Origin of the sequence: Sporosarcina obsidiansis, assembly GCF_009651005.1 — a bacterium.
GTDB classification, from domain to species: domain Bacteria; phylum Bacillota; class Bacilli; order Bacillales_A; family Planococcaceae; genus Sporosarcina; species Sporosarcina obsidiansis.
Genome location: NZ_WHVW01000005.1, coordinates 1 through 115,343 on the forward strand (window position 1 = coordinate 1; position 115,343 = coordinate 115,343).

Sequence of the window (115,343 nt, forward strand, 5' to 3'; positions counted from 1 at the left end):
TCAGCTGTGAATCTTGCCATAGAAAAACTGCACCTCCAATTGTTAGTTGTGTCTAACAATTGGGGTGCAGTTCATTTCAATGACTTTCTGAACAGCCTAATTACGCTAAATTTTATTTCTCTAGAAGCTTCAAAGATTCACGGTTAAACGCCGGAATATCATCAGGCTGGCGGCTAGTAACAAGTTGATTCTGACAGACTACGACTTCTTTGTCTGCATATTTCGCTCCTGCATACTCCATATCCACGCGAATTGATTTGTAACCTGTTGCATCGCGGCCTTCAAGGGCTTTCGCTGTGATCAAAAGTTGCGGTCCGTGACAAATGGCGAAGACCGGTTGATCTGCATCCATGAATTCCTTTACGAATTTCACAAAGCGATCATCCGCGCGCAAGATGTCTGGAGAAAAGCCACCGGGAATAAATAATGCATCATAATCCGATGATTTCACATCTTCAATGCCTTTATCAATTTTCACTTTAGTATTTTCTTTCATACCGGTAACTTCTGCTCCTGCTTCCGTTCCGATTACTTCTACTTCATGACCAGCGTCTTTATAAGCTGTAGCTGGTTTCATATATTCTGAGTCCTCAAACATATCTCCTAGTACAGTCGCAATTTTAGCCATATTATATACCACTCCTTAATTAGATGTTCTAGTCTACTATTCCACCATTTGAAGTATCTAAACATCTTTCAGCTAAGCTGCAGCTCTCCATCGGAATCCAAATGAGCCGTAATATTGGTTCCGTCCTTTGAGAAGACATGCTTGCGCGTGCCTACTTGGACTTCTGTTCCGACATACGCCTTGCCAATTTTAATTCGGCCGTCTGCACTCGTGCGGATCACAGTTTTTACTGGACTTTCGGAACCTGCCTCCTGGAGTAGGACTTCCAATGGTGCGGAAATCTCTCCCCCACGACAGACTCCTTTAATTGTGATGGTCTGCTCTGCTGTCAGATTACTGTGATACACGCCTTTTGAGAATACTTCTATATGACCACTACTGTAGAGTGTACTATTTATGGCATACGGCACACTCAGTTTTGACTGGGGCGAGCTTTCGGTATCATACAGTTGGACAAGAATTTTTGCATCTTCAATTAACTGTGCAAAATCTGTCATATCCTGCAAATTTTCATTGAGCGGATTGATGAAAATATCGTATAGTCGTTCTGCCACTTCCGACCATTCTTCGTCAAACGCCTCACCTTGCGCACGTACTTTTTGAATAAATCGTTTGTTCACTTCTTCAAACTGCGCGTATCTTTTTTCCATTAATAAATAAATCAAACGTTTCAGTTCAGAAGGACTCAACTCCGCCTCTCCCTGTCCTCGAATCACGAAAATTTGATCCACTGCGTCTTTAATCTGGACAAGCAAATGCGTTACTTCCTTTACAAGCCCAGCTAGTTCGCTTATGGCCGCCTCCTGTTTACCGACGCTGATTGTTGAAGACAACACATTGCCCCGTACTGTGACAGATTTCATCGCATGGATTGTTGCTTTCGTCACCGAACCACCAATATAGACTCCACCCGTTGCCCCGACAAACATGGAAGGCAGCACATTTCCACCAATACGGACATCTCCCTCAAACCGGATATTGCCACTTTCCAAATCCACTTCACCTGGATGGTTGAATTCGTTATTCACTTCGATTTTGACCAATTTCTCTCGCCAATCAAGAGCTGGCTTTCCTGAGATCAATGTAATAATTTCATTATCGACTTGTTTGACATTTTTTCCAAGACGCAATACGATGTCTCGCACAGGTTTTACAGGAATTTTTCTACCTAGAAGATTTCTACCTGGCGTACCTGGGACTGGAAGGACATGTGTCGCGATCACTTGACCTTCCTTGACGTTCGTAATCGCATTCATTTCTCGAAAATCCACTTTTTCTTCGCTGTCAGGATCGAATTCTTCATAACGGATATGTACTTCAAGATCACCATCTGTTCCTTCAATTGGAAGTGTTCCTTTTGCCACAATCAATTCATAAGGTTTGTCGACTTCCGTTACTTTTTTTATTGCTGGGAATAAAAGACCTGACTGAATACCCATCTTCTTTAACTCATCTACAATATTTTGGGGTTTTAGGTCATTCGTCATTTCTATCGTTTCCTCTACTTGAATGGCTAGTCGTTGAGTCCAAGCAGTGTCTGCTAATGAACGCTGAATTCGTTTACCCGGTGTAAAGGACAGTAAGGCTATCATGTCTTTCTCAATCAATTGGATGGTGAATTTCGGTGCGATCACTTCGTCACAAATTATTAAATTCACTTCATCCTCTGGCCGGATTAAAGTAGGTTCTGTTTGTCGTTCTCCGTTAATATATAGTAGTGCTTTTTCATTCGGAATAACCGATGGCAGCCGATCATCTTCGAATTGGCACTGAATTTCTCCTCCCTGGACACGTACACTACTCGTTTTTGTATCATTTGAAGTATCATCTATTTCTAGCGCGACCGGATGTTCCACAGCTGTTTGTGTGTCTGTATTTACTTTGTCCAATAAACTTGCTAACTTTTCGATTTTAGAAAGTTCTGGCTTTTCTACCGACTTTTCTTCAACTGGTTTTATACTTGTTACCGTCACTTCCGCTAGCACTTTTCGCAAGCCCATCAAGCGTCTCCCTGGGTTAGTCAGTACATCAATTTTCACTTCTTCCCTCGACAATTCTAACAGGTCAAGAGCTTGCCCGATTGCTTCTTCCACTGTATTTGCCTGGACCGTCACTGCCTTTTTCAAAATGACCACCCCTGTCTATATTCCCGATACTTTTATAGTACCATAAGAAAGTGGCCTGATTAATAAAATATTCCTATAATAACAAGGGCTGCGATAATCAAACCGCCAACCGTTCCAACCATTTCCGTCGTCAAGATTGGCTTCTTCTGGAAGACATTAATCAGTTCCAAGTCTTCCCGTAGCTGCTTCACCTCATCGCGCAACTCTTTTACTTCAGAATCCAGCGTACTGAGTTCCTGAGCTTGTCTCGTAACCATTTCATGATTTCTCGAAGACATTTCATTCGTTTCCATAAAAGTTCCGCCCTTCGTCGTTTCTTTTCTATACGTTTATGCGAACCAATTGGTTTCATACCGGTACAATAATTCCCATTTGCATTTTTTCAACTCGGGGTGTATGATAAATCTACAAGCTGTATTGTTCGTATGTACATTAAGTTTTAACCTTTAAGCTGTAACAGGGAGTTTATTACGAAACGGAAATGGCATATCGGATTCCTTTCAAGCAATCCGAACATACAGGAACGTTTCCGCAAACACCCACTTTGAGGAGTGGTGGTTTAAAACTTTCTATGACTAAACTACGGCAAAGACGGCTTACATCGATTTAACAACAGGCATCATTCTTTATGAATGGTGCTTTTTTGTATCTTCAATATAGTAAAGTCTATTACTCTCAATGGATACATAGAATGAGTTAAAACGCTCAAGAGGAGAGACTTGGAGATTACATCTTTCGTTACGCAATCATTAGAGGAAATTCGCTTTTGGTCAAGGATAATGAAGGAACATACATTCTTTTTAAGTATGGGATTTACCGTTGATCAGACACAACTCATTCAAGAGGCCAGATACTATATGGACTTATTTGAACGAATTGAAGAACAAATTCGCGATTATAACGAAAATACGGACCCAGAAGTAATTCGGCAATTGAACGTACAGGTATATGAGGCTGCCGCATCCATTTGGGCTTATAAACGCAAGGTGCTTGGATTACAATTGCGTTGTGAGATTGTAACGAACAATATGCCTTTGCTTGTTGACCATACGAGTAGAGAAGCTGCTTATTTCGCTAAACGTTTAGTGGAATTGAATGAAGGCAAATTAAAACCATTGCCGGAAGCCATTATTAAGGAGAATGTGTTTTTCTTAAAGATCATGGCAGACCATGCAAAATTTATCGGTCATTTGTTAGATCCATCTGAACGAAAACTCGTAGAACAGGCAAGAGATTTTAGCCACGACTTTGATCAACTACTATTTCAGGCACAAGACTTGGATCATATGCGTCCACAATCAGAAACAGTTCCGTTACTGGACCAATTTCTTGATCAAAACCGTGTATCTGTTGTATCACTCCGAGATTTTAAGAAAACAGCTAGAGATTTAATTGAGGCTTGTCGAATTAAGAGTAATATCCCTGCACTTCTCGCCGACCATGTGTATCGTGAAGCAGATCATTTTCTTCATATTATCGATGCATTCGATGAACATCTCACTTCAAATAATTCGTAAATAGAACTAAACAGTTGAGGCGAAGTCCAGATGGACTTCGCCTCAACTGTTTTAACATTATTATTAATGTTAAGCTGCCACTTTTCGACAAGCTTCCGTACATTTTCGACAAGCCACCGCGCACTTCTGACAATGATCATGATCGTGTTTTCCGCATTCCTCTGCACATTTTTCACAAATGTTCGCACATAACTTCAAAATTTGTACAGTGAATGGACTATTGCGTGTAATGGCTTGAATCGTGTAAGTACAACTTTCCGCGCACTCTCTGTCCAAGAGAATACAATCCGCCATCATCTTGACATCTTCTTTCAGGCATGCATCGAAACAATTGTTACAAGCCTTCACACAATCTTCCAATACACGCAATACTTCTTCATATTTACTATTCATCCGATCGCCTCCTAATGGTAATTTCTTTATTATTCTTCCCGATTCATTTTGACTCAAACTTTGACCCACTATTCCTTATTCATTGAAAGCCTTTTCAATCTTTGGTTAAATAAAGAGTAAACAAGAAAATGAGGTGCTAGTAATGAAACTCTTTAAATGGACAGGTCCGCTAGAAGAAGCAGGAAACTTACCTGAAGAATCACGTGCACTATTATTGAACAATGACCAGGAAGTTCTCGTATTACAAGAGGCAGAAACAACAAACTTGGAAAACACGATAGCATATGAGATTTTGGATCAAAGTGGAGATCTGCCATCAGGTCGATTTGCTGTCCTAAATAACATCCCTGTTTCAGAAAACGGACGTGAGATTTTCGAGCAGCGATTCAATAATCGTGCACGTTTGATCGAAGCGGAACCAGGATTCGTAGCAATTCGTGTATTACGTCCTATAGATACCGATACGTACGTGATTTTGACGATGTGGGAAGATGAAGCGTCATTTGAGAATTGGCAAAAATCACAAGCATATGGAAAAGCACATGCGAAGCGTGGTACAGAAGAAGGCGTCGATCAACGGCCAAATATCTTCCCAAGACCTTCTTTTGTGACGACTTATAAAAAATGAATGTATGAAAAATGGATTTCCGTAGAAACTACTCTTGAAAATCATCATGACATAAGGAGTGGAAATCTTGGGTATTTTAGACGGCAATCCAAAAGACGAACCAATGCATTACGGTGAAATAACTGCTATTTGGGCATTTATGGGGGCAAATAACGGGTTAGTCAGCGGGTATGAAGCGTTTATTAATCATGCGGAGGACGCTGATTTGATCGAATTGTTAGAGGAGGCGATTAAAACGATGAAAGCCTCGAATAAAGAACTCGGTAAGCTTCTGAAAGCAAACGGAATCACTCCTCCCCCTGCTTTGCCAGAGAGACCAAAAGCAAATTCAGAGGAAATTCCGGCTGGCGCACGCTTCATGGATCCTGAAATCAGTGCAGCAGTATCGATTAATGTAGGGCAAGGACTTGTATCATGCAGTATGGCGATGGGTCAATGTTTGCGTGAAGACATTGCCGCGATGTTCGCGAAATATCATATGGAAAAAGTTGCATTTGGCGCAAAACTTCTGAGCTTAAACAAATCAAAAGGGTGGATTATCCCTCCTCCTCTTCACATAACATGAGCAATGATCACTCTGCTATGCATTCGTGCATGCGGAGTTTTTTGTTTCTAATTTTGTTCAAGTATTTTTTCCCACTCATAATATGCTGAATTTTGCTCAATCTATTCATGTAGATGTCATCATCTAACAACTTATAAGGAAGTGCATCCAATGAATAATCGAAAAAGCGAACGTCAGCGTCAAGATCAACAAAATCAGCGTGAACGACAAGATCAAGTAGAAAATATGGAGTTTGGTGAAGAGTTCGACTTTGACCAAAAACGTCAAAAGCAAGACGAAAATCAAAACAAAGAACGTAGAAATAACCGAAAATAACAAGAAATAAAGCCCTGTCATCAGCGACAGGGCTCTTTCATGCACTTATTATATATCCAACTTTTAATTAACTCTCCCTGTCATTCTCTATCACAAGTTATTCTATAGTTCCCGTGCTTTGTAACTTTACTTCTACATTCACTTTAAATTCTATATCAGGATACGCTTTTTCCCACGTACGATATATATCTTCATGATATTGTCTAGTCGCACGATAACGTAGTCCAAACCCAAAAGGATCCACGGACTTTTCCTGCATATTTTTTAACAGACTGTGTATTTTTCGTTTCACTTCTTCCGATGAGAATTGATTATACTCATCCAATTTGGAGAGGGTAAGCGGGTGTTTGGACTCCCCCACAATACCACTCATCTTCACATTCATTTCAATCACTTTCGGTACGTCGTTCTTTGTAAGAATCTCATAGTCCATATCGATCCTGCTAATATTTAGAAGAAGTCTATCATCTCCGTGTTCCACTTTATACGAGAAGCCAGATGAGCCCTTGAATAGAGAGTTATAATATTTAGTTTCCATATTGCTAAGTTCAACTGGTTCCTGTTGTTTTCCTACAACAATCGCATTATTTACAACTAACTCGTCATGTTCTTTAGTTGTCTCTACTAATGGCAGTACGGGATTAATACCATCCGAAATTAAATCTTTACGGAATTGAAATAAAAATGTGGTGACAATATAGGGACTTTCGGTGGCTGTATCCCCAAAAAAGTTAAACAAAGATAGTGAGGCTGGCGCTTCTGTTTGTGGTTCGACCCGTAAGATATCTTCTGCTGAAGGATTGGCTCCTGCTACATACGCAATTAATTGAATATCTCCCCGTCTAAAAAAATAATCCATAAAGGTATCCATATTATCTGCCATAAGATCTTGATGAATGACAATTGTTTTCATATGTCCAAACTCCAACACTTTATCAACATGTGTTTCTAACATGCGGATAATCTCTCCAATGGATTCACCTTCCTCCGTGAGATAGGCATAACTTGATTTTGCGGATTCCTTAATGGCTCCAAATGGCAGAGCTACTTTCAAAGTGACCTTATACCCTTCATCTGATTTTTCAGGAGGATCTATTCCTATTGCAGAAATAAAGAGCCGTTTATCAATATCTTTAAAAGCACATCCAGTCTGTAGTAAAAGTGTGAAGAGAAGCATCACAATTACAGATGGTTTCAGAATAGAGAAAATATGACGTTTCATGACTTCGCCCTCCTCTTCACAACAAGTAAAATACCAATTAATCCAATGACTATAACTGGCATGATATTAAAAAAGTAGATGCTGTATAGAAATAAGTCATATTCTGTCACTTGAATAGTGATAAAAAGTGCAGCCGCCCAGAATATCACAATGATTACAGACTTGGCGATATTCTTCTTACGTGACTGGAGCTTGTCCAGCTGAAATATATGTTTAAATAACTTAAAGGAGACGTGCCAATGGATCATAATATTTAAAAATGCAATAGCCAAGAAGATGAGTAGAAAAATAAAGATAACTCTTTCAATTACACCAAATTTCATCCGTACGGAATCACTCGTAAGGATCCAAGGATAAATAATATCTTCAATCTTGTCGAAGCCTAATATACCAATAGGGACAAAATACGTAGTAATTAAAGTGAATGTTCCAAGCAATAGGACAATAGCTGCTTGCTTAAAACCAAACACCATTTTCTTCTTCAGTAGAGAATTGAATACAATAATATCAAACGCGCCTACGAATAAATAAGACGCTGCAGCAAAAACTGTATAGTTTGGCGGGTGATCAATATACATAACGGCTACCTTCACATGATCCCAATTCAACTGCTCATTAAAATAAATTTTCACTAAAAAATAGATAGCTAACGGAAGAAGCATTACAAAAACAACTTCCAGTGTACTTAATACATTACGGCTTTGCATTACCATTCCGAACGAAATCACTAGTACGAACGTAGCAAAAATCGTATAGACAGACATCTCGGGAGTGAGAAATCGAAGAAGTAGATCGACATACGAGATTAATGTCTGCAGTCCAGCAGTGTACCAAACTACTCCAAGCGTAAATAGTGCAGGAAGGGACACCCACTTACTTACGTATAAATCTAATATTTGAGGAAGACTCTTTCCTGGAAAGGAACTAAATGTCCTAATTAATAACCAATTTATTAACACACCGAAAAACAAAGCCATAATCATGGTCAAAATGGCCCCGCCCTCGCTTTTCCCCAACAGAATTCTGGGTACAGAAGCGATAATATTGGCAACCATATTGGAGATAATTAAATAATATACAAAACGGCTCATCCCTTATCCGCCTTCAATTCCTCTTGACGATTTTGCCAAAACATCCGTAAATAAGGCTCTCCAAAACTATCTTTGTTTATTAAATACATGACTAATCCTAATGTGCCAAGAACGAGACCCGCAAGTCCAAATGCAGTCGTATAGAGTAATAACATAAATCGACTAGCTCTTACGGCATAACTCATTTCACTGATTGGTATGACAAAAGTCGAAATTGCCACAAGGGACACGACGATAACCATAATATTAGATGTCAATGCCGCGTCGACAGCAGCTGTGCCTAAGATTAAACCACCAACAGTCGTTGCTGTCGCACTAATCATCGTAGGTAGCCGCATGCTCGCCTCAGTCAACAACTCAATAAATACGAGCATGAAGAAAACTTCAATAAAGGAAGGATAAGGTACGCCAATTCGACTGGCGGCTACCGTCAGAGCAAGCTCCGTCCGAAAGACATCCGGTGTGTACGAGGTAATGCCGACGTACATTGCAGGCAGCATGATACATGTAAGCAACCCGCCATAGCGAAGAAATCGAATCAACATAACGACCCAAAATGAGTAATACGTATCTTCCATGGACAACATGAAGTCAAAAAACACGATAGGAGCAATGATTGCATGAGGACTGCCGTCGACCATGATAACAACTTTTCCAGCAGTCATATTATGAAGAATTCGATCAGGTCGCTCAGTAAGAAGACTCGTGGGGAACAAACTATACTTTTTATTGTTCAAGTAATACTGCAAGTCTGCTCCGCCTTGCACAAGCTCTACGTCTAACGTTTTCAGGCGTTTTTTTATGTTCTCAAGCAACTTCGGTTTCACTCTATCTTTATCATAAAAAAGAGCAATGGAACGATTTGAGCATTCATCAAGTTGCAACGTTTCGATTATCAAGGAAGGTTGATGATACCGTTGGCGAATTAGATTAATATTTGTCTCAATGCTTTCACTTAGCCCTAATTGTGGCCCATGGATGGTAGGTTCCATTTTGGCTTCTTGCACTGCACTTGCAGCCACCATTTTTAATTCAAGTAAAGTGATTTGCTTTCCGATCATAACGAAGACATTCCCTTTAGTAATTTCAATTAGGACTTCCTCATCGCCGGTCGGCATCTTCGTTTCATAAGGCAAACACTTTATATACTCTGCAAAATCTTGATCCTCTGATATTTCATAGAAAGGTTTGACCACGATTGCTTGTAATTGCATCATATCTACAACGCTTTTTAAATACAGTATATGGACAATATCCCCTTTTCTTTTCAGCGTCTTTTTCACCACATCAGCAGATGGTTCTAACTGTTTGGCTAGTCGATTCAAATAGGCAGGCATTACTGTCTGTTGTTCAGATCTATCCAACCTCATCACTTCTTTCTAAGCGTGTAAGTAGTTGTCAGTTAGGTTGTCCGGTTGGTAGTAATTTTAATCAAAAGATTAGGAATAATTCATGAGTAGTGGTTGGATCAAATAACTAGATCCAAGCGATTTATGACCAATTAGGGAGAGCTTAAATCCCAAACGAATAAATTGCGCCTAGGCGTAATTGCATCCGGAAGCTTTGAGCCAGCATGATGCTGGTTACTCAGGCGTTGCCATAGGACACGGTGGACTTAGCATAAGTTCCTCTGTTCATCAGAAGTTTGACATAACACTGTCCGGAAAAATACTTACTTTCATTAGAAGAGAAGATTTTCTGTTGAATTCAGATAAAAAAGCTTGAAGATCTGTATTAGATCGTAGCAAACAGCCTATCCTAGGCATAGGAAATGATTTTCAGGAGAAGAAAGGAGGAGAAGCTATGAATTTAGCAGCCATTGGAGTACCAGGTTTAATTATTATCTTAGTCATTATTTTAATATTATTTGGTCCTCGAAAATTACCAGAAGTCGGCTCTGCAATCGGTAAAACATTAGCGGAATTTAAAAAATCCGCAAAAGATATCATGGACGACGATGAAATCGAACACAAGAAGAAAACTGAAATACAAGAGCAGGTGAAATAAATGACGGTTGCAAAAGAAGGACAACAAGCTAACGAAGAAGTTGAATCCGCAAAAGCAACTGATGCTATTTTGCTCGATTCCGCGATAGAACCGACACTTGTTGAACATTTAACAGATTTACGAACACAACTGATTAAAAGTATTGCCGTCTTTTTACTCTTCTTCACTGTAGTCTTCAGTACGATTAATTTGTGGTTTCCCTTTGTCACAAGAGGCCACAAATTAATTGTCTTGAGCCCGATGGAGATTATTACATTTTATATGTCAATTTCCGCTGCGTTGGCATTCGGTTTAGCGCTGCCATTTCTTTGTTACTTTTTATGGCAATTTGTGAAGCCTGGATTGAATGAACAAGAGAGCCGTTTCCTCAGTTTTTATTCTCCCGTGATGTTCATTTTATTTGCTATGGGTTTAGCATTTGGCTATTTTATCGTCAATCCGCTGAGTTATAATTTCCTTATTTCGCTTGGCACAATGAATTTCGATGTGATGATTTCAGCACAGGAGTATGCACGTTTTTTACTACTCACCACCATGCCCATCGGATTACTATTTGAATTGCCGATGGTTGCTATGTTTTTAGCAGCAACCGGTTTATTGACAGGTGATACGATGAAGAAGGTGAGAAAGTGGTCTTATGTAGTATTGGCAGTTCTGTCAGCGTTGATCACCCCACCCGATTTTCTCAGTCAACTCATCGTTCTCATTCCGATGATCCTGCTTTATGAAGCGAGCATTCGGTTGGTCATGTACACGGAGAAGCGTTCACAACTAAAAGAAATAAAAGAAAGCCCATCACAACCGATGTGATGGGCTCAGACTGTAGACAAAAGATATAGAAAGTGGTCATGCTACCGTTGATCTGCGTTCCAGACGGACGCTTTCCTGGGGGCGTGGCTTGAGCCAATCGAACAGCGAAGGGTTCGATTTGTATAATTTCTGCGGCTTTTTGCAGAAATTATACAGCGGTGCTCCTAACGCTACGCTTTTACTCGCAAAAGCCGTCCTTCGCAACGGCTTTCGCTACCTGCGGGGTCTCAAGACGCACGCTGATCCCCAAGGAGTCGATTTTGCCGCGGGCTCACACGAAGTGAGTCATGCAACCGTTGCCGCAGGACGCGGCGAACTTAGGTTGCCTTCCACTACGATCAACTAGCGTATTTCATTGATTTTTTAGTAGTTATTGCCTCTTCATCTGAATGATTAAAAGCGGTTGTTAAGTTCATATTATAGAATAAACAGTAAAGTGCTAAGACAATTGTACAATTAAAGGGTGTGAGCATACTTTTTAGTTTTTGGAGTTTGTCTACAAGCTAAGCCCATCACAACCGATGTGATGGGCTCGTCTTTGTATGCTAACTTTTCACAGAATCCCTTTTCTCTTGCTCGATGAAGGGATTTTCAATTCTTCCCGATACTTGCTCACCGTTCTTCTAGATATGGTAATTCCTTGCTCTTCTATAAAATAGTCAGCGATTTTTTGATCGGATAACGGCTTTCGTTTATCTTCTTTTGCAATCAGGGTTTGCAGCAAAGACTTGACCGCAGATTGTGAGATGCAATTACCATCTTGACTGGATAATTTAGAGGTGAACAACGTGCGCATTTCGAAGGATCCAATCGGCGTCTGCATAATTTTATTCGATACTGCACGACTCACTGTGGATTCATGCATCTCGATACTATCCGCGATTTCCTTTAACGTCATCGGCTGTAATGCTTCATAGCCTTCCTTAAAAAAAGCTTCCTGTTTTTCAATCAAATTCGTCACAATACGGATAATTGTATGACGTCGTTGCTCAATGCTCGACAATAACCACTGGGCTTTTTTATGGTAGTCTCGCAAGTACGAAGAGAGCTCAGATTTTTCTTGCAAAGATGATACATACTCCCGGTGCAAACCAATTTTCGGTAATCCTCTATCATTCAAATGAAACGATAGTTTGCCTTCCGTCTCTTCTACGATAATATCTGGAACCATAAATTCTGTGGTCGCAAGTGCAAGATCCGGACAAGGCCGCGGATTCAGTGTAAGTACATACTCATGCAATTCGTTTACTTGAGGCAATGAAATGCCCATACCTTTCGCAATTTCTTGCCATTTACGTTCGGCAACTAACGGTAGGTACTCACGAATAAAAGTCTCAGCGAATTCTGGACATTCCTTACTTTGCCAAACCTGAAGTAAAAGACATTCCTGTAAATTTCGTGCCCCAATGCCTGGGGGACCGATTTGTTGTAATAGCTCTATTCCTAATTCTATTTGAGACGTTTCCACGAAATGCATATCTGCTGATAAATACCCATTATCATCTAAGTTGTGTATCAACGTCTTTAGAAGCTGCTGCGTATCGTAATCTGGAAAACTTACATTCACTTGCTTGATTAGTTGTTCGCGTTGACTCTCCTCTTGCTGCCTGATCCAATCCTGCTGCTCTGCTCCCTGTCCAGAAATCGTTCTCGTTGCTCGTTCCTGAAACGAGTCGTTGCTCATTGATTCCTTTAACTCAATAAGCGGGTTTTCCAATTCCTGTTCCCGTATATATTGTTCCAGATCATAAGTAGATAATTGCAATAACTCAATGGCTTGACGTAGCTCTGTCGTCATCCGCAAACTTAATTCCTGCTTTTGCTGGAGAACCATCTCCATACCTCATACCTCCTTAAGACCTAACCATACGATCGTACCTCTCTTTGGATACGCTTTCATTTATTTATCTATATCATAACACGTTTTTCGAATATTTCGATAGGGAAATTCATCTAAATCCAGCTACCTTTCACATAGAAACTATTTCATATGCTATAGTCTAAATATTCAGTAGTATTCTCTAGCTTATAACTAACAGTTTGGAGGTATCGATATGAATCAATTACTCAAAAAAGCAATTCTCGAACCCTATGAATTCAATCTGTCAGCTAAAACAGCCTGGAAACAGTATCAAGAGATCGGTATACACTCAGATGATTCAATTCGTCTCGAAATTTCTGAGTCATGGAAGAACTCTAAGAAACTTGGCGTGAATCCTTTTCAAACTAAAATTCAAGAAATTATCCCCCACCATGATTTAGATAATCGTTTACGGCAAAATGAGCAATTGCTATCGTATGCAACTACACGAATCTCTCACTATTTCGATTTATTACATGAAACCCAAACTATGCTTTCCATTACAGACCGTCAAGGTACTATTTTGCAGTCATGGGGAGACAAGCAAACACTAAAACGTGCTGAAAGACTTAACATCTTTGCTGGCGGCACATGGAGTGAGAAATCTGCAGGTACAAATGCTGTCGGAGTCACTTTGAAAACCAAACAATCCGCTCAAGTTTTATTTTCTGAGCATTTTTGTGAAAAGAATCATGATTGGTATTGTGTAGCTACACCTATTACTGCACCTTTCACAAAAGAATTACTAGGGATTGTCAATATCGCAGGATCTAATCCTAAAGTCCATCCTCATACATTTAAACTTATTATTGCAGAAACCCATAATTTATCGAATTTGATTATTGGTCAGGTATATGAAAATGCAATACGGGAGAATCTTTTCTTAACAGCCGCTATGGAAGAAATAGAAGAGGCTATTTTGGTGATAGATAGCAACAAAAATATTATAGAAAGAAATAAAACTGCGCTCTTCGATCCAATTCTTTCTAAAGTCTCTCAAATCCAATCCTTTAATGGACTAGACGAGCTTTTAAATCATTCAATGCTAAGCGGCAAGAAAATTTTGAATGAAGTATTGAAAATGCAACATACAAAACAGACATATAATTGCTCCATCCATCCCATTTCATTCCAAGATATGTATCTAGGTGCTGTTATATTTCTAAAGCAAACTAGAACCTTGTCGAAACATCAGAATAAACAGATCATAGAGAATACTACTCAGAAGATGGTAACTAATTCTTTTCAGTATATAACCGGTTCATCTACTGCTTTTTCCCACGTTCTGAAACAAGCAAAAAAGGCAGCCACTATTGATGCAACAATTTTGCTTTCAGGAGAGACCGGCACAGGGAAAGAAGTGTTTGCACAAGCCATTCATCAGGCGAGCGATAGAAGGAATAAACCCTTTATTGCCATCAATTGCGGCGCTGTTCCACAGGGCTTACTGGAAAGTGAATTATCGGGCTACGAAGCAGGTGCATTTACTGGTGCTAGGGCGAAGGGCAGTCCAGGTAAATTTGAAATGGCACAAGGCGGAACTATTTTCTTGGATGAAATTGGTGATATGCCCCTCGATCTTCAAGTTCATTTGCTACGCATTCTTGAAGAACGTGAGGTGACAAGAATTGGTAGTGCAAAGGCAATCCCAATTGATGTCCGTATCATTGCAGCCACTCATCGCGATTTGTCACGTGCTGTAGCAGATGGTCTCTTTCGTGAAGACCTATTGTATCGCCTGAAGATCATCCAATTAACGATACCCTCTCTTCGCGATCGAATCGCTGATGTTCCTGCGTTAACCCAGCGTTTTATTGATGAACTGAGCGGACAATTTGGAAAACAGCATGTGCAACTCACTTCAGAGACAGTAAAGTGTCTCACAGATTATCATTGGCCAGGCAATATTCGCGAATTAAAAAATGTTATTCAACAAGCGTTATTTAACATGGAAGGTGAAATTCTCACACCTATTCACCTGCCTTGTGAGCTAACTGATAATCTTCAGCAGACAGAAAAAGAACAGTTACTCGAAGCCTTACAAGCTGAAAATAGAATTGTTACACATGCCGCCAAACGTCTCGGTATTTCAAGAGCCACTATGTACCGCCAAATGAAGAAATTTAATATTACGACTCGTTAGTCAAGCCTCTAACAGATTTACACAATCTGTTAGAGGCTTTTTGCTACATTGAGACATTTTCCTGTCTCAATGAGACACTTTCTCCATTGTTCAATTCAACTTGAAACACATCCAATTATCTGATAAGTCCGATAGATTCAATGTTGATTAAAGATTTCTTTTCTTTCGGCATGCTTTTTGCAATATAGATTAATGAACCATCAATTTGTCTAGACTTTACAAAATGAGTAAGTGAGAACATGTTGATGAAAAGCCTTAGCGATTATAACGAAAGCAGGTGATGTGGAGTTATGGAAACAGTAGATTTAGCTGTGATTGGAGCTGGTCCTGGTGGTTATGTTGCAGCGATCCGCGCAGCTCAATCGGGAAAAAAAGTAGCACTTGTAGAAAAAGAGAAGCTTGGTGGAACCTGCCTACACGTCGGCTGTATCCCTTCTAAAACGCTTTTGCAATACAGTGAAATGATCCAAGTCATTCACAAAGCAAATGAATGGGGAATTCAGACGGAATCTATGTCAATTGATTTTCTTAAATTAATGAAGCGAAAAGACCACGTAGTAGAGACACTAACTCAAGGCATTCATTATCTACTAAAGAAAAATCAAATTTCATTGTTTCATGGAACTGCTGAAATCAATAAAGAGCTAGTCGTAACGATTGGTAATAAACAGGTACAAGCTCAAGACGTGATTTTAGCAACTGGTAGCAAACCTTATATTCCATCTATTCCAGGAATCGAGCACGTCGACTATTTAACTACCAATTCATTTTTCAAACTTCAAGAGCTACCTAAATCACTTGTGATCATCGGAGGCGGTGTCATTGCTATCGAGCTTGCATTTGCCATGGCGCCTCTAGGATCATCTGTCACTGTGCTTGAAGTGGCTAACGATATTTTACTAACAGAAGATGAAGATGCACGAAAAGTCATATCAAAACGCTTAAAAAAAATGGGTGTACGTCTTATTACGAGCGCGAAAATTGAAAGCGTTTCAAAAGAAGGTGTTCTTGTGGAAGGAACGTACTACTCATACGACCAACTTCTTGTTGCTACAGGTAGAACACCTAATCTAGAAATAGCCAATACATTAGATTTACAGCTCGATGAATTAGGTCGCTATATTGCCGTAGACGAACATTATGAGACGAGCGTGAAACATATTTATGCAATAGGTGATGTTATTGGCGGCTATCAATTGGCACATGCAGCGAGTGCAGAAGGACTCACAGCTGTCCAAGCGATCCTAGGTGAAGACATTTCACTGCTGAATACCACTTCCATTCCACGTTGCATCTATACGCATCCTGAAATCGCTTCATTTGGGCTTAGTGAACAAGAAGCATTGGAAAAAGGCTATCAAGTAAGAACGACTCTCTCTTCTCTATCTGGAAATGGCAGAGCACTTGCCATGGATGAGACAGACGGTTTTGTCAAAATTATTGCTGATACAACATACGGTGAAATTCTTGGAGCCGTGATCGTTGCGCCAAATGCGACAGAGTTAATTCAAGAAGTATCAGCGGTTAAATTGACAGAAGGTACGATGTTTGAGCTATCCAACTTAGTGCAAGCCCACCCTACTGTGTCAGAGGCGATAGGTGAAAGCGCAAACGCATTTTTCGGACTAGCTATTCATAAATAGAATGTCATAAAGGAGGAATTTATTATGGATCAGCAAACGGCACTATGGATTTATCAGAAAATGAATGAAATTCGCTTTTTTGAAGAGGAAGTGCATTACACATTCGGAAAAGGGCTCATCCCTGGATTTGTCCACTTATACGCAGGTGAGGAAGCCGTGGCTACTGGTGTGATGGCGTTACTAGACGACGAAGATTATATTACCAGTACGCACCGGGGTCACGGACATGCCATTGCAAAAGGCTGTGATATTAAAGGGATGATGGCTGAAATCATGGGTAAAAAAGACGGTCTAGGCGGTGGAAAAGGTGGTTCCATGCACGTTGCTGACGTAGATCGAGGGATGCTAGGTGCGAATGGGATTGTTGGCGGTGGATTTGGATTGGCAGCAGGTGCCGCATTAACCATCAAAACATTAGGAAAAGATCATGTGGCAGTCTGTTTCTTTGGAGATGGAGCATCTAATGAAGGTACATTCCATGAAGGTCTAAACTTAGCATCCATCTTAGACTTACCGGTCATTTTTGTTTGTGAAAATAACCAATTTGGCGAAGGTACACCTTTCCGCTATGCCTCAGCATCTGAAACAGTAGCCGAAAGAGCTCCTGCTTATAATATGCCTGGCGTTCGTGTCGACGGAATGGATGCAGAAGCAGTTTACAAGGCTACAGAAAAAGCAATCCAACGTGCAAAAGCCGGAGAGGGTCCTACGTTAATTGAGTGCGATACGTACCGACATTTTGGACATTTCGAAGGCGACGAACAGAAATATAAAACTAATCAAGACCCGAACAAGGACCGAGATCCGATCATAGAATTCCGTGAAAAGGCTACAAAAAACAAGTGGATGACTGCAGAACAGGCAGATGAAATTGAAGCCAATGCAAAGAAAACGATCGAAGATGCAGTTGCTTTTGCAGAAGCAAGTCCACTTCCAGATGTATCTACTCTATATACGGATATTTTCGCATAAGAAAAGGGGGAACTTACGATGACGGAAAGAACAGTCACATTTATGACAGCAATCAATGAAGCCATGGCGCAATCCATGCGTAAAGATGAAACGGTTATTCTCATCGGCACTGATGTTGCAGGTGGGGCAGAAGTTGATCATTTGGTCCACGAAGACGGTAGATATGATGACGCATTTGGAGGTGTATTCGGTTTATCTAAAGGGCTAGTAACTGAATTTGGTCGCGAACGCGTCATCGATACACCGATTGCAGAACATGGCTACTTTAGTGCGGCTGTCGGTGCAGCAGCAACTGGCTTGCGCCCAATTGCAGAATTGATGTTCAACGATTTTGTTGGTTTTGCACTAGATCCGATATTGAACCAAGGAGCGAAAATGCGTTATATGTTTGGCGGGAAAGCAAAAATTCCTCTTACCGTACGCACTGTCCATGGAGCAGGCGCGGGCGCTGCAGCTCAACATTCCCAAACACTATACGGATTATTTGGTGCAATCCCTGGTGTAAAAGTTGTCGTTCCTTCCAATCCCTACGATGCCAAAGGGCTGATGCTGGCAGCAATCGAAGACGATAACCTGGTCGTCTTCTCAGAAGATAAAATGCTTTATGGCGTCAAAGGAGATGTACCAGAAGACTATTATACAATTGAAATTGGTAAAGCAAATGTTGTGCGTGAAGGAAGTGACCTCACGATTGTAGCAATCGGCAAAATGGTACAAGTTGCTCAAGAAGTGGCAGAGCGACTGAATCCTGATGGTGTCGACGTAGAAGTTATCGATTTACGGACGATTGCCCCATGGGATCAAGAAACGGTTATTGAATCCGTGAAGAAAACAGGCCGTCTCATCGTGATTGACGAATCCAATCCACACAATAATACAGCCACAGACATTGCTTCTGTTATAGCTGACAAAGCATTTGATTATCTAGATGGACCAATCAAAACAGTTTGCGCACCGAACACCCCTGTACCGTTTGCGGCTAATTTAGAAAAAGCATATATTCCAGATGCTGATAAGGTATTGCGTGTAGCAGATGAAATCATTGAAGACCTAAAGAAATCTCATGTGATGTAGGAGGTGGAATAAATGAGCGAAACAATTGTAATGCCTAAATTAGGTATGACGATGACAGAAGGCACTATTACTGAATGGTATAAAGACGTAGGTGACGCTGTTGAAAAAGGCGAACCTGTTTTAATGATCAGCTCTGAAAAGCTAAATCAAGATGTAGAGGCTCCAAATTCAGGTATCCTATTAGAGAAGTTCGGTGACGTGGAGGACGAGTTGAAAGTGGGAGATGCTCTCGCAGTTATTGGCGAAGAAGGGGAAAAGCCGTCCCCTACTGATAAAAAAGATATAGACCCTGTCAGCGTAGAGATAACGGAATTCGAAAAACCAGCATCACCAGCAGACATGCCTAAACAGCAAGGAGTTACAAAACACCAGCGTTCAGATCGTATTTTCATCACGCCACTCGCTAGACGAATGGCTGCTAACCATAATATCGATATACAATCGGTAACGGGATCCGGCGGCAAAGGGCGTATAACCAAACAGGATATCGAACGAGTGCTAGAGAGTGGCGCAGAAGTTCAGACAGAATCAGCGCATGAGCTTGCTACACATCAATCAGCAGCAACTGTTTCGGAAGCAATCGTTTCTATCGGTCAAGGGTTATCACCTATGCGAAAAGCAATCGCACGAAATATGCGGGAAAGTTTAACACAGACCGCACAGTTAACTTTGCACCGCAAAGCTACTATCGATCCACTTATTGATTTCCAAAAGATGTTGCGCAATGAATTAAGCGCCAGTAACTCCGAGTTGAAGTTGAGTTTAACCGTTTTATTGGCACGAGCGACTGTCTTAGCCTTGCAAGAATTCAAGCCTATGAATGCCACGTATCAGGATGGACAACTAACAGAATCCGATGAAGTACACCTAGGAATCGCGACTTCTTTAGAAAATGGATTATTAGTGCCTGTCATTAAAAATGCTCATCAAAAGACTATTGGTACACTCGCAAATGAATTAAAAGATGTCACAGAGAGAGCACGAAATGGCGAAGTAGATCAAGCACTCCTTTCAGGCTCTACATTTACTATTACCAACTTAGGTGCAAGCGGCATCGAATATTTTACACCCATACTGAATCCAACCGAAACAGGAATATTGGGAATTGGTTCCCTTCAAGAAGAATTAGCATTAAAAGATGACGGAACGATCAAAGCCATCAAAAAGATTCCACTTAGTATTACATTCGATCATCAAATTGTAGATGGCGTAGCGGCAGCCGAATTCTTATCTATCTTAGTGAAATATATCGAATCACCTTACTTGCTTGTACTATAATATAGAAAAGCCGCAAGGAAGAACAAACTTCCCTGCGGCTTTTCATATTTCAGACTCATTCTTGCCAACGATGACGACCCTGTTTAATCCAGGAAGCGATGGTAACTGTACGTGCTGCTTGGTATCTGACAGCGTCTTCCACGTCTTCTACCATCTGATGTTCTTTATTCACAGTCACACTAGCGCCATAAGGATTACCACCCGCTTCAAATAAAGCCGGATCCGAGTAACCTGGTGCTGCAATGATCGCACCCCAATGCATCATCGTTGTATAGAGTGCTTTAATGGTTGCTTCCTGACCACCGTGAGGATTATCCGCTGATGACATGGCACTTACCACTTTATTAACCAACTTGCCTTCCGCCCATATTCCGCCTGTCATGTCCAAGAATTGTTTCAATTGCGACGGAACATTCCCGAACCTGGACGGCATACTGAAAATAATCGCATCCGCCCACTCTAGATCCTCGACTTTCGCTATCGGCACATCCTTTGCTTCCTCTACATGCTCTTTCCAAATAGGGTTAGAATCAATCGCTTCCTGGGGCGCTAATTCGGCAACCCGAAGTAACTTCACCTCTGCTCCTGCCTGCTGACCGCTTTCTGCAGCCCACTTCGCCAGCTGATAATTAGTACCGGTCGCACTATAATAAATCACTGCTAAGTTTACAATAGCCATACGTTACTCGCTCCTTAACTACATTGTTATTGCTTATAAATACCCGTTTTCGACTGTAACTAACATGCTACCTCTCTAACACGTATTGATAATGAGTTTCATAACATAGATGACAGATATCTATTGAAAGGAAGTGTTTCATTGCATCGTTTCCCTTATTTCTATTCACCTTATTATCATCTCTGGCCATTTTCTACAGAAGCACAGGCCGTAAATGATAGTAGCCACTTTCCTCCCGTTGATACGAAAAAGTTTCAATTTTCTGCCCATGAATTTCACCAACTTATGAAGCAAGCCAATTCTATAATAAACCAGATTGAACACTCGCCCCAATTTGCAAAGGAACTTATGCAAGCCGCTCAGCAATCCAATCAAGTCAAAGTAGAACAACTAGTTTCATCTATTGATGAATCTGTTTTAGTTGAAACCCGCTACACTCCTGACGGTATTCAAATGAAATATAGAGATAAAAAAGGAATGTGCTGTGTATTGACGATTGGACTAGGTTGGTAAAATTTCATCATCACAAAAAAGCCGTAGCCTGCAACGATTCAATATCGTTGCAGAATACGGCTTATCTATTTTGGTCATTTTGAATTTATTCTTCAATAGCTACCCAGACTTCAGTGGTATAGCCTTCAGCTCCCAATGGATGAATATAACGTTCAAAGCAATAGCTACGCCGAAGCTGTATTCCTGGTTGTTTCATTATTTCAGAAAAGGTATCAGAAATACTCCCTATTCCTTCAATTACCTCTGATACAATAAAATTACCACCCGGAATTACAATTTCTTTCATATCAGAAACGGCTACAGAAAACTCATCTTTGATACCCGCTAGATAATGAAAGATTTCCCCCTCTATTCCCAATGTAATACCAAATGATTCCTCTGCCCTGTAAACGGTTGGGACTTTCTGAAGTTCTTCGTTTAATCGATTCCACAATTTAGGTATATCTGAAACTGGTCCTTTCATTTCATAACCCTTCACTATAAATGATTCCCTATGAACAATTCGCGTCTCCACTGTCAGCCCCCTATTTTACAAGTATTGATATTGCACTATACACTAATAATAGAGCCATAACCACATTAAACCGGCTTCTATACTTTACAAGAAACTTTTGAAATAGAAAGCCCAATACGCTCCAACTTGTCGTACTCAGAAAGCCCACAAAACCAAGAAATATAGAGAATAATAGTAAACTAACATGTGAACTGTAATATGGAATAATAAAAGTTGATGCGACTGTCAAACCAAATAATACAGCTTTTGGATTTATAAATTGTAAAACCACCCCCGCAATAAAACTATTATTTTTTCCTTCTTCAATATCGCTATCTTTACTTATAACTATTTTCACTGCTAAATATATCATGTAGACTGCGGCAAGAACGGTCATTGATCCTTCAATTTTAGGAATAAAACTCTTCAGTACTAAATTAAAATAACTAGATAATAGCATGATGATAAAAAAACCAGTTCCCACTCCTATGCAAAATCCTACAGTCCTTTTAAATCCATACTGATTTGCAAAAAGCATCGCCATAATATTATTAGGTCCAGGAGTAAAGCTAGAGACAAATACATATAGAAAAAACGATAATACTGGCATTACTAATCCTCCTCTAAAAAGTACTTTATATTGCACAAAAAATACAATATAACGTATTCCTTTATAATGTACAATAAATACGTTATATTGTACACAAGGAGTGAAAAAATGGAAGAGATAAACCTTATCATCGCTAAAAACTTAAAAGCCATTAGAGAAAGCAAGAGGCTAAGCCTCGAAAAGGTGGCAGAACTGACTGGGGTCAGTAAAACAATGGTAGGTCAAATTGAACGTGGTGAATCAAGTCCCACCATCACAACTATTTGGAAAATCGCAAACGGTCTCAAGGTCTCCTTCACTACTCTAATTCAAAATCCACAACTAGATGCAACAGTTATACGGAGGAATGAAGTTCAAGAATTAACGGAGGACAATGGGAAATATCGAGTGTATCCAACTTTTCTATTTGATCCAGACAAACGTTTTCAAGGGTATTCTGTAGAAATAGATCAAGGTGGATATCTCCGTGCAAATCCACATAGAGAGGGAACGGAAGAATTTATAACTATTTTTGAGGGTGAATTAACAATTCGTGTACAAGACGATGAATTTACTCTACGAAATGGTGATTCATTCAGATTTAAAGCAGATTTACCACATACCTATCATAATACTGGAGAGACGATAACTCGATTAAGCATGATCTTATATTATCCAGCCTAAAAACTCTGCTCTATCCAAAAAGTTTTTTAGATCGTTATTCGCTCTTCAAACAACAGTGTTATCAAACCTAGTTACAAGTATCCTCATGTATCACTACTATCCTTTTCATAATTAAAGTAGGCATCCAATTATATGAAGGCCTGACAGCAATAGGATCAGAGCGATTCCAACCAGTAAAGTAAGGTTCTTGATATACTGGAAACAGTACGATTTCCCTTCATTTATTGACAGTTTTTTTCTCTTGTATAGTCGTATTTTATATGCTATTTTTATAGGCGAAAACTATATTTCATTACCCCTGTATAATCCTGATAATCTGGTTCGGGAGTCTCTACGGAACAACCTTAATTGTTCTACTATGGCTGGTACATTTCTTTTAAATTACATGGGGATATTCCAAACTTATTTGGGATATCTCTATTTTTTTTGAGTTGTGGATCGAAAAGAGTCTATTTTGTTTGTTCCGGTTACGGTGGCGTAGGAAAAGGAGAACAAGATGGACATTTGGAAAGATATATTAGCAGCACTAAGTGGGGTATTAAACGCATTACCTCAAGGGCTGCTCGCATTAACATTCGGCTTCGCTTCGATACCTACAGCGCTTGCCTTTATGGTAGGTGCGTTTGGGAATGCGGCAACGAGTAACGTAGCGGTTATTTCCTACCAAGCTGAAACGATCACACTGGCTGGTACAATGGGGAAAAATATGAGAGAACGTCTCTCTATGATATTCTTCGGAGCGGCCATTTTATTGCTGATTGGTATGTTTGGCATTTTAGAATCTGTAATTGATTGGATCGGGCCGGTGATTACGACAGGTATGATGGCTGGTGTTGGTCTTATGCTTTCTAAAGTAGCATGGGATATGGCAAAAGCAGATCGAATTGTCGGTCTAACTTCCATGTTTAGCGCTTTGATCGTCTACTTTGCAACGAAGGATTTAGTCTACACGATCACTGCATCAGTCATCTTATCGAGTATCGTTTATGCATTGATGAATACAAAGAATAGATCAATTACGGAACGCCCAGCGATTAAAGAAGGATTTCATTTACAGAAATTGATCGTCAATACTGCTGTTATCCGCGGTGCACTTGCATTGGTTTGCATGAACATCGGAGCAAATATAGCATTCGGTAAAATTAACGGTGATATCGCAAATTCAGAAGTCAATGTTGACGTCCTCACGATAATCAGCAGTTTAGCGGATATGGTGTCTGCCCTATTTGGCGGAGCGCCTGTTGAAATTGTTATTTCCGCCACAGCAAGTGCACCGCATGCCGTATGGGCTGGTGTCTTGATGATGGTGTTGATGGCAATCGTCTTAGTGACCGGATTACTTCCTAAGATCGGAAAATTTGTACCAAGCTCTTCGATAGCAGGTTTCTTATTCGTGCTCGGCGCAATCGTTACACTACCCGACAATGCAATCATGGCATTGACAGGAGAAGGTGCGGGAACTGGTATTGTCGGCAGTATCACGATGGTCGTCACGGCTATTACGGATCCTTTTCTTGGCATGCTATCAGGAATCATCGTACAATTTTTAATAAATCTATTTGGATTTTAATGGAGGATGACGATAATGAACACCTATACACTTGAAGTAGGCTCGTTAACAAGAGAGCTTCCTATCATACCTATTTCCGATTCACTGAGCATCGCTAGCTTTGTTCTTCTGGGCGATACAGAAATGGTATGTGTAACAGCACCTTTACTAGCAGAAAAATTACCAGCCGTTGACGTACTGATTACAGCTGAAGCAAAAGGAATTCCATTTGTTCATGAGCTATCAAAGCATCTAGGAATGCCACGTTATATCGTGGCAAGAAAGTCCGTGAAAGCGTACATGGAAGATCCACTGATTACTAAAGTGAATTCTATCACTACACAAAAAGAACAATTCCTCTGCCTCGATCGACTGGATGCAGAATTCATCAAAGGAAAACGCGTCGCATTGATTGATGACGTCATTAGTTCTGGTGAATCTCTTCGCGCACTTGCAGAACTCGTAGAAAGCGCGGGTGCCAACATCGTAGCCCAAGCTGCTATTTTGGCTGAAGGTGATGCAGCTGATCGTGAGGATATACTATTTCTTGAGAAGCTACCTTTATTTTCAAACGAAAAATAAATAAGGAAAAGTCAGCCTGATATATGGGCTGACTTTTTTAAGATTTTTGTTTTGGATAGGAAATTGTGTAATTAGAGCATTGGATTTGAATACAGTTCATTTAACCAATTCATTTTTGACTATTACGTTTTTTCTTATTAAACATCTACACGCAACAAATCACGCCCCAATTGAAGAGATCCTTTAAAATTCTCCCTTATATCATTTGCTACACTATCCAACATCTCGGGCCCCACTGCTTCAATAGGCATATGTTTGGCAAGATATTTTTTTACAATAGGACTAGTTGTATCAAAATGTGCAAAATGTGTAGGGATCAATGTTTTTACATTGGCTTGGGTCGCAATTTTCCCCAATTCAATAGGGCTAGTGTGAGCAAATGTTCCAATACCTACTTTTTTACGGAATTCGAGTGCCTCTTCAGGGAAACTACATTCATGAATAAGCACATCTGCATCTTGCGCCAAACGTAGTAGCGCTTCTGATGGTGCAGTATCACCGCTAAATGTCACAACCTTATCTCCTGCTTCGACACGGAATCCGAAGCAATGCATAAACTCACTTTCTATGTGCTCGACATAATCCGCATATACCTTTATATTTTCATCTTCATACACTAAACCAGGTGTTACGATGCTAATATCCGGTCTGATCATTTCCATCGAATCACGTCGTTGAGGAAATTGAGCCCGTGCATTTATATCAACTGCAAATGCACCATTCTCTAAAGAATGATCTACAAACTCCTTTGTTCCTGGAGGGCCAATAATTGATGGTTTCACTTTACGATCGCATATCCAACCCGATAACAAGAAGAAAGGTAAATCAGCAATGTGATCCATGTGAAGATGCGTTAGGAAAACTACATCAACTGTTGAAGGATCAACATTTGCTCTGATTAATTGTCTTGTTGCGCCATTCCCACAATCGAATAAATATTGTTTTTCATTAACTGTTATTAAAATAGAAGTATGTCCACGGTCCGGGTCCGGTAAAGCCGCACCTGTTCCAAGCATTGTAACTTTCATAAAAAAACTCTCCTTTACTTATGTTCTATATTTTACTTGCATAACTCTTTCTAATTCATCAAGCTAGGCAACCATGTCACTAATGCAGGGAAAAGAATGATTACAGCAATCAGTAATATATCTATCCCTATAAAAGGAAATGATGCTTTGTAAATACTTTTCATTGAAACATCTTTTGGCGCGACACCTTTCATGGTGAATAATCCCATGCCAAACGGTGGTGATATTTGTCCAATTTCGATGGTTATCAATACAATAACTGCAAACCATATAAGGTTATAATCCAAGAGTGATACGATCGGGATAAATATCGGAAGAGTGATCATCATGATTGAAATCCCGTCCATAAATGTTCCCATAATAATTAACATAGCAATCATTACAAGGATAATAATAATTGGTGGTGATTGTAATCCACTTACGATTGATACAAGTTCACGCGTGACTCCTGAAAACGATAATAATTCACTAAATGTCGTAGAGCCTGCAATGAGAATAAATATCATTGTAGTAATTTTCATCGTACCAATCAATGAAACTTTGATGTTACTTACATTCAACTGACCATAAATTGCAGCTAATATAGCACTACCCACCACCCCTAAAGCTGCTGCTTCAGTTGGTGTAGCTACGCCTAAAAATATTAATCCAATAACCAAGAAGATGATAAAGCCTAATGGTAGAATATATTTGGCTGTCGCTAGTAACTTTTCAGATAAAGAGATATTCTCTGTATCATAAGCAGGAGCTAAGTGAGGTTGCAATTTAGCTCTAATAAAGATATAAATCATAAAAAACAAGGCTAATGTAACTCCTGGTACGATAATAGCGATTAAAAAGGATCCAATAGAGATTTTCCCTATGGATGCTAATAGTACGCCAAGTGCGCTAGGCGGTATTAAAACTGCAAGTCCACCGCTACCTAAGATCGGACCAATAGTCATAGAATCCTTATATCCGCGGTTTTTCATTTCTGGAAGAAGTGTAGATCCAAGAATAGCTGTACATGCTATGGAAGATCCACTCAATGTAGAAAGCATCGTTCCTCCACCTACCGCTAGAAAACTTAATCGTCCAGGAACTCGACCAATCCATTTATCTATTGTATCAATCACTCTTGGGGCAATACCTGTATGAAACATGATTTCCCCCATTAAAATAAATAAGGGAATTGGAGCAATGGAAAATGAGGTTAACGCCTCTCGAACATTTGCAAGTAGTTGTTGTAATCCTATTCCTCCTCCCCATAAGTATAATGCTCCTATAATATTAATAAGGAGAAAAGCAAATGCAACTGGTACTCGTATTGCCATTAAAAGAAATAATAAGCCTATCGTTATTAGCAAGAGCTGCCACCATTCCATTGTTGTCACTTCCTCGCTAGATATTATTTCAAAACAATTCTTCTACAACTACTTTAGACCCCTAGCTTGCTAAAAAACATGGTGGCAGCGTAGTTGAGCAATCTATTTTGAATAAGATCTTCAAATTCATCAAACCGTTTCCTCTACCCGAATTATCGAATTGTAGCACTTCCTAACAAACTCTAGTAGTAGTAAAACAGAACCTAAAGGTATAATGATAGCTGCAAGAGCAAGGGGAAATTCTAATACAGTTGAACTTCGAGATCCTTTTTCTAGAAGTTCCATCGTTTCCACGGTCCCAAACCATACGAAGACTACACTAACTATGATGCCGATGATCGCAATCAGTATGTCTAATATCTTTATTGTTTTAAAATTCAACACATCAGTTAGAAGATCTACAGTGATATGGCCGTTGTCTCTAAGCAACCATGCAGCTCCTAGAAAGGGTAGGTATAACAGAATATATTCATTGATTTCAATAACCCAGTAAAAAGAGATATTAAAAAAGGATCTTAATAGAACTTCAATTACTACTGATAATGAGTTAAAAACCAATAACACACCACCTATAACTGCAAAAACATTTTCCACAGCATCCAGGCTGGTTGAAAGTTTACCTAACATAACTGGCCTCCCTCCTCCTAACGTAAAGATTTTGATACAGGACTTATATCAGCTTACACAATTAGAAAATGTAAATCCCAAGCAATATAAGTCCTGTTCTCTCTTATCAATCTTCTAGAAAGCTTTGTAACTTAGTAAAATCTTCAGATGAAACTTTCTCTTTAATTACTTTCCAAGTAGAATCATGTACAACCTGTTGAAATTTTTCACTGTCTTTTTTATTTAATTTAATGGATTCAACGCCTGCGTTCTTAATTAATTTCATTTCCTCTTTTTCTTTTTCTTCAAAGTATGTGATCATTTCATTTTCAAATTCCTCTGTCAACTGGATAACTCGCTCTTTCGTTTCTGCCGATAAGGAATCCAACATTTTTGCATTCATTACGATACTGGATCCTATATTTAAGAAAGGTTCATCAATAATATACTCCGTTACTTCTGTCCAACCATTATCACGCGGTCCAAGTATAGGAAAAGCAAAACCATCTACCATTCCTCGTTCAAGGGCAGTATATACATCCCCTGGAGAAATAGTAATAGGCGTCATACCCAAACCGGTTTGAACTGGATGGTATATGGGGTTCGATCGATATTTAGCTCCTTTTAAATCTTCTAATGACTTTAATTTATCATTTGACCAAAAGTAGTAAGACCCAGAAATCCATCTTCCAAGAAACTCTACATCATGCTCTTTATACTTATCTGCAAAATAATCAAAGAAGCCACTCTCTCTCATCTCAGTTGGAGACTGAGAATTCAAATACATTGCTCTCGACTCTGGAATAGTATCTAGATATTCGGCAGTACTAAGGAACCCGATATCAATTATACCTCTCTGAACAGCTTTAAACTGTTCATCAGCAGACATGGATTCAGGCCCACCAATCCATTCAAAAGTTAGCTCTCCATTTGTTCCTTCTTCTATTTTCTCCATCCACCTTGGCACCATATCAACTGTAAATTGGTGATCTGTCGGTAAAAAACTGACTACCTTTAATGTTTGACTTGAGCCTTTTGAATTTCCTTTATCACTCGCTGCTGTTTTGCTCGTAGATCCACAGCCAGATAGAATAGTACTAAGCACTATAATCAATAGCAAAGGGATGCTCTTTCGAATGAAGTTCAACATTGTTTATAACCACCTCTCTTAACTTAGTTAGATTTTCTATTCTTTCATTAAGAAGTATCATTGGACAAAATGATACAAATCAAGAACACCTAACTTGATCTGCATCATTTTAATTTCAAGTACTATTAACCGAAGAAACCAGCAGGAGGTGGATTGAAGTTTACAGCTATGGATTTGGCCTGAGTATACTCATCTAGTGCCTCTTTTCCATATTCTCTTCCTAAACCACTATTCTTAAATCCTCCAAAGGGTGCGCCAGTTTGGAAACTAAAGTATTGATTAATCCACACGCTTCCGGCCTGTAGTTTATTTGCCGTTTTCATTGCATTCTCAAGATTATTCGTCATGATGCCTGCTGCTAAACCAAATCCAACGTCGTTCGCTTCTTTAATCACCGTATCTACGTCATTCCAGCGCATTACAGTAATTACCGGACCGAAAATCTCTTCCTGTGAAATTCTCATATCATTCGTTGCTTCAAATATGGTAGGTTCAATAAAATAACCGTGCTCATTATTCGGTACTGTAACACGATTACCACCAACTAATAACTTTGCCCCTTCTTCCTTAGCCATTTCAATATATCCTAATACACGCTTTCCTTGTTTTTCATTAATCAGTGTACTAACTCTTGTGGATGGGTCAGTAGGGTCGCCTACTTTAACAGTTTTTGCTCGTTCAACCAACTTCCCCATGAACTCGTCATAGATAGCGTCATGCACAAATACGCGGGAGCCTAGAACACAACTTTGTCCGTTGTAGAAGCAGTAGCCAAATGTAACATTTTCAACTGCACGTTCAATATCCACATCAGGGAATATGATATGTGGAGATTTTCCTCCCAATTCCAGTGTTACGGGCAGAAGTCTCTCTCCTGCCGTTTTACCGATTAATCGGCCAACACCCTCACTACCAGTGAACGAAAGTTTATGGATATTAGGATGATTTATCAAGGCATCTCCTGCTTCAACACCATAGCCAGTGACGAAATTGACAACACCTTTCGGTAAAATATCTTTAAGAAGCTTGGCCAATTCCAATGTAGATAGACTAGCATCTTCAGCAGGTTTCATGACAATTGTATTTCCAGTTGCTAACGCTGGAGCAAGCTTGAAAGACACCATAATCATAGGTACATTCCAAGGGATAATTTGTGCGCATACACCAAGAGGATCTTTTTGAACGATTAGCTGCCCATCCGGTATTGCTCTCGAAGTACCTTCATAGGTTAAGATAGCTGAAGCGAAATATCTAAATTGATTAATTGCAATATTATAATCCACAGCAAGTTCATAAATAGGGCGTCCTGTATCAAGACAATCTATCATACATAAACGTTCTTTGTTCTCTTCAAGGGCATTCGCTATCTTATGAAGGTACGCGGATCGTTCTTCAATTGTTGTCGTTGACCATGTTTCAAATGCAACACCAGCCGCCTCAACTGCACGATCAATATCGTCTTTATTACCTCTTGCAATTTGAGACATTACTTCACCGGTCGCTGGATTCACAGCATCAATGTAACCGCTTTCACAATTTGCGAATTCTCCGTTAATATAATTACCGTACTGTGCGTCGAAACTAATTTCTTTTGCTAATTTAGTCGTAGTATTCATAAGAAATCTCCTCCATTTTGTATTGATACTTGTTGGTACTCTTAATATTACCGTCTCTTAAAATTAAAATATGTTAATCTATTAACATATTATCTGATTATTCAAATCTATCACGTTAAACATTTGGTATATAGACGTCCACTACCGCACTGCGCCCCTCTTTAACTGCCTTCATAGCCTTACGTAATGCCATTTTCAATTCCGAAGGTTTCTTTACGGTTTGTGCATAAGCATTGCCTGCCGCTTCAGCAATCTTGGCTAAATCAGCCGGTGGATCAAAGTTTACATGGAATTGATCCATTTGATTTGCAATTCCATTGGGATGTACACCTAATGTCGAGAGCTTGGGCGATTTCCAACCAGAGTTATTGTAAATCACAGTCAAGAAAGGCGTCTCATATCTTTTCGCCATCCAGTGCACGACAGATGGAATACTAAATAGATACGAGCCATCGCCTGTTAAGCTAACTACCGTCTTATCAGGGTTCGCTAATTTCATACCAATTGCTGCTCCTCCATTCCATCCCAAGGAACCTGCACCGCTACCATGTAATGTTCCTGGATTTTTTGTACCTATATGTGTACAAATCGTTTGATAATTGGAAATACCTTCATTTAAGACAATAGTATCCTCATCAATTATTTCCCTAACGCAAGCAGTTAAGTATTCTGGTGTTATCACATTCTCATTTATTGTTTCCAATAGCAGTTTTTCTTCACGCAATCGTGCATGTATTTCAGAGTTGGTTTTCCAACGTTTTTCAATAGTCTTTTTATCTACTAGGCTTGTACTATCTAAACAATGATTAATTTGTTCGAGTGCTACTTTTGCATCCGCCTTAAAAAAGTGTTTCGATGGGATATACCATAATGGCATTTCCTCTTTTAGCGGATCAATATCAATGTAATAGACAGTAGCCTTGTCTGAAGGTTTATTTTTCATAGGTATCCATGGTACATCGCTATCCAAGACTAGTACAAGATCTGCTTTGGCAAGTAATTCATTTTGTCCAGCTGTATTCCATTGATGACCCCAATGCATCGGATTATCCGCTGGGAAATTCATTGCTTTTGAAACCGATTCTATTACTGGAATGGCGAGTCGTTTACTTAACTGAACAAGTTCCTTTACAGCATCCGGGTTTCGTCCAAGATATGATGTAACAATCAGAGGGTTCTCAGCCTTTACTAAGTCCTCAACTAATAATTTAATATGCTTTGGTGGAATTGCAGTTGGTGATATCGGCTTCCACAAATCAGTATTTATGGTAACCGGTTCAGTCGCTTCTTCCATCGCTTCACGTGGTCCCATTAAATAAACTGGTCCAGGCGGATCACTTTTAGCGAATTGGATCGCTCGATGAACGAGTTGTTTAACATTTTTTCCTGAACGAATTTCATTATCGTACTTGGAATACCCACGCATAATACCGCGTTGATCGAACACATCCTGAATCCAATGAATAAACTCATTTCGACTTCCTGTTAATTCATTTTCTTGAGTGTACGGGGAGGCTCCTGCGAAAACCAGAACCGGAATTCTTCCTTTGAACGCATTGTGAATTGCCCCTCCTATATTTTGCGTCCCGCATTCCACGTGAACAATTACTGCTTGAGTTTCACCAGTAAGTTGCGCGTAACCATGTGCTGCACTCATCGCTACCATCTCATGTGGACATATAATTAATTTAGGCAGTTTTTTATTATCCTGTTGTGCTTGCGCTAAACTTTCGATTATAGCCGGATGATCACTTCCTAGATTGGCAAAGATATATGAAACACCCGCTTCTTGAAGTGCTTCCAAAAATGCAGTACTTGTTGTATATGTACTTTGGATTGGTTTTTGTTTTGCAACTAGTTCTTCTATTTTCGTATTCATTTTTCACACTCTCCTTATACAAGTTCTCTTGTTTCGTCCGACAAGGATCATTTGTCTAAGGTAATCTTAATTCAATTTTCTGTATACTTCTGTTAATCCATTAACATGTTTCGTTTCTTTTTACTTAATCTTTAATTTGTGCTTACATGTTCTTGTAATAATTTAGGATTCACAATAAAGAGCTTACCACCTTTCTCGATAAGCAGTTTAGAATCAATCCATTTTTTAGTAATTTTATAAATGGTAATTCGTGTTAACCCAGTGTAACTTGAAAGTTGCTGTTGATTTAGCGGTACTTCATTACTGTTATATTTCCTGCTAATCTCTAATAGCGAGTTTGCAAGTTGCTCTTCTACTGAAAGCGACTTTAATTGAATGATGTCACCGAGCTGTTTCATTTTATTGATAGTGGAATTATAAAAAGAATCACGAAAAAACTCGTTTTCAATAATTAATTCTTGAAATTGAACACTAGTGAAATAGTATACAATACAGTTTTCTAAAGCGATTGCTGAACTAAAATATGTGTTTTGATCAAGCGATTGTTCTCCAAATAATTGACCTTTCTCTAGAATTTCTAGAGTCCTATCCTTTTCATCAAATACTTTCATACTAATCTTTATCTTTCCTTCTACTAGTAAGTAGAATCCACTTCCCGTAGTTCCTTGTTCATAGATGACTGTATTAGACTTTATAAACAATCTATTGCCATATTTGATAAATGAATTATCCATAGAATTCCTCCCAGACCCTGTATAATAAAATAGGATATCTAATTTGAATTGTCCGCATTATCTGATAAAATAAAAATTGATATAAATCTATTATTAAAACTATTATGGAGGTGAGAATTTTGCTTGAAAAAAAGGACATATGGGAACATTTCATCTCAACTGGATATGGACAAAGTAAAAACTATAAGAAAAACACTATATTATTTCGTCAAGGTGATATTGGTCAAGGTTTCTACTACCTCTCTGAGGGTGAAGTGAAAATTAGTTTATTATCACCTCAAGGAAATGAAAGAGACATTGATTATGTGATTCCAGGTTTTTTATTAGGAGAACAAGGAATCTATAATAATTCTTATTTCACTTCAGCATCCATCACTATGCCTTCTACCCTTCACTTCTTTTCAAAAGAGGACTTTACTAATATTTGTTTAGAGATTCCTGAAGCCGCTAGTATCTTTACGAATTCTTTAATTACGAAAGTTCGATTACTAGCGGAAGCAACGACTATTCTCAATGCGCCTGCCGAATATAGACTTGCCCATTTTATTTATCGGCTTTATAAAAGAAGCAATGAAACAACACTAAAAATTAGCCAAGTCTCACTTGCACGTTTTATTGGCACTTCACGAATTACCGTTTATAAAATCATGAATCAGTGGAAATGTGAAAAGATGATTGATTATGATAAGGGAACTATCTACTTGTTAGACATTACAAAATTTCTCAATTACTTAAATCAAGCACTATACTCCCACAACATTGTATCTAGTTAACAGAAGGCAACTGACTGAAGATTATCACCCCCTAAATATATAGAATAGACAGAAGAATATCAATAATTTAATAATATTATTACTAATCACCGGGTAAAAAGATCTATCCTTTCATTTGGGCCATCTTAATGCAGATTTGATTAAAAAGTAGTGGAAAATAAACTAGTATACTTAACGGATCTAGAAGCGCGTAAATTCCAAAAAACTACTTACTCTTTTTCAATCTCTCTCACCTTGTATCTACTAAATAAGTAAGACTTTCTAGAAACCCTCATAACGGACTATGAATTTTTTATTAAAAACGAAAAATAAAATACACCAAAAAAGCAATTATCTGTTCAGATTTGAACGGATAATTGCCTTTTTAATTTTTAAGTTACTTCTATAAAAATGAGTTGACACTTTTTGTTAATTATGATGATAACAACCTCTCTTCTTAATATTAACAGTTTTATTTCTATGGCCTCATTTTCATCAAACTCCCCAGCATGTTGTTCAGTCCCAAATCTCTTCATTTCGCGACTAAATTTATTCTATGAAAAAAGTATTGTCATTCTTTATTCAATAATCAACATATCATTCTCATCAAAACTCCAGTCTTCTGAATACGCAACTTCCCAATAGTGACCATCAGGATCTGAAAAATATCCACTATATCCTCCCCAAAATACACGTTGAGGTGATTTCTCGATAACGCCTCCTGCTTTTTCAGCTTTCTCCATTATTTCATCCACTTCTTCTCGTGACTTAGCATTATAAGCAAACGTTACTCCTGAAAATCCTTTAACTTCCGGTGGTTCTTTTCCGTTCAGATCTTGTACTAATCCTTCTAAAGGATATAACGATAGTTTTGTGCCTGCATTATTGAAAAAAACGATAGATGGGTTCTCTTCCGTAACTGATGTTTGGAACCCCAATCCATCTCTATAAAATCGTATTGATGTATTCATATCTCTGACACCTAACGTAATAAGATTTATCCTATTCATACATATTCTCCTCCAATTTTCTTCATCTATTAATTTAATTGCTATCCGCCGATTCTAGAGTAACCGCGACAATCTCCGGTCGATTAAATACTCGTAAAGGAATAATACTATTCCCAAGTCCTCTACTAACAACCATCGTCGTCTGACCCAATAGGTGCTTGCCAGCAGTATAATTTGGTAAAAACCCTTGATTGGGGGCAATTAATCCACCAATAAAAGGAAGTCTGAATTGACCTCCATGAGCATGACCTGAAAAAACCATATCAAATTCATACTCTGCATAAAGAGATAACATGTCAGGTCTGTGGGATAAAAGCATCGCAAAATTTCCTTCTTCCATACCCTTAATTGACTTCACGATGTCTTCTTTTGTTGTATCTTGTTCTATCCCTCTTTCGTTTGAATGTGCCGGGTCATCAATGCCGATAATATGAATCTTGTCATTTCCTTTAGTCAGTACTTCATTCGTATTTCTCATGACCTGTACCCCTATATCATGCAATAAACTCTCCAACGAACTGAATGTTCCCGCCCACCATTCATGGTTCCCGGAAACATAATAAACGGGTGCGATTTGAACCAATTCCCTCATCAAAATGAGACTAGCTTCCTCACCCTTTCTTTTAGAATCAATCAAGTCACCAGTAAATACAATGACATCAGGTCGAAGCTTGCTAACTTTGCGGACCAATATACGTTGATTATTCCCAAAGTTTTTATTGTGTAGATCAGACAAATGCACAATTTTGTATTGATCGAAATTTACTGGGATATTTGTTGAAGTAATCGTAGTGTGAGTTGTCGTAATTGAATTATTTTGTATATAGAAAAATAACACGAATGCCACTAGTAATGCCACTATAAATAAAAACTTCTTTTTCAACATTTCACCCTCTCTGGTCATCGGTATTCTACTTAGAAACATTTGGAAACCACTATATGCTCTAATTATAGACTTAGCGCCTGAAAGTTGCATCTATCTCCATACACAAGAAGAGACATCATAATGGTTTATATAATAAAAATAACTCATCCCTCGAGTTACACCTCGAACTGGATGAGTTATTTTGTGTTAAATGTATGATCTCAATTGGAATTCATCTATTATTCTTGACAACTGAAATAAACGTCATTCTACCGACTGATCTGTACCTTCACCATCTTCTATCGGCTTTGCACGATATACAATAAACGATAGTATGACCGCAACGATGGACATGGCAAAAGCGATAAAATAAACTAATTCTACTCCCGCTACCAAGGCAAGATTCGCCGTGCCAGGATCTTTCGGTGTTGAGGATTGTTCTAAAAATTTCAATTGTCTTGCATTCATAATACTAATGAAAACCGACACCCCGATGGCTCCTGCTACCGGCTGTAGGGTTGACATAACCGCCGTCCCATGTGGATAGAGACGTTTCGGTAACTGATTCAGCCCATTCGTTTCTGCAGGCATCATAATAGCGGAAACTGCTAACATGATTAAAACATATCCGACCACCACAATCCATACTTGTGTATCGACTGTTAACCGGCTCATCATAAACATCGTTCCACTTAATACAAGGGTTGCCGGAATCATTAGTAAGCGCGGCCCAAATTTATCAAAAAGATGGCCCATGAATGGTGACATGATACCGTTCAAAATACTGCCAGGTAACAACACTAATCCCGCTGTTGCAGCCGATAGAGCGAGTGGACCTTGCATGTAGATAGGCAAAATAATTTCAGAAGCAAACATCGCCATAATAATGATTAAAAACATAATGACCGCATGCGTGAACATTGGATAACGAAACACCCGCAAATCCATAATCGGCTCTTCCAACTTTATTTGTCTGAGCGCAAACAATAGAATACCTACCACGCCTACCACGATGAAAGTTATTACGTTCGCGCTATAAAATCCATTGACACTTTCACCAACGGAGCTAAAACCATAGACAATGGAGCCAAAACCAATGGTTGAAAAAATCAATGAGATGACATCGATCTTCGGCTTGGTAACTTCTGAAACATTGATTAAATATTTAGAAGCAAAAGCAATCGAAAACAAAGCAAATGGAATAATGAGTATAAATAAATAGCGCCATCCTAAATATTCAACAATTACACCCGATAAAGTCGGTCCAATCGCAGGTGCAAACATAATGACAAGCCCTATTAACCCCATTACTTTCCCGCGTCGTTCAGGTGGATAAATAAGCAAAAATACGTTAAAAATAATCGGCATTAATAAACCGGTTCCAATCGCTTGAATTAATCGGCCAGTTAATAATATAGAGAAAGTCGTTGCGCTAGCCGCCACAATGGTTCCAATTGTAAAGACTATCATCGTTCCAAGAAATAATTGTCTGGTTGTGAACCATTGCAACAGCAACGCCGATATTGGAATAACTACCGCCATCACAAGCATAAAACCTGTGGCCATCCATTGCACGGTAGGCAATGTAATGGAAAATTCGTCCATAAGCGTAACGAGCGCAATATTTAATAAAGTCTCATTCAAAATCGCAAAAAAAGCTCCAATAATAAGGGATAACATAAGTGGTCGTACTTTTACATTCGGGTTATCCACTAAAAACTCATATTGTTTTTGTTCCATTTACGCAACCTCTTTCGTCTAGTTAATGATGTAGAAAGGCTTTCTTACATGAAAGCAGACGAAACAGGAGACTATTTTTGAGAATAAAAAAAGAAGGAGTTTTCTCCCTCTTTTACTTACTTATGAGTTTCCCCCAAAAAAGGACAGATCTATTCCGAATGCTCTACAATTAAGTAGCGCCTTCCAAAGCTATTCAATTAGCCGCGAGACGTAATTCGGAATTTGATCGGTACCATGTGGAAACCCTCCGTTCGAAAAATGTAAGGTTATAATACCATGACCACTACATGAATACAACAAATAGAAAAAAGCCTCGTCACTAGAAAAAGTAGATCTCCTCTTTGTTCATTGCTCCAACGAATGATACGTAAGCGTGTCCTCTTACTTTATTGTCTTAACATATTCCTTCCACGCAGTAATTCCACCTTCTAAGACGATAACATCATACGCTCGTTCGTAGAGAATATTCGCGCACTTAGTTGCGGAATTCCCAGTCGTACATGTGATGATCATTTCTTTGTTCAATGGTAACGTGGAAAGATTTTGTTCACCTCTGTCCTCTAACTTAAAAATCTCTGTTTTTGGTATGTTCATATCTTCTATACTAGATCCTTTTATATGAAAATCATTGTATTTATCTTCAGCCCGTACATCCACAAGCACAAGCTTTTCTTGAGCATTCATTTTCTTATATAATTCTTCCGGTGTAATTGTTTTAACCATTAATTTAATGTCCTCCTTATTTTTCAACTGCCTAGCATCATTTCCTACCTGGCAGCTCCAGCTGTTCCTCACTAAAAATCAGCATATAATCTACTGTAATATCACCGACAGTATAGCTACTCCCATTCACTGAAATCTCTGGATACGCTTCATTCCCTAATTGATCCTTCGCAATCCAGCTGAAAAACACTTCTTGTGCTGGTGAAAAGTTCTCAAAGAATAAGCTTGACTGTTGCGTTGCTTGGCCCTTAAAGAGGGAGTTCAAAACGTTTACTCCTTCTTCTGGCAATGGCATGACACCATATGAACTCTCCTGAAGAGACGCAATCCACTCCATTTGCACTCTTGGATTATATATTTCCTCCTCATCCGAGATGAGATATCCTCTGTCCCGAATCAAATATAACTGAAGAGTGCTCAGTTGATCAACAGGAGAGAGATTCCAAACAAAATGATACGTCGAAGGATCTCGTTGATCAATCTTCCACACCCTAGGCTCACCATCCAGATCAATAGAAGCCACCTGCCATTTATATTTTCCCCACACCCAATAACTCAGACCATACTCGTTGCGCTCAGAAATAAAAGGAACGATTGCATGTCGTTCATCTGCATATATCTTGTCTTGAATCACATCAACAGTCGCTTCCGGAAACACCTGATGAATGTCATTGATCAATTGCTCATCTGCTGGAAGAGTTACAGGAGTAGAAAAATAAAACCAATAGAGCAAGCCAATTGACACAACAAGGAGGCCACCCCCTGCAAAGATCCATAATTTCTTCTTTGTCATCGGCTTCCTCCCCCATCTATCAGTGAATCATCCGATCGAAAGTAAAGCTGCCGTTTCATAGTCGTTACCAACATCCCTTTTCCATCCTCTTCAATGAAGATCATAGAATGCAGACCACTTCCCCACCTTGGGCTAGTACCGATCAGCTGATAAGGAAATCGTTCGTTTCGTTTAGCGGGTTCCGTATTTATATAATATTCGTTATACCATTTGTCGTTGAAAACCTTATCTTTTTTCATTGAGTCTCGTTGAGATAAGAATTTCTCTATCTGAAGCACCTGATTCTCTTTTGCGGCAGGGTGAATGGAAATAAGTTCTGCATCTTCTACTCGGGAAAGGTAAGTGGACAATTGATCTTTCGGATAAATCCAGTGATGAAAAGGAACGGATAGAAGAGCAAATGCCAAAATAATAGTATTCGACCAAAAGCCAAGCCATGCAAACTGACGATAGCGCTCCCATCGGCCTTCCTTACTTTTCAGAATGAAATACAAAATCCATACCCCGAGCGGCAAAATCGACAATCTTAGCGGCATATCAAACCAATTTACATTGACAGAGAAAGACAACAGTCCTGCCACTAATACGATTAAAATCTTCCATGCTTTAAGTTTAACGCTCTGTTTATTGTAGATTTTGATAGCAATAAATCCTACAGTAATCCATGATAATATGGTGAAGACAAAATTAATTATATTGAAATCAAACGTGACTTCTATACGAAACACCTCTTCTCACTTCCAAAACACGGAAACAACATCTACTCTAATTGTAGACTAAATGTCTGTTGGATGCATCTAGCTAATTAGACAAAAAAGTCCTGATGATTACTCATGATTTTCCATTTTCTAAATCTCTCCTTGAAATACGGTGAATTAAAAAGTAGCAAAGGAAGATCATCTAGAACTTTATTCAGAAATAAAAAATATAGTGTTCTTCATATTGTATGTAGCCAATCCCGATTGCCCTGCACCGATGACTATCGAATCAAATATAGTTGTCAAAATGAATCCCCTTTTTAATATCGTGTTTTAGCGATATGAATATATAAAAATATCAGCTTTTTTCAGCATGGATATTTGTTCAGAAGCTGTTGATTGTCCAATCCCTATTAATTCAGCTACTTGATTGACAGTCACTTCATTTTGATTAAGGAACAAAATTATAATTGCTTGCCGTTTTTCATTTGCTAGGCCTTTAAAAAACAGTTTAACTTCTTCACTAATCAATGTTATATTATGTCTCCAATCTTAACGTATCGTAAATTAACGATATGTATACTAATCCATTTAAATTATCAGTATTTGTTAAATTCATATAAAAGTAACTAAACTTATCCTCGTCTACACATTTTGATAGCTACTCATTACATGTTCTTCACAGTCCATATAACTCTACAAGTTTCTTTTTACGTTAAAAATTATAACTATAGAGTCAGAACCACTCCAAACTACTCAACGAACTAAATCAGCCGCATTTCACATATTTTCTCTGTCATAGTTACTAGCCAGATTAATCCAAGAGCTTTCTTCATAAAAAAGCCCGCAAAGTCAGATGAAATGACTTTGCGGACTGTCTCTTTCGATTTATGATTGGCATCTAAATACCAAACAACGATTCAGTCATTCAATTAAACTTAAATTTACCTTCATCACGTGTAAAATCCTGTGTAAATTAAATTGATCTCGTAAAGGATCCGTTATAGAGTAGATTTCGTTAGATTACATTCTTTCAGATAATCTTACTTCCAAGAAACCTGTGAAGGATGGCATTTAAACCAACCAAGCCACTCTGATAATGCACAACCCGCTTCGAATCCAACTTCTCCATCTTTCCACTTACCGCCTAAGGAAGTTGACCCTATCGTCTCACTGGTTGATGCTGCCTCCGCAGTATTTATAGAGGAGTTAGCTCCAATAGCTAAAACACCCGCCATTAGTAATGCAGCCGCAAATCGACCTGTTTTTTTCAACTTTATCAATCCCTTCCGTAGAAATTTATGATTTATTCATTAAATTTTTAATAAATCATACATAACTATTCCCAGAAAAAAGAAGGTTAAACATTCTAAGTTGTTCTATAACCTCCTCCCGCTTATATCAGTTACAATCCATGCATTTATTTACAATTAAAGAATGCTTAATAACAATGAACCTTTGTCGTTAAAATACACCCCGAATATTTAAAAATAACGTTTTTTTAATCTTAAAAACGCGAGAATAATGACAGCTCTACAATTTATCTTTGTAATTCTCTAGAATGTGTAATATTTGCCCTCGACGAAATGATTCTACGGATGGAATACCTGTATTCTCTGTTGCTATTTCATCTTCTATTTGAATGTGATTAGTATTTATTTTCCTAATCACATATTGATTTCCCTCATATTCACCAGAGCGAAAATTATCCAGTGCAATAAAATCATAAATTGTTTTATAAGTTTCTACATCCATTATTTCCGAGTCCAGAAATTGCTGAATGAAATCCATTTTACATACTCCTTTCTCTTTTTAAAATAACAGTTACCTACAATACGTGAGCTTTTTAAGTAGAATATAATCTTTTAAAAAGACCGAAGCACCAGTCTTGGCACTTCAGTCTATTCCAATTCCCCCTCACTCCACCGTAACACTCTTCGCTAAATTTCTCGGCTTATCCACGTCACACCCACGCTGCAAAGCCGCATAATAACTAATTAACTGTAATGGGATCACCGAGACGAGCGGCGTCAGAATTTCATGCACACAAGGTAATACAAAACGGTCTCCTTCTTCTTCAAGACCTTCCATCGAAAGAATACTGGCATTGGCTCCTCTAGCCGTAACCTCTTTCACATTCCCTCTTATATTCGGACTAACTTCACTCTGTGTAGCTAATGCAAATACGGGCGTTCCTTCTTCAATCAAAGCAATCGTACCATGTTTTAATTCGCCGCCTGCAAATCCTTCTGCTTGAATATAGGAAATTTCTTTTAGTTTCAAAGCTCCTTCCAAGCTCACATAAAAATCGAGGTTTCGGCCGATGAAGAAGGCATTGTGTGTAGCTGTCAATGTTTCTTCCACAATTTTTTTCATCTCTTCTTTTGAATCCAGCAAAGTTTGGATTGAATTTGCTGCAATGGAGAGTTCTTTCTTTAAGTCCAAACTGCTCTGTCCGCAAGCGTATGCACTAATGGCGAGAACCGCTACTTGTGCGACATATGCTTTTGTTGATGCGACGGCTATTTCAGGATCTGCATACAGTAACAATGTATGATCTGACTCTCGTGATAAAGTCGATCCTTGAACATTCGTCAACGTAATCGTCGGATAACCGAGTGCTTTCACTTTTACCAACACTTGACGGCTATCGGCTGTTTCACCAGATTGTGTGATGAATAAAAATAATGGTTTCTCTGACAGCAGTGGCATATTGTAACCGAACTCACTCGAAATATGGACTTCCACTGGTATGCCCGCTAGCTTTTCAAAGTATTGCTTACCGATCAATCCCGCATGATAGCTAGTGCCCGCTGCAATAATGTACAGACGATCGGCTGCTCGGAATGCTTGCAGAATCTGTGGATCAATGGTCAGTTCACCATTTTCATTGGAATAGGCGTCAATGATTTTACGAATAACTGTTGGCTGTTCATCCATTTCCTTCAACATATAGTGTGGATAGGTTCCTTTCTCCAAATCACTTTGATCAAGCTCTGCTGTATAAGGTGCCCGTTCGATCCGTTCTCCGTCTAGCGTACAGATTTCTAAAGAATTTTTCTTCAGAAGAACGATTTCTTCATCATGTAGCTCAATAAACTGATCTGTTACTTGCAGCATTGCCATCGCATCGGATGCAACGACACGGCAATCTGAGCCAATGCCCACCAATAAAGGGCTTCGGTTTTTCGCAACATACAATGTATTAGGATCACGTTCATCTAGCATGGCAATCGCATAGGAGCCATGTACAAGGGTTAATGCTTTACGAAATGTCACTTCCGTTGAGGCTTCTTCCAAAGACAGTTGCTCAATTAGCTGGACAATAACTTCTGTATCCGTGTCTGATTTCATTTCCACATCCTGTAAGTAGTCACGCTGTAGCTGGAGATAGTTTTCGATTACACCATTATGCACAAGAGTAAACCGACCCGACTGACTTTGGTGTGGATGAGAATTTTTCCGATCCGGCACACCATGTGTTGCCCAGCGTGTATGGCCGATTCCAGTCGTAGCGGGTGAGTCTTGATCCACTACTTTCGTAAGATCTGCGATTCTGCCTTTTTCCTTGAATACCTGCACGCCTTTATTTGTTTGAAGTGCGATACCCGCTGAGTCATACCCTCTATATTCTAATTTCTGCAATCCGTTTAATAACACGTTCGTTACTTGCTGTTCTCCAATATATCCTACAATTCCGCACATATCTTTCCCTCCATTTGAAGAAACGTCAAAATACACCCCACGTATGAAGTGTTTTTTAGCTTATTCGTATGTTTGCCTTCTTGACCATTTGGTTGTACGATCTCTCGTACCATTTGAGATCAAGAGTTCAATCGGGCAACAGCGATCGGGAGGCATCCGCCGAACATTTCGATAGTCCTCCACCTCGTCTGCGAGAGATTGCAGTTCTGATTTCTCCGGCACTGGCGCTTTAACTGTTTTCCTAGTTTAACGTGCGATGCTTTCCTCCTTTTGCACTTTGTTATCATACTGAAAAACGTTTTTCTTTGTCAATCAAGAATTGAACAAACCAACTTGATAGTCCTAATTGAGGTTTGGCTCGTTTCAAATGGAAATACGCTCGGTTCGCTAATGGCAATGCTCGTTTCTGGCTGAGTTTGGCTCGGTCCACTAGGGATTTCGCTCGGTCATAGAGAAGTAACGATCGGTTCCATAAAGGTTGCTTGCATGAATACTACAAAAAAAACCGCAAGTCACTCACTACCGAGCGACTTGCAGTTTCTAGTTATAATCCAGGTAAAAACCCACTTAGTAAATTCAACAAATAGACCATAGCAAGTGCCGACAGTCCGGCGATAAATCCACCGATCGACCATGCTTGAATCGTTTGTGGAATCGTGAGACGACCAAATTTATTAACGACCCAGAAGCCGGAGTCATTAGGCAATGACAAACCGATTGCGCCCGCACAAATTGCGAGACCGAGCAAGATAGGAGAAACACCGAGTTCGCCAGCCATCGGTCCAAGAATGGATGATGTTGTGACGAGGGCGACGGTCGCTGATCCGAGTGATGCTCGTAAAATCTGCGAGAAGATAAACGCTAGAATGAGTACAGGTATGTTCCATCCTTGCATCGTTTCGATCAGGTAATCACCGATACCACTTTGATTGATAACGGCTCCAAATGCCCCACCCGCTCCTGTAACGAGGATGATCATTCCTGCAGAGTTAATTGCTTCATCATACAATGTTTTATATGGCACATGAATATACGGTTTTAGAACGATCAATGCAACAATCACACTGATCAAGAGAGCAACGTTTTTATCCCCAATAAAGCCGAGAATGCGAGATGCCATTCCATCTTCTAGCCATAAATTCGTGACGGTATTCAATAGGATCAAAATAATCGGCAAGCCGAGCATGAAAAACGATAAGCCTGTAGAGATTTCTTTACGTCCTTCGACTTTTTCAGGAACAACTATTTCGTCTTCGAGTTCTTCAGGTGTTGTCTGAATTCGTTTTCCAATAAACGTTCCATAAATATAACCACCAACCATCGTAGCCGGAATCGCACAAATCAGTCCATAAAGAATAAATAATCCTAAGTCTGCACCCGTGTTTTCTGCCACGACAAGTGGGCCCGGAGTTGGTGCGATCATACTATGCGAGACGATCAGTCCTACTCCCAGTGAGGTCACGAATGTCACAATAGAAATACCCGTTCGTCTAGATAAACTCTTAACAAGCCCACTTAAAATTACAAATGCTGCATCAAAAAAGACGGGAATGGAAACAGCGATTCCTGTTAGAGAAAGTCCCGCTGCTGATCGTTTGACCCCGAATACACGGAGTACCGCTTCCGCAATTTTCTCTATCGCACCGGATACGCCTAAAAATTGACCAAAAATCACGCCAAGACCGATCAAAATCCCGACTCCGGTAAGCGTATTTCCGAATCCGGTCGTAATGACTTTCGGAACTTCCTCCAAAGGAAATCCAAGTACCAATGCTGTGACAAACGCTACAACAATTAATGTCACGAACGGTTCAATTTTCATTTTCAATATCATAAAGAATAATGCTGCCAGTGACAGCAAAAAAACAACGATGAGCATATTGCCTTCTACCATGTTAACACCTCAATTCCTATGCACTAATTTCTCTACCACATTCCGCAGTGTATCCACTTCGCCGACATTTCCCGGGAAGATGATATACGGGATGCCCGGAAAACGACTTTCTTCTCCAGTTTTCCATACAGGTATACCAGGCGCGATTTGTCCAGCAACTTCTGCCTTTTTCACGACCAATCCTTTTGTTCCCACGTCACTTGACGTAATGCCGCCCTTTGCGATGACGAACGCTGGTTTCGGATCACAGTGCTGAACAAACTGTGTGACTGCAGAAGAAATCTTTACAGAAAGCGCCAGTTCCTCTTCCTGACGTCCTTCACCTAAATCGAGTCGGGCACGAGATGTATACACGCAAACTGTGATACCTTCACTAATTTTCTCATTGATTCGTTGTTGAATTCGTTCGACTTCTTCATCGAATTGCACTGCATCCACGACAAGATGGCAATCAAACTCTATAAATTCAACCGCATTCAGTGTCTTCAATGCATTCAACTGATCTGTCGTTTTCTGTACATGTGACCCGACCACAATCAAGCCGCCAGTTAAAGACTCGGCCAGCATTATGTCCTCTTTCATTAAATAAGGTTTTGATGAAATATCGCCGATTACTTTCGTGAAGGAAGCCGCTGTACGAAATAGAAAATGCTTTCCTTGCTGCATGACACGCATCAGTGCAATCGTGAACACTTGCACGTCTTCTTCAGTTACAGCATTCACTATCATCTTTTGAAATTTTTCAAGACGATGCAATTTCGCCTCAATCGAATTGAAATCGAGTGCTCGCAACTCGTCCAATGAAATCGACAACACCGTATCAGCGGAATATTCATTACCTGTTTTTTCAGCGATATATTCTTTTAGATCACTTTTAGTAAAACCAAACATTCGATCTTTCGCAAATTCTGTTTCACCTGCTGGGATATAGCTTTCATTCTGTTTCACGTAATGAATATCATCAATCGTTTCTCTGCCACCTTCTTTAAAAAACGGAATGAGAATTTCTCCATCCAACGTATATACGCCCTGTTGCTCTAATGTATTTTTCAACACTTCTGTTTCAAGAGGATAATGTCCTCGTAACGTAGAATCGCCTCTGCTGATCACTAAAAAGTTTTGTCCCGTTTCCTTAGCCACTACTGCCAATCTTTCCGCAATCTGCGTATGCACTTTCGTCGTCTCTTCAACAGAGAAAGCGCGTGAATTCGTCAATAAGAAGAGTAGCTGACGAGGTTCCTCGAACATGGAACGAATCGTTTCTTCCGACCAATCCGTATACACCGGGACACCATGAACAGTTTGGACACCTGTTGGATCATCGTCAAGCACAATAATTTTTTGCTGGAATGCTGGACGTTCTGCTTTCCACAAAGCCTTCAGTTCCGAGCCATATGTAGGTAGTTGTTCAACTCGCTGCTGCAATTTATTTACCTCCCTTCGGCACTTCGAAATTTGCTAATTTCTCATAATACTGGATCAACCCTACATGGTCATCTGCTGCTTTGCCATCTATTTTCAATGCGTGGAACATTTCCAAGACATCCGTCGTAAGTGGCATCGGGACACCAATATCTCGTCCCGCTTGCACGACGTTCGTTAAATCTTTCATATTGATATCAATTCGTCCACCTGCAACGAAATTTCGTTCCAAGACTAGAGGTAGTTTCGCGTCTAACACAGAGCTGCCCGCCAATCCTCCACGAATAGCATGATACATCTTTTCTATATCTACTCCAGCTTTCGAAGCAAGAACTACTGCTTCTGACATAGCAGCAATTGTGACATTCACTAAAATTTGATTGGCTAATTTGGTTGTAGATCCGCTACCATGACCGCCAACATGTGTCACGTCTGCAGCCATCGCCTGGAGTACCGGAAGTGCCTCAGCCAATGCTTGTTCCTCTCCACCTATCATGATCGCCAATGTGCCATCAATTGCTTTTGGCTCTCCTCCACTCACCGGGGCATCCATAAAACGGACATGCACTTTTTTCAATTCATTTGCACAATAGACTGAATCCCCTGGCGAGACAGAACTCATATCAATGACGATTGCCCCTGGTTGAAGATGATTTGCGATTCCATTCTCTCCAAATAAAACATCCCGTACAATTGTTGCATTCGGCAGCATAGTAATGACAATATCGCTTCCTTCTGCTGCTGCCTTTGGAGAAACCGCTTCCACAGCCCCCGCATCGCCTACGATCTTTCTCGCCTCTTCATTCAAATCAAATGCCGAAACCTCAAAACCTGCTTTCAATATATTTAATACCATCGGACGACCCATAATTCCAAGACCAATAAACCCTACTTTCATCTCGAAAGCCTCCTCTTTACTGTCAATTAACGCTTTTATTATACGACAACTATTCTGACTTGTATACATTTCATTAATTATTGAATACGATTAACTAACTTAACTAAAAATCTTGTATACTACATAGTAATCAAATCGTGAAACGGAGGAGAAAGATTGTGGACATTACTTCAGGAAGTGCACAGTTACTTGCATATGAAACGATACGAGAAAAAATTTTCAACGGTTCGTATCCTGGCGGGATGAAATTGGTGGAGGAACGGTTAGCCGAGGAAATTGGCGTCAGCCGCACCCCCATTCGAGAAGCCATTCGCCGTTTAGAACAAGAAGGGTTGATTAAACGCAAAAAAGTGATTAAGCCTACAGAAAAAGATCTACGTCATTTATTTCAAATGCGCATGCTCATCGAAAGCCATGCTTCAAAAATGGCTGCCACCTATATGACAGAGCAACGTATCGACGAGCTACGCGCTTGCATCCGCCTTTCCAGATCCAGCACGAATGAAGGTATCGTGAAGGCGAATAAGAAGTTTCATGATTTGATCGTACAGGAATGCCGCAATCCGATCATGATTGACACTGTCGATAAAATGCAATCCATCATTTACTTATTCAGCAAAACTGTCGTCCTACATGAACGTCCTCTACTGATTGAAGAACACGAAAGAATTTGTGATGCAATCGAAGAACGACAACCAGAGTTAGCAAGCAAGTTAATGGAAGAACACTTAAAAGCAGATCTAGAGTTTACTCTTAACATTGTCGATTAAATCACTTTTCATGCATTGTTTCTTTTAAGCGTTCTCAAATAAAAAAACTTATGTAAGTCGTTATGACTGCATAAGTTTTTTGCATACTATTCGTGATTATCAAGTCTCATCTATTTTAAAAAACTTATAAGTTAAAGAAAAAAGATAGGTATCCTCTACCTAGATTGATTAGAGAACATCCTACCTACTAATAGTATGAACAGTTGTTTAATTATTTATACACACAGTTCAGATTTTCTTAAAAATTCAATCAAAAAACTTTTTAGTTGCGTATTTTCATCTCTCTTCCGCTGCTTTATCCCTAGTAAGAACCTCGTATTTTGTATGGATCATTACATCCATTTCAAAAACTAGCTGCACGATCGGTAGCGGAAAATCAGAAGGGACCAGATCGACCTCTTCTGTAAATCCAATGTCGAAGTTTCCTACTTTCTCTATTTGATAATAGAAATCTTCATCACTAGCAGGTGTTGCTAAAATTTCACCTATGAAATGGTAGAAGCCCATATATCGTTTACAATTTACCTGCTTTTCGTCAATTACGAAGACTTCCCCCTCCTTGGCGGGATCAATACCCAAAGATAAAAACAGTTCATCATAAGCAGGAGGAAACTGGGTGATTCCATTTACATATGTGGCACAGTCTTCACAAAAACAGTCGTCTATTCTGCCTTGAAATTGCTGGTAATACGAATTGGTTTTCTCACGGTCGACTCGGATTTTCCAAGGTCCGATTTCGATTAGCTCCAAAGAGTTCTCTCCTTTTAGACATAGTTTTATAATGTAGTATACCATGTCTACACTTCGATTTAACTGAATTTTCTCATTACATTTACATTACATATTGTACTAGTAGTAGATCACTGAAATAAAAAAAAACTCAGTCAACCGTTTAAGTAGACTGAGTTTGGATTATGCATTCACACTTACTGGCTCATGCCATGGATAGTTATTTGTTAAAACAGTTGCTAAGTCCTTGCTTTGCTGTTTTCGCATTTTACGAATTTCCGCCCGTTGCGGTGCCGTTTCATGCAAGTACTTTTCTTCTTCTGTTTCAGGAATTACTTGCGGTACCGTCATTGGCTTTTTATCTTGATCCAACGCTACAAACGTCAATAAAGAAGTTGCCGCAATTTTACAGACGCCACTTGCCAAATCTTCTGCGATGACTTTCACAAAAATCTCCATGGATGACGTTCCAGTCCATGTTACATAAGATTCGAAACAAACAGAATCGGAAGGACGAATTGGATGCAGAAAATCCACGGAATCCATGGATGCCGTTACGCAATCGGCTCTACTATGCCGAGCTGCTGAAATCGATGCGATTTGGTCGATATCACTCATTAAGCGCCCACCAAACAACGTATTATGATTGTTGACGTCATTAGGAAAAATCCTGCTCGTTCGTACAACTCTTGATTCCCGGCACTGCTTTTCACGTTTCATTCTAAATGAAGCCTCCCCTTGATGTATACCAACCTACCGTTTTCAAAATAGACCAAATCAATAAATAATTCTTAAATTTATATATCAACTTAATATAACGGTAGTTCACAAAGTTGTCAAGAATGTATTGTGAAATTTCATGCTATATCGTAAATTTTTCTATCTTATATTTTGCTCTTCGAAAAAAATGGGACATCCTTTTCCTCTAGCAAACCAACTGTAAGCAACCCTTTTATGATTCCATCCTCCGAGCAAGAAGCAGTGACTAGATCAGCCACTTCCTTTAGTTCTGGAATCGCATTTTCCATCGCAATTCCTGTGCCCACCGTTTCGATCATTTGCATATCATTCGGCCCATCTCCGAATGCGTAGCTATTTTCGATTGGAATATCCAAGTGGTCCAGCATTTTTTGAATACCGATAGCTTTGGACGCTCCTTCAGGAAGCATGTCCACAGAGCATTCATCCCATCTAATAAACGTATAGTTATTGAACAGTTCCATATATTGCTCTGTTTCCTCTGGCATGCAATAAATCTGTACTTGGTTCACAACTGAATGCGAATAAATTTCTGAATCCACAGGAGGATACGGGATCTTTAGTCGTGTCGTACCCGCTGTGACCAACGGATGTGCGGATGCATTCGTAACAAATGTCTCAAATGTAGAATACGTCAACCCATGTCCGTTTTTCTCAGCTAACTCGGTTAACTTTTGCATATCTTCTCGTTTCATTGGGTTAGAGTAAATCTCCTTCCCATTACACACCACATGCTGACCATTCATCGATACATACGAATCAAATGATAGTTCTTCTAGCAACCACTTGAACATCAGAGGTGCTCTGCCAGTGCAAATCACAGTGTATACCCCTTTGTCCTGCAACGCTTTTAATGCTTGCTTTGTTGAATCTAAAATGGTCTTATCATGACTCATTAAGGTACCATCTAAATCAAAGAATACAATTTTCTTATTCAATGTCATTTCCACTCTCTTTCTATCTCATGTTACAATTAGTCTAACAATTTGCTGACAGATATGCTTTGAAGTTGCTTATCAGTTAACGATTAAAAATGGAATGTCTGTAGGTGAAGATAGATGAATCTAAAGAAAATCATTCTGTTGGTATTTTCGGTATTCTTACTGCTCATTTCAATTGGACCTTTGCTGACAATGGCCCGTGAACTGTGGACGAGTTCGAAAGTGGATGGTCGTTATAAAGTGCAGCATGCTTATACAGATGACAATGGGTTTCCCGATATCATAGATACGCAAACACTAACAGTGCATGATCAATCAATATTTATTAAAGAAGAAACGACGGAGAGGAAAGCCCCTCTCACTTCATGGGATCGAGAAGAAGGGGTTCCACCTGGTGATATCGTCAACCTACAGCTAGTAATCAATGGAAGGAACGTCTCTACTGCAGATCCTATTTGGCTTTCGAACCGGCAACGTGGTAGTCGTTATTTTTCATGGCTGGACGTATTGACTGTAAAGGATCGCGTGAAAGGTACAGAACAACTGATGATCGTTCAACGTCTATCTGATGACGATGTTGTTGACAACAATCGCAAATGGAAAATCATCACGGTCGATCGATCAGGGAAAACGTCTGAAGAGCACTTTACGTATAAAAATCGAAGTGATCATCCACTAGGTGTGAAGTTAGTAAACTTCAGTTATACCGGATTAATGCAGATGGGTTATTATTCCGATTTACTGAAAGGCTATCCCAGTCTTATTTTCCCATTCACCTATCCATTTGCTACTGGCTTGATGGGTGTAGTCTTTTTATGGCTTGCGTTGAGAAGAAAGGGTGAAAAACATGCTGGCGAAACAATATCTTAAAGGCATGCGTTTGAAGCGATCCTCTGTGCCAACATTTGAGTTATATCCTTTTGACTTACCAAGTATTCGAACACTAGATGAGCTGGCATTTCATCCTAATGTGACGTTTTTTGTTGGAGAAAATGGTATGGGAAAATCGACGTTGCTGGAGGCGGCAGCCGTGGCGGCTGGTTTCAATCCAGAGGGTGGCTCCTTGAACTTTAACTTCTCTACATATGATTCGCACTCCGTATTGGAAGAGTATATAACGCTCATTAAAGGCGTGTTTCGTCCAACTGACGGATTTTTTCTGCGAGCTGAAACTTTCTATAATCTCGCGACTACGATAGAAGAGCTGGATCGTGCGCCTGGTGGTCCTCGGATTATAGATGGCTATGGCGGCGTTTCTTTACACGAACAATCTCATGGTGAATCGTTCTGGGCAACGTTCATCCATCGCTTTAGAGGGAATGGGCTCTACCTATTAGATGAGCCAGAAGCCGCTTTGTCTCCGTTGCGACAACTTTCCATGCTAAGTCGTATTCACGATTTAGTCGGAGAAGGATCTCAGTTTATCATTGCCACGCATTCTCCCATCCTGCTCGCTTATCCCGATGCAAAAATTATAGAATTTACGGATGATGGAGCACAAGAAACGACATTAGAAGAAACAAGTCATTATCAAATCATGAAACAGTTTTTTGATGACAAAGATCGTATGTTGCATCATTTGCTGAAATAATTAATACAAACAATATGAAATATGTAAAATAAGCGATTATTTCCGGGGAAATAATCGCTTTTTGTATTTATTCCTCACGTTCATTTTGCCTGTTTACTTCTTTCCTAGCTTCTTTCTTTATTTCATCCACTTGTTTCTCCGCTTCTCTTGCTGCATCATTTGCTACTTCAGACGGCTTTTTATTATGTTTATGTTGATTATCGGGTTGATCTGCGTAACTCTTCGTCATATTCTGCACCCCATTTCTAAATTTATTTTTTATTATTCCCCTACGACGAAGAATAAAACCTGGCGATAAAAACGTATAGTTTTTCATGCTACAATAAGGGTAGAAATTAAGAAAGGTGGACTAGCATTGTCTAAGAAACTGTCTATCTATTTATTCATGCTGGCAATCGGCTGTACATTTTTAGCTTTAGCGATCCTTATCGATCTTCCCGAAAAAGTAAAGTGGCTATTTTTGGCCATCGCTGTAATTTTGAATGTAACGAGTGCTGCTGCCGCAATGAAATTCGGCTTACAACAAATGAAACCTGACAAACGATAAATTCTATCTGTCACGGAAAGAGGAGTTGCCTTTGAAACGTTCTGCCAATTATCGTATTGTGCGTATCGTCTGGATGGCGGTCGTATTCTTCATTCAAGTAGTAGCATTCCAACGGCGATACCGGGGAAAGTTCACTCCCGCCGTGACAGTAAAATGGAACCGACTTGTAACGAAACAAGCAAGAGCATATAAACGCACAGCTCTTGAACTAGGTGGATTAATGGTGAAACTGGGGCAATTCCTATCTACACGTGCAGATATCATGCCAGCTTCCTTCATAGAAGAATTAGATGGCTTGACCGATCACGTGACGCCCGTGCCAACAGAGAAGGCATTACAGTTATTAGATGAGGAATGGGGTAAACCGCATAGCGAGAATCTGAAAGATATTACGTCAGAGCCCGTCGCATCCGCCTCGATCGGAGAAGTCTACAAAGCATTCTTACTTGACGGTTCGCCAGTTGCGATCAAAATACAGCGTCCCGATATTGAACGGATCTTACGGGCAGATTTTAAAGCAATCCGTATTGTTATTTGGCTTGCCAAACGTTTTTCTTCATTGAGAAAGCAAATCGATCTAGATTTACTATATGTCGAAATGACAGATGTCATCGGAGCTGAGTTGAATTTCATTCAGGAAATGAAAAACGGACGAAGTTTTGCGGAAAGGTTTCCTCATATGGAAGGAGTGCGCTTTCCTGTATATTATGACGATCTGTCGACACGCAGAGTATTGGTGATGGAATGGATTGAAGGATCGAAGGTGACAGATCTAGCCTTTTTGGAAGCCCATCATATTGACCGAAGGAAGCTGTCAGAACAGCTTTTCCGCTTGTTTTTGGAGCAAATCTTGGAAGGCGGTCAATTTCACGCAGATCCTCATGGAGGAAACTTATTAATCCAGCCTGATGGTACATTGGTTTTGATAGACTTCGGGATGGTTGTGAATATTACGCCTACGGAAGCAGATGCCATTTTCCTAATAGTGGAAGGTGTGCTTTTCAATCAATATGACTCTGTTCTAGACGGCCTGGAAACGTTAAACTTCTTGCTTCCTCATGCAGATCGACGTGTATTGGCAAGTGCCATAGAACGCGTTGTCAAAGCGTATGAATCCAATGATTTGCAGGATGTGAATGGTTTTGTCGTCGATAATCTTCTCAATGATTTGAAAGTCATCGTTCGAACGCAACCTGTTCAAATGCCAGCCGAATTTGCATTTTTAGGCCGAGCTGTCTCCGTTTTTGTCGGTGTACTGCATGTATTAGATCCAACAATCGACTTGCTCGCAATTGCACGTCCTCGAATCGTCGAATGGGCAAAGCAGCATAGCAAAGAGAAGAATCCATTTACAAATAAAAAAGAGCTTCAGCGCACTCTGCTGCAAGGCGTTGGCCAGTTACGCAGTATCGCACCGAAGCTATCTAATTTTCTGGAAGAACCCGCCCACATCCATCACTATTTGAAGCAACGTGATCAGGAAGAACGTCAATTCCGAATAAAACTGCAAAACCGTTTATTCGCTGGAATCATTGCAGTGGGAGCATTGGCTACTTTGTTCTATGGCATTTTAGACGAGTATATAGAGCTAATGAGTGGAGCTGGCTTTGTCCTATTAATTTCATATTGGAGATTTCATCGATTAGGTAAATGACTAATTACTCTTGACGACTTAGCCCTTTGATGATGTCTTCATCCTGTTCAATCGGCAGGATGGGTTCATCATCGAGCACGTGTAAGTTGATATGACAGTACCCATTCGGATTCTTCTCTAAATAATCTTGGTGATATTCTTCGGCTGTATAAAAGTTTAGCAAAGGTTCCGCTTCCGTTTTGATCTCTTGGTCATAATACCCTTGTTCTTTCTTTATAGCTTGTTTAACAATCGTGGCGTCCTTTTCATCATCATAGTAAATGCCTGTTCGATACTGGACGCCTACATCATTCCCTTGCTGATCTTTCGTTGTTGGATCTATGACACGAAATAAGTAATCGATTAATGCCTCCAATGAAACTCGCTCTGGATCATACGTCACTTTCACCGTTTCAGCGAATTGCTGATCTCCTTTGATAACGTCTTCATAGCTTGGATTTTCACCTTCTCCATTCGCATAGCCTGACTCGGTATCCGCCACACCATACACTCTCGCCATATAGGCTTCGACTCCCCAGAAACAGCCACCCGCAAAATAAATGGTTTTCAATGAACGATCTGCATAGTCCAGGTGCTCATTCACATTTCGTATGTCTTCCTTCAACATATATCCACCAGTTACTGGCTCGGGTGCTGGCCGACTTGAAACCGTTTCTTTTTGGGAACAAGCTGACATGATACTAATAATAGTAGAGAGTATTAGAATAATGATTCGTAAATTCATAAGGACCACTCCATTTGTTGGACTTGTGTTCTATTACTAGTTTCCCATCCTCTTCTCCACATAAGCCTTCACAGCTTCTTCGGAATATACATCACGTTTCGGCAGGATATACGCGCTCACGGTACTCGTATAGATATAAAAATAGTCCGCATCTTCTATAATACGCTGTACGCCTGTCCACTGAACATTCGTTTCTCCAGTTGAAGTCGTATCCGTCATGCCGGTCTTATTCATTTTCATGAAGTGCTCACCGACTAGACCGTCATTCTTGCCTTCTTTGAGCATTTTGCGTACTTGTCGTGTAATGTGAAAATAAAAGTACTTTGGATATAAAATCACCCAAACAACAGCAGTTAAAGCAAACGTAGCAAACAATGGCCCTCTCGCCATATCTGTAAAAACAGATAAAAAGTAAGCAAATAGTAAAAATATCAAAGGCGAAACAAACCGTTGCCACTGCAGCGAGTTCTTGCCGACTTTGGAATTTTTCACATGATATAAATTAAAGGCGACCACATCTTCTTCGGTTAACTCATATTGAATCTCCATTTACTCCTCCTACTAAGTGTGCTGTGCAATTCAAAAGGGAACAACTTTTCTTCTCAACATCTATGATGGTCAGTGACGTGTTATCAATCGTTACCGCATATTTTTCATCTTCCATCATGGCTACAATCATCCGTTTAATAAAGCTTCCGTGACTTACGACGAGAATCCGTTTATCCCGGTTCAATCGGATCTGCTCTTCCACAAATTCCAGACCTCTCGCCAAAACACGATCTGCAGTTTCAAACTGCAAATCCAGCTCACGCCACTCTGGACCCCATTTCTGCACTCGTTCTTGCTCTGTCGTCCCTTCAATCAAACCGCTGCTCCTCTCTCGCACACGGTCATCTTCCACCACCTGCACATCTGGCAGACGAGCCGCAATGAGCTCAGCGGTATGTTTCGCACGATTCATTGGACTCGTAAATATGATATCCCACTGTTCATTGGCAGCGAGCCGCTCCGCCAACTTTACCGCAGTCTCTACTCCCTCTTCATTCAATGGAATATTCGAGCTCCCCTGCACCCGACCTTCTTTATTCCAAGCCGTCACGCCATGACGCACAAACCCAATAATCGTCATTACAATCTCCCCCTATCAATCCTCTATATATTCGCCTTGAAAGCAGGCGTCTTCTTGATCCATAGATAATTCAGTACGATACCGAGGAATAAGACAAACGCACCAAAATAAAACGGATAATCGACATCTATATCAAATAGAGCGCCTCCAATAATTGGTCCAAAGACGTTACCGATACTCGTAAACATCGAGTTCATTCCCCCGACAAACCCCTGTTCGTTTCCTGCAATTTTAGATAAATAGGAAGTAGCAGCCGGTCGAATTAAATCGAATCCTACAAAAATGATAATGGTTACAGCCAATACCGCAAAATAGCCTCTTACAAAGGTCGTGATAAACACTAGTACAGCTGAAAAAACAAGACAAAAGAAGATCAGTCTCTTTTCCCCGATCAGCCTCGCAAGTTTATCGAACAACAGCACTTGTGCAAGAGCTCCCACCAAACCACCACCCGTAATGATGATCGCAATATCAGTAGGCGTAAAACCAAATTTATGATCGACAAACAAACTGAAAATCGATTCAAATGAAGCGAGTCCAAATGACAAAATGAAGATAATTATGAACACGATAAAATAATGGCGCGCAAATACTCGCTTCCACCCTGGCTTGCTCCCGTCCTCTGCCACCGCTGCCTGATAGCGAGCAGGCTCGCGTAGCATTATGAATGAAAAGATGGCCGCGAATAATGCGAGTCCACCAGCGAAAAAGAAGGGAACCCGGGTACCGAATCCCGCTAAAAAGCCACCAATGCCCGGTCCAATAATAAATCCTGTGGAAATGGCAGCAGACATGAAACCTAATGCCTTTGATCGTGTTTCCATCGTCGTGATATCCGCGATAAAAGCGGTAACCGCAGGCATAATAAAAGCAGCACTCACGCCGCCTAAAATACGAGAACTAAAGAGTACAGGTAAGTTTTGTCCTATTGCAAATAAAAATTCAGATGCACTAAAAATGAGCAAACCGATGACAATCATTTTTTTCCGTCCAAACGTATCGACCCATCTTCCAGAAATAGGAGACACGAGTAACTGGGACATCGCAAAAACAGCGACCATATACCCGACAACTGTACCTGATATGTGCAATTCATTCATAAGCGTTGGCATAACAGGGATCACTAAACCAATTCCCAAGAATGCGATCAGTAAATTGGTCAGCAGTAGCCCTAATGTAATGGATTCTTTTTTCATACTCTCTCTCCTACGCTCAGTCTAAGTTGATATTTCTTCATCATAGCAAGCAGTGCATAAAGTTACAAGAAGAAGAGACGCACGGTTTTATAGATCCCCAGTTCATTTGTGGAAACTAATGAATTAGTCAGTAAACACGCAAAAAAAATACGGAACCCTTTTCTCACAGGACTCCGCAGTTTCTATTTCGACATTCTACCTATCTATTGTGTCGGCTTACAGTAATACCAAGCGCAATCGCCGTGCATCCAGCGAGGACAGCGACTGGTAATGCTCTCATGAAATAGGCATCAAATGTATAGCTATCCAAGGATATCACTGCAAATAAAATGCTAAGTATGAGAAAGGCAGCAAGCAATACCCATTGGATGACTTGTGGAAATCCGAATTTCATCGTCTAGCTCCTTCCTTTACGAACATTCTATCTATCCTTCTTCCACTCACTCTCTAGCATACTATAAACGATAAAACCATGATAGCGATCGTAAAGAAACCCGGCCGTTCATCATTTACTTACGTTGAAATCAAGGTAAAATCGCAAACGAACGCACAGGGAAACCAGAAGCTTTCTCGGGTTTTGGTACAATATTAAAAATGACCGCACCTTTTGCTGGCAGTTGATCCAAATTGGTCATTAATTCGATTTGATAGGTATCTTGTTCCAACACATAATATTCACCACGAAGTGCTTGATGCTTTTGGAAGTCAATGGCAGAATCGGTATCAAACGTTTCATGACCCACAGCCTGTACTTTCCGTTCTGTGAATAAAAACTCTAGCGCCTCCAATCCCCATCCTGGAATTCGATTATTCCCTTCTTCATCTTTATTGCAGAACGCTTCATTATCAGGCCACCTCTTGCTCCAGTCAGTTCGTAGTGCGACAAACGTGGCTTCCTCAATACGTCCATACTGTTCTTCAAACCCTAAAATATGTTCTACACGTACTGTGAAATCATGATCATCCTGCGCTTCCTTGGAAAAATCCATTACGACTAAAGGTAACACTAATTCTTTCAGTTTGAGCTCTTCTAAATACCGAGTATCACGCACAAAATGAATAGGGGCGTCAATATGTGTTCCATACTGACCTGCAAATTTAAAACTTTGTGCAAAAAAACCGTCATCATGATTGAAAAGCGTCGTAAATTCTGCTGCATCGAAAGCAGAAAAATGAGGTGATTCAGGACCAAATGTATGGGTCAAATCCACCCACTTTTTACTTTTTAATAGTTGAATAGCTCGCTGCAGTTCATTTGTCATGTTCGCTGCCTCCTATGTATCTCGTATATTTTTAATGGTACGTTCGGCTAAAATGAAAGTCAATACTGATTAGGTAGAACTATTCGATAACATATTAAATTCTGTATACCAGACAAAATGTAAGTTACCTTCCGATACATGCAAGACACCTAGATTATATTGTTCTGTTCCTTCCAAAATGGTACGATTCATCCAAGATTAGGGGTTAGAGGTGATCACCATACGATTAAAAATACATGAATCAGACGACTTTACAGACGTTGAAATCATCATAAACTGTCCAGAAATTGACGAGCGATTATCTCGCTTAATTCAACAGATGAATCAAATGATGTTTTCAATCCAAGGAAAGAAAGACGGTACGACCTATCCATTGGTATCAGATCAACTTTTTTATATCGAGTCAGTAAATGATACAACGTTTTTATATACCGACCAAGACGTCTTTGAGAGTGACAAGAAATTATATGAGTTCGAGGAGCAGTTGAAACACACGAGGTTCATGAGAATTAGTAAAAATTTCATTGTCAATACAGCGAAGATTGAAAGTGTGAAAGCTCTAATAAATGGACGGTTTGAAGCCTTTTTATCAAACGGCGAGAAAGTTATCGTGAATCGACATTATGTAAAAGCATTTCGAAAACATTTTTTAGGGTGAGGTGACGTGAATGAATCGTGCAATGATTTATCTAGGAGCAGCTTGTTTCGCATTTACCTTTAGCTCCATATTTTATTATATATTTCGACTGTTTAACATTTTTCCTCTCATGACAGAAGAAATGATTGTCTCTTTATTTATCATATCCTGTCTTATAACCATATTGATTTTCTTGTCGCATCAATTACCGATTGACCGGCCTTTACTTATCCATTTAATTGAAATCGTCTGTGTCATCGTCGTATTGCTCATCGCTGGGGCTGTTTTCGAGGTGTATCCTTTTCACGCTTATTATATTGGAACGGTCGCTCTGTGTGGACTTTTTGCCTACACATTCGTTATCATCATGATTTATATGAATAATAAGGTGGCTGAAAGAGAAATCAATCAATCTATCACACAGCAGAAGAGGAGTGATTTGGATGTCTAAAATTATTGAAGTCAATGGTTTGCGTAAGTCTTATGGTTCTATCGAAGCTGTGAAGGACGTTAGTTTCTATGTAGAAAAAGGAAGTCTCTTTTCATTCTTAGGAACAAATGGCGCAGGAAAATCCACTACCATCTCTATCATGTTAACGCTTTTGCAACATGACGCCGGTGAAGTAAAAGTGAATGGGTTAACTGTCGGCAAAGATGACGAAGCGATTCGGAAAGAAATTGGCGTCGTATTTCAAAACAGCTTTTTAGACCCCCTTCTGTCTGTACGAGAAAATTTAGATATACGGGCTCGATTGTATGGCATGTCGAAACCCGAAAGACTTGCTGCTATTCAAAGAGTTTCCGCGGTTGTGGATATTTCATCTATCTTAAAGCGCCGATATGGCAAATTATCTGGTGGTCAAAAGAGACGGGTAGATATTGCGAGGGCTCTTCTTCATAAGCCGAACATCTTATTGTTGGATGAACCTACAACTGGCTTAGATCCTCAAAATCGAAAACAGATTTGGAATACTATTTTACAACTGCAACGTGATACAAATATGACAGTCTTTTTAACCACGCATTATATTGAAGAAGCCGCTAATTCTAATTATGTTGTCGTAATGAAAGAAGGAGAGATTATTGCAAAAGGGAAGCCTGACGATTTAAAAGATCAATACTCTGCTGATCGTCTCATGATTACAGCACATGAAAAAGAACCATTACGCACCCAATTGCTAGAGAGTCAGCTCTTGTTCACTGAAGAAGGCTATTCCTTCCTCATCAATTTACCAACAACGGCAGATGCCATTCCTCTTTTAGTGCAATATCAAGACTATATTTCATCTTTTGAAGTACGAAAGTCGAGTTTAGATGATGTATTCATAAAAATTCACGATGGAGAGGAGACGGCTGACCATGTTAGGATTCGCTAGACGGAACTTGCTATTGTACTTCCGCGATAAAGCGGCAGTATTCTTTTCATTGCTTGCCGTCCTCATTCTACTTGCCCTTTATGTATTCTTTCTCGGAGATTTAATCGCTAGTGGATTGCCTAATTTCCCTGCTAAAGATTGGCTTCTTCTATCATGGATCATTGCTGGAATCTTAGCCGTTACTGCTGTTACCACTACTTTAGGAGCGTTCGGTGTCATGGTAGAAGATCGCTCAACACACGCATACTTGGACTTTTACGCATCTCCTATCAAACGTTCTTCACTTTTCGGTGGGTACGTGATCAGCTCTATCGTCATTGGCATTTTCATGTGCTTGATGACGCTCTTTGCAGCAAATGCCATCTTATTTTTTACAGGTGAGGAAATACTATCATTCATCCAGTTAACAAAAGTGATTGGTGTTATTTTCTTATCCGTTGCAGCAAGCGGTTCGATGATTTTATTCCTTGTTTCATTTTTTAAGACTGCCAATGCGTTTGTTGCAGCTAGCACCTTAATAGGGACTTTACTTGGTTTTTTAGCAGGCATTTATATTCCCATTGGCAATCTGTCCGCTTCCTTGCAGACGATCATAAAATTTTTCCCTACCTCACATTCCGCTGCTCTATTTCGGCAGTTGTTGATGGAACAACCTATGCAAGAGGCTTTCGCTCATGCTCCTAGACTGGCTAAGGAGGAGTTCCAACTGAATATGGGTGTATTTTTCGAGATATACGGAAGCTCCACTTCTCCCTTATTCAGTGTTCTTTATTTAATCGGGACTGCAATTGTCTTTTTTGCACTATCTATTGCTGTGATGAAGTGGAAGAGATCTTAGGTAAAAGTAAAAAGTGATTGAAACTAGACTTTCTCTACCTATTTCACTTCTTCATAAATTCTTCAGAAAAACCTATACTCTTTCTTCATCATCTTCGCGCATAATGAATGTAGTAACCTTATAGGATGGTGTATTCATGAAGAAGCTACTGCTAGTCCTACTCTTACTAGGTGGAATCTATTTCACCTTTACCAAGTGGGATAGCCAACAAATAGATCAAGAAAATTGGAGTGTTTCTGCGAAAGCGATGATTCTAATGGACGCAAAGACCGGCAAAGTTCTCTATAAGAAAAATAGTGTAGAGTCCTTACCCATAGCGAGCATGACGAAGCTGATGACTCAATATATCATTTTGAACTCTATTCAGAGCGGCAAGCTATCTTGGGATACGGAATATAAACCAAGTGCGTATGTACAAAACATGAACCAACTGAAAAACGCATCAAAAATTGGTATGGCGGTCAATCAAACCTATACGGTTCGTGAGCTGTTTACCGCCATGTCTGTCATTTCAGCAAACGATGCCGCCATTGCTTTGGCTGAGCTAGTCGGTGGGACAGAGGAACAGTTTGTCGCCATTATGAATGAACAAGCTAAAGCTTTTGGATTAAAGCATACGACATTTTATAATTCATCCGGGTTGGATGGAAGCTATTTAGGTAAAAGTGAAGAAGAAACCAATCTGTCATCTGCTCATGATATGGCTATCATAGCGCAGAAGCTCATAAATAAGCACCCCGAAGTTTTAGAATTCACAAAAATGCAAAGTTTCACTACAAATCAAGAAGTGAAAATGTGGAACACGAATTTATTGCTCCCCGGCATGCCACTTTCAATGGAAGGCATAGACGGTTTGAAAACGGGGTACACAGACGCAGCTGGTTCTTGTTTTGCTGGTACGGGTGTATTTAATGGCAACCGCGTTATTTCTGTTGTCATAGGAGTAGAAGAGGTACATGATGACAAGTCTAACCCTCGTTTTACCTTGACGCGCGAGATGATCGAACGATTCACAAACTAATTAATTCAACTACCAAGCTTATTCATCTCGAATATCTAATCCCATCATGGCAGCAAACTGAATTGCTTGATGAACAGACACAATACAACCTTCCAGATCCTTCATCGACACAGTTAGGCTGTCGAATTCGGAAGTTCTCAGTTCTATGCCTTTTAGAGGCGTTCCATCAAAACTGGCACGATCCAGTTTGCATTCGAAGAAGTTGGTATCCTTTAGCTTACAATCAAAGAAGTCTGTATCTTTAAGCTGACACTTTTCGAATAGAACACGATCCCACTTAGTATGGACAAACGCACATAGATTCCCAATGCATTGTTCGAATGAAACATGAGCGAATCGAGCGTCTGTAAAGTTGACACCAAGCATCTTACAATTATGGAAGCTGGCACGATGAATACTGACACCACTCAAATCTGCATTAGAAAAATCACAGTTCTCAAAACGCACATCTGTAATGAACAAGTCTGGTAAGGACGTATGCTGAAAACTAGAGTTCTTAATGATCATATTCGTTAAGTGAGCGCGCTCCACTGTCTCACTATCGATGCTTGAATCTACGACGATACAATTTTGCAGGAATGGATCTTCTTCCTTCCATAAATCTAGCAAAGTAGCTGAATTTAATTGATCTGAAATTTTCGGTTTATTGATTTTCATTTACATTACACCTTTCATATATCCATTACTAATTAAAGATAGCCTTCAGCGCAAACCAATAATTGTTTACGCTGAAGGCCTATTTCATTTCCATACCTTACTGAATATAACGTATGGCTTGTTGAATGTTTGAAAATGTCTGCAAACGCTGATTGGGATCTTTACTGGTCGCTATGCTACGAGCGAGTTTTGGTGATACACCTGTTATATACAGCTGACTCCCCATAAGTTCTAGCACTTGCTGAATCTCCAACAAGCGTGCAATTGAAGTTCCTTGCTTCCAAAATAACCCTGTAATATCAAGTAGCACATGATCGACTTCTTCTGCATGAACAAAGTCACTCAATTTCATGATCAATAGACTAAATCGTTCTTCATTCATTTGACCAATAAGTGAAACGGCCGCCAAATTATCTTGAATCATCATAATAGGCAACATCAATTGTTCGATTTCAGAATCCTTAGTTTCTAATTCTTCTTTTTGTCTATACTGAACGGACACATCTGTCTGAGTCCCAATAAAGTACTGGACTTCTCCAATTAAAAGTGGTCGTACGCTAAGACGGTTCCAGAATAGCGTACCGTCTTTTTTATAATTCTTCAATACTAGTGTAATTGGTTTTTTTTCTTGGATCGCCCTTCTAATTTGCATCAAGGCAGCAAGGTCTGTTTCTTTCCCTTGAAGGAATCGGCAATTACGTCCTATAGCTTCTTCCTGAGAATAACCTGTCATCTTTTCAAATGTTCGATTTGTGTAAATAATAGGATTGTCCTCTTGTGAAGCATCTGTCACCAATGTAGAAACCCTGCTACCGTCTAGCATCGCTTCTAACAACTGTTTTTGAACTATATCTGCTAAATGTTTTATGTGGATCACGCCCTATCCTATCATCTTGGAAACAATCTATTTTTTTATCGTAGCATATTCTCACCCCTTTTGTATAACAAATCGGAATAATCTGCAAGTTAGTTAGATAGCTCAAAAATCTAAAATTCAACAATTTATCGATCAACAAAACAAGTCCTCTGACAATTGATACGTCAGAGGACTTGTCTATTCTAATTCACACGTATGCAACGTGCATATCCGTGCACTCCTTCTTTTAGAACACAACAAAATGTTCAGGTGCAACTACACGGATCTTTTATGTTGCGTTACTTTTAGTTATTTACGATCTTCTATGTCTAATTTGCTGCCATCGTTAAACTTGATCTCTACTTCAAACTTCTCATAATTCGCTTCTAGTTCAAAGGCTTTCAATACTTGATCAATCGTTTCTTCATTTGTACTATCCTTTGTCAATTGAAGCTGCTGAACTCTAGGATAAAGATCATCGAATGCATCCTGACCTTTCAAGAAGACTTGATTCAGTTCATCTTCCACTTTCGCCTTGATCGGTTCATTCAGATCCTGCTCGATTTCTGCTTCATATTCTTTGTCCTTGCCATAAGAGACATCCACATCGATTTCACTAAATGACAACTTGTCCATATCAGTTTTCATTTGGTCTGTCGACTCCGTTTTTCCTGCAGTGTCAGTAGCTGTCGAATCTGTCGGTTGACTAGTTGGTGCATTGGTTGTGTCTTTTTCTGTGGTCGGCTCTTTCGTACCATTACCACATGCTGCAAGACTAAGGGTCATGATTGAAACAACAGATATGAGTAAACGTTTCATAGGGAGTTCCTCCTTGTAATGGTTTTCATTATAGTACTTCCCAGATTATCTACTTTCTAATCGATTACTTTGATTTTATTAAGGGTAAAGTGATTAGTAAAGGAGTGATTCAAATGAACAGTCATTGTCCATTATCAGCGAAGAAGGCAGTCGATACGATTGAATCGATCGGTCAAGTACAGAGACATTTACGTCGTGCCCATGCAACAGGTATCGCCTTCGATGCGGTATTTCAACCAACAGGTGCAGCAATTCCTTGGACTACGGCCGAGCACTTACAGAGACAAGAGTTACCTGCAGTTGTACGTTTTTCTCATAGTTCTACAAGCTCCGATCCGAATGAGCGACTGAATCCTGTAAAGGGGATGGCGGTTCGATTTCAATTAGCTAATGGAACACACACGAACCTTGTGATGGTCAATGTCCCCATCTTCATCAGTAACACGCCGGAAGCATTTGTCCGTCTTTTGAACGTTTTTTCCAAGGATTCCACTACGTGGGCTAAACGTTTTGATTCTCTTTTACATGACGCAGACTACAAAGCCTTCGCTACAATTTTGAAGAAACTCAAACCTTTCCAAAACTTCGAAACACTACATTACTATGCAATACACGCCTATTTCCTGGTCAATTCAGAAAATCAACGGCAAGCCGTCCGATTCGAGTGGCAACCACTACCTCAAAATGAAAGTACGATTACCGGCAACTCAATGGAAAATACATTAATCAAGAAAGTGGAGCACGGGGGTACTACGTCTGTACGTTTCCGCTTGCTTATGCAGTTAGCAGAACCAGGGGACTCTACAGATGACCCAACAAAAGCGTGGCCTGACGATCGAAAGAAAATCGAAGTAGGCGTTCTAACATTGAAATCTTTACGTGCCGACAATGCAGAGTCTATCTTGTTTGATCCGACAGTTACCGTTCCAGGTATAGAATGTAGTAATGATCCCGTACTACGATTCCGTGCAGCCGCTTACGAAGAATCCGCTAAACGGCGTGGTGCTCTTAGGTGGCCATCTTTCTAATGCTAGGTGGCATCGTGGATCATTTAGATACGATGATGACCTTTCAGGGGGTATTCCTGTTCTCTTGGGCAGCTATTTTAGTGACGAATGCCCTCGTCGTGAAAAAAATATTGAAAATCGGTCCTTCATATTATGTAGTGCGACAAGAATATTTGTACATATGGAATCCTGTTGGAGTAGTCTCTCTACTAATCGTTAGTGCATTTGATACAATTGCTTCTTCCGGTTATTTTGGATCATCCTACAGGCCATAGTTGCTTTTTTCGTTGCTTTACTTGCTGCCTTACTGACTGTTATTATCGCAATCTATACAAAAGACGACTATTATTTAGTGCGTGAACCGAATAATATTGAGGAAGATGACAAACTCGCCTGATTTGCAGAATGGAAATAGGGAATTGTTCTTTCATAGGGGTACGCCATGTTTAATCGGTCAGATTATTTTGTTGAGCTAGCAAGTCATTTAATTAAAAATAAAAAATATGGTAGCACTCTTTAATAAGCGTGTACATTGCATTATACCGCCTTGCCGATTGGTACATACAGTACAGCAAGGAGGTGTAGATTATGTCGAAATACGAAAGCAATGTATGGCTATTCATTTTCGGAATTTTGGCCGCGTATGCAGTAATAGGCTTGGTATTAATTGTGCCTGGCTTATTGGTGGCTTTGACTGGTAACTTACTGCTTAAGGGTGTAGTCATCCTTGTGGTCATCGTCGTTGCGTTGTTTGCCTTGGCGATTATCCTGAAGGGACTTACACGTTTGTTTCACTGTCTAAAGCATTGATTTAAAGAACTATGGAAGAGGTTGTTCATAAAATCATTAGAAAAAGACATTAGGCGGACAAACTCTTCATTTCCGTGTTACTTTCAATCGCTGACCGATCAATAAATTTATTGTAGCTCTATCAGCAGCAAGTTAGTATAAGAAGTAAAACAAGTGACGACTACCGATTGGTTGTCGTCACTTGTTTGCTATTTAGAATAGTCATAGAGATTTAGATTTCGTTGCCTGGCCGCCCTCACCTATTCAGAACCTACTGCTCGTGCTCTCATATATAACACTATAAAGGAATCCTCTAAGTACTCTTCCATTTCTTCTTTCAATCTTCTGCTACCTAACTTTACAAGTTCTTTATCTCCTAGTTGTTTGAGTCGACTATACTCTAAAAAGGATAGAAGATGTCTACGTCGTTCTGTTCTTTGCTCTATACCGTACTTATAAAAAAATAGATCTATGGAGCGGTGTAGCTCATTATTTACTTTGTACATTTTGTTGCATTGATTAACAAATACGGGATCTGGTAAATTAACTATTTCTTCAGTCGACAACTCCATCTCCTCCTTTCATATTACGTTGCTTGGTCGTTTGTTTGAGTATGAGAACAACGACTACCATTAATACCGCTAGAAATAGCCAACCGTTTGAAAAAGACCCACTAGCGTCCACGATGTAACCAAACATTGGAGGGATGATCAACACACCCCATGAGCTAATCGTAATAGTGACACCCGTTGCAAGCCCTGATTTCTCTTTTTGAACTAACTCCACTATAATCGTCATCCATACGCCATTATAGCCCGATATAGAAAAGCCGAAGAGGAAGACAATAAGCAGCACAACTAATAAAGGGGTAGTAGGTAGTAACACAGCACATACTAGTGCACAAAACCCTGTCAGGATCGTCACAATGAACATAATGATCATTCGGTTACCTGCAAAGAATTTATCGCTGATTGCCCCCCAAGCTACTCGCCCGATAGACCCGCCTATTTCCGCTAATACGAGAAGTAGTCCGGCCAAAACTAGCGTCATTTCTAATTTTTCAAAAGCATATAAGATAATATAAGTTGTGAGGCATAGCTGTGCACCTTGCAGTCCCATTGCACTGATACTCAATAAAAGAACCTTTCTGTTTTTTACTATCGCTTGTAGATCTTCTCGAAAATCCTTTCTATTAAATAACGTTTCCTTATTAATCATAGAATCTGCTGCGTCTTGATAGTAGTAAGATACCAACACACCCACCGCTAACAGCACAAGACAGCTAATCAATAATGCTGGACGCCAACCAATTTCCTTGGCTAACGGTAATAATAGCAGTGCAGCCAATGCGGAACCTGCTGTAATTCCCATTTGCTTAATTCCCATTGCAGTCCCTCTACTACGTTGAGGAAACCAATAAAGGATTCCTCTATTCGTTGCAGGATGCATCGCAGCATATGCTCCACCACCAACCACAACTATTAGCAAGAGAAGGTAAAATTGGTTAGCTAAAGAAATTAGAACAAAGCTGATTCCTAGTAAGGCGATTGTGCCGAATAACTGCTTTTTAGTTCCTAACCGATCGACTAATAGACCTGAAGGAATCGCCGCCAATGATTGCCCTAAAAATAGAGCGGCAGGAAGCATACCTATTTGTGTATTCGAAAGTGATAGATCTTTACCAATTAAAATTGTCAAAGGTGCTAAACTTCTACCAACAAATGACACCATTACTTGTGCAATCAATAGCCAGATCAGCATTTTCCAAGCTGTCTGTAATGTATTAACTTCAGATTTCATGTTCATTAGGAAAATCATCTCTTTTATCCTCTATAATGAAAAAGAGAGGGCTGACGATCAGCGCACTCTCTCTTGTGACGTTTACTTACAAAACATAGAAACACTGCCCAATCCATCAAATTGCGCAATAATGGAATCTCCAGATGTAAATGCAATCGCTTCTGACATCGCGCCACTTAACACGATATCTCCTTTTTTCAATCTTTTACCTCGTTTGCTTAGCTCTTTCACTGACCAAGCGATCGCTTCAGCAGGATGTCCTAGCACAGCAGCACTAGAACCTGTTTGCTCTACTTTTCCATTTTTAGACATCACCATCCCAATGCTTCCCAAATCAATAGACTCAGGCGAAATCCACTTACTGCCGACTACAAACTTTATAGAAGAACAGTTATCCGCTACGACATCGACTAATGTGAATTTAAAATCCTTGTACCGGCTATCGATAACTTCCAAAGCGGGCGCTACGTACTTTGTAGCTTTAATGACATCTTCTGCCGTCACGTCTTCCCCTTCTAAATCAGCACCTAATAAAAATGCTATTTCTGGTTCCACTTTTGGATGGATCAACTCAGAATAATTGACAGGTTCCCATTCTGTTGACAGCATATCTGCGTGTAAATAACCATAGATTGCTTCATCAACTCCCATCATGACTTGCTTGGCCTTACTTGTCAGACCAAGTTTCACACCTACATTTTTCGTTTTATTTTCCATCAATCGACGTTCCAACAAACGATCTTGCAAGCCGTACGCTTCTTCAATTGTTAGCTCAGGATACTTGTCGGTGATTTTAATAACCTCTCGTGCATCACGCTCTGCTGTATATAAATAGTCCACAATTTCTTTTTCACGATCTGTAAGTACTGTCATGTTTATACCCTCACTTTCTCCTTCTTTGCCAATTCAGCGGCCACATCCAGAATCATATCTTCCTGTCCGCCTACCACTTTCATTTTCCCTAGTTCCATTAAGATATCGCGCGGATCCAGACCGAATCTAGCTGCCGCTCGTTCTGAATGTAATAGGAAGCTCGAATATACGCCAGCATAGCCAAGTGCGAGACTGCCTTTTTTAATTTCTTGAGTTCCTGGAATCAACGGCCCTACAATGTCTTCGGCCAAATCCATCATTTTATATAGGTCAATTCCTACATTCATACCCATACGATCCATAACTGCCAGCAACACTTCCGTTTGTGTATTGCCCGCTCCAGCTCCTAAACAGCGCACCGCTCCATCTATACGAGTAGCACCTTCTTCAATTGCAGCAAGTGTATTCGCAACGGCCAATGATAAATTATTGTGCGCATGGAATCCTACTTCGATATCCAATGAACTGCGTAGCGCCTTGATTCGCTCACTTACTTGATGTGGTAACAGTGCACCGGCTGAATCGGTTACATATACGGCTTGGGCTCCGTAACTCTCCATCAATTTAGCTTGTTCTACTAATTTATCTACAGGTACAGAATGCGCCATCATTAAAAATCCTAGCGCTTCCATTCCAAGTTCGCGTGCCTGACTAATATGCTGAGCGGAAACATCTGCCTCTGTTGAGTGAGTTGCTACTCGGACAAGACTCGCTCCTAATTTATGCGCTTGTTTTAGTTCACTCATCGTACCGATACCTGGTATCAACAAAACTGCTACCTTTGAATTTGTACATTCATCGACGGCTGCTTCAATCAATTCCATTTCATTGACCAATGACTTTCCATACTGCACAGTGGAACCGCCCAGTCCGTCTCCATGACTTACTTCTATATAATGCATACCTGCATCATCTAACGCACGAGTCACATTTCGTACTTGTTCAACAGTGAATTGATGCGCTACGGTATGGCTTCCATCACGTAAACATACTTCTGTAATTTTAATTGGCTTCTTTGTCATGTACGTTACTCCTTTCCACTCATTAGATGAGAGATTTTTTCGCCAACATCGACCGTGCAAAATCTTCCGCTACACGCGTTGCTGCCGCTGTCATAATATCAAGATTTCCTGCGTACTCTGGGAAATAATCGCCAGCCCCTTCGACTTCCACAAAGACTGTGACCACATTGCCTTCAAAAAGCGGCGCTTGCTTTAAGCGATAACCAGGTACATATTCCTTCACCTTTTCCACCATGTTTTCAATGGATTCCTGAATTGCTTTTTCATTCATATTCTTTACTTCACAATAAATCGTATCACGCATTAAGATTGGGGGATCGGCTGGATTTAAAATGATCAGTGCTTTACCTTTATCCGCCCCACCCACTTCTTCGATTCCTCTGCGGGTCGTAATCGTAAATTCATCGATATTTGCACGAGTACCTGGACCTGCACTCAAACTCGAAATTGTTGCTACGATTTCTCCATATGTAACGTCTGCCACTTTATTGATAGCATTTACAATCGGAATCGTCGCCTGTCCGCCACACGTGATCATATTGACATTATCTAGCTCGCGAGAATTTTCATCAGAGCTTACAGCCGGGGAGAAAAATGGCCCGATAGCTGCTGGCGTCAAATCAATTGCCAGTTTCCCTAATTTCTTCAGTACTTCCGCATGGTGAATATGCGCTTTTGCAGAAGTTGCATCAAATACGATATCCGCTAGTTCAGGATGATCGATAATAGCTTGAATACCAGTAGAGAAAGCTTGATACCCTCTCTCTTTCGCTCGCTTCAGTCCGTCAGATTCCGGTTCAATTCCAATAACAGCGGTTAACTCTATGACGTCGCTACGTTCAAGTTTATACATTAGATCGGTTCCAATGTTTCCAGAACCAATGATGGCTGCTTTTATTTTCTCCATCGTCATGCTCCCTTCTTTATGATTTGACTATCATTCAAAATGCACGGTTACTGAGCCGACAGGGCCAAAATCTGCCGTAATCGTATCTCCTGCTTCCACAACAACTGCTCCGGACAATGCACCCGGCAAGATCAATTCATCTTTTTTCAATGTGATGCCAAATTCATGCAGTTTATTCGCAAGCCAAGCAACAGCATGTGCTGGATGACCAAGTGCAGCTGCCCCTGCGCCTGTCGCGATCAACTCTTCATTTTTATAAAGCACCATACTATTTGTACGCAAATCTAGCGTTTCGAGCGTAGACTGCTTATCGCCAACTACCACTTTTGCACTCGATCCGTTATCTGCAACCGTATCAATCAGTTTGATGTTCCAATCTGATACACGACTATCAATGACTTCAATAGTAGGTACGACATATTTCGTAGCCATCATGACATCTAGAAACGTTACATTTGGACCTACTAAGTCTTCAGATAATACAAAACCAATTTCTGCTTCTACTTTCGGTGACACCATCGTATCTACTTTAATGGAAGCTTCATTTTTCAGTTCCATATCATCATATAAATGTCCATAATCCGGCTCATCTACATTTAGCATCTTTTGCATAGCTACGCTTGTGAGACCTACTTTTTTTCCAATAACCGTTCTTCCTTCAGCCAATTTTCGTTTCACCATTTCCAACTGTATATAATAAGCATCTTCCACTGTTAATGAACTATCTCTATCAGTCAAAGGTGCAATTCCTTTGCACGTTTTCTCTGCTTCCAATAGTTCTGATGCATAATTTTCAATTTTAGTAGACACGGTACTCCATCCTCCTGCGTGAAAACAACAAAAGGCGGGCGCAATGCCACCTTTCGCTGTTCGTTTTATTTTTTAATCGTAATGGTCTTCGCTTCTGTATAGAAATCAAAGCTATGACGGCCGCCTTCTCTTCCAATACCACTTGCTTTCGCTCCTCCAAAAGGAGTGCGTAAGTCACGGACATACCAACAGTTTACCCATAATAAACCAGAGTGTACTTGAGAGGTTACACGCTGACCGCGTCGCAGATCATTTGTCCAGACCACCCCAGCCAATCCATAGATCGAATCATTCGCAATATCGATTGCTTCTTCTTCTGTTTTGAAAGGAATGATTACAGGCACCGGTCCGAAAATCTCTTCCTGTGCCACTCGCATTTTATTGTGTACATCATATAAAACGGTCGGTTCATAGAAATTCCCTTCCGGTAAGCTGTCTACCATTTTACCGCCATAGGCAAGTTTCGCCCCTTCATCGAGTCCGATTTGCACATAGTCTGCCACTTCTTTCAGATGGCTTTTGGATACAAGTGCGCCCATGTCTGTCGATTCATCCGTAGGGTCACCGACTTTAATGTTTTTCACTGCCGCAACAAATTTTTCAAGGAATTTCTCGTAAATCCCTTCCTGTACAAGAATTCTTGAACCTGCAAGACAAATTTCGCCTTGATTGCGGAATATCGCTTCGATGGATCCTTCAACTGCTTCATCCAGATCCGCATCTTCAAATACGATATTTGCCGACTTCCCACCTAGTTCCAATGAAACTGGTGTCAGATTTTCCGCCGCATTTCGCATGACCGTCTTTCCGGTCTCGGATTCACCTACAAACGAAATCCGCTGAACATATGGATGCTTTGCCATCACAGTTCCAACTGTACTTCCAGGACCTGTGATGATGTTCAAAACGCCTGGAGGTAAGCCAGCTTCATTTGCAATTTCTCCAAGCAAAACAGCACTTAAAGGGGTATCGGAAGCTGGTTTAATTACCACAGTATTTCCTGCCGCTAATGCTGCTGAAGCCTTCCAAGTCATTTGCATGAACGGAAGATTCCAAGGAATGATTAAGCTGGTGACACCTGCTGGAGCATATTGGACATAAGACATGTGGTTGGCCATATCATAATGTTCATGCACCATATACTTCGCCATCTCAGCAAAGAAACGGAAGTTTGATGCAGCACGTGGAATATCGAACTCGCGGCTTTCACGAATTGGTTTTCCAACATCTAACGTTTCTACATACGCAAGTTCATCAACTTTTTCTAGAATTAAATCAGCCATACGGCACAATATTTCCGAACGTTTCTCGACCGGCATATTGCTCCATACTCCACTTGTGAAGGCTTTGTGTGCAGCCTCGATCGCACGGTTGGCGTCTTCCTCTCCACCTTTAGCTACTGTAGCAAGCTTCTGGTTAGTTGCAGGATTTATCGTATCAAAGGTTTCCCCTGCAATTGCATCTACGTATTTTCCATCAATAAATAGTTTTGCATCTTGGACGGTCGTATTGTCCGCTACTAATTCTTTAGCCACGATATTCCTCCTAATCCTCGATCTCGATGATCATCTCAATTTCAATTGCTGTATTGTTAGGGAGTTGAGACATTCCAACTGCCGATCTTCCATGCTTACCTTTTTCACCAAACACTTTCCCGATTAAATCGGAAGCACCATTCATTACTTTCGGCTGATCTGTGAAATCTTCTGTGCTGTTGACCATACCCAGAACCTTCACGAATTGCTTCACTTTGCTCAGCTCACCGATTTCTTCTTTTACTACACTGATCAAGTTCAGCATCGATTGCTGAGCTGCCAAGTATCCTTCTTCCACAGTCAAATCTCTTCCTAATTTGCCATGATACTGATCTACACCCTGTCCCGCTGTGAACAATAGATTACCTGTGCGGACACACCGAACATAATCTCCAAGTGAAGGGCGTAGAGGGGGTAACTCCAACCCTAATTCTTTCAATCTTTCCTCAGGTGTCATTTTTTCATCTCTTCCTTTACTGATATGTTTAAGAATTCCAGTGCGTTTCCACCAAGAATCGCCTGTCTTTGATCATCAGTTAAATTCACTGTGTCATCAACTACTTTTCCTGGCGGGATTTCACGCAATAAGAATGGATAGTCAGAACCCATTACAATTTTTTCATGACCGAAACGATCAATCATATAATTAAGATTCAATGGATCATAATTCAATGAATCAAAGTAGAAATTCTTAGCGTAATAGCTAGGTGGTTCTGTCGTTTGTCTCAAATGCGGCCAAACCTTCCAGCCTTGATCCAATCGTGGCAAGATATAAGGGAAGGAGCCTCCACCATGCGCAAAGCATACTTTAAGCTTCGGAAACTTTTCCATTACACCGCCGTTGATCAGGCTTGCTGCTGCTAAAGCTGTTTCACTTGGCATTCCGACTGTATACATAAAGTTATGACGCGGCATTCTTTCCTTGCCAAGTGTTTCCCATGGATGAACGAACAAAGGAACTTCCCATTTTTCGGCCATTTCAAAGAACTTTGTAAAATCGGGATCATCCAAGTTCTTACCATTAATATTCGTTCCAATTTCAATTCCTTTTAAGCCCAGTTCCTTGACGCATCTTTCCATTTCACGAATAGAGACTTCAACGTCTTGCAATGGGACGGTCCCTAATCCAATAAAACGATCGGGATACTGTTTTACAGTATCCGCGATAAAGTCATTTTGGATTTTAGACATTTCTTCCGCTTGCTCTCCGTCAGCCCAGTAAGAAAATGTCACTGGAATGGGAGACAGCACTTGAATATCTACACCTTCCGCATCCATATCTTCAATGCGTTTTTCAGGGCTCCACACTTGATCTGTTACCTCACGAAACACTTTGCCTTCAACCATGATATTTGCTCCGCATGAACACGTTTTTTCTAAAGTCGGCCAGCGTCCGCCACCGAACTTCTCCACAAAGTCAGGGATATTTTCAGGAATGATATGTGTATGGAAGTCTACTCTCATTTCCACAACCCTACTTCTTCAGGCATTACGTGACCGCAGTTATTACATGTACGAAGTTCTTCACTGCTATTGAACTCTTCAATTGCACCTTTGACTTGCGTCTCGATATTCGTCAATTGAACTGTTTTTTTGTGCATTTGTTGGTCACAGTTTTCACAGAACCAAACAAAATCTTCTAGTTCACCTTGATCCCGTTTACGCTCGATTACAAGTCCGTACGTATCAGCAATACGATGCGGGGAGTGCGGCATCATAGCTGGAAGCATGAATACTTCTCCTTCTTTCACTTCTACCACTTCACGCTTTCCTTCAAAGTTGATTACTTCTACAAAGCAGCTACCTTTAATTTGATAGAAAAACTCTTCAGAAGGGTCCACATGAAAATCACGTCGTCTATTTGGCCCGCCTAAAATCATACAAATAAATTCTGAGTCTTCCCATAAAACTTTGTTATTGACTGGTGGTTTTAACTCGTTTTTATTGTCCTCGATCCACTGTAATAGGTTAAACGCCTTTAAAGTTTTGATTGTTGAAGTTGTCATTTGAAACCCTCCATTATTTTAGTTTGTAGTATTTTCTTGCTAGATGATGTCGGTATTTATGTGTCATCTGATTTCAGAATTACAATAAACTCACACCATCTTTTACTCTACTAGCTGTACTCTTACTATAAATGAAAACGCATACATGATTCTATATTGATATTTCACAATATGAAATAGTTGGAATCTTTTTAATAGAATATTTTTAATTCCCAGTAAATGTTTTTGCAAAATAAATTACATTTTGTTTGGTAAATAAAGAACGATTTCTGGGAACAATATAATGAGTATTAAACCTATCACTAACGGAATCACAAATATAAGAGATCCCTTGATAATATCTGACAATTTAGCATCTGGTAACACTGACTTTAATACGAATATATTAAAACCTACTGGTGGAGTTATTGCTGCAATTTCCACATTAATTGTTACCATAATTCCAAACCAGACTGGATGGTAACCTAGTGCCATCACCGTAGGGAAGAAGATTGGTATAATAATTACTAAAATACTCATTGGATCTAAAAACATTCCTAAAATGACTAATAGTATATTGATTAATACAAGGATCATCCATGGTTCTAAATCAAATCCTAATAACATTTCAGCCATTCCTTGTGGTATACCCAAACGATTTAAAATAAAAGAACTAAACATCCCACCTATAATTAGGAAAAGAAACATTCCCGTTGTATGGACAGTATTTATGAATATTTGCTTAAAATTCTTTCTCGAAAAGTACCCCATTACCGCAACAATTACAAATGCTACTGCCGCTCCTACTGCCGCGGACTCGGTTGGTGTAGTCACGCCTGTGTAAATAGAGCCCATGACCAAAATCACTAAAACTAGAATAGGTAAGACAGATCGCAATGAGACGAAACGATCTTTCCAACTACTTTTCGTCTTTTGAACAGGAGCCAAACTTGGATTACGTAGAATCATTACGAGAATTGTCAAACATAATAGTCCCGCAATCATCAAGCCTGGTAAAAATCCTGCAATAAATAAATCTCCTATTGATGTCTCCGTGATCACTCCGTACATAATTAAAGCAACGCTGGGTGGAATTAAAATCCCTAGTGTACCTCCAGCTGCTGTCGAACCATATGCAAGTTTCGGATCATAATCATTTTTAATCATCTCTGGTACTGCCATTCTACCTACAGTTGCTGCTGTCACTGGACTCGAACCACAAACTGCTGAGAAACCAGTACTAGTCAAAATTGTTCCCATTGCTAAAGCCCCAGGTACACGTCCGAGCCATAATTGTGTTGTACGAAATAACTGTGAACCGATTGGAGAAGCAGAAATAATTTCAGACATTAGTATAAACAACGGAACCACCACTAAGATAAAGCTACTGGATTGCGCAAAGGTAATAGTCGCCAATTGACTCAATACTTTAGGTGAAAAAAATATTAACACGCCAAGAGTTCCTACTAATCCCATAGAAACAGCAACTGGCAATCCGACAGATAAAAAGATCATCAATACAACAATAAAAGCTAAAAACAATAGAAATGACTCCAACCTACTCACTCCAATCTATAATCACTTCAACCAATGGTGTTTAATCTAAATTGATATGTTGAGGCTTTTCAACAACATTCCGTTCTCGATAAAAAGTGAGTATTAAACAAATTAATGACGTTATCACAAATTGCGCTGTTCCAATGGGAGCAATCACGTAAACATATTTCATTGGTACTTCAATTACTATTGGAAAAATACTATTATTGGCAAATACTTGTATAGTTGGCATAAGTACTTGCCAAAACAGAATAATCCCGTAAATAATCGTTAAACCGTATGCAATTTGTTTACATATCCATTGCATAGTTGGAGACAATTTGGATGTAACCATATCTGTAGAGACATGTGCTCCACTTTGTAATGCGGGAGCAAGTGACAAAAAAAACACATAGACTAATAGGAACCTAGAGATATCTAACGCCCAAGTTGTCGGTTCATTAAAGAAATAGCGCCGTATCACCTCTTGGACAATAATAATAACTAGTAATATAATCATTATTGCTGCCAAAGCTATAAAAATACTATTTATTTTTTTCATACTACGCTCTAGAACGCCAATAAATTTAGGCTCCATTTTAGCATCAATATTGTTCATATAAATCACTCCTATTCATCGTTTTTTAATACTTCAAGGAGTTTTTGTCCGTCCTCTCCAGCAGTTTTTGCAATTTCATCCCACACACTTCGGAATATTTTCTGGAAAGCTTCTTGTTCATTACTTGATAGGCTGTATATTTCTGCGCCTTCTTTTTCCATGTTCTCAATAGCTTCTTGTTCTTTTTGACTTAAATCACTATAAGTTGCTTCGCCTACTTGTTTTGATACTTTTTCAATAATCTCTTGATCTTCCGGAGTGATCTCATCCCAAATATCTTGATTCACCACATATGGAATGACATTAGAAGACGATCCTAATGAAACCATTTTTGGTGTAACTTCATATAATTTTTGTGAATTCGCTAAGCTGACTGCTTGTATAGTTGAATCTACAGTTCCATTTTGCAGGGCTAAGTATAACTCACTTGGATCCATACTAACTGGAGATGCACCAAGTCTTTGAATTTGCTCACTTTGCCAGCGTCCAGCAGTTCTCATCTTCAAGTCTTTAAACTGATCTACTTCTTTAAGCATTTTTTTATTGTGTAGTGCCAAAACATCTGTTGAACCTGGAGACCAAAATAACAATTTAAGATTTTCTTGTGCTAAAATATCACTTAGTAATAATGTTACTTCTTCGTATTGTGATTTGAATTGTTCTTCTTTTTGGAACGTTCCAAGTACCTCCAATAAACCCATTGCAGGTATTTCACCTGAAATTGCTCCTGCTGATAATACTCCTGCATCTACAGAGCCATTTCTCACAGCATCCATTGTGTCAAATAAAGATACTAAAGAAGCTGAGTAGTGCGGGTTGAAAACTACTCTTCCTTCTGTTTCTTCCTCTACAAGTTCAGCCCACTTTATAAATGACTGACTGAATGCATCATTTTCTGTATAAAATAATGACATATCAATGGATATTTTATCGTCCTCATCTTTTTTCCCCGACTCTCCGTTTCCATCTGAAGAACAAGCTGTTAACAATGCGACCGTACATAACATAACGAAAACCACTAATTTATTTAAACTAAATTTTCTCATACTATTCTTCCTCCTTTTTCTAATGAACATCTTTAATTTGAAGATTTTCTGTTTTAGCTATTGAAATAATTTGTCGTCTTGAGAAGTTCCCATTACACGTCTGCCTATTTATTTTATTTAAAAAAGAAATAATTTTAGGGTAAATTATATTGTTCGGGTAATCTTCCACTCCTCCACCTATAATTCCAGGTAAATAGTTGAACCAAAAATGACCTATATCTTCAATTTCCGTTAACTCTACATCAATATTTGCTTCTCTTAACTTCTCAAAAAAATTTTTAGACTGGAAAGCGTTAACAATCTTATCTTCTTTCCCCGTTACCAAATAAAAGCTTGTGTCAAATGTCGGTGTCGCAATTGCTTCATCGATATAAGAAACAGGAGAAGCCTCCTTGAAAGCCCTTTCATTACCTCGAAACGTTACGCCCAGTAATCGTTCGAACATTTGGATCTTTCGTTCCGCGTTTAAACTCTTGCATTCCAAAACTAAATCATACGGCCCGTATACTCCTACAACTGCACATATTCTATAACTAAATGGCCGATTTTTAAGAGAAAATAGTGCCGCTAAATACGCTCCAGCTGAATCACCAATGATGCTAATGCGACTAACATCTATATTTAATCGATTTGAATGTAATACCAGCCAGTTCATTGCTTCTTCTATATCCTCTAGTACTGTGGGATAACTAGCATAACGAGGTGTAGCCAAACGATAATTAATAGCCATCACAAAATAGTTTTCTCGCGCCAATAACTCTCCCCATTCTGTATACATTTCCTTAGATCCCGTTTGAAATGCACCACCGTGAATTAAAACAAGTACTGGTAAATTTCCTGAATCAGTTGTCATCCTATACGTATCAGCAGTTAGATACTCCTTTTCAGTTTTTCCATAGACAATATTTTTCTCAATAATGACATTCTCTTGAATCATTTATCTCTCCTCCTGAAACGAAAAAGCACGTAAAAAAACCACAGCTGTACAGACCCTCTCAAAAGAGCGGTATCTCAACAGCTATGGTTTGTCTTCTTTTAAAGACCACCCAATGCTTAATCTTAGTAAGTACGCAGGAACACTGAGCACCTTTTGTAGTTCTAAATATATCAAATAGTTGAACTATTGTAAATAAAAATTTTAAATATTGTTAAAATAATTTATTATTTAGGACAAGAACTGCAACTGCCGAGTCGTTATCAAAATCCCACGACTCATAGTTTTCTATAACTTCACAGCCTAAAAAGTCTTTAAAGGCCGTCATTCTAGCGTCTTTATTTAAGTCTAGAAACATTCTCCTTGCCTCTGTTACCAATCGCCTGCCTTCTGGATTTTTTATTAATTCCTTTTCACGCTCCGTTAGAATTCCGCGAATAAAATAGACGATTGTATCTCCAGCCACACGTACTTCTGTTCTTCTTGGTCCTTTTCCACCTACATCTTTCACATAATGGTTAACAAAGTTTAGGAATTCTAATTCGAAAATATTTGGGTCTTTATATTTCATTGACGATAACCTCCTATATATACCAAGTCATGTAAAGGCAACTATTCTTTTGATATACTCCATATCTTGCGCCTTTATATCGCTATTATAATACAAGATAGTAATTAAGTATTTAGATTTTTTTAAAAAATAGATACTCATAAAGCAACAAAAAATAGGCAATACAGACTGATTAGATAGCTGTCTGTATTGCCTATTTTAATTACATGACTAAATAACACGAAATGGCGAATTCATTCTGTCTTTTAATTCACTGAATAAAACTCCGCGGGTATAGAACCAAACACTCTACGGTGATACAGCATAGGATCTTTGGTACTATCCACCTTTAAGTCCACTACTTCCCCTATTAACACCGTATGATCTCCTGCTTCTACCGCTTTAAACGTCTTACATTCAAATACGCCAAAAGCTCCTTCGATAATAGGTAGTCCATTTTCTGATAAACTCCATTCACACGTACTAAAACGGTCTTCATGCTTACTCGCAAATGTGGAGCAAAGTTCTGATTGTTCTCCAGCCAATACATGCACTGCAAACTTTCCTCCTTCTGTAAACTCTTTCAATGAAGACACTCTATGATCAATTGACCACAATAACATTAATGGATCAAGAGAAACAGATGCAAATGAGTTAACAGTCAACCCAACCGGCACACCGTCTCCTGTCATCGTTGTAACAATCGTTACACCTGTCGGATAATTCCCCATAATATCTTTAAAGACTTGCTGTTTTTCTTCTTTATTCATCATTATCTCTCCCTAAAAAATATTCTTTTTATATCAATACATAAAAATTATAGCATACGCTAGTAACTACTTCATAATATCTAACTGCTAAGTTGACTGTCTATATCTACTGTATCAAAACAATAGAGGAAAAAGCATTATCAAAGTAAAATCATCTTACCTGATAATGCTTTTTTACTTATGATCAAATTAATTCGCTACGGTATCTTTTGCCATATCCAATGAATCTTTTAATGCTTTGTCTACCATATCATACGATGGATTATTACGTTTATGCGTATTATAGAACATACCCAATTTACGTACTGGATCCCCGGAATAGTAACGCTCATATTGAACAAGACGTTGACCGAATGCTTCTCCACATAAGTCCCAAGCTAGCTTAAAGAGACGTACACGTTGCTCAGAGGATACACCTGAACGTCCGCCATAGTATTTCTCCATATCCTCCGCTGTTTCAGGATTTGCAAAATCTGCTCCCGTCGGAGACATTAACAATCCACCAGCTCCAATCGTCTGCAAAATTTCCATTGCACGCGGATAAAGTGTCGGCAGGATTCCACGAATCGTTTCTAAAGGTACGATGGCAGGAAGCGCCTCACCGTATGGCGTCATGACATACTCCTGTTCCGCTACACGCACTAGCGCACGAATCGTCTCGACTCCTTGAATCAGTTCAGATAATTGATTTTGTACGTTTAGGAATCCATCGACTCCTACTGCATCTGCAACTGCGCACGTAACTTCCGTTGCAAATGAAATCTTCGTTAGGCCACGTACAGCTGACTGATGTGAAGGCTGCAGATTGATACCTGTTTTAGGATATAGCAAGTTTCCAGCTTCCACATTTTGATTGATGAATACACGATCCCAAGGTACAAGTACATCATGGAACACAAGAACTGCATCCATTTCTTCAAAGCGGCTCGCAAGTGGGTGGTCCCATGTAGAACGCTCGCCATTTTGTGTTTCTTCTCGGCAATACATCCGAAGTCCCGGAGTGTCGATTGGAACAGCAAATGAAATGGCATACCTTTCATCACCAGGTTTGAAGCTTGGGTACGAATAGATAATGACTTCATCCGTTACGGGTGCAAGTGTTGCCAGCATCTTAGAACCACGAACGATCAAGCCCTCTTCCGTTTCACGTACAACTCCCAAATGCATGAATTCATCATCTTGTTCACTAGAAGCTTTACTACGGTCATTCTGTGGATTGATGATCGCATGTGTCAAGAATAAATCATTATCGCGAATATATTTATAGTAGTTTACGATATTATCTCCCCAACGTTCGCCATACTGTCTAAAGAACCAATCATTGGACGCCATCGCTGTAACAACCGTTGCTAAGAAATCCGGAGTACGCCCCATCAGACCAAATGTTGCTTCCGCCCATACTTCGAAAACTCGTCTACGCGCTTGTAGATCTTCTCCGCTTCTTGGGATTAGAAATGAATTATTCACTCTCTCTCCTGTTTCCTCACATATATGTGTAATCTCTTCTTGATACTTTGGATCATGCTGCATATCATAAAGTTTGGCCATTTCTTTAATAGGTTGTCTGAAGACCGGCTCGTCTGCTAAGTTCGTAATACGGCGACCTCCTAAATATACTTCTGGCTGACGTGACTGGACCGCTTTGATGTAATCTGCACCTGTTCTAATACCCATTGTGTATTCCTCCTGTATGTTGATAGTATATTGATTATTTCTCATTGATTTGTGAAAGTGGCAAGAGCTGAATTTGTAAGCCCTTTCATTCTTGTTTTTTAAAAAACCTTACTAGGAATCAATAGCTGTCATTTATCATCTCTTGGCGCTTTCACTTCAATTAACTTACTTGTAATATACCGAATCTATATTTTTGTCACAATATTCATATTTCACGATGTGAAATTGTGAGAATATTTCACAAAAAAATGAAAAGATTGCATAGATATTCTCTTTATTTCCGGATGCAGACACTATCACAAAAAAAGAAAGACTGCAGACTTCCTCCATAATTTCGGAGTTCGTCTACAGTCTGAAATGCGTTACTCTTTATACAGGCTTGGAATCCATAAAGCAGCATCTTCCCAATACGTTAGGATGAGCAACACGAGGATCGCCATAGCCAAGAAGGGCATAATGGCTTTAATAAGATCTTCAAATTTCACCTTGGCTATGGACGATACAATAAATAGTCCTGTACCAACTGGTGGTGTAAGAAGACCAATTGTTAAGTTAATACAAACGATCACTCCAAAATGCACGGGATCTATCTGGTACGTAGCAAGCAGTGGGAGCATAACAGGTATTAAAATAATCAATGCTGCAATTCCATCTAATACTGTACCGATCAAAAGTAAGAAGATATTTACTAAAAGTAAGAAGATTAATGGATTCTCTGAAAGTCCAAGCATGGAGTTAGCGACCAATTGAGGTATTTGCTCGTATGCAATAATGAAACCAAATAAATTGGCAGTGACGATCAAAAATGAAATCGTTGCTGTATTTACAACCGTATTCACTAAGATTTCCGGCATATCTTTCAATTTCAACTCACGATACGACAATCCAATGACAAATGCAATCACACAGGCAATCGCAGCCGATTCAGTCGGTGTAAAAACACCACCAAGTATTCCGAAAATGATGGTAAAAGGTATTAACATTGCAGGTAGTACCCGTAAGAATGATTTCACGATCATTTGGAAAGTAGCTTTTTCACTTTTAGGGAATTGTTGTCTTTTATTCATAATGCCAATGACAATAATGAAACCAACTCCTAATAAAATACCTGGAATCACTCCAGCCATAAACAAATCTGCAATCGAAGCACCCGTTAGTGTCCCATAAATGATAAATAACATACTAGGTGGAATAACGGGCGCTACAATAGAAGATGCCAATGTAATCGCTGCTGAGAAGTCACGTCGATACCCTTCCTTTTCCATTTCAGGAACCATAACTTTACTCATCATCGCAGCCTGCGCATTGGCAGAGCCTAATATCGAGGCCAAAAACATATTTGCGATGACCGTTACGTATGCCAATCCGCCACGATAATGCCCGATCAACACTCGAGCAAACGACACGAGACGAGTCGTAATCCCTCCGCCATTCATCAACTCGCCTGCCAACATAAACAATGGAATAGCTAAAAGACCAAAATTATCAATTCCCGAAAACATCTTCTGAGGTGCTGAACTCATTAGCGTCGTTAAATCACTAAGGAGCAAATAACAAATGGACGTGATGGCCAGTACTAATGAAATCGGAATACCAATCACCAAAAACAATATAAATAATGCAATGACAATGAAAATCATGTCGTTTGCCCCCCTTGTTCTTTTGTCTTAAACAAGTTTACAAGGTGGGTTAATAAATGAATGAATGCAAAACTTAAACCTACTGGAACCGAGGCATATGGAATCCACATCGGAATTCGCATGGAAGATGAGGTTTGATGGGTAACGGATAACAACCATTGATAACTCAAATATAGTAAGATTCCAATAAACACTAGAATAATAATATAAGAAACCATTTCTAAATATCTTTTACCTCTATCCGAAAAACGATCGACCAAAAAGGTAACAGAAGCTTGGGACTTATACTTAAGCCCCAAACTCCCTCCGATAAATGTAATCCATGCCATTATGAAAATACTCGCTTCATTCGCCCAAAATATTGGTGCATTTAAAAAGTAGCGGAACACTACAGCGGCTGCGATAATAATCGTCATCGCAGCGATCAAGATCATCGCTATAAACTTTTCTAACGTTTCTATCCAGCTGCTCAGCTTATTCATACAGCGTACTCCTCCTATTTACGGAACGTTTCAATAAACTCACTAATTAATGGATCTTTCGCTTTGTATTGCTCATCATATTGTTCTTTGAATGGCTTGAACAAAGACTCGTCCATTTCATACAATTCCATTCCTCTGTTTTTCAACGTGTTCATATATTCTTCTTCCAAAGAAGCACGTTTCATCGTTCCATATTCAGAAGCTGCAGCCATTGCTTCTTCAATAATCTTTTGATCTTCTTCTGGCATTGCATCAAACTTTTTACCACTTGCAATCATGACAGATGGCCATACCATATGATTCGTCAATGCACCAAATCCTGTTACTTCATTAAAATTGGATGTAACCGCAGCATCCAAATCCATTTCCATCCCATCAATAACACCTGTTTGTGCAGCTTGGTATACATCCGGAAGCGAGATTGACTCTGGATTAGCTCCTAATAATCGGTACCAATCTTGCAAGGCAGGACTTGGTGTTACTCGCAATGTGAGTCCCTTCATGTCTGCAGGCGTTTCCACTTTCTCTCTGAACATCATCGTGCGATTTCCGGAAAAGAAGTAGTTTTTCGCACGTAAACCTTGATCATCCAGCGTAGCTAAGATTTTCTTCGCAACATCTGAATCTTTTGCTTCGAAAGCAGCTTCGTAAGAATCAAATAGGTACGGTGCAAACCAAGCACTGAACGCATCTGATCTAGATGTTAAAAATGCAGTTGTAATAAATCCGAAATCCAATGAACCAGTCTCAAGCTGTTGAACCATATCAGGCTCTCCACCGAGTTGTCCACCTGGATATAATTCCATTTTCATACGGCCGTCTGAACGTTCTTCTAGTTCTTCAGCAAACTTTTGCGCCGTTTCGTTCCAAATATGATCAGGCGGCGCAATATGAGCAAGTTTAAAGTTATACGTCTGTCCAGCGTCTCCATCTTTACCGGAATTGTCTGCATTCGCTTCATCACTGTCTTTACCGCATGCGCTTAAGAATAATGCTGCTACTATCGTCATAATGAAAAAATACAATTCTCGTTTTTTTATCATGTATAGACTCCCCTTTTCTTTTCTCTTTACAAATAAATTTAATATTCCGTAAATTGTTATCGAAAATTTACTGAAAATTAATGGAATTTAATCACATTAATGAATCTACTGTTCGTCCCCCCTTTAAATGAACCTACTATAGTACATCACACTTCTATATATCCTAGTTCCTTGGATATGGAATCAGCCGTCTTAATCACACTTTGCTTAATCATTTGCTGGTTGCTTCCCTGCATATAAGATATGGGCCCTACTAAATTAACTGCCGCTATCGTTTTACCGGAATACGATAAAATAGGTGCCGCAATCGCGTACGTACCTGAAGAATTCTCATTATTACTAATGGAGTAGCCCACATTGCGAACTTTTTTAAGATCTTCCTTCAATTTATCAATATCTGTAATTGTATTGGGTGCTTGTGGCGAAAGCCCTCGCTCAATCGTTTCTTTTAGGTAGCTATTGTTATAGGCCAACAATACTTTTCCTGTACTGGTTGCATAAGCAGGCTTTCGTGATCCAATGTACGTATGAATAGGAGATGCTTGTTGAGAGGATACTTTCAAAACAAATACAACTTCACCTTTATCAAACATCGCAATATGAGCCGTACCTACAAATCTACTAATCAAGTCTTTAACAAGAGGAATGGCTTTGTCATAAATATCTTGTTGAAACATGACATTGTTATTCCACTCAAGCAATTTCCAACCCAAACGATAGCGTCTATCCTGATCTCTCATCAATACACCTTCATTACATAATGTACTGATTAAATGATGCGTTGTACTTGGACTCATGCCAAGTTTATCGGCGATTTCCCTGTTTCCCAAAACTGGTTCCTCACTGGAAAAACAACTGATAATATAACATGCCTTTTTAACAGATTCAATCACGTTTTCTTCTCCTCTCTAGCTGGATAAAAGCTCGTTTGACAACCTAACTTTGTAAACGCTTTCAAATAAAGAAAAGAGACTTTTTAACTATCAACTCGTCAATTGAGATTCCATAGTATAAAATTTTGATGATCTTATGTGCCTGTTACGGTGCAATCATCATTAAGTAGTAATTCAAATTATACGAATGAAAATTCAGTATAACAAGCGTCAAATTTCATATTATGAAATTCATTTCACAATTTAACAAATTATCAGATTAGTAATTTACTAAATTTAAATTCTAATTGACTATACAACAGAAAACTTAGTACCTACTTCAAAAAAATATAACTCGAGTTTCATTCATAAATCGAGTTATATTTTTAATTTGTAATAAATCTTTTTTCTCATTGTAAAATAATTCTAGTCTATTCATCTCACTTACGCTCTATTTCCTCATCCAATTCGGGCTGTTCGATCATTCGTCTCCCAATTGTACGTTTCCAAATAAAGTAACAGATCGTGATAAATAGTAACCATGGGAAACCTAATAGAAGTGTCGCCTTAAAGTCAGGAGAGAACCACGTCGACAGTACAACAGTAGCTAATAAACCAGCTCCAAATATAGTAAGATATGGGTAACCAATCATTCGAACAGGTAACTTCCTGCCGTTTGTTTCATTCCACTTTTTCCGGAAAAACAAGTGCGTGATGAAAATCATAAACCACGCAAACATCGCACCAAAGCTTGATAACGAAATCATCGTAACGAATGCAGTATCGGGTTTTACAACCGTAAAGACTGTAGCAAATACGATCCCAATTACAGACGCAAACAATGCAACAGATGGAACAGACTTTTTGTTTAGCTTACCTAAAACTTTTGGTGCGTATCCTCCACGTGATAATGAAAACATCATCCGTGTTGAGATATACAATTGGCTATTCATAGCAGACAGTGCAGCAATTAATACGACGAAATTCATTATCGCTGCTGCTCCCGGTATATTGACAATTTCCATTACCTTAACGAAAGGACTTTTATCAGCACCCGCCATATTCCAAGGTACAATCATCAACATCAATGACAAAGTAATTAAATAAAATACAATCAAACGGACAACAGCTGAACGCAAAGCAATTGGAACCGCTTTTTCGGGATCCTTTGCTTCACCTGCACTGACCGCGATCATTTCAATACTCAAATAGCTGAATAACGATATAAAGACAGCAATCCACATTCCATAAAAACCATTCGGGAAAAATCCACCTTCTGCTGTATAGTTATGAATACCAATGGAAGATGTAGCATCAGCCCCAACAATTACATATGCCGCGAGTATTATAAACCCAGTAATCGCCACAACTTTAATTAGGGAAAACCAATATTCTACGATGCCGAACAGCTTAACAGTCGTGGCATTTACGTACATCAAGATCGCTGCAAACAATATAATCCAAACGATCGCAGGCACTGTCGGGAACCAATATTTCATGTAGACCGCAACAGCTGTGACTTCTGTTCCAATTGCACAGACTAAGCTAAACCAATACGAGTAACGGACACTGAAACCAGCCCAAGGATTAATATACTTTTCTGCATAAGCTCCAAATGAACCGGTTACAGGGTGAGCCACTGTCATTTCGGAAAGACATCCCATGAGCAACAAAGCAATTAATGCACCAATGGCATAACTAACAATAACACTTGGCCCTGCTAAACCGATCGCCAAACCACTGCCGAGAAACAAACCCGTTCCAATGGCTCCACCAATCGCGATCATCGCAAGCTGACCTGTAGTCAGACTGCGATTTAACCCTTTCTCCCTTTCGATAATATCTTGAAAATCCGCTTGTTTTTTCTCCATTACTTTCCCCCCTCGTATTTTTTATGACACTACGTTGCGTTCTTTACCATATTGTTCATAGCGCTTTTCAAGAACGATCGATTTAAGAATTTGTACTGTGTCGAAGACTTCTTCATAAGAGGTGTAAAAAGCAATCGGTGCAAGTCGGATAATATTTGGTGGGCGATTATCAGGAATAACCCCCTCGTCAACCAATGCTTTACAAATTCGAATGGCTTCGTCATGCTCTAGGCAAATATGTCCTCCACGTCGTTCATCGTCTATTGGATTGCCAACTGAATAACCTAATCCCTTTAGTTCTTGTTCAATCAATTGCATCATGAAGCGAGTAATATGCAACGATTTCTCCCGTACTTTTTCAATATCCGCTTCAGCAAAGAGCTCCAATGAAGCAATAATCGGCGCTAAACTCAGGACATGGGACGTTCCCACTTGGAAAGCTCCAGCTGATTCTTCCACATCCAAGGTGTGGCTCATATCAAATTGTTTATCTTTTTTAGAACTATACCAACCCGCAAGCCCTGGAGTAATGCCAAAATGCTTTTTATTTACATATAACCCCGCTACAGAGCCTGGTCCGCCATTCAAATATTTATAATTACACCAGACAGCAAAGTCCACATCCCATTCGCTAAACCGATGAGGCACTGCGCCAATAGAGTGGCATGCATCAAAACCAATTTGAATTCCCCGTTTATGCGCTTCCTTCGTTAAACGTTCGATATCCAATAATTGTCCGCTACGATATAGTACAGTCGGCAAAAAGATTAGAGCGACTTCATCAGTCATCGCTGCAATGATGTCATCCTCTTCAATCATTCGTCCATCTCGACTCTTCACGCGAATCAACTGTTTATCTGGGTCGTAGCCTTGCAGTTTTATCTGACTTTGAAGTGCATAAATATCTGAAGGAAATGTTAGTTCATCAGCCAATATCTTTGTTTTTCTTCCACTCGGTTTATAAAAAGTAGAAATTAATTGATGTATATTACTAGTCGTTGAACCACAGATCGAAACTTCATTGCTTTCCGCACCAATAAGCGGTGCACACATTTCGCTAAGTTTCTCAGGAAGATAAAACCACGGATATTTTCCATTTGTCCAGCCTTGGATCGCTAGTAACTTCCACGATTCCATAAGTTCATCTACTTTGACTTTTGCTCGCTTCGACATCAACCCCAGTGAATTTCCATCCATATAAATTTTACCTGGTTGTAAAAAGAACTCATCACGATACTGTTGAAATCCATCTTGCGCGTCAAATTCTCTAGCTTTTTCTTTTGTAATCATTCCTGTTGTCTTCATCATGTATGCGCCTCCAATAATCTGAATTTACTTAATATTAGTAGGTAGTTGACACGGTGTCAATAACTTTTTATTCAAATTTCAGTAGGTGAAATAATTAGTAATTCATTGTCGGTATGAAAACTCTACGTTACAATGAATATAACTAAATATGAAAGGAGGTAGTCTGATGCATCGAGAGGATATTACAGATGGACGAAATCTAAGATCTATTGCAACAAAAAAGCGGTTGCTTGAGGCATCTAAGGAACTGTTCTATGAGAATGGATTTGAACAAACGACCATTACACAAATTATTAAGAGGGCTAAAACAGGATATGGAACAGCCTATGTTCATTTTAAAGGGAAAGATGACATTTTAATTATGCTCATTGAGGACGTAATGCAAGAGTTTTTGGATATGGCAAACACTCCATTCGCTCCTACTTCCAAACTAGAAGCGAAAATTTTGATTCATAAGCAAGTCTTAATGTTTTTGAATATGGCACATGAAAATCATCAAATAATGAGTGTCTTCTCTGAAGCAATCGGTCTGTCTTCCGCGGTGAATGCAAAGTGGAACGAAATTCGGGAAACAAACATTCATTTTATCACGAGGGATATCACGTACTCTCAATCAAACGGGTTAGCCCGCACAGATTTAGAAGCTAATCTAGTGGCCCGTTTTTGGTTTTTTGCCAATGAAAACTATCAATGGGAAGTTGTGAATCAAACGAATACAGCTTCTATTGAAGAAATTGCAAATACATTAACAACTATGTATGTAGATGGGTTATATATTGATTAAAAAAGCGAACCGCCACACTGTAGGCATGTTCGCTTTCACTGCATTTGTATTAAAAAAGAAATCCTAACAAACTATTTAACTTCTCGTTCCCGTTTAATCTCTTTCATTGTTAAACCACCTGCACCCCAATGTGTTTCCGCAATCTCTGTCACTACAACTCGTACTTGTTCTGGTCTCACTTGAAGATTGGTAACAGCCGCCTCTGTAATATCTTCAATTAATCCTTTAATCTGTTCATCGCTTCTTCCTTTTAGTACTTGCACTTGAATAATTGGCATAATGCACCTCGATTTCATAATTTCATATGTAATGCTATACCACCGCTAACTTCATTACAATCAACTTTCACTCATTCTCCTTATCATTTGCCACGCAACTCTGTTAATTATATACTAGCGTCTACCTATCTGAACTTTCTTTTTTCATAAAGTTTACTAGACTACAAGGAGGAAATGCCAGACACATATGTAATTTTACTCATCGTCCTATTGATTGCAGTCGTTGCCACATACATCGTTCCGGCTGGTACATTTGAAAGGGAAGTTGTTAACGACGTAGAAAAGGTCATTCCCAATACATACAGTCAAACGGATAAAGACCGACAGGTTTTATGGATATCTTCTTAGCATTGCAGGAAGGTATGGTGGAGTCTGGCAGTTTAATATTTCTTGTGTTATTTGCAGGTGGGGCGTTTGAAGTTATCGAACGTTCAGGTGCGATCCGAGGCGGGATATTGCGTGCCATCAATAAAACGCAAGGAAAAGAATTTTGGTTGATTGCGATTGTTTCTATTTTATTTTCGTAAGGGGGAGCCATTGGTGCGGTGGCCAATTCAGTTATTCCATTCGTAGCGATAGGATTGATCATTGCTAGGGCAATTCGATTGGATGCGATTGTGGCAGTCGCTATCACTTTCGGTGCAACATTCGCTGGCTTTAATACCGGATTTCTAAATCCCTATACAGTAGGAATTGCGCAGACCATGGCGGATGTTCCTTTGTTTACAGGGATGTTACTTCGAGTTATTGCATTTGTCGTTATTGTTGCTGTCACCATTATGTATACGTGGCGTTATGCGAAAAAAGTGCTGGCCGATCCCTCTAAAAGTCTCGTTGGGGTATTGGAAGAAACAACCGACAAGAATGATACCGACATGCATCCTCCATTTACGAGATGGCATAAAATTATCCTGCTGTTTGTTGGCTTATGTCTCTCTTTCTTCGTGTTTGCCACGATTCAGTTCCAATGGTCAATTAATCACATGGCAGCCTTTTTTATTATCATTGGAATTGGTTCTGGTGTTATCGCAGGAATGAATTACAATCAAATTACATTGACGTTCCTGGATGGCTGTAAGAATCTGGTCTACGGAGCTTTGATCATCGGAGTAGCACGTGCCATTCTGATCGTTATGGAAAACGCACAGATTCTTGATACATTTGTCCATGCACTATCTATTCCTTTAGAAGGGCTATCTCCTGTATTGACAGCGCTCGGCATGTTTGTGGCCAATGGATTCTTGAATTTCTTGATTCCTTCAGGTAGTGGACAGGCGATCATCGCCATGCCGATTCTGTCTCCCCTAGCAGATATGATCGGTATCACGCGACAAGTTGCGGTACAAGCTTTTCAATTTGGGGACGGCTTTACAAATAGTATTTTCCCAACATCGGGTCCGTTGATGGCAAGTCTTGCTGTGGCAGGCGTATCATGGGTAAAATGGGCGAAATGGATGTGGCCATTACTGCTCATTTGGACGGTTATTGCCGTTATCATGTTATCTTTCGCTGTCATGATTAATTGGGGTCCGGTATAAATTTAGTCAAAGTCAAAGCCGAGCAAAGATACTCGGCTTTTTCTTTTTTATTGTGTCGGCTTAAATTCTACTTGTCAAATGTCATCTAGTAAATCGAGCAACTGTTTCGCTTCCATGTCGTATTGTATATTCGCCACTCTCTCACTGACTTTTCATTTCACTTAATCGTCCTAAAGACGAGGTTCAAATCACCTTGGTTTCATTTCCAGAGTCTTGTATCTTCGTTCAAATGAACCATTTTTCTATCATAAAGGTTTATAAATACTGAATTCGGATATTGTTAACTAGGACAGAAAACCAATCAAACAAACAACTAGAGGAGGAGATCTTTCATGGATCTTAACAAACTTAAAAAAAATAACCTTTTAAAAGTCGGAGCAGCTGCACTATTATCAATCGGTGTCCTTAGTGCGTGTGGAGACGACGATACGGATGTAAACGATAATGATGATGTAAACGTAGACCAACCTGCCGATGTGAACCCTAATGATGATACAGATATGAACACGGATACGAATATGGATACAAACACTGAAACCGACTTGGAGCCAGACGCAGACGTTGATTTGGATGCGGATGTAAAAGATGAAGAAGATGGAGACGACAAAGCTACTAATTAAGAATTGATTTCTCAAACACAATTTTAATTAATAAATCATAAAACTCCCCGAAATCATTGGGCTAATCCCCCTTTTGATTTCGGGGAGTTTTTGTTTTTTGATATATCATATTACGGACTCCTCCTATTTCTTCACATCTCTACATGACAACTCATTGGAATAAACAAGCATTATTTAAAAATATGTGTATAGTTTCGAACCAATTATCACAAGATGACAACTAGTCGGTTGGTAAAAATGTGAAGTCTACATATATAAGGAGGAGAGCAACGTGACAGAACCACAACAACCTGAAACTACTCAACAAGGTATTAGTCGTCGAAACTTCATGAAGAATACTGGATGGTTAGCAGGTGGTCTAGTCGGGGGTTCATTATTTGGAGGGTTATTGACCAACCAGTTACAGAAACCAGAAACCGGAACCAAGAATGCAACCCACATTATAACGGAAGCCCGGACTTTCTTTAGCCGTGGTGAAGACTTTGATATCTTATCCGCAGCAACAGAACGAATTTTCCCGAAAGATGATTTAGGTCCAGGCGCTATTGAACTAGGCATTCCTTATTTTATCGATCGGCAGCTGACGAGTGAGTGGGGAACAAATGCGAAAGAATACATGAATGGTCCTTTCCCTCAGACGGCAGCTGTAGAGAATTATGAAAACAAAGATCGTGACCAAAATAAACAAGGTCCGAATGCGGATACACAAGTTCCGGCTCCTACCCCACGATATCAAACCAAGATGACAAGAGCTGAAATTTTCACAGAAGGTATCCGCGCTCTAGAGCAGACTTCTCAAGAAAAATTCAAGACAAAGTTCAAAGACTTGGAACCTGAAAAACAGGATGAGATACTTCAGCTTTTTGATGAAGGAAAAGCGAAAATGGCCGGCATCTCTTCCAATACATTCTTTAACCTTTTACTTCAAACTACGATAGAAGGCGCTTATGCAGATCCTGTTTATGGCGGAAATCGCAATATGGACGGTTGGCGGATGAAAGAGTATCCTGGCCCTCGCATGAGCTATACAGCCGATATCGATAAAGACGAATTCATTGTAATGAAGCCTGAAAGTTTACGTAGTTACCAAGGAAACGAAGACGAGCACGGACACTGACAATTGGAGGGACACATATGGCGAAAAAATTAGAAAAAGTAGATGTTGTAGTTGTCGGTAGTGGTTGGGCTGGCGGTATTGTATCCGCGGAATTGGCGAAAGCTGGACATAAAGTGGTTACATTAGAACGCGGCAAAAAAGTCGATCGAGCAGACTATATCGGAGTTAAAGATGAATTGCGCTATACGAATCGCTATGAAATGATGCAGAATTTAGCTCCAGAAACCATTACATCCCGGGTTTCCATTGACGATATAGCCCTCCCCGTGCGTACCCGAAAAGAGATGATGGCAGGTACAGACCTTGGAGGCGGAAGTGTTCATTGGGCAGGCGCTACCTATCGATGGAGAGCATACGATTTTGAAATCCGTTCCAAGACAATCGAACGTTATGGAAAGAATAAAATTCCCGAAGGCATGACCATTCAAGACTGGGGCATTACGTATGATGAAATGGAGCCTTATTATGACCGTTGGGAAAAAACGGCTGGTATTTCCGGTGAGCCCGACCCCCTTGGCGATAAACGTTCAAACGATTATCCAAACCCACCGATGAAAGAATCACCCGCTGTGCGACTGTTTAAGGATACAACGAAGAAGATGGGTTACCACCCTTACCAAGTCCCTTCCGGAAACTTATCGCAGGCGTACACAAATCCCGATGGAGAGTCTTTGAATGCTTGTATGTTCTGTTCATTTTGTACGCAGTATGGTTGTGACTTCTCGGCCAAATCCGATCCATTAGCCACAGTCATTCCGACCGCTCTCAAGAACAATTGTGAAATCAGAACAAATTCGCTTGTACGCCGTGTGCTTCATAGTGGCGGGAAAGCGACAGGAGTAATGTATACCGATACCCTCACTGGTGAAGAATTTGAACAGCCGGCTGATGTAGTGGTACTTGCCGCCTTCTCGTTTACAAACAATCGATTGCTGATGCTATCGAAAATCGGTCAACAATACGATCCGAAAACGCGCAAAGGCACGATCGGACGGAACTTTAATGGACAAATGAATATCACGTTCCAAGGCGCAAGAGGATTTTTTAAGGATAAGAAATTCAACCTCTATATGGGAGCAGGTGCATTGGGCGGTACGATGAGTGATTTTGCGGGAGATAACTTCGACCATACTGACCTAGATTTCATTAATGGCGGCGGAATCGAATTCCGTCAATATGGACACGGAGCAATCGCAACCAATAACGTTCCCGATGATACACCAAGCTGGGGTCCAGAATTCAAGAAAAACTCTGTTTTTTATACAAACCGTTATTTGAGAGTTTGGTATACCCCAGCCATCATGTCTTGGTGGCATAATTACATGGACTTAGATCCAACGTACAAAGATGAATTCGGTGACCCTCTATTGCGTATCACTAATAAATATACAGATCAAGATCGAAATATCGCCAAGTTCGGTGTAGAAAAATGTACTGAAATCATGAAGGAAATGGGAGCAGATATTGTCAATCCCGATTCCTTACCAGATGAATTTGATCATATCTACGATGGCGGTCACTACGCAGGTGGTGTCATTATGGGAGCCGACCCGGCCACTTCCGCGGTAAACAACTACTTACAGATGTGGGAAATGGAAAACCTATTTGTTGTAGGAGGTTCAGCATTCCCGCAATTTGCAGGACATCACCCTACTGCAACGATTGGGGCACTTGGGTATCGCGCAGCTGAAGGCGTGGAAAAGTATTTGAAGAGCGGCGGTCCACTTGTTGTTTCGAAGCAAGCTAGTTTGAATGCTTGAGTGTAAAGCAGCTGGAGTACTTACTCTAGCTGCTTTTTTAATATGTATTAGTATGTCCATTGTTTGACCTATTATGAGAGTATGATATTTCCCTAAATAATTAACGATTCTTCATTGCACAGAAGAATAAGTACAGGCATACTGAGTACATACTATGTGATAGTTGTTTTTCCAATATGCACATTTAAAATGGGGGCTAACGTACACAATGACTAGATACACACAAGTTTTTCTCGCAACTGCATTTACGAGCCGTTCCAAACAGGATATTGAAATTCTACAAGACTGCTTGTTCTGCATTAATGAACAAGGCATGATTGCACGCATTGTGCGACCAGAAGATCTAGATTATACTGCTGTACTGGCAGAATATGAACAGACAGATCACTTCCAACGCATTGAAAAAGGTTCCTACCTTTTGCCTGGTTTCGTTGATTTGCATATTCACGCTTCGCAGTGGGCACAGGCTGGTACTGCGCTTGATCTTCCACTTAACGAATGGCTGAATAAGTATACCTTCCCACTAGAGGAACGTTTTTCGGATCTTGCATATGCTCAACTAGTATACGAAGATGTCGTCCAAACATTACTTGCCAACGGAACAACGACTGCACTATATTTCGCAACAATTCATAAAGAGGCGTCGATTTTGCTAGCCAACATCTGTGCTGAAAAAGGGCAGCGAGGTCTTGTGGGTAAGGTAGTCATGGATCATCCAGATGAGACATCTCCCCATTATCGAGATATGAATGTCCAAACTGCTCTTGAGGATACAGAAGAGTTCATTCTAGCTGTGAAAGAACTTTCAAAAACCACAAAGCAAGGTGTATATCCTGTTGTGACGCCTCGCTTTATTCCAAGCTGTACCGATGAATCATTGCATGGACTAGGTGAACTGGCACAAAAGTACGATACTCATATACAGTCACATTGTAGCGAAAGCGACTGGGCACACAAGCATGTGCAAAAACGATTTGGCAAAAATGATACACAGGCACTCAACGATTTCGGTCTTTTACAAGATAAGACGGTTTTGGCACACTGCAATTTTCTATCTGATGAGGATGCAGCACTATTCGCCGAAACGGGTAGCGCCATTGCACATTGCCCGATATCCAATGCTTATTTTGCTAATAGCGTTTTACCGGCAGCACGCTTTGCATCAATGGGTGTCGACATTGGCCTCGGCTCTGACATTGCCGGTGGATTTTCCCCTAGTTTATACGACAATGCTCGACAGGCCGTGATGTCTTCAAGAATGTTAGAAGATGGAGTAGATCCAAGTTTGCCTGCAGATGAGCGAGGTGTCAGCGACTCTCGCATTGCGCTGAATGAAGCCTTTTATTATCTGACGGCTGGTGGCGGGGAAAGCCTTAGCCTACCTATTGGTCGTCTCGAAGAAGGCTATGCTTGGGATGTGCAGCGAATCAATACGCTCGTACCTACTGCCCGACTCCCTCTCTTTGATAATGAAATAGAACTTACTGACCTATTCCAAAAGATGTTATACCTCGTGCGCCCAGAAAATATTCAAGACGTCTGGGTACAGGGAGAGCTAGTTCATTCCAGACGTTGATAAATCCGGATCGCTTGTGTAACTTGTAACTGCTAGCGATCCAGATTATTCTCTTAGGGAATGGGTGGGTGTACGTTTACAAGTATATCTAGTTTACTTTCTACAAGCGCTTCTCTTTGCATTTACCTCCTACACTCTCTATACTAAAAAAGAACGTATAAAACTATATTTGTTTTTAAAGTTTTCTTTTATATTAGTGACTGGAGGAGGATAAATGAAAGCGCGGATTATGAAAGCCTTTCTGGAAGAAATTCAAGAAACTAGCATGAAGTTCACTATGGATGATTTGGCGAAACGATTAGGCATCAGTAAGCGTACCTTGTACGAACATTTTTCTTCAAAAACAGAAATCCTTGATGCAATTATTGATTCTACATTACGTGAATTCGATGAGAAGACCGAAATGATCATTCAAGATCCAAGTTTGACACTTCTAGAAAAGATTAAGAGTGTCATCACCGTGATTCCTAAATATAATGACTTTTACAACTGGCAAATTCTAGATCAGATGAGAAAATCCTATCCCGCACAATGGGAACGTGTCCACGCTGCGCTCAATGAATGGGATGACCTACGTGCTTTAATTGAGCAAGGTATCCGAGAAGGACTCATCGTAAATCAAAATGTTTCGTTGCTGATGAAACTAATCATAGATGCAACGAACTCTACCATGGATCGGCAATTTTTCCTGAAGAATAGCATAACCGTAACAGAAGCATTAGATTCGATCGTAGATATTTTGCTGTTTGGCTTTATTAATAAAAGTCCTGAATAAAAGGGCTTCTATTTTTTGCACAACTAAACTATAAAAACAAAATGAGTTTTTTCGTTTTACAATTACTTTGAAAGCGAGATGGAATTATGAGCCTCCACATACGTGAGGTAACTTCTGAAAATTGGCTAGAAATCGCCTCTTTATCAGTTAATAACAGTCAGAAGAATTTTATTGAAAGCAATTCGTTTTCATTAGCTCAGTCCAAATTTGAACCTGAGTGGAAATCAGTAGGTCTTTACGACAAGGACCAACTTATCGGCTACGCAATGCACGGGCGTGACAAAACAAGTGGGAACGTGTGGCTAGATCGTTTCATGATTGATCAGAATCACCAAGGCAAAGGATATGCCAGTAGATTCCTTGCACTTTTACTTACAGAGATTCAGCAGCACTATCGTTGCGAGATGATCTATTTAAGTATTTATCCCGACAATAAAAAAGCACAGCGTTTATATGAAAAGTTCGGGTTTGTGTTAAACGGGAAGATTGATGACGTTGGTGAATTCCCATGTCTCATTATGGAACTTGACCTACAAAGTGGGGGGGTAAAATGAGTTCCTCTTCATCTTCACTAAATCAATTAGATACACAGCCCGTCGGACGTATATTTTTGCGTTATTTGATCCCATCTACGATCGGAATGTTATTAATGGCAATCAATATTGTCGCAGATGGCATTATGGTCGGTAATCGTCTAGGAGCTGAAGCGTTAGCAGGAGTTGGAATTGCAGCACCCGTTTATACACTCTTCTTTGCCATTTCACTTTGGATAGGTGTCGGTGCCGCGACAAAGTACTCAATGGCGATGGGTGCAAAAGATGTGAAAAAAGCGCATGAAATTTTCACACATGCCATTATCTCCATTTTCTTTTTCACTTTGCTGATCGGATTGACAGCTTTTATATTCCGAAATCCTCTCGCTTATGCCCTTGGCGCCAATTCTACGACATTTCCATATGTATCTGATTATTTATTGGTCATCTTATTGTTTGGATTTATTTTCACAGTCGAAAACTCGTTCAGCGTTTTTGTCAGAAATGATGGGGCTCCTAATCTTTCAATGGCAGGTCTCATCGTCACTTCTGTCGTCAATATCGTGCTGAATTATATATTTCTATATATTTTCGACTTCGGCGTTTCCGGTGCTGCATTTGCTACAATCATCGCCTCTTTTTTAGGTATGCTTGTGTTAGTTACTCACTTTTTCAGAAAATCAAATAATCTAAAGCTTATTCGCTTCTCGTTTAATAAAAAGTTATTTGCATCCATCATCGTCATTGGATTTCCTAGCTTCCTTTCCGAAGTCGGGATATCTGTATTTACGATTTCACACAATATTGCTTTTGAACGAACAGCTGGTACAGAAGGTGTTGCAGCTTTTGCCATTCTGAACTACGTGCATAGTGTCATGTTAATGCTATTCCTCGGAATGGGTGGTGCCATCCAACCACTCATTAGCTATTATCAGGGTGCAGGTAATCGAAGTCGGATGAAAGAAACGATGCAAAAAGCAACATGGACTGTCGTTGTGGCAGGCGCAGTTTTTTTCCTCATCGGGCAATTCGCGGCAAATCCTATTGTTTCGATTTTCGGTGATTTCCCGCAGGATGTAAGAGATTTGGCAAGTACAGGAATTAACTTATTCTTTATTGCCTACCTATTCACAGGTACTAACTTTGTCATGATGACATATTACCAGTCCGTTGGTAATGTCCGAATGGCGACATGGATTACGGCATCACGGGAAATCATTGTGATGCTCATCTTCTTACTTATTTTGCCACGTCTGTTCGGTTTGAACGGTATTTGGCTAGCCATTCCGGCATCAGAGTTAGTTGTCTTTCTTGGAGTATTTTTTTATCAGCGGAGAGTAATGAAAGCTCTTTAATTCAAATATAGGCTATTACAGAAAGTCCGCATTGCCTGACTTTCTGTAATAGCCCTTTACTTCGCGGAAGTCTTTTTGTACAGGATACTCCCAAATTTTATAATGCCTCTTTGATCACACGCTTATAATTCAACACCGATAGTACGCCAAAAATCGAATACAATGCAGTATAAATCAGCATGACGATAATCATTGGGGTCAGTAATTCTGTACCGAAAAAGAACCATCCTGACTTTACTGCGAAGTAGCTGTGACATAATCCTACAACTAGCGGAATACCAAAATTGAAGAGTTGTTTTCGTTGTATTCCTTTGAGCAGATCCGCTTGAGTAAAGCCGATCTTTCGAAGAACCGTGTAATTCGACTTTTCATCTTCACTTTCATCCATTTGCTTAAAATAGAGAATGCAGCCGGACGTTATAAGAAAGGCGAGCCCAAGAAATCCAACGATAAACATAGTTAAGCCCATGAGTTGCTTTTGCTTCATGCTCTCCTCGAACCTAGATTCATGTGCTGCCCATATATTTACCTCTGTTTCTTTAAAAATCGAATCCGCTCGTTCAATTTCTCTCCCTTCCTCAATCATCACCCCTATATACTCAGTAAACTCAGGCTTTATGGAAGGATCCTTATCCGCCATCATTTGTTGGAAGACCTTTTGATCCACTACAGCAACTGGAAAGGCACCAGTAAGCCGTGTGGGTATTACAGAAAAATCTTTAGATCCTTTAAATTTCAAAGCATGTGATGCCTTTCCTCCTGAAAATACGATCTCCCCATTATCTTGGAAGTTCAATAGTTTTTTCGTGAATTCATGTTGATTGACAAAGATTACATCTGTTTCCGCTACATCTAATTGTGGTACCACCTCGTCACTTATAACGATCATCGAAGTATTCTCTAAATCGAAGCTGGATTGAAGATCGTTATCTCCTGCTGGAATGGATAACACACCTGCTAAATTCACCTTAGATTCCAATAAATCGATAGATGTCTCTGTGTAGCTAATTCCATCCTGTTCAAGAGCATCTGTAAATTGCTTGGCATGTTCCGTATTAGGGATGGCAAAATGATGAGGTATGTTCTTTTCTGAACCTTTCTCTGCAGAATAATACGAAATATAGCTCAGTGATAGCAAACCGATTGCAAGTGCAGATAACGTCGTGATCACTGTCAGCAAAAATGAATTTGATTTCATACGGAACATAATCGATGAAAGAGATAACACATCATTGACGTTCAGATATCCACCTTTTCGTTTGCGTATTAAATTGAAAATAAAACTAACAGAACCCTTATAAAATAAGTAGGTACCCACAATAACAGAGCCCAAGATGGTGATCATTACGATAAATAAATAATTACCGAAAAACATGCTACTGAATAGCTTTGAAGATAAGTAGTAACCGAAAACAATAAATACAATCCCCAGAACACCAATGACTGCTTGAAAAGCTGTCATTTTTTGCACTCGCTGCTGCGTAGTAGATGTGACTCGGAATAACGATAGAATACTTTGTTTTCTAATGAAGATATAATTCATCACCAAGATGAGCAAGTAAATCGCTGAAAACACAATGACTGTTTGAAACAATGCTTCTTGTGAAAAACGTAAAGTCGCCACGTCTTCCACGCCCGTCACGTTAAACAGAATTAGCATTAACAAACGTGACATGGAGAAACCGAGAAACACCCCCATTACAAGGGAAGATACATATAAGATCAAGTTTTCTACACTCAGAATACGAAAAATCGTTCCCTTTGTCATACCAATTAACTGGAATAATCCAATCTCTTTTCCTCGACGTTTAATAAACAAAGTATTTGCATACAACAGGAAAACTGAAACAATGATAATCAATAAAACAGAACCCGATTTAAAAGCTGCCGCCCCTTTGAGCGACCCTTTCGTTTCATTCAGCGCAGGATCATATTGCAGCGTAACAAATGAAAAATACAGTCCTACACTGAACACAAGCGCGAAAATATAGACATAGTAATGTTTGAAATTTTTCTTAACGTTACGGATAATCAATTGGTTAAGCGTCATGTTTTACCCCACCTAAGACACCTTGAGTTTTAATGATATCATTGAAAAATGCATTTCTAGTTTGGTCTCCTTTATTCAGCTGTGTATAAATTTGTCCATCTTTTATGAATACAACACGTTCACTAAAACTAGCTGCCAGAGGATCATGCGTTACCATCACAATTGATGCATTTCGCTTAGAATTCAAATCACTCAACTTATTTAATAAATCCGAAGCAGCTTTCGAATCCAAAGCACCTGTTGGTTCGTCCGCAAAGATGATACTTGGATCATGGATAAACGCACGTGCCGCAGATGTACGCTGTTTTTGTCCTCCCGAAATTTCATTGGGATATTTATTTGCGATGTCCACTATTCCTAAATCTTCTGCAACTGCATGGAATTTTTCATTTGCTCTTTTTTTTGATACTTTCTGTACGGACAGTGGTAGCAGAATATTTTCTTTGACAGTTAATGTATCAAGCAAGTTATAGTCTTGAAAAATAAATCCTAAATGCCGCTTACGAAACTCCGCCATTTGCTTTTCCTTCATTTGATTGAGATTCTGGCCTTCAATACGAATCGTCCCTTGACTAACTCGATCAATAGATGACAGCACATTAAGTAACGTCGTTTTCCCAGAACCAGATGCTCCCATAATACTGATAAATTCACCTTTCTGCACTTGTAAATCTAACGCATGCAATACTTCTTGTTTATTAAGTTTGCTACCATATGTTTTATAAATTTTTGCAGCTTCTAAAATAACCATTTCCATCACTCCTTATTACCTCTATCTTAATCAATCCACCTAGCTTTCTCCCGTCTTTCAGATGACAATTATAAAAAGCATGTGACATTCTCGTCACATGCTTGCAAGACGTATCATTTCATTTTTCTTAGGGAAAGACAACGTAAACACGGTTCCCTTTCCTACTGTTGATTTTACATCAATCGTAATATGTAATGCATCCGCTACTTGCTTTGCCAAGTATAGGCCCATCCCAGTTGCCGCGTGGTCTTGATGATGTAACGTACCGGTGAAACCTTTATCAAATATTCGTGGAATGTCTTTAGCATCTATGCCACGCCCAAAATCTCGCAATGTTATTGTAGTTACATCCCTATCAACAAAGCTGTGGATATGGATATCAGATGCTTCACTATATTTTACCGCATTCGTTAAAAGCTGCCGAATCATAAAGCCACACCATTTCGTATCTGTAAGGACTTCTTTCACTTCTAAGGATACATCAAAGCCAATCCCCTTTTGCACACACCATTGTTTCAACGATTTGATTTCCTGGAACATCAACTGTTGCACATCGGTCTTTTCTATATATAAATCGTTTTGGATAAAGGCGATGCGCTTTTGATGTAATTGCTGATCAAGTAGTAAATGTATTCGGAGCCACTCATATAGTAACTGTGATCGAAGTGGTGGTTCCGTAATTCGTTCAATCATTAATTGCATCGTGGTTAATGGTGTTTTCACCTCGTGTATCCAATTGAGGATGTCGTCTTTTTCTTGCTCCACATTTATTTGTAAATTATCCAATTGACCCTTATATGTTTCATTTTGCTTCGTTATCATTTCAGATGCAATTTTTTCAAATGGACTAGCAGGATCAGGTACAGTCGTTACATCAAATGACTGGTTGTGATGTTTTAATTCTCGATAAAATCTCGTTTCCTTATAGTAGCGCATGATGAGAAAAATGAGGAATAGCAAACAGGATAAAAAAACAATATAAACGACGGATTGAAATGGAATGCTCACATCCAAGTAGCCCATTAGTAGAACTAAGAGCTGAGAAAAAAGAAAGAAAAGAATCCAACTTGCCCTTTCCATTAAAAATAATCTAATCACATGGTTCACTCTTCCTTTGCCACATAACCCTGCCCAACTTTTGTTTCAATTGCTTCACCTAAGTTGATTTCTGCAAGCTTTTTTCGTAATCGATTAATATTGACGGTTAACGTGTTATCGCTAACGAATCGTTCATCATCCCATAGACTGGTTATTAATTCCTCTCGAGATACGATTTCATTTTTCCGTTCAACCAATAACTTTACAATAAATAGTTCATTCTTTGTGAGTTCTATTGATCCCTTATCATTTGAAATGATGCCTTTGACAAAATCAATGGTTGCACTGCACCATGTCTTTAAATCCTGAGATTGTTCGGTATTATAATTATAGACTCTGCGCAATGTCGCTTGGATTTTAGCAATAAGTACATCAAAATGAAAAGGCTTTTGAACAAAATCATCCGCACCCAGCTGCATAGACATTACCATATCCGTTGGGTGATCTCGTGAAGATAAAAAAATGATGGGCACATTTGAATGGGAACGAATCATTCGACACCAATGAAATCCATCAAATTTCGGTAACTGTATGTCAATGATAACTAAATCAGGTTTGATCTCAGAAAATTCCTGAAGAACATTTGCAAAGTCAGTTATCCCGGAAACATGATAGGACCATTGTGTTAAGCGATCTTTTATTTCCCTGAATAAGGTTTGATCATCTTCGATTAACATGATGGTAAACAAGAGATTCACCTCACTATTTTATCTGCTCTATCTAGCACAACCACTAAAGGATAAAACATAATTAGGTACTTGTACAGAAAAAGACAATGTACAATTTCTCACTCAAGTTGTTCATAAAATTAAACTACCGATACATTGTACTAGTCTAGTGTTAAAGCTAACAAAGAAGTGAAAAAGGGGGGGCTAATAGATTAAAATTTATATTAATGAATTGTAATTTTTCTTATTAAATAATTTATCTTATAACCTAAAAATATTCTTACTATTTAAAATATATATATTGCTATTCAATGTAGTCCAATGTACTATATAATTACGATATAAATAGTACATTAGATTTTAAATAAATTAAAATTAAAGAGGTGAAAGGTCATGGTTTCATTATTTAGGAGGAGAAAAGATTCGGATGTACAACTACTGGGACAGAATATATTAGATAAGATCACACTCGATACAACTAAGACTCTAGTCATTGAACTGGACATAGAAGGAATCATTACATCGATACATGGAGACTTGCAACTAAGCCCTAGTTTTGAATTCCTCGTTGGCCAATCTTTTAAAAATATTATACTTCCTGATGAAGTAAACAGATTCAGTGAAATGCTTAATACCGTTCTTAATGGTGGCATAAAGATTTCCGAACATATAACTTTAAATCATGATCAATTGCAAGTGGATCTCTCTTTTTTTCCTGACTTCTCGGAAAATGGAGTTATTAAAGGGGTTCATTGCCTGGTAACAAATGTTCATCTTAAACACGAACCTACATTACTTTCTAACCATAATATTCAGAAATTCCTAACAAGTTCTCATGAATTTACAGGTCTACTCGATACCAGTGGAAGAATATTACATGAAAGTTTCACTAGTCAAAACCTTCTAGGATATGATCCTTACCACGTCAAAGGAGAATACTTTACAAGTTATATTCACAAAGAAGATGAACAAACTTTTTGGGAATTAATAAATGAGGTGAAGGATAGACCTTATTCTTCAATTTCAACAGAATTGAAAATTAAAGATAATGCCGATGAATGGCATACATTTGAAGCTACGTTTACAAATCTATTAAACGAGACTGACATAGGAGCTATTCTTTATTCTTGCCGCGATATTACAGAATTTAAAAAACAGCAATCAAAAATCACCTATTTATCTACACATGATCAGTTTACAGGCTTACCTAATCGAAGAGCATTTGAAGAGAAAGTAGATTTAGAAGTTAAGTTAGCTACGATCTATAATCAAAGTTTTGGTGTGATTTATTTAAAGTTAGATGGCTTTGAATATTTAAACAACGTCATGGGTTCTTCACTTACCGATCAGTTTATTGAAGAGTTTTCACTAAATGTAACTACTGCCTTCAATAGAAAAGTAGAGATGCTATGTAAATCAGATGAAACAAGTTTTTATATTTTAACTAAAAGCATGCAAGATTCCTCATTAATCATTAAATTTGTAGAAGACTTACTAGATCATTTGAAAGCACCTACACAATTTCAACAATATAATATATCGCTCACTTCCAAAGTGGGTGTTAGTATTTTCCCTCATACTTGTACAACAACAAACGAGTTACTCATTAATTCAAAATCTGTTTCTTACTTAGCTGACACAAAGGGAGGTACTAATTATCGTGTCACTTCACAAACTGATTTGGAAGTAGTAAAAAGATTATTTTCATTGCGAAATGATTTAAAGTTCTCGCTCCATAGACAACAATTTAAAATGCTTTATAAACCTATTTTTCATGCAAAGACAGGTCTAATTGAGTACGTGGAGGCTGTGCTGCGATGGGAGCATCCAGTATACGGAACGATTACACCAAAAGAATTTATACATGTGGCAGCGGAGTATGATCTAATTGATTCGATTGGTGAGTGGGCTCTTCAAACCGTATTTACAAATCTCTCTCAATGGCATAATAACGATTACTACGTCAGAGCTGCTATTAATTTCTCTCCAAAGCAGTTGGATAATCCCAATTTTATTCCTATAGTGCAGAAAGTTTTAGCCGAAACACAGATAGATCCGCAATGGATTCATCTTGAAATTACGGAACAGTGTAAATTTAATGATATTAATACTTTGAAAAAAATACGCAGCTTGCAGGAAATGGGTTTCCATATATCGTTAGATGATTTTGGTACAGGTTATAATTCATTGAAAAACTTGCAACTTATAAAACCAGACACTATTAAAATTGAAAAATCTTTTATAAAAGATTTATTGACAGACTCAAATTCAGAAAGCATTATTTCATCTATCATGCATATGGCAAAGAATCTTTCTATCCAAGTAGTGGCTGCTGGGGTAGAAACTATTGAACAAAAGAACTTTTTACTAAGTGAAGAGTGCGATTACTTACAAGGCCCTCTATTCAGTAGACCTGTTTCCTTAGAAGTAATGGAGAAACTACTTAAGAAACAGTGGGGAGATCCTATCCCTACTCTTCTTGACGGGAAAGAACAGAGAAAATATTTTCGAATTCCACTTGTGTATCCACTTGAAGCAAATATGACGGTATCTGAATTGAATGGCAAAAAGATTGAAGTGAGTAAGACGAGCATTTTAATCGATAATATAGGACCAGGTGGGTTACGCTTTATTTCAAATATACATCTACCAGTAGAAGCTAATTTTGTTTTAAATTTCGAAGTGAAAATCTTTGGCGAAATACATTCTCTGCATGGATCCATTGTACATTCTTTTGAAAAACAGCAACTGCGCTATTATGGTGTAAAACTCAGAATGACAGAAAATCAGCGCGATAAATATATTAGTATATTAAATAATTTGCAATTAAAGTTGAAAAAATCACCAACCTTACCTGATCATTTATTTTACTTAGATAATATTCATACCTACTTTAAAAGGTAAACGCCCGGTTGCACAAAACGATCATGAGTAAACACACAAAGGAGCTGTCCTGAAAGTGAAATATCTTTCAGTGGCAGTTATTTTATTTACGTAAAAAAGTTAGGCAACGCGCCAAAGTTGCATCGCACCGATCGGTTTCTATGAGCGGTTGAGCGGGGGTTATGATCACGTATGCGGTTTCTATGAGCGGTTGACCGGATCTTATGATCGCGTATGTGGTTTCTATGAGCGTTCGGCTGGGGGTTATGATCGCATATGTGGTTTCTATGAGCGGTTGCGTGAGATTTCCGACCTTACCACACAACCAGCCAAACGAGTCGTTCATCGCATATTTCACCTTCTTGAAAAAAGCCTAGGATGAACAGAAACTTTCCTATCCATACAAAAATAAGAGCCGTCCGAAAAGACAGGTGAAAACGACTTTTCGGACAGCCCCTTTGTCATTTATGCATCTGTGACCTTGCATGGTCCCCTATTAAATAAAACAATCCACCATTCAAAACTTCGATCGTAATCCGGGGCTTAAACCGTTCCTCCATCGCATTCTTCTCAATCTCATAACACTCTGGCTTCTCATCTTGTCCTTCATAAAAATAATCTAACACTGCTTGATCTTTTTGCCATCGCTTTTTTGCTTCTTCCGCCCACGTCTGATCCTCTTCTCTAACCATTTGATCCACTACGGCATCTAAACGATCCAACGCGCGAACGGGTGTAATAATATACGGTAAGTTAAATACCTGTTCAGGTGAATCCTTCACTAAGTCCAACTTGGTTAACCTCTCTTGAAACTCTTGAAAAACGGCTCCCGTCATCAAGTTGATACCTAGTGAATAAAGAGTTTCTTTCGTTTGATGACTGCAATAAGAGATTTTATAATTAACTCCCAACCAAGGTGTCAAAATCATTTGTCCATCCGGTGCACTATGAACTTGCTCGTACATCTTCACAAACGAACCCATTTCCTTAGTTACTCGAAACAGTTGATGGAGTCGTGGCGAGCCGAAATGCACTACTTCTCCTTTCACCCCTTCTTTTAGCTGCTGAATATCCGTTATCAGTGTAATTTGTGCAGGATTAGGCGTTTCATTGACACTTTCTATATACTTCCAATAAAATGGACGATTCATAATTTTTTTGTCCATATCAATCGTTAATTGGATATTCAAATAATGCTCATTTTCGTTGATTATTGGGCATTTATTTTCATTGAAAAATTGACGTAGATACTCATGAATTTGTTGCGGATACATGCACATCCTCCTTCACAGGGGCTAGTAATTTGTCGCCAAAATATCATCTAACTCCCCAACGACTTTTTCAAAAATCCCTATTTTCCCTTGAAGTACATCCAATATATGATCCTCGATTGTCTGCTGAATGGCTAAATTATATATGTGGACATCATGTTCTTGACCTAATCGATGCACACGTCCGATCCGTTGCTCTAATTTCATCGGATTCCAAGGTAAATCATAATTGATGACATGATGGCAAAACTGAAGGTTAATCCCTTCGGCACCTGATTCGGTTGCAATTAGCACTTGCGCATTCTGCTTAAACAGATGCTTTATCCACTCTCGACTATTTTTGCTTAACTTGCCGTTAAATATCACACTGGAAATACCTTTTGAATGAAAATATTCATGTAAATAGTTTTGAGTGCCTCGATATTCAGTAAAGAGGATAACCTTATCATTCGCATTCAGTATAATTTCAACTGCTTTTTCTGCCTTCGAATGAATGTCTAGCATGTCTAACCGTTGAATGACATCATTTACATATGCCAACTCTTCAGACGTACTACATTCGGCATACAATTTCTTTAACGTACCTAGCGTGGCTTCCTGACTACTGCACATTTCTCTTTGCAACGTCATCGTAGAAAAAGCATCTGAAAAAACGGGTGAAACATGTTTTAGCTCTGAAAGTAGTTGGTAGACGTCTCTTTCCTCCGCCGTAAATTCAACAGGTACGACTTGAACTTGGCGATTAGTCCATTTGACTCCCGTATCTTGTCTTCTATTTCGAACCATTACTTGGTTGACCAATTCCTTTAAATAATTATCCTGATCCACATCTCGTTTACTACCAGAAAACACAGACGTAAACGAATCGTAGTTTCCTAAATGTCCTTGTTTTAGTAATGTTACGAGGTAAAACAGTTCGAACACATCGTTCTGAATAGGTGTTGCGGTTAACAGTAAACAAAACTTCTTCTTTAAATTCTGTACAAACGTATAGCTGATCGTTTTATGATTCTTTAATTTATGTGCCTCATCCACGATGATCAAATCATAATCTTGCGCATAAATTTTTTCTTTATGAGGACTTCGTTTCGCGGTATCCAAGCTCATGACGACTACATCCACATAGTCCAGTTCGTAATTCTTTTTATACAACATCGCTGGTATATGAAATTTTTGATGCAATTCTTCCACCCATTGATTGACGAGAGAAGCAGGAGCTAGGATGAGTGCTTTTTTCACAAGACCTCGTATCATATATTCTTTTAAGATTAATCCTGCTTCGATGGTTTTTCCAAGTCCTACCTCATCAGCTAGAATCGCTTTCCCATTCATTTCTTCAATCACTCGTTCCGCCACTTCTAATTGATGTGCAAGCGGCGTGACAGTAGGGACATATTTTAGCGACTGTAGGCCTGAAAAATCGGTAATTAAGTTTTGTTTCGCGATGTCATAACTCATCTTATATAACGTCCAACTATCCCATGATTGACGATTTTCTAACCGTTCTATAAAGCCTTCTTTCCAATCAGAGGACTTTTCAATCAGCATAAGATTCACCTCAACCTGCATTTTCATTCTGATTAGAGTACCCCAAAAAGAAGTTCTTATGATGTGTTCAATTTAATTGAAAAAATATAGAAACATATCTAACATAATCTTTTCCATTGTTAATAGGATTTCTTTATACAAAAAAACACGCCTTTTTAAAAGCGTGTTTTCTAGGATTAATACAGCATTCAACTATATTCATGAGATCATTGTTTTTACTGGATATCCCGTCTACTCTCTGCCATTGTATGAGCCAAACGAATTGTAGAAGCTGCTAGTTCAGCGTATGTCACTTCCTGTCTTGGATTAAACTGATTTTTCTCAGCTGTTAATAATCCGAGCGAGTTTGCGATCGCAACAGAGCCTATAGTAGCAGATTGAATTTGATCTGTATCCGTGAAATTCAACTTAAAAATACTGCTATCTTTAGCTGCTTGCTCAAGACCAAGAACGCGAATATACCAAACTGCCAATTCTTCTTTCGAGATGGGAGAATCTACATCAAAGTTCTTTTCAGGTTTAATGATCCCCGCTTCTGCTGCACGTTCAACCACTTGATAGTACGGGTGCTTAACGCCTATATTGTCAAATGTTTGATTCGTGTGCTCTTGTCCAGGGAAATAACTACCTTGATAGAAATAGGTGAGCGAATTCATTAACACTTTCAATGCTTCTCCTTTTGAAATGGCAACATCCGCATTAAATTTTTTCACATCTTTGACGTCCAACACTTTCGCATTCAGCAGATAATTCAACTCTTCTTCTGCCCACGGATGTGAAATTTTAACAGAGTTCTTCCCGCTAAACATATTGTTCCATTCTCCTGTGCTGGCATCTAGATAACTAAATGAATCTCCATTAAATACAGGCGCATAAACTAGATCGTACTGCTGCTCTTTTTCTTTTTGCGCTGGCTTCATATACATAAGCTTCAGGCTAAGTGCCTCTTTCATCAACGTTTTTGCTTTCTCATCGGAAATCGCTTCGTCCTTTGATGGCCAATTTTCCGTATCTTGATAATTAACATTCAAACTGTTTAATGACCCATCTGCAGCGATTCCTACACTAATCTCATCACCTATTACGACAATTCCATTGACAAGTCTAGGGAATGAAAATTGATAGGTCCCCATTCTTTCATCAAAGTAAGGGTCTCCTACTGGCATTGCATAGTTATGCAAATAGGAAGGAGCCCATTTTTTTGCGTACGCTACCGCTTTTTCAAGTGCCTCTTGTTGAGATAGAGTGCTTTCATTTGTTGATTCCTGCCCTATTTCCTTCAGCGTTTGTTCTTCAAAATTATGATACTGAATGACCTCTCCTGTATGTTTATTGATTTCTAAGCTTGAACCAGATCCACCATTTGCATAATGATACATGTATTGGATACTGAAAACTTCTTGACCATTATGATTCTTTATCTCTTGTATAGATTCAATCACTAATTTCACTTTATCTGACGTAACAGCCAGAAGTTGTTCAGCAATCTTCTTTGCGCCTTCAATTGTCATCCCTTCCTGTCGTGGAGGAAGTGGCTTCGCAGATAACTTTTCAATTTTTCTTTCTTTCGGGAACTGTCCGACGTATCCGTTTGCAGTCATCCATTCTCCTGAGAGCGCATTTATTCCTTGTAACCTATTTGTCGGTTGGTAAACAAGTTGAACCGTACGATCACCTGTTTCATAATCATAATTAATTTGATAGTTTAAGTCTACAGAAAGATGATCCTTCATTTTCTTTAACATTTCTTCGTTACTTTTGATTTTACTGACGTCTGCAAAAGTAGAGGATTTCTGATTCGGTTGAGACTTGTAAAAACTGCCTATCTCCCCATTTCCTAATACAGACACTTCTATCCGTTGATCAGCGATAGGGACTTGATTTTTAGTACGTGCGTAAGAAAATGAGTATCGAATAGGTTCTGTTAATATCTGCCTCGGAAAATAATTAGATGTGTCTGATTCCAATTGATAGTATTTACCACCGAGAAACTTCTTCATAAATTCTTCTGCTATTTTACCAGCGTCTTCTTTTGAAACCTTTGCTGGAAACAAAGCATCTGCTATATTAGCAGGTTGGTAAGAAAAATGCTCAACGTCCAGTTCTTCGCCAACAAATCCTATATACCCATGCATCCGCTTCCCATTAATGAGTTTAGTAAAACTTAGGTCATATCGTACCGTTTCATCATCTTGGAAAATGTGCGCGCTGCTCATATGAAAATCACTAGCATTTAGAAAGTCAAACTGATTCGGGAAAAGTTGCCGAAATTTCTTGATTAATTCATCTTTCGTAAAAACTGTTTCTGTCGACGCCAATTGAATTCGCACCTTTTCTGGTTGTCCATTCATTATGGTTGAAGCATCGGTAATCGATGAAAACATACCCATAGATAATACAGAAGAAGCTACAATTGCACTAACTTTTTTAATAGTAACCAAAATAATCCCCCTAAAAAGAATGTTTTTCCAATTATACAATTATTTACTCTAGATGTAAACATGATTCACTATATAATCCGCCTTGCTTTCCAGTAACGGCAGATCAATACCCTATAGATTTTATGAGTGTTTAGGAGTAAATATGTTCTTTTAACTCTAAACACCTCAAATCAAGGTAAGAAATTCAAACAACAAAAGCACTCATCGTCAAAATGAGTGCTTTTCATATCAGATATGAATTAGATTTCAAAAGCAGTAAAACTTCCTTCCTCGTTAAAATCTGTCACATGCAGGATTCTGTCCGAAAATGGTTCTACTGTATTTGTGTTAGTACCGATCACTAGCGATAAAACACGGAATTCCTTTTCTTTCTTTTTTTCATTAAATTCGTTTAGGAAGGAATCACTTATCTCGTCTTCACCATCCGTAACAAAAATTACATCCGCTTGTTTGAAAGAGCTTTGACTAATTACTTTCATCGCTCCCTCCAATGGCAAGGTGAAGTCTGTACCCCCTCCTAGATAGGTTCGGGCTAAACGAATTAGCTCTGTTCCTGTAATTTTTCCTTTTTCATATGTATAACATTGTATGCTAGTAGAAAATAATAATACGCACAAATCTCTACGTTGCTTTTTCGCGATTGACAGGAGTGCTAGTATAAATCCTTTTGATTGGTTATCAAGCAACTTCATGCTACCTGACTGATCCAAGCAAAATATAATCGGACCCTTACCCAACTGCTCACGCTTTTTCTGTTCATATTGCATCGTCTCACCTTCTGCAAAGCGCCGTAAAAAATCATTTTTCATAACGTGGTGAGTATATAAGCTCAATTCCATCGGCAGTAGCCTCTCCATTTCGTTCCCTAGTGTTACGCCGCGCCTTTCTATCGACTCTGTATAGTTCGAGTTTTGCTTCTCACGCGCAACTTGTTTGAATCTACCTGCCCATTCAGCAATTTCCTGCATCTTCGGATCCAGTGCAACTTTTTCGGCAACTGTTAACTGATCACGCAATGGAATTCTTTTTAGATCCGCATCGCCTTTTCCCGCACTCAATCCACCCATCAGTGATAGTAAACTTTCTTTTACTTGTATCGTTTCTTCGATTGCTTCATCCATCATTTGCGAAAAACGCTCGCTGTTCGTTTCAAGCGTTAGCTGTAATTTCTCATCCAAATCAATCATTGCTTCTTCAAGCTTCTGGACTACACCATTCTCTGCTTCTTCTGTCTGCTCTGTCGGCAGTTGATCCCGTAAAGTTTGGACTGTTTCTATTTGTTTTTGCAATTCTTCATCTAGCTCTTTTTGTTCTTCTAGCCAATTATTAATCATTTCGCCAAACTTCACTGCACAAACAGCTGACGCTACATCATTTAATCGCGTAAATCTTCGATATTCTTCAAAATGATCATCAACCATGATTCGTTTCATGATCGTTCGATTTGGTTTTAATGTCCTATCTGTACTTTCTTTAAGG

The 115,343-nt window shown here is 39.4% G+C and carries 115 protein-coding genes, 1 other RNA gene, 1 pseudogene and 1 riboswitch (1 of these 118 running past the window's edge); of the genes and pseudogenes, 41 read left to right on the forward strand and 76 right to left on the reverse strand.

Annotated elements, in window-relative coordinates; genetic code table 11:
- Positions 1–112: 112 nt before the first annotated feature.
- From GD002_RS05710 to GD002_RS05720, 3 genes are all read right to left on the reverse strand, one after another.
- Positions 113–628 carry a type 1 glutamine amidotransferase domain-containing protein gene (locus tag GD002_RS05710; protein WP_153731391.1) on the reverse strand — a complete coding sequence of 172 codons (516 nt, stop codon included), beginning with the start codon at positions 626–628 and terminating at the stop codon, positions 113–115.
- A gap of 68 nt (positions 629–696) precedes the next feature.
- Entirely contained in the window at positions 697–2,754 is a 2,058-nt protein-coding gene (locus GD002_RS05715; RefSeq protein WP_194841484.1) for a FapA family protein, read from the reverse strand.
- Between the two features lie 59 nt (positions 2,755–2,813).
- Positions 2,814–3,047 carry a hypothetical protein gene (locus tag GD002_RS05720; RefSeq protein WP_153731393.1) on the reverse strand — a complete coding sequence of 78 codons (234 nt, stop codon included), beginning with the start codon at positions 3,045–3,047 and terminating at the stop codon, positions 2,814–2,816.
- A gap of 113 nt (positions 3,048–3,160) precedes the next feature.
- Here GD002_RS05720 and ssrS point away from each other — a divergent pair.
- Both ssrS and GD002_RS05730 read left to right on the forward strand, forming a co-directional pair.
- Positions 3,161–3,356, forward strand: a non-coding RNA gene (gene ssrS / locus GD002_RS05725) — 6S RNA.
- A 123-nt stretch (positions 3,357–3,479) separates the two neighbouring features.
- On the forward strand, positions 3,480–4,271 hold the full coding sequence (locus tag GD002_RS05730) for a DUF2935 domain-containing protein (RefSeq protein ID WP_153731582.1): 792 nt from the start codon (positions 3,480–3,482) through the stop codon (positions 4,269–4,271).
- Positions 4,272–4,340: 69 nt separating this feature from the next.
- Here the strand turns inward: GD002_RS05730 and GD002_RS05735 are convergent, their stop codons facing one another.
- Positions 4,341–4,664, reverse strand: a complete 324-nt coding sequence (locus GD002_RS05735) for a four-helix bundle copper-binding protein (protein ID WP_153731394.1) — start codon at positions 4,662–4,664, stop codon at positions 4,341–4,343.
- 142 nt (positions 4,665–4,806) lie between these two features.
- Here GD002_RS05735 and GD002_RS05740 point away from each other — a divergent pair, with 142 nt between their 5' ends.
- The 3 genes from GD002_RS05740 to GD002_RS05750 all read left to right on the forward strand — a co-directional run bounded on the left by GD002_RS05740 (position 4,807) and on the right by GD002_RS05750 (position 6,172).
- The gene (locus tag GD002_RS05740; RefSeq protein ID WP_153731395.1) at positions 4,807–5,292 is read left to right on the forward strand and encodes an antibiotic biosynthesis monooxygenase family protein; all 486 of its coding nucleotides are present in this window, start codon (positions 4,807–4,809) and stop codon (positions 5,290–5,292) included.
- Between the two features lie 67 nt (positions 5,293–5,359).
- On the forward strand, positions 5,360–5,857 hold the full coding sequence (locus tag GD002_RS05745) for a DUF3231 family protein (protein WP_153731396.1): 498 nt from the start codon (positions 5,360–5,362) through the stop codon (positions 5,855–5,857).
- A 150-nt stretch (positions 5,858–6,007) separates the two neighbouring features.
- On the forward strand, positions 6,008–6,172 hold the full coding sequence (locus GD002_RS05750; protein WP_153731397.1) for a hypothetical protein: 165 nt from the start codon (positions 6,008–6,010) through the stop codon (positions 6,170–6,172).
- Between the two features lie 97 nt (positions 6,173–6,269).
- Here GD002_RS05750 and GD002_RS05755 read toward each other — a convergent pair whose 3' ends face one another.
- Genes GD002_RS05755 through GD002_RS05765 form a run of 3 tightly spaced genes read right to left on the reverse strand, consistent with a single transcriptional unit; the run spans position 6,270 to position 9,849 of the window.
- Positions 6,270–7,394: a Ger(x)C family spore germination protein gene (locus tag GD002_RS05755; RefSeq protein ID WP_153731398.1), complete on the reverse strand. Its 1,125-nt coding sequence runs from the start codon at positions 7,392–7,394 to the stop codon at positions 6,270–6,272.
- Entirely contained in the window at positions 7,391–8,485 is a 1,095-nt protein-coding gene (locus GD002_RS05760) for a GerAB/ArcD/ProY family transporter (RefSeq protein WP_153731399.1), read from the reverse strand. Before GD002_RS05760 ends, GD002_RS05755 begins: the two co-directional genes overlap by 4 nt.
- Positions 8,482–9,849, reverse strand: a complete 1,368-nt coding sequence (locus tag GD002_RS05765; protein WP_228548307.1) for a spore germination protein — start codon at positions 9,847–9,849, stop codon at positions 8,482–8,484. The genes GD002_RS05760 and GD002_RS05765 overlap by 4 nt, the downstream gene beginning before the upstream one ends.
- Positions 9,850–10,288: 439 nt before the next feature.
- On the opposite strand from GD002_RS05765, the gene tatA reads away from it, so the two are divergent.
- A complete protein-coding gene (gene tatA, locus GD002_RS05770; protein ID WP_153731400.1) occupies positions 10,289–10,492 on the forward strand; it encodes a twin-arginine translocase TatA/TatE family subunit in 204 nt (67 codons plus the stop codon).
- The gene (tatC, locus tag GD002_RS05775; protein WP_153731401.1) at positions 10,493–11,302 is read left to right on the forward strand and encodes a twin-arginine translocase subunit TatC; all 810 of its coding nucleotides are present in this window, start codon (positions 10,493–10,495) and stop codon (positions 11,300–11,302) included.
- Between the two features lie 553 nt (positions 11,303–11,855).
- Here tatC and rpoN read toward each other — a convergent pair.
- Positions 11,856–13,142 (reverse strand): RNA polymerase factor sigma-54, encoded by a 1,287-nt coding sequence (rpoN, locus tag GD002_RS05780; RefSeq protein ID WP_153731402.1) that lies wholly within the window; start codon positions 13,140–13,142, stop codon positions 11,856–11,858.
- A 214-nt stretch (positions 13,143–13,356) separates the two neighbouring features.
- On the opposite strand from rpoN, the gene GD002_RS05785 reads away from it, so the two are divergent.
- The 5 genes from GD002_RS05785 to GD002_RS05805 all read left to right on the forward strand — a co-directional run bounded on the left by GD002_RS05785 (position 13,357) and on the right by GD002_RS05805 (position 20,273).
- Positions 13,357–15,306, forward strand: coding sequence for a sigma-54-dependent Fis family transcriptional regulator (locus tag GD002_RS05785; protein WP_153731403.1), 1,950 nt, complete (start codon positions 13,357–13,359; stop codon positions 15,304–15,306).
- 290 nt (positions 15,307–15,596) lie between these two features.
- Positions 15,597–16,949: a dihydrolipoyl dehydrogenase gene (lpdA, locus tag GD002_RS05790; protein ID WP_153731404.1), complete on the forward strand. Its 1,353-nt coding sequence runs from the start codon at positions 15,597–15,599 to the stop codon at positions 16,947–16,949.
- Between the two features lie 24 nt (positions 16,950–16,973).
- Entirely contained in the window at positions 16,974–17,921 is a 948-nt protein-coding gene (locus GD002_RS05795; RefSeq protein ID WP_153731405.1) for a thiamine pyrophosphate-dependent dehydrogenase E1 component subunit alpha, read from the forward strand.
- Positions 17,922–17,939: 18 nt separating this feature from the next.
- Positions 17,940–18,995, forward strand: a complete 1,056-nt coding sequence (locus GD002_RS05800) for an alpha-ketoacid dehydrogenase subunit beta (RefSeq protein WP_153731406.1) — start codon at positions 17,940–17,942, stop codon at positions 18,993–18,995.
- A 12-nt stretch (positions 18,996–19,007) separates the two neighbouring features.
- Positions 19,008–20,273 carry a dihydrolipoamide acetyltransferase family protein gene (locus GD002_RS05805; RefSeq protein ID WP_153731407.1) on the forward strand — a complete coding sequence of 422 codons (1,266 nt, stop codon included), beginning with the start codon at positions 19,008–19,010 and terminating at the stop codon, positions 20,271–20,273.
- 55 nt (positions 20,274–20,328) lie between these two features.
- On the opposite strand, the gene wrbA is transcribed toward GD002_RS05805, so the two are convergent.
- On the reverse strand, positions 20,329–20,952 hold the full coding sequence (wrbA, locus tag GD002_RS05810; protein WP_153731408.1) for an NAD(P)H:quinone oxidoreductase: 624 nt from the start codon (positions 20,950–20,952) through the stop codon (positions 20,329–20,331).
- Positions 20,953–21,093: 141 nt separating this feature from the next.
- Here wrbA and GD002_RS05815 point away from each other — a divergent pair, with 141 nt between their 5' ends.
- Complete coding sequence (locus tag GD002_RS05815; protein WP_153731409.1) at positions 21,094–21,465, forward strand: hypothetical protein; 372 nt, start codon at positions 21,094–21,096, stop codon at positions 21,463–21,465.
- A gap of 85 nt (positions 21,466–21,550) precedes the next feature.
- On the opposite strand, the gene GD002_RS05820 is transcribed toward GD002_RS05815, so the two are convergent.
- Positions 21,551–21,979, reverse strand: coding sequence for a GyrI-like domain-containing protein (locus tag GD002_RS05820; RefSeq protein WP_194841485.1), 429 nt, complete (start codon positions 21,977–21,979; stop codon positions 21,551–21,553).
- 10 nt (positions 21,980–21,989) lie between these two features.
- Complete coding sequence (locus GD002_RS05825; protein WP_153731411.1) at positions 21,990–22,568, reverse strand: LysE family transporter; 579 nt, start codon at positions 22,566–22,568, stop codon at positions 21,990–21,992.
- Between the two features lie 108 nt (positions 22,569–22,676).
- Between GD002_RS05825 and GD002_RS05830 the strand changes: the two genes are divergently transcribed.
- The 3 genes from GD002_RS05830 (at position 22,677) to GD002_RS05840 (ending at position 25,362) form a co-directional block, all read left to right on the forward strand.
- Positions 22,677–23,231 (forward strand): helix-turn-helix domain-containing protein, encoded by a 555-nt coding sequence (locus tag GD002_RS05830; protein ID WP_153731412.1) that lies wholly within the window; start codon positions 22,677–22,679, stop codon positions 23,229–23,231.
- A 278-nt stretch (positions 23,232–23,509) separates the two neighbouring features.
- Positions 23,510–23,610, forward strand: a riboswitch (purine riboswitch).
- Between the two features lie 117 nt (positions 23,611–23,727).
- Complete coding sequence (locus GD002_RS05835) at positions 23,728–24,801, forward strand: NCS2 family permease (protein WP_153731413.1); 1,074 nt, start codon at positions 23,728–23,730, stop codon at positions 24,799–24,801.
- Positions 24,802–24,816: 15 nt separating this feature from the next.
- A complete protein-coding gene (locus tag GD002_RS05840) occupies positions 24,817–25,362 on the forward strand; it encodes a phosphoribosyltransferase family protein (protein WP_194841486.1) in 546 nt (181 codons plus the stop codon).
- A gap of 137 nt (positions 25,363–25,499) precedes the next feature.
- Here GD002_RS05840 and GD002_RS05845 read toward each other — a convergent pair whose 3' ends face one another.
- From GD002_RS05845 to GD002_RS05875, 7 genes are all read right to left on the reverse strand, one after another.
- Positions 25,500–26,390 carry an MBL fold metallo-hydrolase gene (locus GD002_RS05845; RefSeq protein ID WP_153731414.1) on the reverse strand — a complete coding sequence of 297 codons (891 nt, stop codon included), beginning with the start codon at positions 26,388–26,390 and terminating at the stop codon, positions 25,500–25,502.
- Between the two features lie 50 nt (positions 26,391–26,440).
- Positions 26,441–27,754 (reverse strand): TRAP transporter large permease, encoded by a 1,314-nt coding sequence (locus GD002_RS05850; protein WP_153731415.1) that lies wholly within the window; start codon positions 27,752–27,754, stop codon positions 26,441–26,443.
- Positions 27,755–27,883: 129 nt separating this feature from the next.
- Complete coding sequence (locus GD002_RS05855; RefSeq protein ID WP_153731416.1) at positions 27,884–28,381, reverse strand: TRAP transporter small permease; 498 nt, start codon at positions 28,379–28,381, stop codon at positions 27,884–27,886.
- Between the two features lie 106 nt (positions 28,382–28,487).
- The gene (dctP, locus tag GD002_RS05860) at positions 28,488–29,510 is read right to left on the reverse strand and encodes a TRAP transporter substrate-binding protein DctP (protein ID WP_153731417.1); all 1,023 of its coding nucleotides are present in this window, start codon (positions 29,508–29,510) and stop codon (positions 28,488–28,490) included.
- A 125-nt stretch (positions 29,511–29,635) separates the two neighbouring features.
- Positions 29,636–31,126 carry an aldehyde dehydrogenase family protein gene (locus tag GD002_RS05865; RefSeq protein WP_153731418.1) on the reverse strand — a complete coding sequence of 497 codons (1,491 nt, stop codon included), beginning with the start codon at positions 31,124–31,126 and terminating at the stop codon, positions 29,636–29,638.
- A gap of 115 nt (positions 31,127–31,241) precedes the next feature.
- Positions 31,242–33,005 (reverse strand): thiamine pyrophosphate-requiring protein, encoded by a 1,764-nt coding sequence (locus GD002_RS05870; protein ID WP_153731419.1) that lies wholly within the window; start codon positions 33,003–33,005, stop codon positions 31,242–31,244.
- A gap of 131 nt (positions 33,006–33,136) precedes the next feature.
- On the reverse strand, positions 33,137–33,739 hold the full coding sequence (locus GD002_RS05875) for a Crp/Fnr family transcriptional regulator (protein WP_153731420.1): 603 nt from the start codon (positions 33,737–33,739) through the stop codon (positions 33,137–33,139).
- A 119-nt stretch (positions 33,740–33,858) separates the two neighbouring features.
- Here GD002_RS05875 and GD002_RS05880 point away from each other — a divergent pair, with 119 nt between their 5' ends.
- Positions 33,859–34,512 (forward strand): Crp/Fnr family transcriptional regulator, encoded by a 654-nt coding sequence (locus tag GD002_RS05880; RefSeq protein WP_194841487.1) that lies wholly within the window; start codon positions 33,859–33,861, stop codon positions 34,510–34,512.
- Positions 34,513–35,069: 557 nt separating this feature from the next.
- Here the strand turns inward: GD002_RS05880 and GD002_RS05885 are convergent.
- The 13 genes from GD002_RS05885 to garR all read right to left on the reverse strand — a co-directional run bounded on the left by GD002_RS05885 (position 35,070) and on the right by garR (position 48,239).
- Positions 35,070–35,501: a VOC family protein gene (locus GD002_RS05885; protein WP_153731422.1), complete on the reverse strand. Its 432-nt coding sequence runs from the start codon at positions 35,499–35,501 to the stop codon at positions 35,070–35,072.
- A 34-nt stretch (positions 35,502–35,535) separates the two neighbouring features.
- On the reverse strand, positions 35,536–36,387 hold the full coding sequence (locus GD002_RS05890; protein ID WP_153731423.1) for a metallophosphoesterase: 852 nt from the start codon (positions 36,385–36,387) through the stop codon (positions 35,536–35,538).
- Between the two features lie 243 nt (positions 36,388–36,630).
- On the reverse strand, positions 36,631–38,106 hold the full coding sequence (locus GD002_RS05895; RefSeq protein WP_153731424.1) for an MDR family MFS transporter: 1,476 nt from the start codon (positions 38,104–38,106) through the stop codon (positions 36,631–36,633).
- Between the two features lie 381 nt (positions 38,107–38,487).
- Complete coding sequence (locus tag GD002_RS05900) at positions 38,488–38,829, reverse strand: rhodanese-like domain-containing protein (protein ID WP_153731425.1); 342 nt, start codon at positions 38,827–38,829, stop codon at positions 38,488–38,490.
- Positions 38,830–38,866: 37 nt separating this feature from the next.
- A complete protein-coding gene (locus GD002_RS05905; RefSeq protein WP_153731426.1) occupies positions 38,867–39,622 on the reverse strand; it encodes a hypothetical protein in 756 nt (251 codons plus the stop codon).
- Positions 39,619–40,350, reverse strand: coding sequence for a hypothetical protein (locus GD002_RS05910; protein ID WP_153731427.1), 732 nt, complete (start codon positions 40,348–40,350; stop codon positions 39,619–39,621). Before GD002_RS05910 ends, GD002_RS05905 begins: the two co-directional genes overlap by 4 nt.
- Positions 40,351–40,653: 303 nt before the next feature.
- Positions 40,654–40,851 carry an ArsR/SmtB family transcription factor gene (locus GD002_RS05915; protein ID WP_194841488.1) on the reverse strand — a complete coding sequence of 66 codons (198 nt, stop codon included), beginning with the start codon at positions 40,849–40,851 and terminating at the stop codon, positions 40,654–40,656.
- A gap of 512 nt (positions 40,852–41,363) precedes the next feature.
- Entirely contained in the window at positions 41,364–41,594 is a 231-nt protein-coding gene (locus tag GD002_RS05920) for a hypothetical protein (RefSeq protein WP_153731429.1), read from the reverse strand.
- Positions 41,595–41,853: 259 nt separating this feature from the next.
- Complete coding sequence (locus GD002_RS05925; protein WP_153731430.1) at positions 41,854–42,111, reverse strand: hypothetical protein; 258 nt, start codon at positions 42,109–42,111, stop codon at positions 41,854–41,856.
- A 126-nt stretch (positions 42,112–42,237) separates the two neighbouring features.
- Positions 42,238–44,025, reverse strand: coding sequence for a glutamine--fructose-6-phosphate transaminase (isomerizing) (gene glmS / locus GD002_RS05930; protein ID WP_153731431.1), 1,788 nt, complete (start codon positions 44,023–44,025; stop codon positions 42,238–42,240).
- Positions 44,026–44,569: 544 nt separating this feature from the next.
- Positions 44,570–45,919, reverse strand: coding sequence for a GntP family permease (locus GD002_RS05935; RefSeq protein ID WP_153731432.1), 1,350 nt, complete (start codon positions 45,917–45,919; stop codon positions 44,570–44,572).
- Positions 45,920–45,928: 9 nt separating this feature from the next.
- Entirely contained in the window at positions 45,929–47,344 is a 1,416-nt protein-coding gene (locus tag GD002_RS05940; RefSeq protein ID WP_228548308.1) for a four-carbon acid sugar kinase family protein, read from the reverse strand.
- A 1-nt stretch (position 47,345) separates the two neighbouring features.
- The gene (garR, locus tag GD002_RS05945; RefSeq protein WP_153731434.1) at positions 47,346–48,239 is read right to left on the reverse strand and encodes a 2-hydroxy-3-oxopropionate reductase; all 894 of its coding nucleotides are present in this window, start codon (positions 48,237–48,239) and stop codon (positions 47,346–47,348) included.
- Between the two features lie 158 nt (positions 48,240–48,397).
- On the opposite strand from garR, the gene GD002_RS05950 reads away from it, so the two are divergent.
- Complete coding sequence (locus tag GD002_RS05950) at positions 48,398–49,009, forward strand: GntR family transcriptional regulator (RefSeq protein WP_153731435.1); 612 nt, start codon at positions 48,398–48,400, stop codon at positions 49,007–49,009.
- Positions 49,010–49,285: 276 nt separating this feature from the next.
- Here GD002_RS05950 and GD002_RS05955 read toward each other — a convergent pair whose 3' ends face one another.
- From GD002_RS05955 to GD002_RS05965, 3 genes are all read right to left on the reverse strand, one after another.
- Positions 49,286–49,759, reverse strand: a complete 474-nt coding sequence (locus tag GD002_RS05955; protein WP_153731436.1) for a hypothetical protein — start codon at positions 49,757–49,759, stop codon at positions 49,286–49,288.
- A gap of 162 nt (positions 49,760–49,921) precedes the next feature.
- Positions 49,922–50,458 carry an acyl-CoA thioesterase gene (locus tag GD002_RS05960; RefSeq protein WP_153731437.1) on the reverse strand — a complete coding sequence of 179 codons (537 nt, stop codon included), beginning with the start codon at positions 50,456–50,458 and terminating at the stop codon, positions 49,922–49,924.
- Positions 50,459–50,622: 164 nt separating this feature from the next.
- Positions 50,623–51,441, reverse strand: coding sequence for a Cof-type HAD-IIB family hydrolase (locus GD002_RS05965; protein WP_228548309.1), 819 nt, complete (start codon positions 51,439–51,441; stop codon positions 50,623–50,625).
- Between the two features lie 114 nt (positions 51,442–51,555).
- Between GD002_RS05965 and GD002_RS05970 the strand changes: the two genes are divergently transcribed.
- Entirely contained in the window at positions 51,556–52,308 is a 753-nt protein-coding gene (locus GD002_RS05970; RefSeq protein WP_153731438.1) for a hypothetical protein, read from the forward strand.
- Complete coding sequence (locus GD002_RS05975) at positions 52,286–53,029, forward strand: AAA family ATPase (protein WP_153731439.1); 744 nt, start codon at positions 52,286–52,288, stop codon at positions 53,027–53,029. Before GD002_RS05970 ends, GD002_RS05975 begins: the two co-directional genes overlap by 23 nt.
- Positions 53,030–53,096: 67 nt before the next feature.
- On the opposite strand, the gene GD002_RS05980 is transcribed toward GD002_RS05975, so the two are convergent.
- Positions 53,097–53,258, reverse strand: a complete 162-nt coding sequence (locus GD002_RS05980; RefSeq protein ID WP_153731440.1) for a hypothetical protein — start codon at positions 53,256–53,258, stop codon at positions 53,097–53,099.
- A gap of 126 nt (positions 53,259–53,384) precedes the next feature.
- Here GD002_RS05980 and GD002_RS05985 point away from each other — a divergent pair, with 126 nt between their 5' ends.
- Positions 53,385–53,576 (forward strand): hypothetical protein, encoded by a 192-nt coding sequence (locus GD002_RS05985; RefSeq protein WP_153731441.1) that lies wholly within the window; start codon positions 53,385–53,387, stop codon positions 53,574–53,576.
- Positions 53,577–53,607: 31 nt separating this feature from the next.
- On the forward strand, positions 53,608–55,230 hold the full coding sequence (locus tag GD002_RS05990; RefSeq protein WP_153731442.1) for an ABC1 kinase family protein: 1,623 nt from the start codon (positions 53,608–53,610) through the stop codon (positions 55,228–55,230).
- A 4-nt stretch (positions 55,231–55,234) separates the two neighbouring features.
- Here GD002_RS05990 and msrA read toward each other — a convergent pair whose 3' ends face one another.
- From msrA to GD002_RS06020, 6 genes are all read right to left on the reverse strand, one after another.
- Positions 55,235–55,954: a peptide-methionine (S)-S-oxide reductase MsrA gene (gene msrA, locus GD002_RS05995; protein WP_153731443.1), complete on the reverse strand. Its 720-nt coding sequence runs from the start codon at positions 55,952–55,954 to the stop codon at positions 55,235–55,237.
- Positions 55,955–55,990: 36 nt separating this feature from the next.
- Positions 55,991–56,503, reverse strand: coding sequence for a YcxB family protein (locus GD002_RS06000; protein WP_153731444.1), 513 nt, complete (start codon positions 56,501–56,503; stop codon positions 55,991–55,993).
- The gene (locus GD002_RS06005) at positions 56,487–57,083 is read right to left on the reverse strand and encodes a histidine phosphatase family protein (RefSeq protein ID WP_153731445.1); all 597 of its coding nucleotides are present in this window, start codon (positions 57,081–57,083) and stop codon (positions 56,487–56,489) included. The genes GD002_RS06000 and GD002_RS06005 overlap by 17 nt, the downstream gene beginning before the upstream one ends.
- A 23-nt stretch (positions 57,084–57,106) precedes the next feature.
- Positions 57,107–58,279: an MFS transporter gene (locus GD002_RS06010; RefSeq protein ID WP_153731446.1), complete on the reverse strand. Its 1,173-nt coding sequence runs from the start codon at positions 58,277–58,279 to the stop codon at positions 57,107–57,109.
- A gap of 199 nt (positions 58,280–58,478) precedes the next feature.
- Positions 58,479–58,673 (reverse strand): hypothetical protein, encoded by a 195-nt coding sequence (locus tag GD002_RS06015; RefSeq protein ID WP_153731447.1) that lies wholly within the window; start codon positions 58,671–58,673, stop codon positions 58,479–58,481.
- A gap of 130 nt (positions 58,674–58,803) precedes the next feature.
- The gene (locus GD002_RS06020; RefSeq protein ID WP_153731448.1) at positions 58,804–59,541 is read right to left on the reverse strand and encodes a cyclase family protein; all 738 of its coding nucleotides are present in this window, start codon (positions 59,539–59,541) and stop codon (positions 58,804–58,806) included.
- 211 nt (positions 59,542–59,752) lie between these two features.
- On the opposite strand from GD002_RS06020, the gene GD002_RS06025 reads away from it, so the two are divergent.
- The 5 genes from GD002_RS06025 to GD002_RS06045 all read left to right on the forward strand — a co-directional run bounded on the left by GD002_RS06025 (position 59,753) and on the right by GD002_RS06045 (position 63,413).
- Entirely contained in the window at positions 59,753–60,199 is a 447-nt protein-coding gene (locus GD002_RS06025) for a LytTR family DNA-binding domain-containing protein (RefSeq protein ID WP_153731449.1), read from the forward strand.
- Between the two features lie 10 nt (positions 60,200–60,209).
- Positions 60,210–60,629: a DUF3021 family protein gene (locus GD002_RS06030; RefSeq protein ID WP_153731450.1), complete on the forward strand. Its 420-nt coding sequence runs from the start codon at positions 60,210–60,212 to the stop codon at positions 60,627–60,629.
- Positions 60,622–61,554, forward strand: a complete 933-nt coding sequence (locus GD002_RS06035; RefSeq protein ID WP_153731451.1) for an ABC transporter ATP-binding protein — start codon at positions 60,622–60,624, stop codon at positions 61,552–61,554. The genes GD002_RS06030 and GD002_RS06035 overlap by 8 nt, the downstream gene beginning before the upstream one ends.
- The gene (locus tag GD002_RS06040; RefSeq protein ID WP_153731452.1) at positions 61,538–62,392 is read left to right on the forward strand and encodes an ABC transporter permease; all 855 of its coding nucleotides are present in this window, start codon (positions 61,538–61,540) and stop codon (positions 62,390–62,392) included. The genes GD002_RS06035 and GD002_RS06040 overlap by 17 nt, the downstream gene beginning before the upstream one ends.
- Positions 62,393–62,528: 136 nt before the next feature.
- On the forward strand, positions 62,529–63,413 hold the full coding sequence (locus tag GD002_RS06045; protein ID WP_153731453.1) for a D-alanyl-D-alanine carboxypeptidase family protein: 885 nt from the start codon (positions 62,529–62,531) through the stop codon (positions 63,411–63,413).
- Positions 63,414–63,431: 18 nt separating this feature from the next.
- On the opposite strand, the gene GD002_RS06050 is transcribed toward GD002_RS06045, so the two are convergent.
- From GD002_RS06050 to GD002_RS06060, 3 genes are all read right to left on the reverse strand, one after another.
- On the reverse strand, positions 63,432–64,070 hold the full coding sequence (locus GD002_RS06050) for a pentapeptide repeat-containing protein (protein ID WP_153731454.1): 639 nt from the start codon (positions 64,068–64,070) through the stop codon (positions 63,432–63,434).
- Positions 64,071–64,167: 97 nt separating this feature from the next.
- A complete protein-coding gene (locus GD002_RS06055; protein ID WP_153731455.1) occupies positions 64,168–64,947 on the reverse strand; it encodes a PAS domain S-box protein in 780 nt (259 codons plus the stop codon).
- A gap of 288 nt (positions 64,948–65,235) precedes the next feature.
- A complete protein-coding gene (locus GD002_RS06060; protein WP_153731456.1) occupies positions 65,236–65,745 on the reverse strand; it encodes a YusW family protein in 510 nt (169 codons plus the stop codon).
- A gap of 113 nt (positions 65,746–65,858) precedes the next feature.
- Between GD002_RS06060 and GD002_RS06065 the strand changes: the two genes are divergently transcribed.
- The 3 genes from GD002_RS06065 (at position 65,859) to GD002_RS06075 (ending at position 67,562) form a co-directional block, all read left to right on the forward strand.
- Complete coding sequence (locus GD002_RS06065) at positions 65,859–66,773, forward strand: catalase (protein WP_153731457.1); 915 nt, start codon at positions 65,859–65,861, stop codon at positions 66,771–66,773.
- Complete coding sequence (locus GD002_RS06070) at positions 66,773–67,027, forward strand: hypothetical protein (RefSeq protein WP_194841489.1); 255 nt, start codon at positions 66,773–66,775, stop codon at positions 67,025–67,027. Before GD002_RS06065 ends, GD002_RS06070 begins: the two co-directional genes overlap by 1 nt.
- 313 nt (positions 67,028–67,340) lie before the next feature.
- A complete protein-coding gene (locus GD002_RS06075) occupies positions 67,341–67,562 on the forward strand; it encodes a hypothetical protein (protein ID WP_153731458.1) in 222 nt (73 codons plus the stop codon).
- Between the two features lie 239 nt (positions 67,563–67,801).
- On the opposite strand, the gene GD002_RS06080 is transcribed toward GD002_RS06075, so the two are convergent.
- The 23 genes from GD002_RS06080 to kynU all read right to left on the reverse strand — a co-directional run bounded on the left by GD002_RS06080 (position 67,802) and on the right by kynU (position 90,818).
- Positions 67,802–68,107, reverse strand: coding sequence for a hypothetical protein (locus GD002_RS06080; RefSeq protein ID WP_153731459.1), 306 nt, complete (start codon positions 68,105–68,107; stop codon positions 67,802–67,804).
- Positions 68,097–69,347 (reverse strand): MFS transporter, encoded by a 1,251-nt coding sequence (locus GD002_RS06085; protein WP_153731460.1) that lies wholly within the window; start codon positions 69,345–69,347, stop codon positions 68,097–68,099. The genes GD002_RS06080 and GD002_RS06085 overlap by 11 nt, the downstream gene beginning before the upstream one ends.
- A gap of 75 nt (positions 69,348–69,422) precedes the next feature.
- Complete coding sequence (locus tag GD002_RS06090) at positions 69,423–70,214, reverse strand: 2-keto-4-pentenoate hydratase (protein WP_153731461.1); 792 nt, start codon at positions 70,212–70,214, stop codon at positions 69,423–69,425.
- A 2-nt stretch (positions 70,215–70,216) separates the two neighbouring features.
- Positions 70,217–71,236, reverse strand: a complete 1,020-nt coding sequence (gene dmpG, locus GD002_RS06095) for a 4-hydroxy-2-oxovalerate aldolase (RefSeq protein WP_153731462.1) — start codon at positions 71,234–71,236, stop codon at positions 70,217–70,219.
- A 22-nt stretch (positions 71,237–71,258) separates the two neighbouring features.
- Positions 71,259–72,143, reverse strand: coding sequence for an acetaldehyde dehydrogenase (acetylating) (locus tag GD002_RS06100; protein ID WP_153731463.1), 885 nt, complete (start codon positions 72,141–72,143; stop codon positions 71,259–71,261).
- 30 nt (positions 72,144–72,173) lie between these two features.
- Complete coding sequence (locus tag GD002_RS06105; RefSeq protein ID WP_153731464.1) at positions 72,174–72,953, reverse strand: 2-keto-4-pentenoate hydratase; 780 nt, start codon at positions 72,951–72,953, stop codon at positions 72,174–72,176.
- Between the two features lie 65 nt (positions 72,954–73,018).
- Positions 73,019–74,488, reverse strand: a complete 1,470-nt coding sequence (locus GD002_RS06110) for an aldehyde dehydrogenase (RefSeq protein WP_153731465.1) — start codon at positions 74,486–74,488, stop codon at positions 73,019–73,021.
- 10 nt (positions 74,489–74,498) lie between these two features.
- The gene (locus GD002_RS06115) at positions 74,499–74,945 is read right to left on the reverse strand and encodes a RidA family protein (RefSeq protein ID WP_153731466.1); all 447 of its coding nucleotides are present in this window, start codon (positions 74,943–74,945) and stop codon (positions 74,499–74,501) included.
- Positions 74,942–75,952 (reverse strand): amidohydrolase family protein, encoded by a 1,011-nt coding sequence (locus GD002_RS06120; RefSeq protein WP_153731467.1) that lies wholly within the window; start codon positions 75,950–75,952, stop codon positions 74,942–74,944. The genes GD002_RS06115 and GD002_RS06120 overlap by 4 nt, the downstream gene beginning before the upstream one ends.
- Positions 75,949–76,494, reverse strand: coding sequence for a 3-hydroxyanthranilate 3,4-dioxygenase (locus GD002_RS06125; RefSeq protein WP_153731468.1), 546 nt, complete (start codon positions 76,492–76,494; stop codon positions 75,949–75,951). Before GD002_RS06125 ends, GD002_RS06120 begins: the two co-directional genes overlap by 4 nt.
- A gap of 237 nt (positions 76,495–76,731) precedes the next feature.
- Positions 76,732–78,030, reverse strand: a complete 1,299-nt coding sequence (locus GD002_RS06130) for a TRAP transporter large permease (protein WP_153731469.1) — start codon at positions 78,028–78,030, stop codon at positions 76,732–76,734.
- A 40-nt stretch (positions 78,031–78,070) separates the two neighbouring features.
- On the reverse strand, positions 78,071–78,628 hold the full coding sequence (locus GD002_RS06135) for a TRAP transporter small permease (RefSeq protein WP_153731470.1): 558 nt from the start codon (positions 78,626–78,628) through the stop codon (positions 78,071–78,073).
- A gap of 11 nt (positions 78,629–78,639) precedes the next feature.
- Positions 78,640–79,674, reverse strand: a complete 1,035-nt coding sequence (locus GD002_RS06140; RefSeq protein ID WP_194841490.1) for a TRAP transporter substrate-binding protein — start codon at positions 79,672–79,674, stop codon at positions 78,640–78,642.
- Between the two features lie 19 nt (positions 79,675–79,693).
- Positions 79,694–80,611, reverse strand: a complete 918-nt coding sequence (locus GD002_RS06145; RefSeq protein WP_228548310.1) for an alpha/beta hydrolase — start codon at positions 80,609–80,611, stop codon at positions 79,694–79,696.
- Between the two features lie 211 nt (positions 80,612–80,822).
- Complete coding sequence (locus tag GD002_RS06150) at positions 80,823–81,179, reverse strand: Na-translocating system protein MpsC family protein (protein ID WP_153731472.1); 357 nt, start codon at positions 81,177–81,179, stop codon at positions 80,823–80,825.
- Positions 81,180–81,424: 245 nt separating this feature from the next.
- Positions 81,425–81,928, reverse strand: coding sequence for a flavin reductase family protein (locus tag GD002_RS06155; protein ID WP_194841491.1), 504 nt, complete (start codon positions 81,926–81,928; stop codon positions 81,425–81,427).
- 189 nt (positions 81,929–82,117) lie between these two features.
- A complete protein-coding gene (locus GD002_RS06160; protein WP_153731474.1) occupies positions 82,118–83,602 on the reverse strand; it encodes a 4-hydroxyphenylacetate 3-hydroxylase family protein in 1,485 nt (494 codons plus the stop codon).
- Between the two features lie 362 nt (positions 83,603–83,964).
- Positions 83,965–85,242 (reverse strand): TRAP transporter large permease, encoded by a 1,278-nt coding sequence (locus GD002_RS06165; protein ID WP_153731475.1) that lies wholly within the window; start codon positions 85,240–85,242, stop codon positions 83,965–83,967.
- Positions 85,239–85,724 (reverse strand): TRAP transporter small permease, encoded by a 486-nt coding sequence (locus tag GD002_RS06170; RefSeq protein ID WP_153731476.1) that lies wholly within the window; start codon positions 85,722–85,724, stop codon positions 85,239–85,241. The genes GD002_RS06165 and GD002_RS06170 overlap by 4 nt, the downstream gene beginning before the upstream one ends.
- Before the next feature lie 14 nt (positions 85,725–85,738).
- Positions 85,739–86,767 (reverse strand): TRAP transporter substrate-binding protein, encoded by a 1,029-nt coding sequence (locus GD002_RS06175; RefSeq protein WP_153731477.1) that lies wholly within the window; start codon positions 86,765–86,767, stop codon positions 85,739–85,741.
- Positions 86,768–86,913: 146 nt separating this feature from the next.
- Positions 86,914–87,660, reverse strand: a complete 747-nt coding sequence (locus tag GD002_RS06180; RefSeq protein WP_153731478.1) for an IclR family transcriptional regulator — start codon at positions 87,658–87,660, stop codon at positions 86,914–86,916.
- A gap of 419 nt (positions 87,661–88,079) precedes the next feature.
- On the reverse strand, positions 88,080–89,510 hold the full coding sequence (locus tag GD002_RS06185; RefSeq protein WP_153731479.1) for an amino acid permease: 1,431 nt from the start codon (positions 89,508–89,510) through the stop codon (positions 88,080–88,082).
- Between the two features lie 21 nt (positions 89,511–89,531).
- Positions 89,532–90,818: a kynureninase gene (gene kynU / locus GD002_RS06190; protein ID WP_153731480.1), complete on the reverse strand. Its 1,287-nt coding sequence runs from the start codon at positions 90,816–90,818 to the stop codon at positions 89,532–89,534.
- 166 nt (positions 90,819–90,984) lie between these two features.
- On the opposite strand from kynU, the gene GD002_RS06195 reads away from it, so the two are divergent.
- The gene (locus GD002_RS06195) at positions 90,985–91,602 is read left to right on the forward strand and encodes a TetR/AcrR family transcriptional regulator (RefSeq protein WP_153731481.1); all 618 of its coding nucleotides are present in this window, start codon (positions 90,985–90,987) and stop codon (positions 91,600–91,602) included.
- A 71-nt stretch (positions 91,603–91,673) separates the two neighbouring features.
- On the opposite strand, the gene GD002_RS06200 is transcribed toward GD002_RS06195, so the two are convergent.
- Positions 91,674–91,880, reverse strand: coding sequence for a 2-hydroxymuconate tautomerase family protein (locus tag GD002_RS06200; RefSeq protein ID WP_153731482.1), 207 nt, complete (start codon positions 91,878–91,880; stop codon positions 91,674–91,676).
- 174 nt (positions 91,881–92,054) lie between these two features.
- Between GD002_RS06200 and GD002_RS18020 the strand changes: the two genes are divergently transcribed.
- From GD002_RS18020 to GD002_RS06240, 9 genes and pseudogenes are all read left to right on the forward strand, one after another.
- Positions 92,055–92,228 carry a hypothetical protein gene (locus tag GD002_RS18020; protein WP_255425132.1) on the forward strand — a complete coding sequence of 58 codons (174 nt, stop codon included), beginning with the start codon at positions 92,055–92,057 and terminating at the stop codon, positions 92,226–92,228.
- 14 nt (positions 92,229–92,242) lie between these two features.
- Positions 92,243–93,418: pseudogene (locus GD002_RS06205) on the forward strand (YfcC family protein).
- Positions 93,419–93,750: 332 nt separating this feature from the next.
- Positions 93,751–94,038 carry a hypothetical protein gene (locus GD002_RS06210; RefSeq protein ID WP_153731483.1) on the forward strand — a complete coding sequence of 96 codons (288 nt, stop codon included), beginning with the start codon at positions 93,751–93,753 and terminating at the stop codon, positions 94,036–94,038.
- Between the two features lie 271 nt (positions 94,039–94,309).
- Complete coding sequence (locus GD002_RS06215) at positions 94,310–95,155, forward strand: gluconate 2-dehydrogenase subunit 3 family protein (RefSeq protein ID WP_153731484.1); 846 nt, start codon at positions 94,310–94,312, stop codon at positions 95,153–95,155.
- Between the two features lie 17 nt (positions 95,156–95,172).
- Positions 95,173–96,915: a GMC family oxidoreductase gene (locus GD002_RS06220; protein WP_153731485.1), complete on the forward strand. Its 1,743-nt coding sequence runs from the start codon at positions 95,173–95,175 to the stop codon at positions 96,913–96,915.
- Between the two features lie 208 nt (positions 96,916–97,123).
- The gene (gene guaD / locus GD002_RS06225) at positions 97,124–98,491 is read left to right on the forward strand and encodes a guanine deaminase (protein WP_153731486.1); all 1,368 of its coding nucleotides are present in this window, start codon (positions 97,124–97,126) and stop codon (positions 98,489–98,491) included.
- A 214-nt stretch (positions 98,492–98,705) separates the two neighbouring features.
- Positions 98,706–99,266 carry a TetR/AcrR family transcriptional regulator gene (locus GD002_RS06230; protein ID WP_153731487.1) on the forward strand — a complete coding sequence of 187 codons (561 nt, stop codon included), beginning with the start codon at positions 98,706–98,708 and terminating at the stop codon, positions 99,264–99,266.
- Between the two features lie 86 nt (positions 99,267–99,352).
- On the forward strand, positions 99,353–99,820 hold the full coding sequence (locus GD002_RS06235) for a GNAT family N-acetyltransferase (RefSeq protein WP_153731488.1): 468 nt from the start codon (positions 99,353–99,355) through the stop codon (positions 99,818–99,820).
- The gene (locus tag GD002_RS06240) at positions 99,817–101,154 is read left to right on the forward strand and encodes an MATE family efflux transporter (protein ID WP_153731489.1); all 1,338 of its coding nucleotides are present in this window, start codon (positions 99,817–99,819) and stop codon (positions 101,152–101,154) included. Before GD002_RS06235 ends, GD002_RS06240 begins: the two co-directional genes overlap by 4 nt.
- 97 nt (positions 101,155–101,251) lie before the next feature.
- On the opposite strand, the gene GD002_RS06245 is transcribed toward GD002_RS06240, so the two are convergent.
- From GD002_RS06245 to GD002_RS06260, 4 genes are all read right to left on the reverse strand, one after another.
- On the reverse strand, positions 101,252–103,204 hold the full coding sequence (locus GD002_RS06245; RefSeq protein ID WP_153731490.1) for an ABC transporter permease: 1,953 nt from the start codon (positions 103,202–103,204) through the stop codon (positions 101,252–101,254).
- Complete coding sequence (locus GD002_RS06250) at positions 103,194–103,955, reverse strand: ABC transporter ATP-binding protein (protein WP_153731491.1); 762 nt, start codon at positions 103,953–103,955, stop codon at positions 103,194–103,196. The genes GD002_RS06245 and GD002_RS06250 overlap by 11 nt, the downstream gene beginning before the upstream one ends.
- A gap of 93 nt (positions 103,956–104,048) precedes the next feature.
- Positions 104,049–105,053 (reverse strand): sensor histidine kinase, encoded by a 1,005-nt coding sequence (locus tag GD002_RS06255; RefSeq protein ID WP_153731492.1) that lies wholly within the window; start codon positions 105,051–105,053, stop codon positions 104,049–104,051.
- 5 nt (positions 105,054–105,058) lie between these two features.
- Positions 105,059–105,742, reverse strand: coding sequence for a response regulator transcription factor (locus tag GD002_RS06260; RefSeq protein ID WP_153731493.1), 684 nt, complete (start codon positions 105,740–105,742; stop codon positions 105,059–105,061).
- Between the two features lie 372 nt (positions 105,743–106,114).
- On the opposite strand from GD002_RS06260, the gene GD002_RS06265 reads away from it, so the two are divergent.
- The gene (locus GD002_RS06265) at positions 106,115–108,625 is read left to right on the forward strand and encodes an EAL domain-containing protein (protein WP_153731494.1); all 2,511 of its coding nucleotides are present in this window, start codon (positions 106,115–106,117) and stop codon (positions 108,623–108,625) included.
- A gap of 440 nt (positions 108,626–109,065) precedes the next feature.
- Here GD002_RS06265 and GD002_RS06270 read toward each other — a convergent pair whose 3' ends face one another.
- The 4 genes from GD002_RS06270 to GD002_RS06285 all read right to left on the reverse strand — a co-directional run.
- Positions 109,066–109,878 carry a YqhG family protein gene (locus GD002_RS06270; protein ID WP_153731495.1) on the reverse strand — a complete coding sequence of 271 codons (813 nt, stop codon included), beginning with the start codon at positions 109,876–109,878 and terminating at the stop codon, positions 109,066–109,068.
- 21 nt (positions 109,879–109,899) lie between these two features.
- Complete coding sequence (locus tag GD002_RS06275; RefSeq protein ID WP_194841492.1) at positions 109,900–111,423, reverse strand: DEAD/DEAH box helicase; 1,524 nt, start codon at positions 111,421–111,423, stop codon at positions 109,900–109,902.
- A gap of 215 nt (positions 111,424–111,638) precedes the next feature.
- Positions 111,639–113,864, reverse strand: a complete 2,226-nt coding sequence (locus GD002_RS06280; protein ID WP_153731496.1) for a YcdB/YcdC domain-containing protein — start codon at positions 113,862–113,864, stop codon at positions 111,639–111,641.
- Positions 113,865–114,103: 239 nt separating this feature from the next.
- Positions 114,104–115,343, reverse strand: partial view of a VWA domain-containing protein gene (locus GD002_RS06285; protein WP_228548311.1) — the 3' portion only. It continues 191 nt past the right edge of the window; only the last 1,240 of its 1,431 coding nucleotides appear in the window; its start codon lies off the right edge, out of view; the stop codon is at positions 114,104–114,106.

Excerpts from the sequence above, each read along its gene's own strand:
- GD002_RS05710 (WP_153731391.1), bottom strand. The coding sequence starts at position 628 with ATGGCTAAAATTGCGACTGTACTAGGAGATATGTTTGAGGACTCAGAA.
- GD002_RS05720 (WP_153731393.1), bottom strand. The coding sequence starts at position 3,047 with ATGGAAACGAATGAAATGTCTTCGAGAAATCATGAAATGGTTACGAGA.
- GD002_RS05735 (WP_153731394.1), bottom strand. The coding sequence starts at position 4,664 with ATGAATAGTAAATATGAAGAAGTATTGCGTGTATTGGAAGATTGTGTG.
- GD002_RS05740 (WP_153731395.1), top strand. The coding sequence starts at position 4,807 with ATGAAACTCTTTAAATGGACAGGTCCGCTAGAAGAAGCAGGAAACTTA.
- GD002_RS05750 (WP_153731397.1), top strand. The coding sequence starts at position 6,008 with ATGAATAATCGAAAAAGCGAACGTCAGCGTCAAGATCAACAAAATCAG.
- GD002_RS05755 (WP_153731398.1), bottom strand. The coding sequence starts at position 7,394 with ATGAAACGTCATATTTTCTCTATTCTGAAACCATCTGTAATTGTGATG.
- GD002_RS05760 (WP_153731399.1), bottom strand. The coding sequence starts at position 8,485 with ATGAGCCGTTTTGTATATTATTTAATTATCTCCAATATGGTTGCCAAT.
- tatA (WP_153731400.1), top strand. The coding sequence starts at position 10,289 with ATGAATTTAGCAGCCATTGGAGTACCAGGTTTAATTATTATCTTAGTC.
- tatC (WP_153731401.1), top strand. The coding sequence starts at position 10,493 with ATGACGGTTGCAAAAGAAGGACAACAAGCTAACGAAGAAGTTGAATCC.
- rpoN (WP_153731402.1), bottom strand. The coding sequence starts at position 13,142 with ATGGAGATGGTTCTCCAGCAAAAGCAGGAATTAAGTTTGCGGATGACG.
- GD002_RS05785 (WP_153731403.1), top strand. The coding sequence starts at position 13,357 with ATGAATCAATTACTCAAAAAAGCAATTCTCGAACCCTATGAATTCAAT.
- lpdA (WP_153731404.1), top strand. The coding sequence starts at position 15,597 with ATGGAAACAGTAGATTTAGCTGTGATTGGAGCTGGTCCTGGTGGTTAT.
- GD002_RS05795 (WP_153731405.1), top strand. The coding sequence starts at position 16,974 with ATGGATCAGCAAACGGCACTATGGATTTATCAGAAAATGAATGAAATT.
- GD002_RS05800 (WP_153731406.1), top strand. The coding sequence starts at position 17,940 with ATGACGGAAAGAACAGTCACATTTATGACAGCAATCAATGAAGCCATG.
- GD002_RS05805 (WP_153731407.1), top strand. The coding sequence starts at position 19,008 with ATGAGCGAAACAATTGTAATGCCTAAATTAGGTATGACGATGACAGAA.
- wrbA (WP_153731408.1), bottom strand. The coding sequence starts at position 20,952 with ATGGCTATTGTAAACTTAGCAGTGATTTATTATAGTGCGACCGGTACT.
- GD002_RS05825 (WP_153731411.1), bottom strand. The coding sequence starts at position 22,568 with ATGCCAGTATTATCGTTTTTTCTATATGTATTTGTCTCTAGCTTTACT.
- GD002_RS05830 (WP_153731412.1), top strand. The coding sequence starts at position 22,677 with ATGGAAGAGATAAACCTTATCATCGCTAAAAACTTAAAAGCCATTAGA.
- GD002_RS05835 (WP_153731413.1), top strand. The coding sequence starts at position 23,728 with ATGGACATTTGGAAAGATATATTAGCAGCACTAAGTGGGGTATTAAAC.
- GD002_RS05840 (WP_194841486.1), top strand. The coding sequence starts at position 24,817 with ATGAACACCTATACACTTGAAGTAGGCTCGTTAACAAGAGAGCTTCCT.
- GD002_RS05845 (WP_153731414.1), bottom strand. The coding sequence starts at position 26,390 with ATGAAAGTTACAATGCTTGGAACAGGTGCGGCTTTACCGGACCCGGAC.
- GD002_RS05850 (WP_153731415.1), bottom strand. The coding sequence starts at position 27,754 with ATGGAATGGTGGCAGCTCTTGCTAATAACGATAGGCTTATTATTTCTT.
- GD002_RS05855 (WP_153731416.1), bottom strand. The coding sequence starts at position 28,381 with ATGTTAGGTAAACTTTCAACCAGCCTGGATGCTGTGGAAAATGTTTTT.
- dctP (WP_153731417.1), bottom strand. The coding sequence starts at position 29,510 with ATGTTGAACTTCATTCGAAAGAGCATCCCTTTGCTATTGATTATAGTG.
- GD002_RS05865 (WP_153731418.1), bottom strand. The coding sequence starts at position 31,126 with ATGAATACTACGACTAAATTAGCAAAAGAAATTAGTTTCGACGCACAG.
- GD002_RS05870 (WP_153731419.1), bottom strand. The coding sequence starts at position 33,005 with ATGAATACGAAAATAGAAGAACTAGTTGCAAAACAAAAACCAATCCAA.
- GD002_RS05875 (WP_153731420.1), bottom strand. The coding sequence starts at position 33,739 with ATGGATAATTCATTTATCAAATATGGCAATAGATTGTTTATAAAGTCT.
- GD002_RS05885 (WP_153731422.1), bottom strand. The coding sequence starts at position 35,501 with ATGAATAGGATAAATCTTATTACGTTAGGTGTCAGAGATATGAATACA.
- GD002_RS05890 (WP_153731423.1), bottom strand. The coding sequence starts at position 36,387 with ATGTTGAAAAAGAAGTTTTTATTTATAGTGGCATTACTAGTGGCATTC.
- GD002_RS05895 (WP_153731424.1), bottom strand. The coding sequence starts at position 38,106 with ATGGAACAAAAACAATATGAGTTTTTAGTGGATAACCCGAATGTAAAA.
- GD002_RS05900 (WP_153731425.1), bottom strand. The coding sequence starts at position 38,829 with ATGGTTAAAACAATTACACCGGAAGAATTATATAAGAAAATGAATGCT.
- GD002_RS05905 (WP_153731426.1), bottom strand. The coding sequence starts at position 39,622 with ATGACAAAGAAGAAATTATGGATCTTTGCAGGGGGTGGCCTCCTTGTT.
- GD002_RS05925 (WP_153731430.1), bottom strand. The coding sequence starts at position 42,111 with ATGGATTTCATTCAGCAATTTCTGGACTCGGAAATAATGGATGTAGAA.
- glmS (WP_153731431.1), bottom strand. The coding sequence starts at position 44,025 with ATGTGCGGAATTGTAGGATATATTGGAGAACAGCAAGTAACGAACGTG.
- GD002_RS05935 (WP_153731432.1), bottom strand. The coding sequence starts at position 45,919 with ATGGTAGAAGGCAATATGCTCATCGTTGTTTTTTTGCTGTCACTGGCA.
- garR (WP_153731434.1), bottom strand. The coding sequence starts at position 48,239 with ATGAAAGTAGGGTTTATTGGTCTTGGAATTATGGGTCGTCCGATGGTA.
- GD002_RS05960 (WP_153731437.1), bottom strand. The coding sequence starts at position 50,458 with ATGAAACGTGAAAAGCAGTGCCGGGAATCAAGAGTTGTACGAACGAGC.
- GD002_RS05965 (WP_228548309.1), bottom strand. The coding sequence starts at position 51,441 with ATGACATTGAATAAGAAAATTGTATTCTTTGATTTAGATGGTACCTTA.
- GD002_RS05970 (WP_153731438.1), top strand. The coding sequence starts at position 51,556 with ATGAATCTAAAGAAAATCATTCTGTTGGTATTTTCGGTATTCTTACTG.
- GD002_RS05975 (WP_153731439.1), top strand. The coding sequence starts at position 52,286 with ATGCTGGCGAAACAATATCTTAAAGGCATGCGTTTGAAGCGATCCTCT.
- GD002_RS05980 (WP_153731440.1), bottom strand. The coding sequence starts at position 53,258 with ATGACGAAGAGTTACGCAGATCAACCCGATAATCAACATAAACATAAT.
- msrA (WP_153731443.1), bottom strand. The coding sequence starts at position 55,954 with ATGAATTTACGAATCATTATTCTAATACTCTCTACTATTATTAGTATC.
- GD002_RS06000 (WP_153731444.1), bottom strand. The coding sequence starts at position 56,503 with ATGGAGATTCAATATGAGTTAACCGAAGAAGATGTGGTCGCCTTTAAT.
- GD002_RS06005 (WP_153731445.1), bottom strand. The coding sequence starts at position 57,083 with ATGACGATTATTGGGTTTGTGCGTCATGGCGTGACGGCTTGGAATAAA.
- GD002_RS06010 (WP_153731446.1), bottom strand. The coding sequence starts at position 58,279 with ATGAAAAAAGAATCCATTACATTAGGGCTACTGCTGACCAATTTACTG.
- GD002_RS06015 (WP_153731447.1), bottom strand. The coding sequence starts at position 58,673 with ATGAAATTCGGATTTCCACAAGTCATCCAATGGGTATTGCTTGCTGCC.
- GD002_RS06020 (WP_153731448.1), bottom strand. The coding sequence starts at position 59,541 with ATGACAAATGAACTGCAGCGAGCTATTCAACTATTAAAAAGTAAAAAG.
- GD002_RS06030 (WP_153731450.1), top strand. The coding sequence starts at position 60,210 with ATGAATCGTGCAATGATTTATCTAGGAGCAGCTTGTTTCGCATTTACC.
- GD002_RS06035 (WP_153731451.1), top strand. The coding sequence starts at position 60,622 with ATGTCTAAAATTATTGAAGTCAATGGTTTGCGTAAGTCTTATGGTTCT.
- GD002_RS06040 (WP_153731452.1), top strand. The coding sequence starts at position 61,538 with ATGTTAGGATTCGCTAGACGGAACTTGCTATTGTACTTCCGCGATAAA.
- GD002_RS06045 (WP_153731453.1), top strand. The coding sequence starts at position 62,529 with ATGAAGAAGCTACTGCTAGTCCTACTCTTACTAGGTGGAATCTATTTC.
- GD002_RS06050 (WP_153731454.1), bottom strand. The coding sequence starts at position 64,070 with ATGAAAATCAATAAACCGAAAATTTCAGATCAATTAAATTCAGCTACT.
- GD002_RS06060 (WP_153731456.1), bottom strand. The coding sequence starts at position 65,745 with ATGAAACGTTTACTCATATCTGTTGTTTCAATCATGACCCTTAGTCTT.
- GD002_RS06065 (WP_153731457.1), top strand. The coding sequence starts at position 65,859 with ATGAACAGTCATTGTCCATTATCAGCGAAGAAGGCAGTCGATACGATT.
- GD002_RS06070 (WP_194841489.1), top strand. The coding sequence starts at position 66,773 with ATGCTAGGTGGCATCGTGGATCATTTAGATACGATGATGACCTTTCAG.
- GD002_RS06075 (WP_153731458.1), top strand. The coding sequence starts at position 67,341 with ATGTCGAAATACGAAAGCAATGTATGGCTATTCATTTTCGGAATTTTG.
- GD002_RS06085 (WP_153731460.1), bottom strand. The coding sequence starts at position 69,347 with ATGAACATGAAATCTGAAGTTAATACATTACAGACAGCTTGGAAAATG.
- GD002_RS06090 (WP_153731461.1), bottom strand. The coding sequence starts at position 70,214 with ATGACAGTACTTACAGATCGTGAAAAAGAAATTGTGGACTATTTATAT.
- dmpG (WP_153731462.1), bottom strand. The coding sequence starts at position 71,236 with ATGACAAAGAAGCCAATTAAAATTACAGAAGTATGTTTACGTGATGGA.
- GD002_RS06100 (WP_153731463.1), bottom strand. The coding sequence starts at position 72,143 with ATGGAGAAAATAAAAGCAGCCATCATTGGTTCTGGAAACATTGGAACC.
- GD002_RS06115 (WP_153731466.1), bottom strand. The coding sequence starts at position 74,945 with ATGACACCTGAGGAAAGATTGAAAGAATTAGGGTTGGAGTTACCCCCT.
- GD002_RS06120 (WP_153731467.1), bottom strand. The coding sequence starts at position 75,952 with ATGAGAGTAGACTTCCATACACATATCATTCCTGAAAATATCCCTGAC.
- GD002_RS06125 (WP_153731468.1), bottom strand. The coding sequence starts at position 76,494 with ATGACAACTTCAACAATCAAAACTTTAAAGGCGTTTAACCTATTACAG.
- GD002_RS06135 (WP_153731470.1), bottom strand. The coding sequence starts at position 78,628 with ATGAACAATATTGATGCTAAAATGGAGCCTAAATTTATTGGCGTTCTA.
- GD002_RS06140 (WP_194841490.1), bottom strand. The coding sequence starts at position 79,674 with ATGAGAAAATTTAGTTTAAATAAATTAGTGGTTTTCGTTATGTTATGT.
- GD002_RS06145 (WP_228548310.1), bottom strand. The coding sequence starts at position 80,611 with ATGATTCAAGAGAATGTCATTATTGAGAAAAATATTGTCTATGGAAAA.
- GD002_RS06150 (WP_153731472.1), bottom strand. The coding sequence starts at position 81,179 with ATGAAATATAAAGACCCAAATATTTTCGAATTAGAATTCCTAAACTTT.
- GD002_RS06155 (WP_194841491.1), bottom strand. The coding sequence starts at position 81,928 with ATGAATAAAGAAGAAAAACAGCAAGTCTTTAAAGATATTATGGGGAAT.
- GD002_RS06160 (WP_153731474.1), bottom strand. The coding sequence starts at position 83,602 with ATGGGTATTAGAACAGGTGCAGATTACATCAAAGCGGTCCAGTCACGT.
- GD002_RS06165 (WP_153731475.1), bottom strand. The coding sequence starts at position 85,242 with ATGATTTTCATTGTCATTGCATTATTTATATTGTTTTTGGTGATTGGT.
- GD002_RS06170 (WP_153731476.1), bottom strand. The coding sequence starts at position 85,724 with ATGAATAAGCTGAGCAGCTGGATAGAAACGTTAGAAAAGTTTATAGCG.
- GD002_RS06175 (WP_153731477.1), bottom strand. The coding sequence starts at position 86,767 with ATGATAAAAAAACGAGAATTGTATTTTTTCATTATGACGATAGTAGCA.
- GD002_RS06185 (WP_153731479.1), bottom strand. The coding sequence starts at position 89,510 with ATGGAGAAAAAACAAGCGGATTTTCAAGATATTATCGAAAGGGAGAAA.
- kynU (WP_153731480.1), bottom strand. The coding sequence starts at position 90,818 with ATGATGAAGACAACAGGAATGATTACAAAAGAAAAAGCTAGAGAATTT.
- GD002_RS06195 (WP_153731481.1), top strand. The coding sequence starts at position 90,985 with ATGCATCGAGAGGATATTACAGATGGACGAAATCTAAGATCTATTGCA.
- GD002_RS06200 (WP_153731482.1), bottom strand. The coding sequence starts at position 91,880 with ATGCCAATTATTCAAGTGCAAGTACTAAAAGGAAGAAGCGATGAACAG.
- GD002_RS18020 (WP_255425132.1), top strand. The coding sequence starts at position 92,055 with ATGCCAGACACATATGTAATTTTACTCATCGTCCTATTGATTGCAGTC.
- GD002_RS06210 (WP_153731483.1), top strand. The coding sequence starts at position 93,751 with ATGGATCTTAACAAACTTAAAAAAAATAACCTTTTAAAAGTCGGAGCA.
- GD002_RS06220 (WP_153731485.1), top strand. The coding sequence starts at position 95,173 with ATGGCGAAAAAATTAGAAAAAGTAGATGTTGTAGTTGTCGGTAGTGGT.
- guaD (WP_153731486.1), top strand. The coding sequence starts at position 97,124 with ATGACTAGATACACACAAGTTTTTCTCGCAACTGCATTTACGAGCCGT.
- GD002_RS06230 (WP_153731487.1), top strand. The coding sequence starts at position 98,706 with ATGAAAGCGCGGATTATGAAAGCCTTTCTGGAAGAAATTCAAGAAACT.
- GD002_RS06235 (WP_153731488.1), top strand. The coding sequence starts at position 99,353 with ATGAGCCTCCACATACGTGAGGTAACTTCTGAAAATTGGCTAGAAATC.
- GD002_RS06240 (WP_153731489.1), top strand. The coding sequence starts at position 99,817 with ATGAGTTCCTCTTCATCTTCACTAAATCAATTAGATACACAGCCCGTC.
- GD002_RS06245 (WP_153731490.1), bottom strand. The coding sequence starts at position 103,204 with ATGACGCTTAACCAATTGATTATCCGTAACGTTAAGAAAAATTTCAAA.
- GD002_RS06250 (WP_153731491.1), bottom strand. The coding sequence starts at position 103,955 with ATGGTTATTTTAGAAGCTGCAAAAATTTATAAAACATATGGTAGCAAA.
- GD002_RS06265 (WP_153731494.1), top strand. The coding sequence starts at position 106,115 with ATGGTTTCATTATTTAGGAGGAGAAAAGATTCGGATGTACAACTACTG.
- GD002_RS06270 (WP_153731495.1), bottom strand. The coding sequence starts at position 109,878 with ATGTATCCGCAACAAATTCATGAGTATCTACGTCAATTTTTCAATGAA.
- GD002_RS06275 (WP_194841492.1), bottom strand. The coding sequence starts at position 111,423 with ATGCTGATTGAAAAGTCCTCTGATTGGAAAGAAGGCTTTATAGAACGG.